General features: G+C 61.2%; 102 protein-coding genes, 1 tRNA gene, 2 pseudogenes and 1 riboswitch (1 of these 106 running past the window's edge). Of the genes and pseudogenes, 72 read left to right on the plus strand and 33 right to left on the minus strand.

What is annotated here, in order from left to right; genetic code table 11:
* Positions 1–375: 375 nt before the first annotated feature.
* On the minus strand, positions 376–3075 hold the full coding sequence (locus tag EB809_RS08375) for a LuxR C-terminal-related transcriptional regulator (protein WP_123634370.1): 2700 nt from the start codon (positions 3073–3075) through the stop codon (positions 376–378).
* 228 nt (positions 3076–3303) lie between these two features.
* A complete protein-coding gene (locus EB809_RS08380) occupies positions 3304–4080 on the minus strand; it encodes a sulfite exporter TauE/SafE family protein (protein ID WP_123634371.1) in 777 nt (258 codons plus the stop codon).
* Between the two features lie 219 nt (positions 4081–4299).
* On the opposite strand from EB809_RS08380, the gene cysB reads away from it, so the two are divergent.
* Positions 4300–5274, plus strand: coding sequence for an HTH-type transcriptional regulator CysB (gene cysB, locus EB809_RS08385; protein ID WP_123634372.1), 975 nt, complete (start codon positions 4300–4302; stop codon positions 5272–5274).
* 83 nt (positions 5275–5357) lie between these two features.
* Here the strand turns inward: cysB and EB809_RS08390 are convergent, their stop codons facing one another.
* Positions 5358–6083 carry a phosphoadenylyl-sulfate reductase gene (locus tag EB809_RS08390; protein ID WP_123634481.1) on the minus strand — a complete coding sequence of 242 codons (726 nt, stop codon included), beginning with the start codon at positions 6081–6083 and terminating at the stop codon, positions 5358–5360.
* Positions 6084–6310: 227 nt separating this feature from the next.
* Between EB809_RS08390 and thrH the strand changes: the two genes are divergently transcribed.
* Positions 6311–6919 carry a bifunctional phosphoserine phosphatase/homoserine phosphotransferase ThrH gene (thrH, locus tag EB809_RS08395; protein WP_123634482.1) on the plus strand — a complete coding sequence of 203 codons (609 nt, stop codon included), beginning with the start codon at positions 6311–6313 and terminating at the stop codon, positions 6917–6919.
* A gap of 6 nt (positions 6920–6925) precedes the next feature.
* Here thrH and pabB read toward each other — a convergent pair whose 3' ends face one another.
* Positions 6926–8293 carry an aminodeoxychorismate synthase component I gene (pabB, locus tag EB809_RS08400; RefSeq protein WP_123634373.1) on the minus strand — a complete coding sequence of 456 codons (1368 nt, stop codon included), beginning with the start codon at positions 8291–8293 and terminating at the stop codon, positions 6926–6928.
* 2 nt (positions 8294–8295) lie between these two features.
* Between pabB and EB809_RS08405 the strand changes: the two genes are divergently transcribed.
* Both EB809_RS08405 and EB809_RS08410 read left to right on the plus strand, forming a co-directional pair.
* Positions 8296–8949 (plus strand): hypothetical protein, encoded by a 654-nt coding sequence (locus EB809_RS08405; RefSeq protein WP_223807880.1) that lies wholly within the window; start codon positions 8296–8298, stop codon positions 8947–8949.
* 141 nt (positions 8950–9090) lie between these two features.
* Positions 9091–9954: a DUF6160 family protein gene (locus EB809_RS08410; protein ID WP_123634374.1), complete on the plus strand. Its 864-nt coding sequence runs from the start codon at positions 9091–9093 to the stop codon at positions 9952–9954.
* Positions 9955–10122: 168 nt separating this feature from the next.
* Here EB809_RS08410 and EB809_RS08415 read toward each other — a convergent pair whose 3' ends face one another.
* Entirely contained in the window at positions 10123–10740 is a 618-nt protein-coding gene (locus tag EB809_RS08415) for a hypothetical protein (protein ID WP_123634375.1), read from the minus strand.
* Between the two features lie 127 nt (positions 10741–10867).
* Between EB809_RS08415 and EB809_RS08420 the strand changes: the two genes are divergently transcribed.
* The 10 genes from EB809_RS08420 to EB809_RS08465 all read left to right on the plus strand — a co-directional run bounded on the left by EB809_RS08420 (position 10868) and on the right by EB809_RS08465 (position 21605).
* Positions 10868–11872, plus strand: coding sequence for a DUF58 domain-containing protein (locus EB809_RS08420; protein ID WP_123634376.1), 1005 nt, complete (start codon positions 10868–10870; stop codon positions 11870–11872).
* Positions 11869–13869: a DUF3488 and DUF4129 domain-containing transglutaminase family protein gene (locus EB809_RS08425; protein WP_123634377.1), complete on the plus strand. Its 2001-nt coding sequence runs from the start codon at positions 11869–11871 to the stop codon at positions 13867–13869. The genes EB809_RS08420 and EB809_RS08425 overlap by 4 nt, the downstream gene beginning before the upstream one ends.
* Before the next feature lie 37 nt (positions 13870–13906).
* Positions 13907–14920 (plus strand): DNA polymerase III subunit delta', encoded by a 1014-nt coding sequence (holB, locus tag EB809_RS08430; protein WP_317848712.1) that lies wholly within the window; start codon positions 13907–13909, stop codon positions 14918–14920.
* Between the two features lie 132 nt (positions 14921–15052).
* The gene (locus EB809_RS08435) at positions 15053–15403 is read left to right on the plus strand and encodes a PilZ domain-containing protein (RefSeq protein ID WP_123634379.1); all 351 of its coding nucleotides are present in this window, start codon (positions 15053–15055) and stop codon (positions 15401–15403) included.
* 14 nt (positions 15404–15417) lie between these two features.
* Positions 15418–16332, plus strand: a complete 915-nt coding sequence (locus tag EB809_RS08440) for an alpha/beta fold hydrolase (protein WP_123634380.1) — start codon at positions 15418–15420, stop codon at positions 16330–16332.
* Positions 16329–17237 (plus strand): DUF4892 domain-containing protein, encoded by a 909-nt coding sequence (locus EB809_RS08445; protein ID WP_123634381.1) that lies wholly within the window; start codon positions 16329–16331, stop codon positions 17235–17237. The genes EB809_RS08440 and EB809_RS08445 overlap by 4 nt, the downstream gene beginning before the upstream one ends.
* A 5-nt stretch (positions 17238–17242) precedes the next feature.
* Positions 17243–18316: a patatin-like phospholipase family protein gene (locus EB809_RS08450; RefSeq protein WP_123634382.1), complete on the plus strand. Its 1074-nt coding sequence runs from the start codon at positions 17243–17245 to the stop codon at positions 18314–18316.
* An 82-nt stretch (positions 18317–18398) separates the two neighbouring features.
* Positions 18399–19292 (plus strand): 50S ribosomal protein L3 N(5)-glutamine methyltransferase, encoded by an 894-nt coding sequence (prmB, locus tag EB809_RS08455; protein WP_123634383.1) that lies wholly within the window; start codon positions 18399–18401, stop codon positions 19290–19292.
* 25 nt (positions 19293–19317) lie between these two features.
* A complete protein-coding gene (gene aroC, locus EB809_RS08460; RefSeq protein ID WP_123634384.1) occupies positions 19318–20424 on the plus strand; it encodes a chorismate synthase in 1107 nt (368 codons plus the stop codon).
* A gap of 41 nt (positions 20425–20465) precedes the next feature.
* Positions 20466–21605 (plus strand): MFS transporter, encoded by a 1140-nt coding sequence (locus EB809_RS08465; RefSeq protein WP_223807887.1) that lies wholly within the window; start codon positions 20466–20468, stop codon positions 21603–21605.
* Here the strand turns inward: EB809_RS08465 and EB809_RS08470 are convergent.
* A complete protein-coding gene (locus EB809_RS08470; RefSeq protein WP_123634386.1) occupies positions 21602–22468 on the minus strand; it encodes a LysR family transcriptional regulator in 867 nt (288 codons plus the stop codon). The genes EB809_RS08465 and EB809_RS08470 overlap by 4 nt on opposite strands.
* A gap of 165 nt (positions 22469–22633) precedes the next feature.
* Between EB809_RS08470 and leuC the strand changes: the two genes are divergently transcribed.
* The 20 genes from leuC to cysG all read left to right on the plus strand — a co-directional run bounded on the left by leuC (position 22634) and on the right by cysG (position 48231).
* Positions 22634–24052, plus strand: coding sequence for a 3-isopropylmalate dehydratase large subunit (leuC, locus tag EB809_RS08475; protein ID WP_123634387.1), 1419 nt, complete (start codon positions 22634–22636; stop codon positions 24050–24052).
* An 11-nt stretch (positions 24053–24063) separates the two neighbouring features.
* On the plus strand, positions 24064–24717 hold the full coding sequence (gene leuD / locus EB809_RS08480; protein ID WP_123634388.1) for a 3-isopropylmalate dehydratase small subunit: 654 nt from the start codon (positions 24064–24066) through the stop codon (positions 24715–24717).
* Between the two features lie 24 nt (positions 24718–24741).
* On the plus strand, positions 24742–25815 hold the full coding sequence (gene leuB / locus EB809_RS08485) for a 3-isopropylmalate dehydrogenase (RefSeq protein WP_123634389.1): 1074 nt from the start codon (positions 24742–24744) through the stop codon (positions 25813–25815).
* A gap of 119 nt (positions 25816–25934) precedes the next feature.
* On the plus strand, positions 25935–27050 hold the full coding sequence (gene asd, locus EB809_RS08490) for an aspartate-semialdehyde dehydrogenase (RefSeq protein WP_123634390.1): 1116 nt from the start codon (positions 25935–25937) through the stop codon (positions 27048–27050).
* A 416-nt stretch (positions 27051–27466) separates the two neighbouring features.
* Positions 27467–30616 carry a FimV/HubP family polar landmark protein gene (locus EB809_RS08495; protein ID WP_123634391.1) on the plus strand — a complete coding sequence of 1050 codons (3150 nt, stop codon included), beginning with the start codon at positions 27467–27469 and terminating at the stop codon, positions 30614–30616.
* A 90-nt stretch (positions 30617–30706) separates the two neighbouring features.
* Positions 30707–31612: a tRNA pseudouridine(38-40) synthase TruA gene (gene truA / locus EB809_RS08500; protein ID WP_123634392.1), complete on the plus strand. Its 906-nt coding sequence runs from the start codon at positions 30707–30709 to the stop codon at positions 31610–31612.
* Positions 31609–32229, plus strand: a complete 621-nt coding sequence (locus EB809_RS08505; RefSeq protein WP_123634393.1) for a phosphoribosylanthranilate isomerase — start codon at positions 31609–31611, stop codon at positions 32227–32229. The genes truA and EB809_RS08505 overlap by 4 nt, the downstream gene beginning before the upstream one ends.
* Position 32230: 1 nt before the next feature.
* Entirely contained in the window at positions 32231–33439 is a 1209-nt protein-coding gene (trpB, locus tag EB809_RS08510; RefSeq protein WP_263316983.1) for a tryptophan synthase subunit beta, read from the plus strand.
* A gap of 18 nt (positions 33440–33457) precedes the next feature.
* The gene (gene trpA, locus EB809_RS08515; protein ID WP_123634395.1) at positions 33458–34270 is read left to right on the plus strand and encodes a tryptophan synthase subunit alpha; all 813 of its coding nucleotides are present in this window, start codon (positions 33458–33460) and stop codon (positions 34268–34270) included.
* Positions 34271–34323: 53 nt separating this feature from the next.
* A complete protein-coding gene (gene accD / locus EB809_RS08520; RefSeq protein WP_123634396.1) occupies positions 34324–35256 on the plus strand; it encodes an acetyl-CoA carboxylase, carboxyltransferase subunit beta in 933 nt (310 codons plus the stop codon).
* Positions 35240–36505 (plus strand): bifunctional tetrahydrofolate synthase/dihydrofolate synthase, encoded by a 1266-nt coding sequence (gene folC, locus EB809_RS08525; protein WP_123634397.1) that lies wholly within the window; start codon positions 35240–35242, stop codon positions 36503–36505. The genes accD and folC overlap by 17 nt, the downstream gene beginning before the upstream one ends.
* Before the next feature lie 150 nt (positions 36506–36655).
* Positions 36656–37333, plus strand: a complete 678-nt coding sequence (locus EB809_RS08530; RefSeq protein WP_123634398.1) for an SPOR domain-containing protein — start codon at positions 36656–36658, stop codon at positions 37331–37333.
* A 97-nt stretch (positions 37334–37430) separates the two neighbouring features.
* Positions 37431–37997, plus strand: a complete 567-nt coding sequence (locus EB809_RS08535; protein WP_123634399.1) for a CvpA family protein — start codon at positions 37431–37433, stop codon at positions 37995–37997.
* 6 nt (positions 37998–38003) lie between these two features.
* Positions 38004–39527 carry an amidophosphoribosyltransferase gene (purF, locus tag EB809_RS08540; protein WP_123634400.1) on the plus strand — a complete coding sequence of 508 codons (1524 nt, stop codon included), beginning with the start codon at positions 38004–38006 and terminating at the stop codon, positions 39525–39527.
* A gap of 18 nt (positions 39528–39545) precedes the next feature.
* Entirely contained in the window at positions 39546–40769 is a 1224-nt protein-coding gene (locus tag EB809_RS08545) for an O-succinylhomoserine sulfhydrylase (protein ID WP_123634401.1), read from the plus strand.
* A 42-nt stretch (positions 40770–40811) separates the two neighbouring features.
* A complete protein-coding gene (locus EB809_RS08550) occupies positions 40812–43394 on the plus strand; it encodes a DNA translocase FtsK (protein ID WP_123634402.1) in 2583 nt (860 codons plus the stop codon).
* Positions 43395–43408: 14 nt separating this feature from the next.
* Positions 43409–44050: an outer membrane lipoprotein chaperone LolA gene (lolA, locus tag EB809_RS08555; protein WP_123634403.1), complete on the plus strand. Its 642-nt coding sequence runs from the start codon at positions 43409–43411 to the stop codon at positions 44048–44050.
* The gene (locus EB809_RS08560) at positions 44050–45402 is read left to right on the plus strand and encodes a replication-associated recombination protein A (protein ID WP_123634404.1); all 1353 of its coding nucleotides are present in this window, start codon (positions 44050–44052) and stop codon (positions 45400–45402) included. Before lolA ends, EB809_RS08560 begins: the two co-directional genes overlap by 1 nt.
* Before the next feature lie 137 nt (positions 45403–45539).
* On the plus strand, positions 45540–46817 hold the full coding sequence (serS, locus tag EB809_RS08565) for a serine--tRNA ligase (RefSeq protein ID WP_123634405.1): 1278 nt from the start codon (positions 45540–45542) through the stop codon (positions 46815–46817).
* A 43-nt stretch (positions 46818–46860) separates the two neighbouring features.
* Positions 46861–48231 carry a siroheme synthase CysG gene (cysG, locus tag EB809_RS08570; RefSeq protein ID WP_123634406.1) on the plus strand — a complete coding sequence of 457 codons (1371 nt, stop codon included), beginning with the start codon at positions 46861–46863 and terminating at the stop codon, positions 48229–48231.
* A gap of 81 nt (positions 48232–48312) precedes the next feature.
* On the opposite strand, the gene EB809_RS08575 is transcribed toward cysG, so the two are convergent.
* A complete protein-coding gene (locus tag EB809_RS08575) occupies positions 48313–49389 on the minus strand; it encodes a 3-deoxy-7-phosphoheptulonate synthase (RefSeq protein ID WP_123634407.1) in 1077 nt (358 codons plus the stop codon).
* A gap of 442 nt (positions 49390–49831) precedes the next feature.
* Between EB809_RS08575 and EB809_RS08580 the strand changes: the two genes are divergently transcribed.
* On the plus strand, positions 49832–51649 hold the full coding sequence (locus tag EB809_RS08580) for a DUF1631 family protein (RefSeq protein WP_123634408.1): 1818 nt from the start codon (positions 49832–49834) through the stop codon (positions 51647–51649).
* Positions 51649–52053, plus strand: a complete 405-nt coding sequence (locus EB809_RS08585; RefSeq protein WP_123634409.1) for a PilZ domain-containing protein — start codon at positions 51649–51651, stop codon at positions 52051–52053. Before EB809_RS08580 ends, EB809_RS08585 begins: the two co-directional genes overlap by 1 nt.
* Here EB809_RS08585 and EB809_RS08590 read toward each other — a convergent pair.
* The 8 genes from EB809_RS08590 to gloB form a co-directional block, all read right to left on the minus strand.
* On the minus strand, positions 52050–53099 hold the full coding sequence (locus tag EB809_RS08590; protein ID WP_123634410.1) for an alpha/beta fold hydrolase: 1050 nt from the start codon (positions 53097–53099) through the stop codon (positions 52050–52052). The genes EB809_RS08585 and EB809_RS08590 overlap by 4 nt on opposite strands.
* A gap of 134 nt (positions 53100–53233) precedes the next feature.
* Positions 53234–54019 (minus strand): enoyl-ACP reductase, encoded by a 786-nt coding sequence (locus tag EB809_RS08595; RefSeq protein WP_123634411.1) that lies wholly within the window; start codon positions 54017–54019, stop codon positions 53234–53236.
* Between the two features lie 125 nt (positions 54020–54144).
* The gene (locus tag EB809_RS08600) at positions 54145–55761 is read right to left on the minus strand and encodes an ABC transporter ATP-binding protein (protein ID WP_123634412.1); all 1617 of its coding nucleotides are present in this window, start codon (positions 55759–55761) and stop codon (positions 54145–54147) included.
* Between the two features lies 1 nt (position 55762).
* The gene (locus EB809_RS08605) at positions 55763–56791 is read right to left on the minus strand and encodes an ABC transporter permease (protein WP_123634413.1); all 1029 of its coding nucleotides are present in this window, start codon (positions 56789–56791) and stop codon (positions 55763–55765) included.
* Between the two features lies 1 nt (position 56792).
* A complete protein-coding gene (locus tag EB809_RS08610; RefSeq protein ID WP_123634414.1) occupies positions 56793–57884 on the minus strand; it encodes a microcin C ABC transporter permease YejB in 1092 nt (363 codons plus the stop codon).
* Positions 57885–57918: 34 nt separating this feature from the next.
* A complete protein-coding gene (locus EB809_RS08615; RefSeq protein WP_123634415.1) occupies positions 57919–59709 on the minus strand; it encodes an extracellular solute-binding protein in 1791 nt (596 codons plus the stop codon).
* 51 nt (positions 59710–59760) lie between these two features.
* On the minus strand, positions 59761–61485 hold the full coding sequence (locus EB809_RS08620) for a LysM peptidoglycan-binding domain-containing protein (protein ID WP_123634416.1): 1725 nt from the start codon (positions 61483–61485) through the stop codon (positions 59761–59763).
* Between the two features lie 160 nt (positions 61486–61645).
* On the minus strand, positions 61646–62440 hold the full coding sequence (gene gloB / locus EB809_RS08625; protein ID WP_123634417.1) for a hydroxyacylglutathione hydrolase: 795 nt from the start codon (positions 62438–62440) through the stop codon (positions 61646–61648).
* Positions 62441–62571: 131 nt separating this feature from the next.
* Here gloB and EB809_RS08630 point away from each other — a divergent pair, with 131 nt between their 5' ends.
* The 5 genes from EB809_RS08630 (at position 62572) to EB809_RS08650 (ending at position 67390) form a co-directional block, all read left to right on the plus strand.
* Positions 62572–63354: a class I SAM-dependent methyltransferase gene (locus tag EB809_RS08630; protein WP_123634418.1), complete on the plus strand. Its 783-nt coding sequence runs from the start codon at positions 62572–62574 to the stop codon at positions 63352–63354.
* A gap of 43 nt (positions 63355–63397) precedes the next feature.
* Positions 63398–63835, plus strand: a complete 438-nt coding sequence (rnhA, locus tag EB809_RS08635) for a ribonuclease HI (protein WP_123634419.1) — start codon at positions 63398–63400, stop codon at positions 63833–63835.
* 51 nt (positions 63836–63886) lie between these two features.
* Positions 63887–64624 (plus strand): DNA polymerase III subunit epsilon, encoded by a 738-nt coding sequence (gene dnaQ, locus EB809_RS08640; RefSeq protein WP_123634420.1) that lies wholly within the window; start codon positions 63887–63889, stop codon positions 64622–64624.
* Positions 64625–64938: 314 nt separating this feature from the next.
* A complete protein-coding gene (locus EB809_RS08645; protein ID WP_123634421.1) occupies positions 64939–66645 on the plus strand; it encodes a chemotaxis protein in 1707 nt (568 codons plus the stop codon).
* An 88-nt stretch (positions 66646–66733) separates the two neighbouring features.
* Positions 66734–67390, plus strand: coding sequence for a multidrug transporter (locus EB809_RS08650; protein WP_123634422.1), 657 nt, complete (start codon positions 66734–66736; stop codon positions 67388–67390).
* Between the two features lie 69 nt (positions 67391–67459).
* Here the strand turns inward: EB809_RS08650 and EB809_RS08655 are convergent, their stop codons facing one another.
* Positions 67460–67774, minus strand: coding sequence for an SCP2 sterol-binding domain-containing protein (locus EB809_RS08655; RefSeq protein ID WP_123634423.1), 315 nt, complete (start codon positions 67772–67774; stop codon positions 67460–67462).
* A gap of 252 nt (positions 67775–68026) precedes the next feature.
* Between EB809_RS08655 and sohB the strand changes: the two genes are divergently transcribed.
* Together sohB and EB809_RS08665 are read left to right on the plus strand one after the other, a co-directional pair.
* Positions 68027–69094, plus strand: coding sequence for a protease SohB (gene sohB / locus EB809_RS08660; RefSeq protein WP_123634424.1), 1068 nt, complete (start codon positions 68027–68029; stop codon positions 69092–69094).
* 48 nt (positions 69095–69142) lie between these two features.
* Positions 69143–70135, plus strand: coding sequence for a YhdH/YhfP family quinone oxidoreductase (locus EB809_RS08665; RefSeq protein WP_123634425.1), 993 nt, complete (start codon positions 69143–69145; stop codon positions 70133–70135).
* Between the two features lie 221 nt (positions 70136–70356).
* Here the strand turns inward: EB809_RS08665 and EB809_RS08670 are convergent, their stop codons facing one another.
* From EB809_RS08670 to metH, 4 genes are all read right to left on the minus strand, one after another.
* Positions 70357–70857 carry a DUF934 domain-containing protein gene (locus EB809_RS08670; RefSeq protein ID WP_123634426.1) on the minus strand — a complete coding sequence of 167 codons (501 nt, stop codon included), beginning with the start codon at positions 70855–70857 and terminating at the stop codon, positions 70357–70359.
* On the minus strand, positions 70850–72502 hold the full coding sequence (locus tag EB809_RS08675; RefSeq protein ID WP_123634427.1) for a nitrite/sulfite reductase: 1653 nt from the start codon (positions 72500–72502) through the stop codon (positions 70850–70852). Before EB809_RS08675 ends, EB809_RS08670 begins: the two co-directional genes overlap by 8 nt.
* Before the next feature lie 440 nt (positions 72503–72942).
* The gene (locus EB809_RS08680) at positions 72943–73176 is read right to left on the minus strand and encodes a DUF2970 domain-containing protein (RefSeq protein WP_123634428.1); all 234 of its coding nucleotides are present in this window, start codon (positions 73174–73176) and stop codon (positions 72943–72945) included.
* 50 nt (positions 73177–73226) lie between these two features.
* The gene (metH, locus tag EB809_RS08685) at positions 73227–76925 is read right to left on the minus strand and encodes a methionine synthase (RefSeq protein WP_123634429.1); all 3699 of its coding nucleotides are present in this window, start codon (positions 76923–76925) and stop codon (positions 73227–73229) included.
* 214 nt (positions 76926–77139) lie between these two features.
* On the opposite strand from metH, the gene nfuA reads away from it, so the two are divergent.
* The 3 genes from nfuA to EB809_RS08700 all read left to right on the plus strand — a co-directional run bounded on the left by nfuA (position 77140) and on the right by EB809_RS08700 (position 79563).
* A complete protein-coding gene (nfuA, locus tag EB809_RS08690) occupies positions 77140–77727 on the plus strand; it encodes a Fe-S biogenesis protein NfuA (protein ID WP_123634430.1) in 588 nt (195 codons plus the stop codon).
* A gap of 244 nt (positions 77728–77971) precedes the next feature.
* Positions 77972–79189, plus strand: coding sequence for a DUF445 domain-containing protein (locus EB809_RS08695; RefSeq protein WP_123634431.1), 1218 nt, complete (start codon positions 77972–77974; stop codon positions 79187–79189).
* Between the two features lie 23 nt (positions 79190–79212).
* On the plus strand, positions 79213–79563 hold the full coding sequence (locus EB809_RS08700; protein ID WP_123634432.1) for a hypothetical protein: 351 nt from the start codon (positions 79213–79215) through the stop codon (positions 79561–79563).
* On the opposite strand, the gene EB809_RS08705 is transcribed toward EB809_RS08700, so the two are convergent.
* The 6 genes from EB809_RS08705 to EB809_RS08730 all read right to left on the minus strand — a co-directional run bounded on the left by EB809_RS08705 (position 79540) and on the right by EB809_RS08730 (position 82776).
* Positions 79540–80595: a glycosyl transferase family protein gene (locus tag EB809_RS08705; RefSeq protein WP_123634433.1), complete on the minus strand. Its 1056-nt coding sequence runs from the start codon at positions 80593–80595 to the stop codon at positions 79540–79542. The two genes, EB809_RS08700 and EB809_RS08705, sit on opposite strands and share 24 nt — an antisense overlap.
* A gap of 7 nt (positions 80596–80602) precedes the next feature.
* Positions 80603–80929 carry a TusE/DsrC/DsvC family sulfur relay protein gene (locus EB809_RS08710; protein ID WP_123634434.1) on the minus strand — a complete coding sequence of 109 codons (327 nt, stop codon included), beginning with the start codon at positions 80927–80929 and terminating at the stop codon, positions 80603–80605.
* Positions 80929–81213, minus strand: coding sequence for a sulfurtransferase complex subunit TusB (tusB, locus tag EB809_RS08715; protein ID WP_123634435.1), 285 nt, complete (start codon positions 81211–81213; stop codon positions 80929–80931). Before tusB ends, EB809_RS08710 begins: the two co-directional genes overlap by 1 nt.
* Positions 81213–81563, minus strand: coding sequence for a DsrE family protein (locus tag EB809_RS08720; protein ID WP_123634436.1), 351 nt, complete (start codon positions 81561–81563; stop codon positions 81213–81215). The genes tusB and EB809_RS08720 overlap by 1 nt, the downstream gene beginning before the upstream one ends.
* Positions 81560–81979, minus strand: a complete 420-nt coding sequence (gene tusD / locus EB809_RS08725) for a sulfurtransferase complex subunit TusD (protein WP_123634437.1) — start codon at positions 81977–81979, stop codon at positions 81560–81562. Before tusD ends, EB809_RS08720 begins: the two co-directional genes overlap by 4 nt.
* A 74-nt stretch (positions 81980–82053) precedes the next feature.
* Positions 82054–82776 carry a Bax inhibitor-1/YccA family protein gene (locus EB809_RS08730; protein WP_123634484.1) on the minus strand — a complete coding sequence of 241 codons (723 nt, stop codon included), beginning with the start codon at positions 82774–82776 and terminating at the stop codon, positions 82054–82056.
* A 345-nt stretch (positions 82777–83121) separates the two neighbouring features.
* On the opposite strand from EB809_RS08730, the gene EB809_RS08735 reads away from it, so the two are divergent.
* Positions 83122–83212: transfer RNA gene (locus EB809_RS08735), tRNA-Ser, on the plus strand.
* 112 nt (positions 83213–83324) lie between these two features.
* Here EB809_RS08735 and cobS read toward each other — a convergent pair.
* A complete protein-coding gene (gene cobS, locus EB809_RS08740) occupies positions 83325–84095 on the minus strand; it encodes an adenosylcobinamide-GDP ribazoletransferase (protein ID WP_123634438.1) in 771 nt (256 codons plus the stop codon).
* Between the two features lie 144 nt (positions 84096–84239).
* Between cobS and cobU the strand changes: the two genes are divergently transcribed.
* Positions 84240–84758 (plus strand): bifunctional adenosylcobinamide kinase/adenosylcobinamide-phosphate guanylyltransferase, encoded by a 519-nt coding sequence (gene cobU, locus EB809_RS08745; protein WP_123634439.1) that lies wholly within the window; start codon positions 84240–84242, stop codon positions 84756–84758.
* A gap of 6 nt (positions 84759–84764) precedes the next feature.
* On the opposite strand, the gene EB809_RS08750 is transcribed toward cobU, so the two are convergent.
* The gene (locus tag EB809_RS08750) at positions 84765–85397 is read right to left on the minus strand and encodes a histidine phosphatase family protein (protein WP_123634440.1); all 633 of its coding nucleotides are present in this window, start codon (positions 85395–85397) and stop codon (positions 84765–84767) included.
* Entirely contained in the window at positions 85394–86455 is a 1062-nt protein-coding gene (cobT, locus tag EB809_RS08755) for a nicotinate-nucleotide--dimethylbenzimidazole phosphoribosyltransferase (protein WP_123634441.1), read from the minus strand. The genes EB809_RS08750 and cobT overlap by 4 nt, the downstream gene beginning before the upstream one ends.
* A gap of 147 nt (positions 86456–86602) precedes the next feature.
* Between cobT and cbiB the strand changes: the two genes are divergently transcribed.
* The 15 genes and pseudogenes from cbiB to cobJ all read left to right on the plus strand — a co-directional run.
* On the plus strand, positions 86603–87514 hold the full coding sequence (gene cbiB / locus EB809_RS08760) for an adenosylcobinamide-phosphate synthase CbiB (RefSeq protein WP_123634442.1): 912 nt from the start codon (positions 86603–86605) through the stop codon (positions 87512–87514).
* 14 nt (positions 87515–87528) lie between these two features.
* Positions 87529–88596 carry a threonine-phosphate decarboxylase CobD gene (gene cobD, locus EB809_RS08765; protein WP_123634443.1) on the plus strand — a complete coding sequence of 356 codons (1068 nt, stop codon included), beginning with the start codon at positions 87529–87531 and terminating at the stop codon, positions 88594–88596.
* An 18-nt stretch (positions 88597–88614) separates the two neighbouring features.
* Positions 88615–90087 carry a cobyric acid synthase gene (locus EB809_RS08770; protein WP_123634444.1) on the plus strand — a complete coding sequence of 491 codons (1473 nt, stop codon included), beginning with the start codon at positions 88615–88617 and terminating at the stop codon, positions 90085–90087.
* On the plus strand, positions 90087–90800 hold the full coding sequence (bluB, locus tag EB809_RS08775) for a 5,6-dimethylbenzimidazole synthase (protein ID WP_123634445.1): 714 nt from the start codon (positions 90087–90089) through the stop codon (positions 90798–90800). Before EB809_RS08770 ends, bluB begins: the two co-directional genes overlap by 1 nt.
* A gap of 49 nt (positions 90801–90849) precedes the next feature.
* A riboswitch (cobalamin riboswitch) is annotated at positions 90850–91062 on the plus strand.
* Between the two features lie 33 nt (positions 91063–91095).
* Positions 91096–91287, plus strand: a complete 192-nt coding sequence (locus tag EB809_RS08780) for a CbtB domain-containing protein (RefSeq protein ID WP_123634446.1) — start codon at positions 91096–91098, stop codon at positions 91285–91287.
* Positions 91288–91384: 97 nt separating this feature from the next.
* Positions 91385–92149: a CbtA family protein gene (locus EB809_RS08785; protein ID WP_123634447.1), complete on the plus strand. Its 765-nt coding sequence runs from the start codon at positions 91385–91387 to the stop codon at positions 92147–92149.
* A pseudogene (locus EB809_RS21170) lies at positions 92130–93164 on the plus strand (ATP-binding protein); the annotation flags it as partial. The gene EB809_RS08785 and the pseudogene EB809_RS21170, both read left to right, overlap by 20 nt.
* Before the next feature lie 671 nt (positions 93165–93835).
* A complete protein-coding gene (gene cobO, locus EB809_RS08795) occupies positions 93836–94429 on the plus strand; it encodes a cob(I)yrinic acid a,c-diamide adenosyltransferase (protein ID WP_123634449.1) in 594 nt (197 codons plus the stop codon).
* Positions 94429–95823, plus strand: coding sequence for a cobyrinate a,c-diamide synthase (locus EB809_RS08800; protein ID WP_123634450.1), 1395 nt, complete (start codon positions 94429–94431; stop codon positions 95821–95823). The genes cobO and EB809_RS08800 overlap by 1 nt, the downstream gene beginning before the upstream one ends.
* Complete coding sequence (cobW, locus tag EB809_RS08805; protein ID WP_123634451.1) at positions 95814–96914, plus strand: cobalamin biosynthesis protein CobW; 1101 nt, start codon at positions 95814–95816, stop codon at positions 96912–96914. The genes EB809_RS08800 and cobW overlap by 10 nt, the downstream gene beginning before the upstream one ends.
* Positions 96914–100762 (plus strand): cobaltochelatase subunit CobN, encoded by a 3849-nt coding sequence (gene cobN, locus EB809_RS08810; RefSeq protein ID WP_123634485.1) that lies wholly within the window; start codon positions 96914–96916, stop codon positions 100760–100762. The genes cobW and cobN overlap by 1 nt, the downstream gene beginning before the upstream one ends.
* Positions 100752–101903, plus strand: coding sequence for a cobalamin biosynthesis protein CobG (locus EB809_RS08815; protein ID WP_123634452.1), 1152 nt, complete (start codon positions 100752–100754; stop codon positions 101901–101903). The genes cobN and EB809_RS08815 overlap by 11 nt, the downstream gene beginning before the upstream one ends.
* Positions 101887–102516: a precorrin-8X methylmutase gene (locus EB809_RS08820; RefSeq protein ID WP_123634453.1), complete on the plus strand. Its 630-nt coding sequence runs from the start codon at positions 101887–101889 to the stop codon at positions 102514–102516. Before EB809_RS08815 ends, EB809_RS08820 begins: the two co-directional genes overlap by 17 nt.
* Positions 102513–103238, plus strand: a complete 726-nt coding sequence (gene cobI / locus EB809_RS08825; protein WP_123634454.1) for a precorrin-2 C(20)-methyltransferase — start codon at positions 102513–102515, stop codon at positions 103236–103238. Before EB809_RS08820 ends, cobI begins: the two co-directional genes overlap by 4 nt.
* Positions 103208–103984, plus strand: a pseudogene (gene cobJ, locus EB809_RS08830) (precorrin-3B C(17)-methyltransferase); the annotation flags it as partial. The gene cobI and the pseudogene cobJ, both read left to right, overlap by 31 nt.
* On the opposite strand, the gene EB809_RS08835 reads toward cobJ, so the two are convergent.
* Positions 103960–104706, minus strand: coding sequence for a cobalt-precorrin-6A reductase (locus tag EB809_RS08835; RefSeq protein WP_190294856.1), 747 nt, complete (start codon positions 104704–104706; stop codon positions 103960–103962). The pseudogene cobJ and the gene EB809_RS08835 sit on opposite strands and share 25 nt — an antisense overlap.
* A 1-nt stretch (position 104707) precedes the next feature.
* Here EB809_RS08835 and cbiE point away from each other — a divergent pair, with 1 nt between their 5' ends.
* From cbiE to cobF, 4 genes are read left to right on the plus strand one after another with little or no spacing between them, the layout of a single operon-like run.
* Complete coding sequence (gene cbiE / locus EB809_RS08840) at positions 104708–105916, plus strand: precorrin-6y C5,15-methyltransferase (decarboxylating) subunit CbiE (protein WP_123634457.1); 1209 nt, start codon at positions 104708–104710, stop codon at positions 105914–105916.
* Entirely contained in the window at positions 105913–106278 is a 366-nt protein-coding gene (locus EB809_RS08845; RefSeq protein ID WP_123634458.1) for a cobalamin biosynthesis protein, read from the plus strand. The genes cbiE and EB809_RS08845 overlap by 4 nt, the downstream gene beginning before the upstream one ends.
* Complete coding sequence (cobM, locus tag EB809_RS08850) at positions 106275–107081, plus strand: precorrin-4 C(11)-methyltransferase (RefSeq protein WP_123634459.1); 807 nt, start codon at positions 106275–106277, stop codon at positions 107079–107081. Before EB809_RS08845 ends, cobM begins: the two co-directional genes overlap by 4 nt.
* On the plus strand, positions 107078–107842 hold the full coding sequence (gene cobF, locus EB809_RS08855) for a precorrin-6A synthase (deacetylating) (RefSeq protein ID WP_123634460.1): 765 nt from the start codon (positions 107078–107080) through the stop codon (positions 107840–107842). The genes cobM and cobF overlap by 4 nt, the downstream gene beginning before the upstream one ends.
* A 32-nt stretch (positions 107843–107874) precedes the next feature.
* On the opposite strand, the gene EB809_RS08860 is transcribed toward cobF, so the two are convergent.
* Positions 107875–108819, minus strand: a complete 945-nt coding sequence (locus tag EB809_RS08860; RefSeq protein WP_123634461.1) for a DUF2914 domain-containing protein — start codon at positions 108817–108819, stop codon at positions 107875–107877.
* A gap of 695 nt (positions 108820–109514) precedes the next feature.
* Between EB809_RS08860 and EB809_RS08865 the strand changes: the two genes are divergently transcribed.
* From EB809_RS08865 to EB809_RS08885, 5 genes are read left to right on the plus strand one after another with little or no spacing between them, the layout of a single operon-like run.
* Positions 109515–110519, plus strand: a complete 1005-nt coding sequence (locus EB809_RS08865) for a DMT family transporter (RefSeq protein WP_123634462.1) — start codon at positions 109515–109517, stop codon at positions 110517–110519.
* Positions 110520–110538: 19 nt separating this feature from the next.
* The gene (locus EB809_RS08870) at positions 110539–111534 is read left to right on the plus strand and encodes an ABC transporter substrate-binding protein (RefSeq protein WP_223807883.1); all 996 of its coding nucleotides are present in this window, start codon (positions 110539–110541) and stop codon (positions 111532–111534) included.
* Positions 111535–111568: 34 nt separating this feature from the next.
* Positions 111569–112324 (plus strand): ABC transporter ATP-binding protein, encoded by a 756-nt coding sequence (locus EB809_RS08875; protein WP_317848713.1) that lies wholly within the window; start codon positions 111569–111571, stop codon positions 112322–112324.
* Positions 112302–113093 carry an ABC transporter permease gene (locus tag EB809_RS08880; RefSeq protein WP_123634464.1) on the plus strand — a complete coding sequence of 264 codons (792 nt, stop codon included), beginning with the start codon at positions 112302–112304 and terminating at the stop codon, positions 113091–113093. The genes EB809_RS08875 and EB809_RS08880 overlap by 23 nt, the downstream gene beginning before the upstream one ends.
* Positions 113094–113140: 47 nt before the next feature.
* Positions 113141–113626, plus strand: coding sequence for a nucleoside deaminase (locus EB809_RS08885; RefSeq protein ID WP_123634465.1), 486 nt, complete (start codon positions 113141–113143; stop codon positions 113624–113626).
* 40 nt (positions 113627–113666) lie between these two features.
* Here EB809_RS08885 and EB809_RS08890 read toward each other — a convergent pair whose 3' ends face one another.
* Together EB809_RS08890 and EB809_RS08895 are read right to left on the minus strand one after the other, a co-directional pair.
* On the minus strand, positions 113667–113999 hold the full coding sequence (locus EB809_RS08890) for a branched-chain amino acid transporter permease (RefSeq protein ID WP_123634466.1): 333 nt from the start codon (positions 113997–113999) through the stop codon (positions 113667–113669).
* Positions 113992–114566, minus strand: partial view of an AzlC family ABC transporter permease gene (locus tag EB809_RS08895; RefSeq protein WP_223807884.1) — the 3' portion only. 139 nt of this gene lie beyond the right edge of the window; only the last 575 of its 714 coding nucleotides appear in the window; its start codon lies beyond the right edge, outside the window; its stop codon occupies positions 113992–113994. The genes EB809_RS08890 and EB809_RS08895 overlap by 8 nt, the downstream gene beginning before the upstream one ends.

Raw genomic sequence — 114566 nt, forward strand, 5'->3', positions numbered from 1 at the left:
AGGCAAGAGGATTAGCATTCATAACGACGGCGGTGAATGGGTTTTTGTTTGGTTTTTGGCGAAAGCAAACTTAACCCGTTTTACCGCCGTCTTCCTTTTCTTTTCCCGCTAATCCGCGATGAACCAAAAAAAAGGCGTTAATCCAATCGGAATAACGCCTTTCGAGAAACAGGGCTCTGACTTGATGACCCTGGAGTTTTAAGCAACACGGAACATGGAATCCAAAGGCCTGAAGTTTCAGATTCCGAGGTGAGGTTTCCCTCACCGTCGGGATCATATTAAGGGGAGTAGGGGCGTAAGCGGATCGTCCAAAGGGCGTAGTGAGGCGAATAAATTCAAATAAAGTGTGACGTACATCACAAAATAGCCGCCTTCTCAGTCCAGCAATTCCAGCTGCCGGGCCCGTGCCAGCGCCTCCGTGCGGCTTTTGACCTGGAGCTTGCCGTAGAGGTTGCGGATGTGTGCCTTGACGGTGGTGCCGGCGACATCCATGCGCAGGGCAATGTCCTTGTTGGCCAACCCTTCATTGATCAAGGCCAGCACTTCCGTTTCCCGTGCACTTAAAGGTTCGATCAGCCCGGCTGATCCCGACGATACGGCAGCATGGGTGCCCGCAACCGGCCTACTGACGGGTAACAGGTCGAGCAGGTGATCCAGGAATGTGCCGTCCACCTGTTGTCGACTCACTTGCCGCAGCAGCGTATGCACCTGCGGGCTTTCCTCGACGAACGTCCGGTAGAGCTGCTCTCGGGCGGCCCGCTTCAAGGCCTCCGACAGCACCGACAGGGCTTCCTGCGCCTTGCCTTCGGTGGCCAGCGCATCCGCATAGACGGTCAGCACTTCGATCAGGTGCTTATGGTGTTGCCCGGTTTCCGTCGACAACCGCAAGGGCGTCAGTATGGGCGTCGCCTCGTCAGACCGGCCCAGGGCAATCAGGACACGAGCGGCGGTAATGCTGTCCTGTTCGGCGTTCAGGGGGTTGCGGAAACGGTCGGGATGGCGGGTTTCCAGCCAGGCCCGGGCCGCCTCCGTCTGACCTTGAGCCAGTTGGACGCGGGCCTTGAGCGCCGCCAGGTTGGGTGGCTCGAAGACAATGTGCTCTCGGCGGCGTTCCAGCACGGACTGGGCGTCATCAAGTGCGTTGATGGCCAGCTCGTAGTCACCGCGGGTAAAGGCCAGCCGGGCGCGGGCGTACTGGATGATCACGTGCTGGCCCGGCTCGGTGCCGTTTTCCAGGTGACTCATCAGCGGCGCCAGATGGGTGTCCGCCAGTTCCAGCTCGCCCCGTTCGCGATAGATTTCGATCAGCGTACAGTTTTGCCAGCAGGAGATCAGCTTGGGCTGCTTGGGATCCGTGTAGTGGCGATCGATCCACTTGCGGATATTGACGCAGCTTTCCAGCGCCTGTTCGATCTGGCCGCGATTGAACTGGATCCAGGCCAGCAGACCACCGCTGGAAAGCACGGTGGACGGCTTGCGCTCGATCTGACCGTGGGAAACGGCCGATTGCAGCGCTTCCTCAGCGGCCGGCAAATCGCCCCGACCGAAATAATCCAGGCCTAAGCCGTAATAGGTGACCGACTTCAAAGGGATCTGGGTGTGGTCGATATCCCGCAGCACCTGCTGGGTCAGGTCGGCGGCGCTCTTGAGGTCGCTGCGGGTGCGGGCAAGGTAGGAGCGGATCAACGCAATTTCGCTCTGTAGGGCCAGCGCGCCTTCGGCATCCGGATGCGAATCGGCGACGCGGCGATCCAGCAGGTCTTCCAGACGCTCCAGCCGCGGTTCGATGGCGTCCAGTCGATTGGCAAAGAAATGACCCCAGATCTGGAGCATCGACAGCCGAGGGCTATTCTCCACGGTGCCGTCCGGCAACTTGTCGAGCCAGTCCAGCACGGGCAGGTGAAAGCCGCCATGGATCAGGTTGTTGCCGTATTGCTCGAGCACACTGGCGAGCCAGTCCCAATCCCGTAGCTGAACCAGCTGGGCGATGGCTTCCTGGATGTGGTCGTGCTCCAGGAACCAGGTGACCGCCCGGGACTGCAGGGTCTGAATGCGCTCGGGCTGGGTCTGTTGCAGACGTTGGAACAGGGCTTCCCGGAACAGGTCGTGGTAGCGGAACCATTCATCCCGGGTGTCCAGGGGAATCAGGAACAGGTTGCGCTGGCTCAGCGATTCCAGCATGGCCTGACTGTCCGACGATTCACGGACGGTGTCACACAGGGACGCGGTCAGCCGCAGGCAGCAGGCGGTGTCCAGCAAGAATGCCGCCACGTCCTCCGGTTGCTGGTCGAGAATTTCGCTGAGGATGTAATCGTTGATTTGACGCGTCGTCTCGGGCACGGGGTTCGGAGCCGCTGCGCCCTCGTGACCCACGCCGTCGCGGTGAGAGAGCGCGCTCAACTGCATGGCCGCGACCCAGCCTTCGGTTTTCTTCCAGATCCGGCGGGCTTCCGACTGGGACAGGTCCAGCGCCATGCATTCATTAAAGAAGCGTCGGCACTCGTCCTCGGAAAAGGCCAGCAGTTGCGGATGGATGTCGTCCACCCACTGGCGGACGCGCCATTTGGCAATCGGCAGATCGGGTTCGGTGCGGGAGGCCAATACGATGGTCATCCCGGGCGGCAAATAGCCGATCAGGTAGGCCAGCTGGCGGTGGATGTCCGCGTTCTGGATCTGATGGTAGTCGTCGATGACCAGGTTGAGTCCGTCGCCGGCGCCGTCCACCAGGGCGTTGATCAGGCCGGTAATGGCCCCTTCCAGTTCATGGCTGGCGTAGGTGTTGAAAGCCTTTGGACAGGATTCCAGGCCCGCAAAACCGGCATGGATCAAGGCACCAGTGACGTATTGCCAGAAGCGTCGTGGGTCGTCGTCGTTTTCATCCAGCGACAACCAGGCGACGGGTAATGTCTGATCCGCACACCATTGATTGACCAGCGTCGTTTTCCCGAAACCGGCAGGGCCAATAACCAGATTCAGACGTTTTCCGGGGCGCCGTTGAAGGATCTGCAGCAGGCGCTCGCGGCGAACGGCTCGGGCGTCGGCGGCGGGTCTCAGGAATTTGGTGGTCAGCAACATCGGGTAAGTGCGAGTCCGATTATCTGGTGAAGCATGGGCGTCCTTGAGGCCTTCGATGAGGGGGGAGGCACCTCATTCCGGCCGGTTGTCCGCGGCGAGCCGGCCAATCGGCGGGCTGAGTTACCGATTGTCGGCTCTAACGTAGGGAAGTCAAGAGGTTGCCGGGCCGGATCGCTGCGCTCAATGACCGGTGAGACCCGGAGGACGAGTGCAAGTTCCGGCAAGGGCTCAGAAGAAGGTGTATTTCAGGCCGATGGCCATCAGGATCGCGGCCAGCGTGGACTGCAGGACCCGGTTCGGCAACTTGCGGGCAATGCGGGTGCCGATCTGGATGGCCGGGATGGAGCCGATCAGCAGCGCGCCCAGCAACTGCCAGTCGATGTTGCCCAACTGCCAATGGCCCATGCCGGCAATAAACGTCAGCGGTACCGCATAGGCGAGGTCCGTACCGACGATGCGGACACCGGTCAGTCGGGGATAGAGCATCATCAGGATGGCGGTACCGAAGGCGCCAGCGCCAACGGACGACAGGGTCACGGCGACGCCCAGGAAAACGCCTGCGAGGGTCGTCAGCCCGTTGCGGTGGCGTACCAGGAAGCTGTCATCGGCTTCGATGTTGCGATGGCGCAGGATCCAGGGGCGGAAAATCAGGACCACCGAGGTCAGGATCAGCATCGTCCCGAGCATGGACACCAGCAGGTTGCGGTAGTCTTCCGGATTCGTGAAGAAGTGCGACAGGATCACGATCGACAGCAGAGAAGCCGGCACACAACCCAGCAGCAACCGACGCACGATCGGCCATTCGATGGTCTTCTGCCGGTGATGGGTAAAGACGCCGGTGCCCTTGGTAATGGCGGCGTAGATGAGATCGGTGCCGATCGCGATGTGGGGTGGGAAACCGAACATCAGCAGCAGGGGCGTCATCAGAGACCCGCCACCAACGCCGGTGAGGCCGACGGCTAGACCGACACCCGCACCCGCAAGAATATAAAAGACGATATCCATAAATTTTGATCTACACTGAAATCCGTGAGCCGTCGAAATACCAGCAGAACCGGCAGCGCTGGTGGCCTGAATAAACCGCGATAATAAATGGGAAAAGTCGCCGCCGGTAAATCCATTGCAGCCAGAGGTTTCCAACTGTAGACCTTTGGATCTATTCTTAAAAAGAATTATTACTTATATTTTTATGCGAATAATAACGACGATGGAGCGAGACGGTCGATGAAATTACAGCAGCTGCGCTACATCTGGGAGGTGGCGCATCATGATCTGAATGTGTCCGCAACGGCCCAGAGCCTGTTTACTTCACAGCCCGGTATCTCCAAACAGATCCGTCTGCTTGAGGATGAGCTGGGCGTGGAAGTCTTTGCCCGCAGCGGCAAACACCTGACGCGCATCACCCCGGGCGGTGAAACCATCATCCGTGAAGCCGGGGAAATCCTGCGACGGGTGGAAGGCATCAAGAAGATCGCCCAGGAGTTCAGCAACCAGCGCAAAGGCGACCTGAGCATTGCGACCACGCATACCCAGGCCCGTTATGCCTTGCCGCCGGTGATCCGCGGCTTTATCGAGTCCTTTCCCGAAGTGTCCCTGCACATGCACCAGGGGACGCCCATGCAGATCTCGGAAATGGCCGCCAACGGGGCCGTGGATTTTGCCATTGCCACGGAAGCGCTGGAGCTGTTCAATGATCTGATCATGATGCCGTGCTACCGCTGGAACCGGAGCATTATCGTGCCCCGGGACCATCCGCTGACCCAGTGCCGGCCGTTGACGCTGGAAGCGGTCGCGGAATACCCGATCGTGACCTACGTGTTCGGCTTTACCGGTCGTTCGCGCCTGGACGAAGCCTTCCAGACGCGGGGGTTGACCCCGAAGGTTGTCTTCACCGCGGCGGATGCGGATGTGATCAAGACCTACGTCCGGCTCGGTCTGGGCGTTGGCATCATCGCCAGCATGGCCTTCGATGAGAAAACGGACAGCGACCTGGTGGCCCTCGACGCCCGGGACCTGTTTGCGCCCAGCATCACCAAGATCGGTTTCCGCAAGGGCACCTTCCTGCGGGGGTACATGTACGATTTCATCGAGCGCTTCGCGCCGCACCTGACCCGGGAGATGGTGGACGAGGCGACGCACCAGTCGAGTCGTGCGGATGTGGAGGCGTTGTTCGAAGGGATTGAGCTACCAACGCACTAGCCGTTGGCAATGGTTCAAACAAAGAAGGCGGGGTTACATTCCCGCCTTCTTTCGTTAAACGCGCCAGAGAAGGAGGATTGCGATTACTTGGCGCTGGTAATCAGGTTGCCCGCGTGCAGACCGCATTCCTTGTGGGTGGCTTCTTCCCACCACCAGCGACCTTCGCGTTCATGCTGGCCAGGCAGCACCGCGCGGGTGCAGGGCTGGCAACCAATACTGACGAACCCTTTCTCGTGCAATTCGTTGTAGGGCGCTTCCGTCATGCGGATGTAGTCCCACACGTCCTTGGACGTCCAGTTGGCCAGCGGATTGAATTTAACCAGCTGTTTTTCCGGGGTGGAGAACGCATCGTCAATTTGCACTACCGGTACATCGTTACGCGTGCCCGGGCTCTGGTCCTTGCGCTGTCCGGTGATCCAGGCATCCACGGTAGCCAGCTTGCGGCGCAGCGGATTGACCTTACGAATGCCGCAGCATTCCTTGTGGCCATCCTCGTAGAAGCTGAACAGGCCCTTCTTGGAAACCAGTTCCTCCACTTCGGCCGCGTCGGGGAAGAGGATCTCGATATCGATGTTGTAGTGCTTGCGCACCTTTTCGATAAACGCATAGGTCTCGGCATGGAGCCGGCCGGTGTCCAGCGTGAACACCTTCAGGTTATCGGTCAGCTTGCTGGCCAGCTCAATCAGCACCACGTCTTCAGCCCCGCTGAAGGACACAGCGATCGAATCGTAGCTCCCCAGCGCGTGCTTCAGGATAGCGCGCGGTGATTGGTCGCTCAGTCTCTCATTCAGTTCTTTTATGGATTCCATCATAGTTATCGTGTCAGTAGATGTGCCAAGAACATACCACCAGGGCCGGTCAATCAAAAGTAACCAGCTTTCATAAGGTTATATCCGCGATGCAATTCCTGTCGCATTTTCATATGATAGGGCCCGCTCCGGTGCCGGATGTTGATGAGTCGAAGGTGCGTCGGAAGTAACCGTTTTGAACCGTAGCCCGTGATGGGCTGATGACCGAATTGAAAGAGGAGTGTCTTGTGGAGCTTGCCTGCCTGGATCTTGAAGGGGTGCTGATCCCCGAAATCTGGATCGCCTTCGCCGAAAAAACCGGCATCGAAGAACTGAAGGCGACCACCCGGGACATTCCCGATTACGACGTGCTCATGCAACAGCGCCTGCGCCTGCTGGATCAGCACGGCTACGGCCTGCCGGAAATCCAGGAAGTCATCGGCACCCTCGATCCGCTACCGGGCGCGCGTGAGTTCGTCGATTGGCTACGTGAGCGTTTCCAACTGGTGATCCTCTCCGACACCTTCTATGAATTCGCCATGCCGCTGATGGCCAAGCTGGGTCATCCGACGCTGCTGTGTCACAAGCTGGAAGTGGACGACAAAGGCCGGATCACAGATTACCTGCTGCGCCAGAAAGATCCCAAACGCCAGTCCGTGCGGGCGTTCCAGCTCCTGAACTACCGAGTGATCGCAGCGGGTGATTCCTACAACGACACCACCATGCTGAAGCAGGCGGAAGCCGGCATCCTGTTCCACGCGCCGCAGAACGTGATCGACGAGTTCCCGCAGTTCCCGGCCGTCCATAACTACGACGACCTGCGCGAGAAGTTCCTGGAACTGAGCGAGCGCTACTGAGTTCGCTTAGAGATTTTCCAGCGTCTGCATCAGGCGCTGGACCTTGGTAACTGACTCCGCAAACTCGTCCGTCGGGTCGGAGTCAGCCACAATCCCACCGCCACCCCAGCAACTGATCCGACCATCGGGCTCAGCCAACAGCGTGCGGATCGCAATGTTGCTGTCCAGCGTTCCGTCATTCCCGATCGAAAACACACTGCCGCAGTAAGGGCCGCGCGCGCTCGGTTCCAGTTCGTCGATGATTTCCATGGCACGGCGTTTGGGTGCACCGGTAATCGAACCGCCTGGAAACGCGGAGAGCAGGGCATCGAAGGCGAGCGTGCCTGGTTTCAATTCGCCGGTAACAGTGCTGACCAGTTGATGGACGTTGCGGAAGCTTTCGATCTCAAACAGCTTCGGGACCCGAACGGAGTGGGGCGCGCAGAAGCGGGAGAGGTCGTTGCGGATCAGGTCGACAATCATCAGGTTCTCGGCACGGTCCTTTTTGCTGGCCGCCAATTCATCCCGGTGACGGGTATCTTCCTGCGCCGACTCTCCGCGAGGGCGTGTTCCCTTGATGGGCTTGCTCTCAACCTGCCCGTCGCGAATCTTCAGGTAGCGTTCGGGCGAAATACTGAGCACCTGATAACGCCCCGTATCGACATAGGCCGCGTGCGGAACGGGAATGGCCTGCAGCAAGGTTTGATAGGCCGCAAACGGTTGCCCTTCAAAAGCCGCCGTGAACTGCTGCGCGTAGTTGACCTGGTAGCAATCGCCGGCGTGTATGTATTCGAGTATGCGTTTGATCGCGTTGGAGTAAGTTGCCGGATTTTGTTGCGGGGTAAAGGGCGCGTTCAATTTAAACTCGGGTTCAGCCCGATTCGCAGGTAATTGCCCTTCAAGAATGGGTTGCAACTGCTCAAGTGTCTTGGCGGAACATTGGCGATCCATCAGCAGCGTTGCCGGTTCATCAGTGTGTGCCGGGAGATTCAACGCCCAGTCGTAGCAGCCCACCCAGCCTGTATCGGGCAGAGAATCGGACCGTTGTCGAGCGCGAAACCCCGGCACGGTCATAACACCCGCATCGTAATTCAAAACGCCAACCAGTCCGCCGCTGAAACCGTCTGTAACAGCTTCCTGTTCTTTACCGCTGGAAAAGTCGGCTTCCGTTTGGCGGATTTCACCGACAACGTCTGTCCAGGCTTTCGGATCCCGGGGCAACACCCAGCTCCTGATTGGCCACGCAGATATAAAGGAAGAACCATCCGGCCGGGCAACGTGACAGAAGCCCGCCTGGGTTGAGAAGTGATTCACCCAAAGTGCCGCATGTTTGGCAGAAACTGTAAATGCTTTGGGGGATGATGGCACGCTGAACCTGTCGTAAGTGGAGACCATGTATGAGCAAGAATCCGCGAGTATATCGCAGTGGCTTCTGTGTTTTCCCCCGCAGCAGCAAACTCGTTCGCTATTTTTTTCTAAAATCTATAGTTCTCTTTTTATTGGCATTGGTGAGTTTCTCAAGTGGTGCTAATGCCACTGAGCAGAGGGCAAACCTTTCCGACGAGCAAATGAAAGGCTTCATTCAGGATCAGTTCGAGGCAATGTATGACAAAGCGCTAAAAAATGTAGCTCCTCGTCTAGAGAACGGTGAGTCTGTAAAGGCATTTGCGGTAGTCGCTGACAAGGCTAGCAATATGCGCATAGTGAGAATCAAACAAATTGAAGAGATGCCGCCTGCTATGGCGCTGGAAGTCATGCGCCGCAGCCTCCGCGTTTTAGTAGGTAAGGGCGACGTGGGTGCGACCTGCCTAGTTTACATCGCCGACAACCCGAACAAAGATTCAAATGCAAAGTACGTCCTCGTGGCCGAAATGGAGCATATCTTTGGGCCGACGCTGGCCCAGATCACCCCATACACGGATATTGACGGAAATACGAAATTTGGAGAGCCAGTCGTGGTTGAGTCAAAGCCATCAATCTTTAGGTATAAAAAAGAAGACGGAAAAGCGGGCAACGATGCGGGTCAACAAAAGTCATCTGAGAATTATTGAAATGTCCGACAATATGATTATCTAGACTGTGAATGTGGTCACGGAAGACTCAGTCCATCCCAACTAAATTGGCAACTGTGCGGAAACAAAACGAAACAATCCGCATTGGAACAACAACAATTTTCCGTTAAGGAGAACACTATGAAAGGCCTGAAGAAACTTGTACTTGCGACAGCTGTAGCTGCCGCCCCTTTCGCCGCTCAAGCAGAGCTGAAAGCCATGAACGACGGCGCTATGGGTAACGTCACCGGTCAGGCCGGTGTAAGTATCGAACTTCAAACTGAGGTCAGTGTTGGCGAATTCCGCTACACAGACGAAGGTACCTTTGCGGTAAGCGGTATCCAAATTGGTGGTGCATCTTACGATGCGACAAGTGGTGTCAGTCAGGGCTCAGTGACTGGCGCTCTTGATGATCTGTTGATCGATATCGACGTTGAAGCTGATGGCGACGCTGTGATTGACGTCCATAGTGTCAGTGGCTTGCCGATCGACTACGGTGTCGCGGTCAACGAAGTGTGGCTGGACGCAGACCAGCTCGGCGCACGTGCTGAAAGTGATACTTCTACATTGCTGGCCAGTAACATCAGCATGACGGGTGACCTTGGTCAGCTGAAAATGCGCGTCGACACTTTGACTGACGATTTGCAGATTGGTCTGGCGTTCAATATCCGTGATATGGATATGGACATCGACTTCTTGGGTGTTGGCATTCGTGATATGAAATTGATGGGTGCTACTTATTTCGAGTCCGGCGCTGGAAGCACGGCTTTTGACCCTGCAGCATCTGATCCTACTGCTGAATTCAATCGTGTCTTCGCTCAGGCTCAGATCAATATCGGTAAGGGTGCAAACGCTGCCGGCACTGATGCGCTGGCGATCAGCATCCCGAGCTTTGTTGCAGATATCGAAGTAGGCCAGACCCTCATCGGTGGTACCAATATCGGTGAAATTCAGTTGGATAACCTGCAACTGACGAATACCAGCATGGTTGTATACGGTCATTAAACAGACCTAAGACTCTGGTACGAAAAACGCCCCGGTCAACATGCCCGGGGCGTTTTTTTGACTACCGATAAAGCTATGTTGAAGCTAATAGGCGAATGCTTATGACAGTGAACAGAAAACAATGTAAAGAATGGTTGATTAGAGATTAGTCAGCCCGGGGCCCAATAACTACTGCGCATCCGGCACTGGAATAGAAAGATCAAACCCACCCCCAGCCCGCGGCGTCAGCACAATCCCCGCCTCATTAATCGACTGCGGCACCTGAATCTGATCCACACCTGGCACGTTACCAATCGAGAAATTTACGTTCTCCCCATCGAAACCCAGGCTGAGCTGATCGTTCAGGAAGCTTTGCGTGAAGGGCTCATCCGGAATCTGTACCTGGCGGCCATAAACAAGCGTCGGAACGGACGGAATGATGTAAGGTGCCGGCTGTGTCTTTTCCACCTGGTCCAGGGGAAAGAGCAGGGTGCGGCGAATAAATTCCTGCTCGGCGTTGGCCAGGGCCGTTTCTTCATCCTCATCACGGGTTTTGCGCATGATGTAGGCTTCGGCCTGTTCATCGGATTCGAGGATGGCCGGTTCGCCCGGGGAAATGGTGAGCGAGCGGATCACCCGCTGTTTCTCTTCCTCGGATTTCTGCCGGGCCCGCGGTACGACGATAATCGCGGAATCCTCGATGTACGTATCCACCATCTCGTCGGAGGTCATGGACTCGACGCCAGCCCAGGCAGGCAGCGTCACGGCGCCGGCAACGGCGGTCGCCAATAGTGTGCGGGTTAACATTGCGGGCTCCTCTGGGGAGAAACAGGACGTCCTCTGGTAGAGTATTTGAGGTGGAACGGGTGTTTTCAAGCGGTTTTTGGTGAATATGTGACCACGTTTGTGCTGCGGAGCCGGGATTTCTGAGCGAATGATAAAAAGTCTACGACAACGCTGGCGCCGCTGGGTGAATCGTCGGATTCCCCGGGCGGACGAGCAGACGTTCACCCAGAACAACATCTTTATCCTGCCCTCCGGTGCCGGCGTGGTGTTCGGCGCGTTGCTGGTCATCATGCTGCTGACCGGCATCAACTATCAGAACAGCCTGATTTACCTGCTGACGTTCGTGCTTGGGGCCATTTTCGTGGCGGCCATGCACCAGACCCATCGCAATCTGGCGGGCATTCAGTTGGCTTTGGTCAGCGCTGGCGAAGCCTATCCGGGCAGCCTGATCGTTTTCCGTCTGCGAGCCAGCGCTAAGCAGCAGTCGTTCAGCGTTCTTTTGCAATCGGATCCGGCATCGCCTGTCCGCATCGATGTCGGGCCGGATGGCCCCGTGGAATTTGAGTTGACCGCCACCGCCCGTCGGCGCGGACCGGTGTTGTTGCCGGATATCCGTGTGGAGACCCGGTTCCCATTCGGGCTGCTGACCGCCTGGTCCTGGATGCGTCTGCACAGTCCGGGCCTGTGTTATCCGAAGCCGGTAACGCCCCCTTACGATGCCGGGGGCGATGACGAAGGCGACACGGCACAATCAAAAAAGGCCGCCGACCCGGACCATGCGGATATCCGCCCCTGGCGTCAGGGCGATCTGAGTCAACGGGTACTCTGGAAGCGCTATGCCCGCACCGGGGATATGGTGATTGCGGAATGGGAAGGCGAGCAGGGCAATCCGGTGTGGCTGGACTTCGACGCCTTTCCCGGCGCGGACCGGGAGCTGCGACTGAGTTATCTGGCCGCCCTGGTGGAAGCTCGCAGTCATACCCATCAGCCCTACGGATTGCGGTTGCCGGGGTTAAAGATTGATCCGGATGCGGGACCGGTACACCGACAGCAGTGCCTGCATGCGCTGGGTACTTTTGGCTTCGAAATCCCGGCAACCCGTGTGGATTCCGGTGCTTCCGGCAGCGCCCAATACGCTGGAGGCGCCGCATGACAGAGGCGTCGTCAAAAAGCACCATTCCTTCCAAGGCGCTGGTCTGGTTACTGGTGAGTTTTGGGTTGCTGCTGATTCCGCAATGGGATCGTTTGCCGCCCTGGCTGATCGCCGCCTGTTCGGTATTGGCGCTCTGGCGCTGGCTTGGGCAAAGCGGCCGGCTCAGCCTCCCGGGCCGGTGGTTACGGTTGGTGATCATGCTGGGCCTGATAGGGGCCTACGTGGCCACGGTTCATGGACGATTCACGGTCGAGACGGCGGCGTCTTTCTTTGTATTGGCGGTCGGCCTCAAGTGGCTGGAAACCCGGACACCCCGGGATTTCTACGTCCTGTTCTTTATTCTCTGCTATCTGGCCGCGGTGAATTTCCTGTTCCAGCAGGGCGTGTTCTGGTCGGTGCTTAACCTGGCCGCCACCTTTGTTCTGCTCGTCGGCTTGCAGGTCCTGAACGCGCCGCAGGCACCGAACGCCCTGAAGGCCGGCTGGAAGCGCCTTGGCGGTTTGCTGCTGAAAACGCTGCCGCTGGTCGTCCTGTTATTCATCTTTTTTCCCCGCATGGCGCCCCTGTGGAGTGTGCCTTTGGTGTCCGGACAGGCGAAGACGGGCCTCTCGGATCAGATGGAGCCCGGGAGCATCTCCAGTCTGGCGCAGAGTAGCGAGCGGGCTTTCCGCGTGACCTTCGGCGGGGTGATGCCGCCGCCGCGGGAGCGCTATTGGCGCGCCCTGATCCTGGACCGATTCGATGGCGGGAAGTGGGAGCAGTGGCAGCCGGACGCCCGTCAGCCAGCGGGTCGCGTGCTGTCCGATGGCGGCGTCGGAGCGCTCAAGCCGAATGAGTACGACATTCTGATGGAGCCGACCTACCAGCGCTGGGCGTTTGCGCTGGACGATTCCCGGGCGGTTTCCCGGAACGTGGAGGAGACCGCCAATGGACTGTTCCGTTTCCGTCGTCCGGCGGATACGGCCGTGCGCTACCGGTTGGCGCGGACGGACCCGGAATCCGATGTGCAAGCGCTGTCCCAGCTCGATCGACAGCGCTACCTGCACCTGCCGCCGCAGGGTAATCCTCGGGCGCGCGCATTGGCGCAATCGTTACGTCAGGAGCACGATTCGGATCGGGGTTTCGTAAACGCCATCTTGCAGCGATTCCGAAATCAGGCCTACTTCTACACGCTAAGACCACCCAAAATGCCGGAAAACAGCATTGATACGCTGTTGTTCGAGGCCAAGCGGGGTTTCTGTGCGCACTACGCGTCGGCTACGGCCTTCCTGCTGCGGGCGGCGGGCATTCCGGCGCGCATTGTTATGGGCTACCAGGGCGGCAGTCCCGGCGAGGATGGCCGGTATCTGATCGTTCGCCAGTACGATGCCCACGCCTGGGTGGAAGCGTGGCTGCCGGATCGGGGCTGGGTCCGGGTGGATCCTACCGCGGCGATCTCGCCGGCGCGCATCGAGTCCGGCCTGCGCGAAGCCGTCGCCGATGAAGGATCCTTCCTGGAGAATGAGTGGGTGTCACCGGCCAAATACGGCGATATCGCCCTGGTTCAATGGATGTCCCTGAAGCTGGATGCCATCAACTACCAGTGGCAGCGCTGGGTGGTGGGCTACCAGGGGCAGACCCAGATGAACTTGATGTCCCATTTGCCGGGCAACCTGTCGCTGCGGGATCTGGGGTATCTGTCTGCCGGGTTGGTGGGCGTGGCGGTGTTGCTGGCGGCTGCGTGGTCACTCTGGCGCCAGCGCAGTGGCCAATCAGCGGATCCGGTGCAGCGGCTGTTCAACGACTGGCTCCGGCTGTTGAGGCGCCAGGGCATGGAGCCCCGGCCCGCCCGGACGCCTCTTGAGCTGGCAGCACAAGCGGCCAAAGCGGACCCGGAACGCGCCCGCATGCATCTGGCTTTTGCCCGGGCGGTCAACAATCACTATTATGGCTCGGGTTCATTCACTCCCGAAGATCGGCGCCGGTTGCGTTTCCTGTTGCGGCAGTTGCGGCGCTGATGCTGATCTCTTATTGCGGAACTGGTCGGAGAATGCCTTGTCCTCGTCGATAACCTCCATGCCCTGGCTGACAGATGCCTGGTCCCGGCTGGCCGAGCGCTGGCTCAGCGGACGTCTGCCCCATGCAATCCTGCTGGAGGGGCCGGACGGCATTGGCAAAGCGGTGTTCGCCCGGGATCTGGCGCAACGATTGGTCTGCGAAGGCGCCGGCGAGGCAATCCAGGCTTGTGGGCACTGCAAGCAATGTGAGCTGGTCGCTGCCGGCACCCATCCGGACATCCGCACCTACCAGCCGGAAGATTCCAAGGTCATCAAGGTGGATCAGGTGAGGGCGCTGGGCGAGTTCGCGGTGGCCTCTCCCCAGGTGGCGCACCATAAGGTGATCGTCCTCGACAGTGCCGACCAGCTGAACATCAACGCGGCCAACGCGCTGCTCAAGACGCTGGAGGAGCCCAACCGGGACGTGACGCTGATTCTCCTCCAGCAATCCGGGCGCCCGCTGTTGCCGACGATTCGTTCCCGTTGTCAGTCGGTGCTGCTGGCAGGCCCGTTACAGGAACAGGCTGAGACCTGGCTGGCGTCGGAGGTGGCTGGCGACGAGGCCCAGCAAGCGGATGCCGAAACACAGGCGCGGGCGTTGCGACTGGCCAGTGGCGCGCCGGTACGTGCGTTGACGTTCCTGGCGCAGGGGCATGTCGAGGCGGTTGACCAGTGTCAGGAGGATTTCCGGCAGTTCCTCAAATCCAAACGGGCGCCCGAGGACGCCGCCAAGCCCTTCGTCAAACTGGGGCTGGAGACCACGCTGGGTCTGATGGAGCGCTGGGCGGCCGATCTGGCCCGGATCAGCGTTGGAGGCACACCGGAGAATCCGGAAGTGGCCGATATCCTGGGGTATCTGGCCAAGCAGAACCCGCCCCATCGGGCGCACGACATTCTCTCGCACATTGCCGAAGTGCGCGCAGGTCTGACGTACAACCTGAATGCAGAGCTGGAAACCGAACGCCTGCTGCTGCACTGGCTTGACCTGATGCCAAGGCGACGGGCGAGTTAGCGACGGTGAGGCCGGAGTCGTCAAAAAGCGGCACGGACGGTGCTCCGACACTTCGCCACCTGCTAACATTAAGGTAAATTTAGGGATTCAGGCTCTGTCAGCAGGCGGAGCCCCAAGCAACAAGGGTGATTTATGGGTCCAGGTTTTGGCGCGCGCAGCGGTATTCTGACACTCACCATCAAGGACAAGGCCGTGCTCTACGCGGCGTATATGCCCTTTATCAAGGATGGTGGGCTGTTTATTCCCACCCAGAAGCAGTATCAACTGGGTGACGAAGTGTTCCTGCTGCTTAACCTGATGGATGAGCCCGAGAAGATACCGGTTGCCGGGAAAGTGGTCTGGATTACCCCCAAGGGCGCGCAAGGCAACCGCGCTGCGGGGATCGGTGTCCAGTTCAATGGCGACGACGAAAGTGCCAAAAACAAGATTGAGGCCTATCTGGCCGGCGCGCTGGGTTCCGATCGACCCACGCACACCATGTGACGGCGGTGAGCGGCATGAACACGTCCGTTGACATCGAGCCGTCGACCTCTCGCAGTAGCGAGACCCTTGCGCCTCAGGAAGCCGAGTGGCCGTTGGACGATCTGGTTCTGCGTGGGCTGACCTGGTCCCGGGCGGATACCGGAAAGGCCTCTCCACCGATCCTCGGCTTGCATGGCTGGCTGGACAACGCCGCGACATTCAGCCGGATCGCCCCGGCGCTGAGTCGGCTTCATCCCTTTTATGGCATCGATTTCGCTGGGCATGGGCACTCGGACCATCGCGGTGCCGGGCAATCCTATCCGCTGCTGGACTATGTGAAGGACGTTGCCGGCCTGATTGAGCGTCATTTTCAGGAGCCGGTCATCATCATCGGCCATTCGCTTGGTGGTATCGTGGGCTCGCTCTATGCCGCGACCTTCCCGGAGCGGGTCGATCGACTGGTCATGATCGACAGTCTGGGCCCGCTGACCCAATCGCCGGAAAGCGGGCCTGAGCAACTGCGCAAGGGGATCCGTAAGCATCTCCGCGGTTCTGGCGCGGCCATGACCTACGGCAGCGTCGACGATGCAGCCCGGATTCGGGCCGGCGGGCTCAGTCCGTTGTCGGCGGAGGCGGCCGGCTTGCTCGTGCCACGCAATCTTCGGTCGGTTGAAGGCGGGTACCAGTGGCGTACGGATTCCAGATTGCGCTATCCCTCCCTGAGTCGGCTCGACGAAGCGCAGGTGGCCGGGTTTCTGCAGGCCATTGAAGCGCCGGCGCTGTTCGTCCGCGCCCAGGAGGGCCTGCTGGGCGGCCGGGACAGCTGGCGCAAACGCATCGATCTGATTGCTCAACTGCAGGAAGCCGTTGTGCCGGGCTCCCATCATTGCCATCTGGATGGCGACGTCGAGCCGGTGATCGATGCCATCAAGACGTTCCTGACATCATGATCCGGCCTCTGATGTTCCGGCTGGCGGCCATTATGGCGGTCCTGGTGTCGGCTGCGGCCACCGCGGCCCCCCTCAAAGTGTTTCCGATGGCGTCGGTGGAAAGCGACGTCACCATCAAGGCGCCGAACCATCACGTGTTGCTCAGTCCGGTCCGGGAAGTCAATGACGAGATCCGCGCCGATCGGCAGCTTCGTCTGGATGTGGTCGGACACGGCCGTTTGATGGAAATCGACCTGGATTCGTCGCTGGAGCGGGTGGAAGAGTTCTATCGGGAGGCGATGGCCCAGCGCAGCGGGCGAACGCTGTTTACCTGCCGGGGTCGCGATTGTGGCCGCAGCAACGTCTGGGCCAACCGGATTTTCCATCAGGCCACGCTGTACGGGCGCGACGAGGACCAGAGCTACGCGGCCTATTCCTATCGTGATGACGACGGCCAGCTGCAACTGGTGTTGTTGTACAGCATTACCCGGGGCAACCAGCGGGATTATGTCTGGCTGGAAGAGCTGGCGGTCCAGGACGAGTCCGAGGTGGCCAACCTGTCACCGGATGCCGGGCGTATACTGGGCCCATTGCAAGTCGCCTGGTCGGGCAGCGTCACCTACCGCTTCGACTGGGACGCCGAGACCCGGGAAAAACTCGTTGGTTGGGCGGGCAATCCCGGTGCCACCGTCATGATTGTCAGCCACGTCGTACTCGGCATGAACGAGACCGTGAAGGAGGCGCTTGAACGGTCGGCCAAGGTCGCGGATACCATGCAGGCGCTGCTGGAGAAGCTGGGCATCCCCCGCGAGCAGCAGTTGCTGATCAATGCCGGCCCGGCGCAGTCCGCCATCCAGTCGGCCCGCAGTGCCGGTAACCGCCTCGAAATTGTCGTAATCAAGGATGTGGCATCCGCAGGAGGATAGACCCGATGCCGTCAGAGCAGCCATCGACCCCGAAAACCGAACGCCCCCGCCGGACCTGCGCCCTTGTGCTGGGCAGCGGTGGAGCCCGTGGCTATGCCCATATCGGTGCGATCGAAGTTCTTGAAGAGCGCGGCTACGACATCATTGCGATAGCCGGCTGTTCCATGGGGGCGCTGATTGGCGGCGTCTATTCGGCCGGCCAGATGCAGGCCTATAAGGATTGGGTCACCGGCCTTAAACAGTTCGACGTGCTCAAGCTGCTTGACGTGTCCCTGTCACCCGCGGGGGCCATTCGGGGCGACAAGGTGTTTTCCGTGGTGCGGGATATGATTGGCGACACCCGTATCGAAGATCTCCCCGTGGCATTCACCGCCGTCGCTACGGATCTTCTGGCGCATAAGGAGATCTGGTTCCAGGAAGGCTCGTTGCACCAGGCCATTCGCGCCTCCATCGCCATTCCCAGCGTGGTTACGCCGGTTGTCCTGAACGGGCGGGTGCTCGTCGACGGAGCCCTGTTGAACCCGCTGCCCATTATCCCCACCATCGCGGCCCATGCGGACTACATCTTTGCGGTTAATCTGGCCGGTGAAGATCGCAGCACGTACCGGTTGCCGGACGACATCTACAACGAAACCGGCGAGCATGATTTCGACGACTGGGTGGACCGCATGCGCACGAAGGCCTCACGCTGGTTTGACTGGGATCTCCTACGCTCTTTTGGAGGCAAGGGATCGGCCGATGCCGAACCGACCGGCGAAGCCCGGGAAGAGATGGCGGAGGAAGTCTCCGACGACGCTGACACGATGGAGGACGGTACCGAAACCATCGCCTGGGACAAGCTGGGGATCGGCAAGTTCGACATCATGAACATGACCATCGAAACCATGCAGAGCGCGCTGATCCAATACAAGATCGCCGGCTATCCACCGGATATGTTGGTGAACGTGCCCAAGGACGCCTGCCGCACCTACGACTATCACAAGGCGCCGGAGATGATTCAGTTAGGGCGTGAGCGCATGGAGCAGGCACTGGATCGTTTCGAGAACGAGGAAGCCAGTTCCGGTCTGCTGTCTCCATAGCGGTATTGGACGCCACAAATCCCTGCAAACCTGCGTATAATGCAGGCTTTCCATTTTATGTGTGTCCAAGGAACTGTGCCTGGTGTCCCAAGAGCCTGCTGACCAACTGTTTACGATTCGCGACCTGCTGCGTTATGTCACGTCCCGGTTTGCCGGATCGGATATTTTTTACGGCCACGGTACCGACAACGCCTGGGACGAAGCCGTCCACCTCGTGCTGCGCAGCGTCAACCTACCTCTCGAAAACAACACGGTGTTCCTGGACGCCCGACTGACCCGTGAAGAGCGCGCCCTGATTCTGGAGCGGATGGAACAGCGGATTGATGAGCGGGTCCCCGTGGCGTATCTGCTGGGGGAAGCCTGGTTCATGGGCCTGCCGTTTCATGTGGACAATCGGGTGCTGGTGCCGCGCTCGCCGATTGCCGAGTTGATTCAGCAGGGATTCCAGCCCTGGCTGGCGGACAAGCCGGTACACCGCATTCTGGATCTGTGCACCGGCAGCGGCTGCATCGGTATTGCCGCGGCGACGGTCTTTGATGACGCCGAGGTCGATCTTGCCGATATCTCGGAAGAGGCGCTGGATGTGGCCCGCAGTAACATCGACCTGCACGGTCTGGGACATCGGGTGAGGGCGGTTCACTCCGATGTGCTGGATCAGGTGGAGGGGCGTTACGATCTCATCGTCAGCAACCCGCCCTATGTGGACGCGGAAGATCTGGCGGATATGCCGGACGAGTTCCAGTACGAGCCGGAACTGGGCCTGGCGGCCGGTGATGACGGTCTGGATATCGCCTATCGCATTCTGGAAAAAGCCCGCGATCACCTGACCGAGAACGGTCTGCTGGTGGTCGAAGTGGGCAACAGCTGGGTGGCGTTGCAGCAGGCGCGGCCGGATATCCCGTTCACCTGGATCGAGTTTGAGCAGGGCGGCGATGGCGTCTTCGTGCTGACCCGCGAAGACCTGGAAACTATTTGAAGATTCACTGATAAGAACCTGATCTATGTCTGGAAATACGTTTGGAAAGCTGTTCACGGTCACCACATTTGGTGAAAGTCACGGCCAGGCGCTGGGCGCGATTGTCGATGGCTGTCCGCCGGGACTGTCGCTGACAGAAGCAGACCTGCAGCGCGATCTGGATCTGCGTAAGCCGGGCACCTCCCGTCACACCACGCAGCGTCGCGAGCCGGATGAGGTGCGGATCCTGTCCGGAGTGTTCGAAGGCAAGACCACGGGCACGCCGATTGGCCTGCTGATCGAAAACACCGACCAGCGTTCCAAGGACTATTCCAAGATCAAGGATCAGTTCCGCCCAGCCCACGCCGACTATACCTATATGCACAAGTACGGTGTGCGGGACTACCGTGGTGGTGGTCGTTCCTCGGCACGGGAAACCGCTATGCGAGTGGCGGCGGGGGCGATTGCCCGTAAATTCCTGGAAGAGCGACTGGGCATCCGCGTGCGCGGGTATCTGTCCCAGCTGGGACCCATTGTCATCGACAAACTGGACTGGTCCCAGGTGCACGAGAACCCGTTCTTCTGCCCGGATGCCGATCGCATCCAGGAGCTCGAAGATTACATGGACGCCCTCCGTAAGGAAGGCAACTCCATCGGCGCCCGCATCAACGTGGTGGCCGACGGCGTACCGCCGGGGCTGGGCGAGCCGATCTTCGACCGTCTGGATGCGGATCTGGCCCACGCGCTGATGAGCATCAACGCCGTCAAGGGCGTGGAGATCGGTGCCGGTTTTGGTTCGGTGACCCAGAAGGGTACGGAGCACCGTGACGAGCTCACGCCGGAAGGCTTCCTGTCCAACAACGCCGGCGGCGTGCTGGGCGGCATCAGTTCCGGTCAGCCGATTCTCGCAAGCATTGCCCTCAAGCCCACATCCAGCTTGCGGCTCCCGGGCCAGAGCATCGATGTTCACGGCAACCCGGTGGAAGTCGTGACGACCGGACGGCACGACCCCTGTGTCGGTATCCGCGCAACGCCAATCGCCGAAGCCATGATGGCCATCGTGCTGATGGACCACTATCTGCGTCACCGTGCCCAGAACGGTGATGTCCGTGTCGATACGCCGGATATCGAGAAAGGGCGCAGCCGGGATTGAATCCGGGACGGAAATAGGCGGGAGCAGCTATCTACTGGCGTCTGTCCAACCTTTATTTCTGGTTCTTTGCGCTGTTGGGCGCAATGTTGCCGTACTGGTCCCTGTATCTGGAAGATCGGGGATTCAGCTACCTGCAGATTGCCGCCCTGATGGCGACCATCCAGCTCACCAAGATCGTTGCGCCCAACGTCTGGGGCTGGCTCGGCGACCGCACCGGTCAAAGGGTGCGATTGGTCCGTCTGGGGTCAGTGGTCGGGGCCATCTGCTTTACCGGCGTTTTTCTGGAGCCGGGCTTCTATGGCCTGATGCTGGTGATGCTGGCGTTCACCTTCTTCTGGAACGCCATCCTTCCGCTTTATGAAGTCATTACCCTGCAGGGACTGGGAAAGGACCGGGCGCGGTACGGGCGCGTCCGGCTTTGGGGGAGCGTCGGCTTTATCGCCTCGGTGGCGCTCGTAGGGCTGATCCTCGAGTATCTTCCCCTTGAATGGCTTCCGGCCATCCTGATGCCGCTGTTCTTCGGGATTGCGGTTGCCGCTTTCTGCGTGCCGTCCCGGCAGGGCCAGATCCGCCCGCAAACGGAACCCGGCGGCCTGCGGGCGATCGTGATGCAATCGACGGTCCTCGCGTTTTTCGCCATGAATTTCCTGCTGCAGGTCTCTCATGGCGCCTACTACACGTTTTTCAGCATTCACCTGGAAAGCCTGGGCTACGACAAGTTCAGTGTCGGACTGCTCTGGTCGCTGGGGGTGGCCGCCGAGATCGTGCTGTTCATCGTGATGCATCGGGTGTTTCGACGGTATTCGGCACGGACCATCGCAATTGGCGCGCTGGTCCTGACCGGCCTGCGCTGGATGCTGATCGCCGAATATTCGGCGGATGTCCCCATCCTCGTGTTTGCCCAACTGCTGCACGCGGCCTCGTACGGGGCGCTACACGCGGTGTCGGTCAACTACATCCACAGCTATTTCGGCCATCAGCACCACGGTCAGGGGCAGGCCCTCTACAGTGGGCTGACCTACGGCGCCGGGGGCGCGGTGGGCGCCTGGCTGTCCGGTCTGCTGGTCGAATGGCAGGGAACGGCACTGGCGTTCTGGGGAAGTGCTGTCGCGATCGGGATGGCGCTGATGATCGCTGCCATCTGGCTGCGATCGCCGCCTGAGTATGCCGACGCTCACTAATGCAGCTCTCGCGCAATGTCGAGCAGCGCCTCCGCCGCGGGGCTCAGGCTGCGCCCTTCCAGGCCAATACCCCCGAGCATTCGTGACACCTCATGCCGAATCGGCAGCACCGTCAGGCTGTTATCCACCATACTGCGCGGCAGGACACTCCAGCCCAATCCCACGCTGCTCATCATCTTGATGGTTTCCAGGTAGTTGGTGGGCATCTGCAATCGGAGCGTGAGGTTTTCGGCCATGAACAATCGGCTGATGACGCGATAGGTGGCGGTTTTTGTATCGGGCAGCAGCGCATCGTAGCGGGCCAGGTCACTCAGCTCCGGCTGCGGCATACTCGCGAGCGGATGAGTGGTGCCGGCGACGAATACCATGGGATCCTCCCATTGCGCCTTGATGTCGAACTGACGATCCATGGCATCGCTCAGGGTGACAAAGGCCAGTTCACACGTCCGGCGCTTCAGATGGTCGAAGGCGCTTTCCGAATCCATGAACTGCAATTCCAGGGTGACGTCCGGATAGTCCCGGTTGAAGCGGCGCAACCAGGCCGGGAGGTGGTGCAGGCCTATATGGTGGCTGGCGATGACCGGCAGCCGCCCACCAATCCGGCCGGTGGTGGCTGACAGATCGAGCCGGGCGTTGTGGAGTTCATCCAGGATGCGGCGCGCGTAGGGCAACAATCGCCGGCCGGATTCGGTCAGGCTGAAGCTGCGTTGCCCTCGCTCGACCAGCGGCGCGCCCAGCTGGTTTTCCAGGGAGGCGAGGCGCTTGCTCACGGCCGGCTGGGTCAGGTGGAGCGCCTCGGCCGCCTCGGAAAAGGATTGATGGTCCACGATCGCGACGAAGGCGGACAGCGCCTGGGTATCCATGGTGGGGCATGCCTCTTTGTCGATTCTCCGTTATCGAATTCCTATATGGAATGCGATCTATAAATAACATGAATTGAGGTTATCATAGTCGCGGCGTTATCATGAATCATCAATAACGATGACCTGATGAGAAGCGATGTTTACATCGCGGTTGAGGGAGGCCCCATGGCTGGAAAGACCTTGTACGATAAATTGTGGGACGATCACCTGGTGAAGCAGCGCGACGACGGTTCTGCGCTGATCTATATCGATCGTCATCTGCTGCACGAAGTCACATCGCCCCAGGCCTTTGAAGGTCTGCGCATTGCCGGCCGCCGCCCCTGGCGTCTGGACGCCAACCTGGCCACGCCGGACCATAACGTTCCGACCACCGACCGCGACCGTGGCATCGACGGCATCGTCGATCCGGTCTCCCGCATCCAGGTGGAAACCCTCGACAAGAACTGCGATGAGTTCGGCATCCTGGAATTCAAGATCAAGGATCAGCGCCAGGGCATCGTTCACGTCATCGGGCCGGAGCAGGGTGCGACGTTGCCGGGTATGACCATCGTGTGTGGTGATTCCCACACCTCGACCCACGGTGCATTCGGCACGCTGGCGCACGGCATCGGCACGTCGGAAGTGGAGCACGTGCTGGCGACCCAGTGCCTGGTCCAGAAGAAGATGAAGAACATGCTGGTCAAGGTGAACGGCAAGCTGGGTCCCGGTGTGACGGGCAAGGACGTCGTGCTGGCCATTATCGGCAAGATCGGCACCGCCGGCGGTACCGGTTATGCGATCGAATTCGGCGGTGAGGCAATCCGCGATCTGTCCATGGAAGCGCGGATGACCATCTGCAACATGTCCATCGAAGCCGGCGCCCGGGTGGGTATGGTGGCGGTCGACGACACCACCATCAACTACGTCAAAGACCGTCCCTATGCGCCGAAAGGCGATCAGTGGGAAGCCGCAGTTGCCGCCTGGAAGAACCTTCACAGCGATGCGGATGCCGAGTTCGATAAAGTGGTTGAGCTGGACGGTGCCGACATCATGCCGCAGGTCACCTGGGGCACGTCACCGGAGATGGTCACCGGCGTTGACGGTCAGGTCCCGGATCCTGACAAGGAAGCGGATCCGATCAAGCGCGAAGGCATCGTACGTGCGCTTCAGTACATGGGGCTGAAGCCGAACATGCCGATTTCCGAGATCAAGCTGGACCGGGTGTTTATCGGCTCCTGCACTAACTCCCGCATTGAGGATCTGCGCGAGGCGGCGGCCGTGGTCAAGGGCCGTAAGGTGTCACCGTCGCTCAAGCAGGCGATGGTCGTACCGGGCTCCGGACTCGTCAAGACTCAGGCCGAGCAGGAAGGCCTGGACAAGATCTTCATCGAGGCGGGTCTGGAATGGCGGGATCCGGGCTGCTCCATGTGTCTGGCCATGAACGCCGACAAGCTGGGCCAGGGTGAGCATTGCGCGTCCACGTCCAACCGGAACTTCGAGGGACGGCAGGGCTTCGGCGGCCGGACCCACCTGGTCAGTCCGGCGATGGCAGCCGCTGCGGCGATTGCCGGTCATTTCACCGACGTTCGTGAATTGGTTCACTAAGGAGCCCAACCATGCGTGCATTCAGTCATCATAAAGGCGTCGTGGCCCCGATGGATCGTTCCAACGTGGACACGGATATGATCATCCCCAAGCAGTTCCTGAAATCGATCAAGCGGACCGGCTTCGGGCCGAACCTGTTCGACGAGCTGCGTTATATGGACGAAGGCAAACCGGATCAGGACTGCTCCCAGCGGCCATTGAATCCGGACTTCTTCCTCAATCAGCCGCGCTATAAGGAAGCCAGCGTCCTGCTGGCCCGGCGCAACTTTGGCTGTGGCTCCAGCCGTGAGCACGCGCCCTGGGCCCTCGATGACTATGGCTTCCGGGTGATTATTGCGCCGAGCTTTGCCGACATCTTTTACAACAACTGCTTTAAGAATGGTCTGTTACCGATTGTTCTGGATGAAGAAATTGTCGACAGGTTGTTCGCTGAAGTCGCCGAAAAGGAAGGCTATCAAATCGAAGTGGATCTGCCGGCGCAGGAAGTGGTCACCCCGTCCGGCGAGCGTTTCAGCTTCGACGTGGATCCGTTCCGCAAGCATTGCCTGGTCAACGGCCTCGACGACATCGGCGTTACCCTGGAAGACAGCGATGCCATCAAGTCCTACGAAGCGGCCCGTCGCCAGAGCGCGCCCTGGTTGTTTGACGCCATCACCCATTCATAACAGAGACAACAGGAAACCAAGGATATGAGTCAGTCTGTTCTGCTGCTGCCGGGTGACGGCATTGGCCCGGAAATCGTCGCTGAAGCCGAGCGCGTCCTGCATAAGGTCAACGAAAAGTTCGACCTGGGTCTTCATTTCGACAGTGCCGACGTGGGCGGTGCTGCAATTGATGCGACCGGCGTTCCTCTGCCGGACAGCACGCTGGAAAAGGCCCAGAAGGCCGATGCCATCCTGCTGGGCGCTGTCGGCGGTCCGAAGTGGGAAGGTCTGGAAATTGCCATTCGCCCGGAAAAAGGGTTGCTGGGACTGCGCTCGAACCTGGAGCTGTTCGCCAACCTGCGTCCGGCCATCCTGTATCCGCAGCTGGCCTCGGCCTCTTCGCTGAAGCCGGAAGTCGTCTCCGGTCTGGACATCCTGATCGTTCGCGAGCTGACCGGTGGCATCTACTTCGGCCAGCCTCGCGGCGTGCGCGAGTTGGATAACGGGGAGCGCCAGGGCTACAACACCTACGTCTACAGTGAATCCGAGATTCGCCGCATCGGCCGCGTCGCCTTTGAAGCCGCCCAGCAGCGCGGCGGCAAGCTGTGTTCCGTGGACAAGTGCAACGTATTGGAAGTGACCGAACTCTGGCGTGAGATCATGACGGATCTGGCGAAGGACTATCCGGATGTCGAACTGTCCCACATGTACGTCGACAACGCGGCCATGCAGCTGGTCAAGGCGCCGAAACAGTTTGATGTGATTGTGACCGGCAACATGTTTGGTGATATTCTTTCCGACGAAGCGGCCATGCTGACCGGTTCCATCGGCATGTTGCCGTCCGCATCACTGAATGCGGAAAAGCAGGGGATGTACGAGCCCTGCCACGGTTCCGCCCCGGACATTGCGGGTCAGGGCATTGCCAACCCGCTGGCGACCATTCTGTCGGCCGCGATGATGCTGCGGTACAGTCTGGGAGCGGAAGAAGCAGCGCAAGCCATCGAAACCGCCGTCAGTGCGGTGCTCGACAAAGGCCTGCGGACTGCGGATATCATGTCCGAAGGCGCCTCCCGCGTCAGCACCCGGGAAATGGGTGACGCGGTATTGGAAGCGCTTTGATCGGGTATGAATCATAGACCTGACGACGGCTGGATGTTGCCGCCGCAGGATCATTCATCCGGTCCGGTCCCTGCAAAAGGGGAAGCGGGCCGGCACAGAACGAGGTTCAAAAGTCGCACATGAAGCGAGTTGGACTTATTGGCTGGCGCGGTATGGTGGGCTCTGTCCTCATGCAGCGCATGCAGGAAGAAAATGACTTCGCGGACATCAATCCGGTCTTTTTCTCAACATCCCAGGCCGGTCAGCCGGCGCCCGATGTGGGCAAGGCTGATGTACCGGCACTCAAAGACGCCTTTGACCTGGACGCGCTCCGGGACATGGACGTCATCGTCACCTGTCAGGGGGGGGATTACACCAGCAAGGTTTTCGGGCCGCTGCGTGAATCCGGCTGGGACGGCTACTGGATCGATGCCGCCTCCACGCTGCGCATGGCGGACCATTCCGTCATCGTCCTGGACCCGGTCAACCGCAACGTCATCGACGATGCACTGAACCGCGGCGTCAAGGACTACATCGGTGGCAACTGTACCGTGAGCCTGATGATGCTGGCCCTGGGCGGTCTGCTGGAGAACGATCTGATCGAGTGGATCTCTCCAATGACCTATCAGGCCGCTTCCGGCGCGGGTGCCCAGAACATGCGCGAGCTCCTGAGCCAGATGGGGCAGTTGCATGGCAGCGTTTCCGATGAGCTGGCCGACCCGGGTTCCGCGATTCTGGAAATCGATCGCAAGGTCACTGAAACCATGCGTTCTTCCGGGTTTCCGACCGATAACTTCGGTGTGCCGCTGGCCGGCAGCCTGATTCCCTACTGCGACAAGCAGTTGGAAAGCGGGCAGAGCAAGGAAGAGTGGAAAGCGCAAAGTGAAACCAACAAGATCCTGGGTCGCAGCGACAGCCCGATCCCGATCGACGGCATCTGCGTGCGCATCGGCGCCATGCGCAGTCACAGCCAGGCGCTGACCATCAAGCTGCGCAAGGATATCCCGGTGAGCGAGATTGAATCGCTGCTGGCGAAGTCCAATGACTGGGTCAAGGTCGTTCCCAATGATCGTGAAGCCAGCATGGAAGAGCTGACACCGGCCAAGGTCACCGGCACGTTGAGTGTGCCGATCGGCCGCATCCGCAAGCTGGCCATGGGTCCGGAATACATTTCCGCGTTCACCGTGGGTGACCAGCTGCTCTGGGGTGCGGCCGAACCGCTGCGCCGGATGCTGCGGATTCTGCAGGAGCGCTAACGCGCCATTTTCACGTCGCGAAGGCGGGGTGGAAATGCTAACTGCGTCCCCTTTGGGGCGTTGAGTCAGGGGCGAAAGCTGCATTAGGCTTTCGCCCCTGTTATTTTTGGTGACAGAACTGATTTGTCTTTATAGCGGACAATCGGGTCAGAACCGGTTGTTTTCGGGGTGAAAAAAGGTATCGGCGAGTGAATTTTCGCCAGCTGAACAGCATCTTCCGAACATTTGTTTAACAACAATTACAAACAATATCGCTGATCGATTGATAAAGAGGGCTTTATCAACAATACTTTCGCAGACGTAATCCTCAGATCGACACTCGACAACAAGAAATGAAAGACGAAAGTCATCCAACCTCGTCCGAGTCTGAATTACAGACGGCAGTAACGAATAACGGAGACTGGTAAGGAAAAAGCATGAAGGTACGCAAACTTGCGGTTGCGCTGGCTCTGGTAGGAGGGCTCGGCTCAGGCGTTGCTAACGCGCTCGGGCTCGGCGAAGTGGAGCTTCAATCCTATCTTAATCAACCCCTCGACGCGGATATAGAGCTTCGCAACACAGGTGGTGTGGGCCCGAATGAGGTGTACGTCAATCTGGCGTCTCAGGAAGTCTTTGACCGGGTCGGTATCGATCGTGAATTTTTCCTTACCAATCTCAAGTTCAACGTGGCCACGGCACCCAATGGGCAGCTGGTCATCCACGTCACCACCAAACAGGCGGTTCGCGAGCCGTACCTGAACTTCCTGATTGAAGTCACCTGGCCAAACGGCAAACTTCTGCGCGAGTACTCGATGCTGCTGGATCCGCCGGTGTATGCGGAGAAGGTGGGTGACTCTGTCGCCCAGCCTGTCCAGGCGCCGTCCAGTCGCAGCCAGGCCAGTACGCCCTCCCGAGCGGCCGCGTCATCGCAACCGCGCCGGGCGAGCACGCCGACTTCCAGCCCGTCTTCGCGTTCTGACGGTCGGACCTTCGGGCCCACCGGACCTTCGGACACCCTCTGGGGCATTGCGCTGCAAGTGCGCCCGGATGACAGCTATACGCCGCAGCAAGTCATGCTGGCGTTGCAGGACCAGAATCCCGATGCCTTTATGGACGGCAACATCAACCGTCTGAAGCGCGGCCAGGTACTGCGTATTCCAACCGCCGAGCAGATTGAATCGCGCACCAGCCAGCAGGCCTATCAGCAGGTTGTTGCACAGAACCAGGCGCTTAAAAAGCCTGCGCAGACGGTTGACGCAACCGGGCAGCAACCGGGGCAGGCGTCGTCGCAGCCGGCCCGAAGTGGTGACGAGTTGCGCCTGAGTGCAGGCAACGACTCCACCAGCCCGGAAAAAGGCGCTTCCTCGGGCGGAGCCGAAGGTGTTGCCGGTGGCAAGGAAGGCAGCACCGAAGTGGTGATGGAGCAACTGGACAAGGCCGAGCGCGAAAACGAAGAGCTCAACTCCCGGGTTGAGGATCTCGAAGCGCAACTGGCCACCATGCAGCGCCTTGTCGAGTTGAAGAATTCTCAGCTGGCCGAAATGCAGGCCCAGGCTGGCAAATCTGGTGAGACCGCCACAGCGGAGGCTGAAGGGGAGTCCGCAAGCTCCGCTCCGGCCGGCGCAGCTGATGCGGGCACCGGGTCTGAGGCAGCGTCTGACGCAGAAAAACCGGGCGCGTCGGAAGGCGAGCAAATGGCATCGACCGGCGGCGAGTCCGAGTCGGCGATGGCAGGCGGTGATATGGCCGCGGGCGATGAAGCATCGTCTGACGAAGGCATGATGGAACAGCCTGAAGCCTCCTCTGGCGAAGCCGAAGCGACAGCTCAGGCACCTTCAGCCGACGAAGAGGCGATGTCCGAAGAACCGTCCGAGAATACGGCGGCTACACCGGCAGAAACTGAACAGCAAGCACCGAAGCCCGCAGAGCCGGCCAAACCGGCGGCCCAGTCGAGTGAGCCTGCGGTTGAGGACAAAGGTTTCGTCGGCAACATCGTTGAAGAGTTCAAGAATAACCGTCTGTATCAGATCGCCGGTGGTGGTGCCGCGATACTGGTCCTGTTGCTGCTCGGTCTGCTGGCCCGCCGCAATGCGAATCGTGAAAAGGCCTTCTACGAGCAACTCAACGAAGAATCAGCCCACGACGATGACCATATCGATCTGGGCGGGGAATCGGATCACGAAGAAGGCGAAGAGAAGGACGCTCTGGCGGAGGCCGATGCCTACATCGCCTATGGCCGTCACGACCAGGCTGCCGAGATGCTGGAATCAGCCATCTCCCGCGAGCCGAGCCGGACCGATCTGCGCCTGAAACTGCTGGCCGTGTACGCCGAAAACGAAGATCGGGCGGCTTTCGAAAAGCAGTACAGCGAACTGGAAGCGCTGGACGACGAGCAGGCCATGGCCGAAGCTCAGGTACTTCATGATCGCCTTGAAGAAGCGGAATCCACGCCCAGCATTGACGATCTGGAATCGCAACTGCGTTCAGAAGTGAGCTCCCCGTCGACCGAAGAGACCACCGAGGACACGTTCGCCAGCCTTTACGGCGAGGCGTCCGAAGCGTCTTCTTACAGCGAGGCGGAAGCTCCGTCGCAGGGCGAGCCCGAGACTGCGACCGACGAAGACCTGGATTTCGATTCCCTTGAGCTGGATGAAGAGCCGGTTCTCGAGGGCGACGAAGAGGCGCGCAAGGATTCGGATGCTCCGATCGAGTACGACATTTCCGGTCTCGATTTTGAAGAAGAGGACATCGCAAGCACGGATGAGTCGGCCGAGCCGGAATCCAGGGCTGAGGAAGCTGCCGCTGCGGACGATCTCGACCTTGATTTCAATTTCGATGAAGACACCGAGCGTAAAGACGCGGCGGACGAACCGGAACTGAGCGAAGAGGACTTCGGATCTCTCGAACTCGACGACAGTCTCCTTGAAGACGAAGGTTCGGCGGAAGCCGATCGCGCCACCAGTGATGACGAGCTGCCGCCGCTTGAAGAAGAGCCCGAGCTGGCAACCGACGAGCAGGGCAATCTGGATGAGTCGTTCCTCGACGACCTGGACGCCGAGCTGGAAAAGGTCGCCAACGAAACGGACCAGGAGCCGGCTGAATCCGAATCTGCAGACACTCTGGACGAGCTGGAGCTTGATGTTTCCGACGAGGATCTGGCCCTGATGGAAGAGGTCGCGGAAGCGCCCACCGACGATCAGGAAGAGCCGCTGGCCGATGACGAGATTCCGGAGTTGGACGAAGAGCTGAACCTGGAAGATTCCCTGGCCGACGCGGATGACGAGGAGAATATCCCGACCGCCGAGGAGTCCGTCGAGGATGAGTCGACTGAATCGGAAGAAAAACCGGTGGCCGAAACTCGCAAGGAAAGCGACATGATGGACTTCGACGAAGCGTCGCTGGATGACGAAGACGACTTCGATTTCCTCGCCGGTACGGATGAAGCGGCTACCAAGCTGGATCTTGCCCGGGCCTACATCGAGATGGGCGATTCCGATGGCGCCCGCGACATTCTCGAAGAAGTGGCCATTGAAGGCAGTGACGACCAGAAGACAGAAGCTCAGGACCTGCTTAAAAACCTGGCCTGATCCGTTATACTGTCAGCACTGCTACGGAGCGCCGGAGGGATTCCCTCCGGCGTTTTTGTTTCCGCTATTCCCTGAATGGTTTAATCCACGTTGTTACCCACATCCGCAGAATTTGATCAGGATGCGCCGATCGGCAATGGGCGGGTCGCCTTGTTGTTCGAATACGACGGCGCCGCATTTCATGGCTGGCAGCAGCAGAAATCGGGCGTGCCGTCCGTAGAAGGCCAGTTACAGCAAGCCGTGTCCCGGGTGGCCAATGAAACCGTGGATCTGGTCTGCGCGGGCCGCACCGATGCCGGCGTTCACGCCTCAGCCCAGGTGGTTCACTTCGAAACCCGGGCGGTGCGCAGCTACCGTTCCTGGATCATGGGTGTGAATACGGCTTTGCGTGGTGACATTGCCGTCCGTTGGGCGGGGCAGATGGCCGACGATTTCCACGCCCGCTTCAGCGCCATCAGCCGTCGCTACCGTTACGTCATCTTTAACCATCCGGTCCGGCCGGGCATCCTGCGCAACCAGGTGGCCTGGACATTCCGGCCGCTGGATGAGGAGCGCATGCATCAGGCGGCGCAGTCGCTCGTTGGCGAGCACGACTTCTCGTCATTCCGGGCTGCGGGTTGCCAGTCCCGGACACCGCATCGAAACGTGCACTTTATCCGCGTCACCCGCCATGGCGATTATGTCGTCATTGATATCCAGGCGAATGCCTTCCTGCATCACATGGTGCGCAACATCGCCGGCGCCCTGATGGCCGTTGGGAATGGCAAGCAGCCGGTGGAATGGATCCGTGAGATACTGGAGCAGCGGGACCGTCGGCAGGCGGACGTGACCGGTCCGGCCCACGGCCTTTACCTGGTGAGCGTGGGCTACCCCGAGGGATCGGGTATTCCCGGCGAGGCGCCCGGACCGGAGTTTATGCAGCCCTGGTTTACGCCGGAACAGCAGGCACTGGTTCAGGGGCCGGTCTTCAGGAAACAGTGGAGTGCGTCAGAATGAGAACCCGAGTCAAGATCTGTGGCATCACACGCCTGGAGGACGCTTTGGTGGCTGTCGAGGCCGGAGCGGACGCCATCGGATTCGTGTTTTACGCACCCAGCCCCCGGGCGATTGACGTTGCGCAGGCGGCCGCCATTGTTCGTGCCTTACCGCCGTTTGTCGAAACCGTGGGTCTGTTTGTTAACCCGGATGCCTCGTTTGTGCGTAACGTGATGGACAACGCAGGCCTGTCGCTGCTGCAGTTTCATGGTGATGAAGCACCTGCATTCTGTGAGCAGTTCGGGCGGCGTTGGATGAAAGCGGTACGGGTACAGACCCGGGCCGACATCGAGTCGGCGTATGACACATACAGCCAGGCCTCCGGCTTGTTGGTTGACGCTTATGACCCACAGCGATTCGGCGGCACCGGTCAGACATTCGACTGGTCGCTGATACCCGGTGAGCGTCCCAAACCCTTGATATTGGCCGGTGGTTTGAACTCTGCTAACGTAGCGGGCGCCGTGGAGGCCGTTAGGCCATGGGCGGTCGATGTCAGTGGGGGCGTTGAACGGGAGAAGGGGATCAAGGACCCGTCCCGGATCATTGAATTTATCAGAGAGGTGAACCGTGTCGGTTAAGCTGACTGAAGAGATGCTGCGTGCGTTGCCGGATACCCGGGGCCATTTTGGGGCCTACGGTGGTCGCTTTGTATCCGAAACGCTGATGGACTCGTTGATGCAGCTGGAGACCGAGTATCTCAAGCTGCGTGACGATCCGGAATTCCAGGCCACCTTTGACAAGGATCTGGCCGATTACGTCGGTCGCCCCAGCCCCCTGTATTTTGCCGAACGGCTGACCCGGGAAACCGGAGGGGCGCAGATCTGGCTCAAACGGGAAGATCTCAACCACACCGGCGCCCATAAGGTGAATAACACCATCGGTCAGGCGCTGCTGGCCAGCTTCCTCGGCAAGAAACGGGTCATCGCCGAAACCGGCGCCGGCCAGCACGGGGTCGCCACGGCTACCGTCTGTGCCCGTTTGGGCCTTGAATGCCACGTGTTCATGGGTTCCGAAGACGTCAAGCGTCAGTCATTGAACGTATACCGCATGAAGCTGCTGGGTGCGGAAGTTCATGCGGTCGAGAGCGGTACCAAGACCCTCAAGGATGCCATGAACGAAGCCATGCGCGACTGGGTCACCAACGTCGACGAGACCTTCTATATTATCGGCACCGTGGCCGGCCCCCATCCTTATCCCATGCTGGTGCGGGATTTCCAGGCGGTGATCGGTCGGGAGACTCGCCGACAATCGCTTGAGCAGGCGGGCCGTCTGCCCGATGCGCTGGTGGCCTGCGTAGGTGGCGGCTCTAACGCGATTGGACTGTTCTATCCCTTCCTGACCGACGAAAGCGTCGCGATGTACGGTGTTGAAGCGGGTGGGCTCGGGTTGTCGTCGGGTCAGCATGCGGCACCGCTTTGTGCGGGGCGTCCGGGCGTATTGCACGGCAACCGGACCTATCTGATGGAAGACGAGAACGGCCAGATCGCCGGAACCCATTCCGTCAGCGCCGGCCTGGATTATCCGGGCGTGGGTCCCGAGCACAGCTGGCTCAAGGATGTCGGCCGGGCGCAGTATGTCTCGGTCACCGACGACGAGGCGCTGGACGGTTTCCGCAAGCTGACCCGCGTTGAAGGCATTATGCCCGCGCTGGAAAGCGCACATGCGGTGGCTTACGCCACCAAGCTGGCCGCGTCGATGGACAAGGACCAGATGGTGGTGATCAATGTTTCCGGCCGCGGCGACAAGGACATCCATACCATCGCGCAGCTCGATGGTATTGAGATTTAACAGGATCTGGGGAAACGCATGAGTCGTATTCAATCTGTATTGCAGGCACTCAAGGGGCAGGGCCGAAAGGCATTGATCCCTTACATCACTGCCGGTGATCCGCACCCGGACCGGACCGTTGAGTTAATGCATACGCTGGTCGAAGCGGGCGCCGACATCATTGAGCTGGGCGTGCCTTTTTCGGATCCCATGGCCGATGGCCCGGTGATCCAGCTCGCCTGTGAGCGGGCGCTCGAACACGGCACATCGCTGCGCCAGGTGCTGGAGATGGTCAAAACGTTCCGAAGCCGGGATGACAAAACCGCGATTGTCCTGATGGGCTATCTGAATCCGGTCGAGGCGATGGGATACGAGGCGTTTTCCGATGCGGCCAAAGCCGCCGGGGTCGACGGCGTTCTGACCGTTGATCTGCCCCCAGAAGAAGCCGAAGACGTAGCGCCGCTGTTTGCCGAGCGGGGCCTGGACCCGATTTTCCTGTTGGCACCGACCACCACGGAAGATCGCATTCGCGCCATCAGCCAGCACAGTTCCGGCTACATCTACTATGTTTCATTGAAGGGCGTGACCGGTTCGGCCCAACTGGATGTCGACGATGTGGCCGAGAAAGTCAGTCGCATCCATGCACTGACGTCGGTGCCGGTGGGCGTTGGTTTCGGGATTCGCAATGCTGAAACGGCCGCGGCCGTGGGTCGGGTATCCGATGGTGTAATTGTGGGAAGTGTCCTGGTCGATACAATTGCCAAAAATCAGGACGACATTGAGGCGTTGAAGTCCTCTCTGGTCAACCTCCTGAAACCCATGCGCGAAGCCCTGGACGAACTGGCGTCCTGATCCGGGCTTCCGGCAGGTTCAGGCCCAACAGGAACGAACAACGGGAAGACATCATGAGTAACTGGCTGGACAAGATCATGCCGAGCATGATTCGCTCGGATTCCAAGCAGAGAACCAGCGTGCCGGAAGGGCTTTGGAAGAAATGTCCCAAGTGCGGTGCCTTCCTCTACAAGCCGGAACTCGACAAGAACCTCGACGTGTGTCCGAAGTGCCAGCACCACCTGCGGGTGACCGCGCGCCGGCGCCTGGATATCTTCCTGGACGAGGACGGTCGCGAGGAGATCGGCACCGATCTGGAACCCTGGGATCGTCTCAAGTTCAAGGACAGCAAACGCTACAAGGACCGTCTGGCGTCAGCCCAGAAAGGCACCCGGGAAAAAGACGCACTGGTGGTTATGCGCGGCCGTACGCTGGGCCTGCCTTTGGTGGCCTGTGCCTTCGAGTTTAACTTCATGGGCGGCTCCATGGGGCAGGTGGTCGGCGAGCGCTTCGTGCAGGCGGTCAACGTGTCCCTGAAAGAAGGCATTCCGTTGGTATGCTTCTCTGCCAGTGGCGGTGCCCGTATGCAGGAAGCCATTCTGTCGTTGATGCAGATGGCCAAGACGGCTGCCGCACTGGAGCGCATGAAGCAAGCGGGCATTCCATTTATTTCTGTCTTGACCGACCCGGTGTTCGGCGGTGTGTCGGCCAGTCTGGCGATGCTGGGCGACCTGAATGTCGCGGAACCTTATGCGCTGATCGGTTTTGCCGGTCCTCGCGTCATCGAACAGACGGTTCGGGAAAAGTTGCCGGAAGGTTTTCAGCGCAGTGAGTTCCTGCTGGAGCATGGCGCCATCGACATGATTGTGGAGCGTCATGACATGCGCTTCCGCATCGCGTCCGTCCTGGCCAAGTTCACGGGTCAGGAAGCGCCGGAACCCGAGGAAGTGACGCGGGTCGAGGCCGACGGTGACGAAGCAGACATCCCCGATGCCCCGAGCGCCTGAAGCCGGAGCCACTGTCGATCAGTGGCTCGCCTATCTCGAAGCGCTGCATCCCACCGAAATTGAACTGGGCCTGGATCGGGTACTGCTGGTCCTGCGCCGCCTGTTCCCTCAAAAGCCGAAGGCACGCATCATCACCATTGGCGGCACCAATGGGAAAGGGACGACGGTGGCCGCCATCGAGCGACTCCTGCTGTCCCGTGGGCGTAAAGTCGGCGCCTATACGTCGCCGCATTTACAGCGCTACAACGAACGAGTCCGCCTGAACGGCGAGGACGTCTCGGACGTGGCGCTGGTCAACGCCTTCGAGACCGTTGAAGCGGCTCGCCGCCAGGTCAGTCTGACCTATTTCGAATACGGTACCCTCGCTGCTTTTGTGCTGTTCCGGGATGCGGGGATTGAGGACTGGATCCTGGAAGTCGGGCTTGGCGGCCGTCTGGATGCGGTCAATGTGCTCGATGCGGATCTCGCCATCATCACCTCCGTCGATCTCGATCACACCGCCTGGCTCGGCGACAATCGCGATCAGATCGGCTTTGAGAAAGCCGGAATCCTGCGCTATCGGCAGAACGCCATCTACGGTGAAGACGACCCGCCCCGGTCGGTATTGCAGCAGGCCGCGGCGCAGAAGGTTCAGCTTCACCGCTTCGGTGTGGACTACCGGCTGGAAGCTGAGGCTTCCGGGGTACGCCGGGTGACCACTGAAGACTGGCGCGTCAATTTGCCCGAGACCGGTTTGCCGGAGCGCAGTCTGGCGGCGGCGGTCCAGGCGATTCGTCTGCTCGAGCCGGACATGCCGGCCGAAGCGGTTGGCCAGGCGTTGGCCGAGGTCCGTGTGGCGGGTCGTTTTGAGCGTTTGCTGACATCACCGGCACTTTACGTCGATGTGGGCCATAACCCGCACGCGGCCCGCTGGCTTCGTGAGCGGATCGATACCCTGGCGGTCAAAGGCGAGGTTCGGGCCGTGTATGCGTGTCTGTCTGACAAGGACACGGCCGGCGTCGTCTCGGCGATGGCGCCGGTGGTCGATCGATGGTTCCTGGCGCCTCTGGACGTCCCGCGTGGCCTGGATATCGAGGCGCTGGTCGAGCGGGTAGCGCCCGTATTGGGCGAAGGCGGTTTCATTGAGCAGTCAGCCGGTGTGGCCGAGGCGATCGAGGCGGCCCGTCAGGGGGCGTCGGAAAACGACTGCATCATCGTTTTTGGCTCCTTCTTTACGGTGGCTGCTGCCCGCAGTGCCTTGTTGTACTGATGGAAACATTCCCGCCGTTTTAGGACGGTTCAGGCATGCATCCAGCGCGCCTTAAACTTCCGTCATTCTCGGCGTCTCGCTTTGTGTTCTGTAGCCGTGGGCGTTAGTATCCGGTCAGAATCTTCCCCCAAACAGAGAGGAACGCTTCCTGTGGATGGTCTGAAGCAGCGCATTGTCGGCGCCCTGGTACTGATATCACTGGCTGTTATCTTTGTCCCGATGCTGTTCGATGAACCGCACACAGAGCGAACCACTCAACAGATCAAGTTGCCGGAAGAGCCGGCCTTCCCAAAGGTGGATATTCAGGACCAGGGTGGCCAGTCTCCAGTGACCACCGGCAGTGAGGACGCCTCACAGGGCAGCGCTCCGGCCTATAGCATCGAAGAGCAACCTGAAGCTGCTGCGCCGACGGTTACATCGCCTCAACAGGACGGCGCCATGACCGAGCCGCAGCAAACGGCCTCCGCGCCTGAGCCGTCGCCCGAACCCGCTCCCACGTCTTCCAGCGAGCCTGCCAACCAGGTGGCCACGGCGCCACAGCAAAGCGAGCCGGAACCGGCCGACGAGGCCGAATTCAAGCAGACCATGAAGGGCGCCTGGCTGGTGCAGTTGGGCAGCTTCGGTAACCAGAAGAACGCGCTGCGCCTGCGTGACGAGGTTCGGGACAAGGGGTATGCCGCCTACACCGAGAGCGTCAAGCGGGGCGATCTTACCCTGACCCGCGTCTTCTCCGGGCCTTTTGTCAGTGAAGATGAAGCCAATTCCGCCAAGTCTCAACTGGACAAGGCGTTCAAACTGAACAGCCTGGTGATGTCCGGCGATCAGTGAGAGGCGTGCAGCCGGTCTTCGCGGCGGTCGTCAAGGTTTGGTGTGACCCGGTTTCCTGATAGAATCCGCGCTTCCTGAATTCGTTAGTGGGTCGACCATGAACGCGCTGATCTGGATAGACTGGGTCATCATTACCATCATTGCAGTTTCGACCCTGATCAGCCTCAAGCGCGGGTTTGTCAGGGAGGCGCTGTCGCTCGTCACCTGGATTGCCGCCTTCATTATTGCCCGCACGTTCCATCCGCAGATGCAGATGCTGCTGGAGAGTACGGTGGAAACGCCGTTGGTCCGGCTAATCGCTGCCTTTGCGATCCTGTTTTTTGGTACCCTGATCGTGGGTGCCGTTATCAATAATCTGATTGGTCAGCTCGTCGTTGCGACCGGCCTGTCCGCCACGGATCGTGTGCTGGGGATGGGGTTCGGTTTGCTGCGCGGGCTGCTTGTCGTGATTGTGGCCATCGCCTTTGTCCGCTACACGCCGCTTTCCCAGGATACCTGGTGGAAACAGTCGGTGATGATCGGGCGTCTGGCAATGGTCGAGCAGTGGTCCCGGCGCATGCTGGGCGATGAATTTGAACGTTTCCTCGGACCCGCTGACGACCCTGCCAAGGCGGTTCAGACGCAACCGGGCAACGAAGCCATGATTTCTGTACTGGAGAAGTAAACACCCATGTGTGGCATTGTCGGTATCGTAAGTACCTCTAACGTCAACCAGTCGCTCTACGACGCGTTGACGGTCCTTCAGCACCGGGGGCAGGATGCGGCCGGCATCGTAACCTTCCAGGACGAACGCTTTTACCTGCGTAAAGACAACGGCCTGGTTCGCGACGTGTTTCGTACGCGGCACATGCGCCGCCTCGTAGGTAACGTGGGGATCGGGCATGTACGCTACCCGACAGCTGGTTCGTCCAGTTCTGCCGAAGCCCAGCCGTTCTATGTCAACAGCCCATACGGCATCACGCTGGCCCACAACGGCAACCTGACCAATGCGGATGACCTCAGCCGGGACCTGTTCCGCACCGACCTGCGTCACATCAACACCAATTCCGATTCCGAGGTGCTGCTGAACGTTTTTGCCCACGAGCTGCAGAAGCTGGGCAAGCTGAATCCCACCAAGGATGAAATTTTTGCTGCCGTCAGTGCCGTCCACGAGCGCTGCCGCGGCGCCTATGCGGCCATTGCCATGATCACTGGTTATGGCATCGTGGGTTTCCGGGATCCCCGGGGCATTCGTCCGGCTTGCTACGGCGTGCGGGAAACCGAAGCCGGCAAGGAATACATGATTGCCTCCGAGAGCGTCGCGCTGAACGCGGCGGGCTTCAAGCTGGTTCGTGATATTGAACCGGGCGAGGCGGTCTATATTGAAACGGACGGCACAATTTACACGCAGCAGTGCGCCCGTGAGCCGCACCTGATCCCGTGCATTTTCGAGCACGTCTATTTTGCCCGCCCGGATTCCATCCTGGATAAAGTGTCGGTCTACAAGGCGCGCCTGCGCATGGGGGAGACCCTCGCGGACAAGATCCTGCATGAGCGCCCGGATCACGACATCGATGTGGTCATGCCGATTCCCGACACCAGCCGAACCTCGGCCATGCAGATGGCCCACCGGCTGGGCGTGAAGTTCCGTGAAGGCTTCATCAAGAACCGTTATATCGGCCGGACGTTCATCATGCCGGGCCAGAAAATGCGCAAGAAGTCCGTTCGCCAGAAGCTGAACCCGATCGATCTGGAGTTCAAGGGCAAGAACGTCATGCTGGTGGACGATTCCATCGTACGCGGCACCACCTGCGAGGAAATCGTGCAGATGGCCCGTGACGCCGGTGCGCGCAAGGTTTACTTCGCCTCGGCGGCACCGCCCGTGCGTTACCCCAATGTGTACGGTATCGATATGCCGGCGGCCAGCGAGCTGATCGCCCACGACCGTACCGTCGAGGAAATCCAGAAGCTGATCGGGGCGGACTGGCTGGTGTACCAGGATCTGGAAGATCTCATCACCTGTGTCAACGACGTGAACCCCGAAATCGAGGCCTGGGAATGCTCCGTTTTCGACGGCAACTACATCACCGGCGATATTGACGCCGCCTATCTGGCCAACCTGGAAACCCAGCGTGGCGAGAGCAACAAGGCGAAGAAAGACCCGGGGATGTCGTCTGATAATGCCATTATCGATCTCCACAACGACGAAGACTGAATCACGGGGCCCAAGGCGATGAGCAAGATCCGAGAAGAGCACGCATTGATTCCGGAATCCGACCTGGAAGGGGTTTCCGTGGATACGCTGGCCGTGAGGGCAGGGCAGATCCGCACGGCGCAGCTGGAGCACAGTGACGCCATTTTTCCCACCTCAAGCTTTGTCTATGGCAGCGCGGCCCAGGCGGCGGCTCGGTTTGGCGGGGAAGAACCGGGGAACATCTATTCCCGCTTCACCAACCCCACCGTTCAAGCCTTCGAAGCCCGCATCGCGGCGATGGAAGGGGGCGAGCGTGCGGTTGGAACCGCTTCCGGGATGGCAGCCATCCTCAGCACCTGCATGGCGCTGTTGCAGTCCGGCGATCACGTGGTCTGTTCCCGCGGTGTTTTTGGAACGACGAACGTGCTGTTCCAGAAATACCTGGCACGATTCGGGGTCGAGACGACGTTTGTCAGCCTGACGGATATGGACGCCTGGAGGGCCGCTGTGCGCCCGGAAACCAGGATGCTGTTCCTGGAAACGCCATCCAATCCGCTGTGTGAGGTGGCCGACCTGCAGGCGCTGGCCGATCTGGCCCACGCCAACGACGCGCTGTTCGTGGTGGATAACTGCTTCTGTACGCCGATTTTGCAGCGTCCGTTTGAATACGGAGCCGACATCGTGATCCATTCCGCCACCAAGTACCTTGACGGCCAGGGCCGCTGTATTGGGGGGGTGGTGATTGGCTCCAATGCGTTGATGGAAGAAGTGTACGGGTTCATGCGTTCGGCTGGGCCGAGCTTGAGTCCATTTAACGCGTGGGTGTTCCTTAAGGGGTTGGAAACGTTACCAATCCGTATGCGCGCCCACTGCGCCAGTGCGTTAGAGTTGGCGCAATGGTTGGAGCAACATCCTGCAGTCGAGCGTGTTTTTTATGCGGGCCTGACGTCGCACCCTCAGCATGCTCTGGCGGGCAAGCAGCAGAAAGGATACGGCGGGGTTCTGTCTTTTCGGGTGAAGGGCGAGCGGGCCGAAGCCTGGCAGGTGATCGATGCCACCCAGATCATTTCCATCACTGGAAATCTGGGCGACACCCGTACCACCGTCACTCATCCGGCGACCACAACGCACGGCCGGCTTTCGCCGGAGGATAAGGCGGAAGCCGGGATCACCGAGAACCTGATCCGGGTGTCGGTGGGTCTGGAAGACATCGACGACCTTAAGGCCGACCTGGCCCGAGGGTTGGACGCATTGACGCGCTAACAACAGAAGGAAGTCTGCTCTGAAATGAGCCGTAGCCAGTCCATGTCAGAACGAAAAAAAGCCGGGCAAGAGACCCAGCTGACAGAGAAGCAGCAGCGCTTCCGTACATTGCTTGCCCAGGGCGGACGCGAAGGCGCGTTGATCGCCCTGATTGCGCTGTGCATCTATCTGCTTATGGCGCTGGTGAGCTACAGCGCCAGCGACCCGGGGTGGGCGAGTGTCGGCCACGAAGTGTCGGTCTCCAACTACGCCGGGCGCACCGGTGCCTGGATCGCCAGCCTGCTGATCGACTTCTTCGGTCAGGTGGCATTCCTGTTTCCGGCCATGGTGGCGTTCTACGCCTTTCTGCTGGTCAAGCACCGTAACGACTCTATTGAACTGCACTGGCCGCTCTTCCTGCTGCGTTTCGGCGGCTTCATCCTGATTCTGTTGAGCGCTACCAGCCTGCTGTCCCTGTATTCCATTATGGGGCTGGATGCCAGCGCCGGTGGCGTGCTCGGGGTCGAGGTGTCCGATACCATGGTGGGTGCGTTCAACCTGCCGGCTGCGACGCTGGTGCTGGTGGCCATTTTCCTGTTTGCCCTGACGGTCTTTACCGGGCTGTCCTGGTTCGGTCTGATGGATTCGCTGGGTGACTACACCCTGCGTTTTGCCGAGTGGGTCAAAACCAATTTCAACAGCGACGCCGAGCCTGCTGACGACACGCCGGAACCCGCGAAGAAACCCGAACCGGCGCCCGCCCGTCGCGAACCGCCGCTGGTCAACGACCGGGTTGCCGGGGAAGACGACGACAAGCTGTCGCTGCTGCAACGCATTCGCGGCTGGTTCCGCCGCAATCGGTCTGACGACGAAGAGTACGAGCCTCTGCCGGCCCGGATTGAGCCGAGTGTCGAAGGCTTGGCCGCGACGGCTCGTCTGGACGCACCGGCAGAAGCGGGTTTTTCTGCCACCGATGACGAGCCTGCGCCCACGCCGCGTCCGGCCGCACGTAAAGCCGCTCCGGAACAGCCTGCGCCTGATGCCCGCAACGTGAAGATTTCGCCGTTCAAGCGCAAGGATGAAGGGCCCAGAGACAAGAACGCAAAGCGTCAACCGTCGCTGTTCGACGACATCGACAGCCCGCTGCCGCCGCTCACGCTGCTGGATCCTGCCGATCCCCACAAGAAGAAGGGGTATTCCAAGGAATCGCTGGAGCACATGTCCCAGCTGCTTGAGGAAAAGCTGTCCGACTTTGGGGTCAGCGTTGAAGTGGTCGAGGTCAATCCGGGGCCGGTCATCACCCGCTTCGAGATCAAACCGGCGCCGGGCGTGAAGGTCAGCCGTATTTCCAACCTGGCGAAGGACCTGGCGCGGTCACTGGCGGTGATCAGTGTGCGGGTGGTGGAAGTCATTCCGGGCAAGTCCGTGGTCGGCATCGAGATCCCGAACGAAGAGCGGGAGATGGTGCGCCTGCGCGAGGTGTTGTCATCGCGGGCGTTCGAGGAATCCAGTTCACCACTGACGCTGGCTTTGGGTAACGACATCGGCGGCAACCCGATGACCGCCAACCTGGGCAAGATGCCGCACCTGCTGGTGGCCGGTACCACCGGTTCCGGTAAGTCGGTGGGCGTCAACGCCATGATTCTCAGCATGCTGCTGAAAGCCACGCCGGACGAAGTGCGCTTCATCATGGTGGACCCGAAGATGCTGGAATTGAGCATCTACGACGGCATTCCCCATCTGTTGGCTCCGGTTGTCACCGACATGAAGGAAGCCGCCAACGGTCTGCGTTGGTGCGTGGCCGAGATGGAACGCCGTTATCGACTGATGGCCGCGCTCGGGGTCCGGAACCTGGCCGGTTTCAACCGCAAGGTGAAGGATGCCATCGAGGCGGGCGAACCGATTCCGGACCCGCTGTGGAAGCCGGACGAGCATCTGGAAAACGGTGAAGAGGATCGACCCGCACTCGAGCCGTTGCCCTTTATCGTCGTGGTGATCGACGAATTTGCCGACATGATGATGATCGTCGGCAAGAAAGTGGAAGAACTGATCGCCCGGATCGCCCAGAAGGCTCGGGCAGCCGGTATTCACCTGATCCTGGCGACACAGCGTCCGTCGGTGGACGTGATCACCGGCCTGATCAAGGCCAACATCCCGACGCGGATTTCGTTCTCGGTGCAATCCAAGATCGACTCCCGGACGGTGCTGGACCAGGGCGGCGCCGAGCAGCTGCTCGGTCATGGCGACATGCTCTACCTGCCACCGGGCTCCGGTCTGCCCGTGCGGGTTCACGGTGCGTTTGTCGACGATGACGAAGTGCATCGGATCGTCAGCGCCTGGAAGGACCGGGGCGAGCCCGTTTACGTGGACGACGTGCTCAACGGCGCCGAAGGCGAGAAGCTGCCGGGGGTTCCGTCACTGTCCGAAGGCGGCGGTGACAGCGAGGGGGATTCACTCTACGACGAAGCGGTCGCCTTCGTGACCGAAGGCCGTCGGGTCTCCATTTCCTCCGTGCAGCGTAAATTCAAGATTGGCTACAACCGCGCGGCCAACCTCGTCGATGCCATGGAAGCTTCAGGTGTCGTCAGTGCCGCCGGTCACAACGGTGCCCGGGAAGTGCTGGCACCGCCACCCCCGCGAGACTAGGAGTTGTTAATCGCATGAAGACGTTTATGGGCCGCGTGTCGGCCGTTCTGGCTGTCCTGCTGATCAGTACATCACCGGCTTGGGCCGACGCCCAGGCGGCCAAGGCGCTGGCCAGCAAGCTGGAAAAATACCGGACCTACCAGGCCAATTTCATCCAGGTCGTGGTCGACGGTACCGGTAGTAAGGTCCAGGAAACCCGCGGTAACCTGAAGGCCAAGCGTCCGGGGCTGTTTTTCTGGGAGTCCAAGAGCCCGTTCTCACAAACCATCGTGGCCGATGGCAAGAAGGTGGAAGTCTACGATCCGGACCTGGAGCAGGTCACCGTCAAGCCGATGGACAAACAGATGTCCTCAACACCGGCGCTCCTGCTGAGTGGCCAGGTGGACAATCTGGAAGAGGCCTATGAGGTCTCCCGGGATGAGGAAACGGCGGGCGCCGACGACTTCATCCTCAAGCCCCGCAGCCAGGACTCCCTGTTCCTGTCCCTGCGCCTGAGGTTCCGGGATGACGTCCTGTCCGAGATGCGCCTGCGGGATTCCCTGGATCAGGTCAGCGTCCTCAGCTTCCAGGACGTGAAGGTGAACCAGTCCGTGAATGACAGCGTGTTCCACCTGGATTACCCGGATTCCGTGGACATCATTAAGAGCGCCCAGTAATGCAGAGCGGCCTGTTCGAGGAGACGCGCGGCTTCCAGCCGCTGGCATCCCGGATGCGGCCGCGCACGCTGGCCGACTACGCCGGGCAGCAGCACCTGGTGGGGGCGGGCAAGCCGCTGCGTCGCGCCGTTGAGGACGGCCAGCTGCACTCCATGATCCTGTGGGGCCCGCCCGGCGTTGGCAAGACCACCTTTGCCAAGCTGCTGGCCGACACTGCCGACATCGCGTTTGAGAGCCTGTCCGCCGTTCTCAGCGGCGTAAAGGATATCCGCGACGCGGTCGAGCGGGCCCGAAACCGGAAACAGGTCGAAGGCCGCGACACGCTGTTGTTCGTGGACGAGGTCCACCGCTTCAACAAGAGCCAGCAGGATGCTTTCCTGCCACACATTGAAGACGGCACCGTCATCTTTGTTGGTGCCACCACCGAGAATCCCTCGTTCGAACTGAACAGCGCCTTGCTCTCCCGCACGCGGGTCTATGTGCTCAAGAATCTCGAAGCCGACGACTTGAAGACGCTGTTGCGTCGGGCATTGAGCAGCGAGGCGGGTTTGGCCAATCGTCTTCAGGTGTCCGAAGATCTCCTGGATATCATCGCCACGGCGGCTGACGGCGACGCCAGACGCGCCCTCAACCTGCTGGAAGTCGCCTCCGATCTGGCTGAGCCCAACGACGAAGGGGTCGCCGAATTGACCGAATCGGTACTCGAGCAGGTCATGCAGTCGAGCCTGCGCCGCTTCGATAAAGGCGGCGATGTGTTCTACGACCAGATCTCGGCGCTGCACAAATCGGTGCGAGGGTCCGATCCGGACGGTGCGCTTTACTGGATGTGCCGTATGCTCGATGGCGGCGCCGATCCCATCTACGTCGCCCGTCGCCTGGTTCGCATTGCCAGCGAGGATATTGGCAATGCCGATCCCCGGGCCCTGCGATTGAGCCTCGATGCCTGGGATACCCAGGAGCGGCTGGGTTCACCGGAAGGCGAGTTGGCGCTGGCCCAGGCCGTCACCTATTTGGCGTTGGCGCCCAAAAGTAACGCCGTCTACAAGGCCTATAACCAGTGTGTGGCCGCGATTCGGCAGCAGCCGGACTACGAGGTGCCGGTCCATCTGCGCAATGCGCCGACATCGCTGCTCAAGTCGATGGGCCATGGCGCCGAATACCGTTATGCCCACGACGAACCCGATGCCTTTGCCGCCGGTGAAGCCTATTTACCCGAGGCGATCCATGGGGTACGTTATTACGATCCCGTGCCCCGCGGACTGGAAATCAAGCTGCGGGAAAAACGGGAACGACTCGATGCCCGCAACGAGGCGAGTACCGAGCAGCGTTATCCGTCCCCGAAGTCGTCCTGATCCCGTCCTGAAACCGGTCATCGCACACAGAGTCGGTGTCCCCGGTGGTACAGGAATTTCCTGAAGGTATACTATGCGCAACGTCAGCGCCGGCGTTGCACGGTGCGTTCTATTCACCCGAAGTTAACAGGACGATCATGCTCGATCCCAAACTTGTTCGAAGCCAGACTGAAGACATTGCACGGCGCCTTGCCGTGCGCCACTACACCTTCGACGTCGAGACCTTCCAGTCCCTGGAATCCCGTCGCCGTTCCCTTCAGGTACGGACCGAAGAGCTTCAGAGTGAGCAGAACAAGCGATCGAAGTCCATCGGCAAGGCCAAGGCCGCCGGCGAGGATATCCAGCCGCTGCTGGCGGCGGTCGATGACCTGAAGCGCCAGCGTAGCGAGGCCGAAGACGAGCTGCGCCAGCTTCAGGCCGAACTGAACGACTTCCTGTCCGGTATTCCCAACGTGCCGGACCCGTCCGTGCCGGAAGGCGAGGACGAGGACGACAACGTCGAAGTGCGCCAGTGGGGGACGCCCGCTGAGCTTGATTTCGAGCCGAAGGATCACGTGGACCTGGGACAAGCCATCGGTGGTCTGGATTTCGACGCCGCAGCGCGCCTGGCCCAGTCCCGCTTTGCCGTCATGCGTGGCCCGATTGCCCGGCTGCACCGGGCGCTGGCCCAGTTCATGATCAACACGCACGCGGACGAGCACGGCTACAGCGAGACCTATCTGCCATACCTGGTGAATGCCGATACGCTGTACGGGACCGGGCAGTTGCCCAAGTTCGAGGAAGACCTCTTCCGCATGGACGGCGACAACCCGTTGTACCTGATCCCGACCGCGGAGGTGCCGGCAACGAACCTGGCGGGCGACACCATCTTCAAGGCGGACGAGCTGCCGCTGCGGATGGTCTGCCACACGCCGTGTTTCCGCAGCGAAGCGGGTTCCTACGGCCGGGACGTGCGCGGCATGATCCGCCAACACCAGTTCGACAAGGTGGAGTTGGTTCACATTGTCCGCCCGGAGGATTCCGAGGAAGCCCTCGAGACGCTGACCGGTCACGCCGAGGCCATCCTGCAGAAGCTGGAACTGCCTTATCGCGTGGTCGAGCTGTGTGGCGGTGACATCGGCTTCTCCGCCGCCCGGACTTACGACCTGGAAGTGTGGTTGCCGGGGCAGGGCAAGTACCGGGAGATTTCCTCCTGCAGCAACACCCGTGATTTCCAGGCTCGCCGTATGCAAGCGCGCTGGCGCAATCCGGAGACCGGCAAGCCGGAACTGGTGCATACCCTGAACGGGTCCGGTCTGGCGGTGGGACGGGCGCTGATCGCCGTGATGGAAAATTACCAGCAGGCGGATGGCAGCATTCGCGTGCCCGAGGTCCTGAAGCCTTACATGGGCGGACTGGATGTCATAAAGCCTTGAGACCATCGGCCGACGCGGGTGGTCAAGGAACGGAGAGATAGAGTTGAGCCTGACAGTTTCCCTTCGCATTGACCAACCTGTCGTCGGCTGTCTCGGCAGTGGGCCGCGGCTGCTTGCCAAGGCCCGTTATTGCGCCGATCAGGGCGCCCGCGTGGTTTGGCTTGGTCATGACAGCCTGCCTGACGAGGCGCCCGCGTCCAGCGAATGCCGTCCTGGGCCGGCCAGCGATACCGTTCTGTCATCCGACGACTTTGGTCTGGTCCTGATCGATTCCGGGGACGCGGGCCGCGATGAGCGCTGGTTATCGCAAATCGCCACCGACGTGCCGGTCTGGATGCCGGGGAATCACCCGCGGGCCCGGGTTCAGTTCCCCGCGACCGTCCAGCGGGGTCCTCTGCGGGTCACCGTCGATACCGGTGGCCGCTGGCCGACGGTCGCCAACTGGTTGCGCCAGCGTCTGGATACGCTGCTGCCGGAAGGGCTGACCGATGTCCTGCAAGCCATGTTGGCCAAAGGCGATCTGAATCAGGTTCTCGACACGCCACACCAACGCCGCGGGTTCTGGTACCGTCTGCTGGACAGCCCGCTGGTCAGTCGGGCCCATCAGATGTCGGCGGAGGCCATCAACCGCGAGCTGGATGCCGAGCTCCGAAGTGCTGAAGGCCGTGGCCCGCAAGGTGAGGTCTTCCTGGTTGGTGCCGGTCCCGGCGACCCGGATCTGCTGACCCTCAAAGCCCTGCGAGTCATTGCCCAGGCCGACGTGGTGCTTTACGACCGGCTGGTGTCCCGGGAAATCCTGAGCCGGGTGCGTGCCGACGCGGAGATGATCCACGTTGGCAAGCAGCGATCCAAACACACGTTGCCCCAGGAAGAGATTAATCAGCGCCTGGTGGAATTGGCTCAGGAAGGTCGCACGGTCGTGCGGCTCAAGGGCGGGGATCCGTTTATCTTCGGTCGCGGCGGCGAAGAGATCGAAACGCTGGCCGAGGCGGGCGTGCCATTCCAGGTGGTGCCCGGAATCACGGCCGCGTCGGGCTGCTCGGCCTACGCGGGCATTCCGCTGACTCACCGGGATTACGCGCAATCCGTTCGCTTCGTGACCGGCCACCTGAAGAACGACACCTGTGAGTTACCCTGGCGGGATTTTGTCCAGAGCAACCAGACGCTGGTGTTCTACATGGGGCTGGTAGGTTTGCCGATCATTGCCCGAGAGCTGATGACCCACGGTATGGCGCCGTCGATGCCGGTAGCGCTGGTATCAAAAGGCACTACGCCGGAGCAGGTGGTCGTCACCGGAACGATCGATACGATCGCGGACCGGGTGGCCGCCAGCGAGGTGAAAGCACCCACGCTGATCATAATCGGTGAGGTCGTGAGTTTGCGGGACAAGCTCGATTGGATCGCCCGGAGCTAGTCAAGGCTCTTTTGATAATCTGTCGCTCACCAAAAAGGCGCCTGCGTTTCCGCAGGCGCCTTCTGTTAACCGCCTAATGCATCACTGCTGAATGCGTTTCGGCAGTACATCCTTCAGCTTTTCGCGCATGTCGCGCAGGGCTTTCTCGGTGGTTTCCCAGTCGATGCAGGCATCGGTGACCGAGACGCCGTATTTCAGGTCGTCCAGGTTGTCGGGAATGGACTGGTTGCCCCAGTTCAGGTGGCTTTCCACCATCAGGCCCTGGATCGAGCGGTTGCCTTCCAGGATCTGGTGCGCCACATCCTGCATGACCAGCGGCTGGATCGCCGGGTCCTTGTTGGAGTTGGCGTGGCTGCAATCCACCATCAGTGAGTTGCGCAGGCCGGATTTCTCCAGTTCCTTTTCACACAGCGCCACGTTGACGGAATCGTAGTTGGGTTTGCCACCGCCTCCACGCAGGACCACGTGACCGTAGCTGTTGCCCTTGGTGCGGATGATGGACACCTGACCCTTCTGGTCGATGCCCAGGAAGCTGTGCGGGTGAGAGACGGATTTCATGGCGTTGATCGCCACGTCCAGGCTGCCGTCGGTGCCGTTCTTGAAGCCGATGGGCATGGACAGGCCGCTGCTCATCTCACGGTGAGTCTGAGATTCCGTGGTACGAGCGCCGATCGCAGACCAGGAGATCGTATCCTGAAGGTATTGCGGTGAGATGGGGTCCAGCGCTTCGGTGGCGGCCGGCAGGCCCAGCTCGGCGATATCCAGCAGCAGGCGGCGACCGATGTGCAGGCCCTGCTCGATATCAAACGAGTCGTTCAGGTGCGGGTCGTTGATCAGACCTTTCCAGCCGATGGTGGTCCGCGGTTTCTCGAAATAGACGCGCATGACGACGTAAATAGTGTCGCTCACCTCATCAGCCAGAGTCTTCAGCTTTTCGGCGTATTCGCGCGCCGCTTTCACATCGTGGATGGAGCAGGGGCCAACGACGACAAACAGGCGATGATCTTTGCCGTCCAGGATGTTGTTGATGGTTTCGCGTCCGGCGGCGACGGTTTCCGCTGCCTTCTCTGACAGGGGCATCTCCTGCTTGAGCGCGTCCGGTGTGATCAGCGGCTCCTGGGCAGCGACGTTGATGTTTTCGATCTGCTTGTCAGACATGACGTTGTCTTCTCCAAAATCAGCAGCTTGCGACAGCTTCTTAAAGTCAGGTGTCGCGTCGTGAGGTGGGCGGTCGTCAGACGGTCCGGTTTCCCGGAACCCGCTTTCTCACTGGACTACCGGCGTTATTGTGATGAGTCGAGGGGCGAATATACTGCGATATTAAACAAGCCAATGCAATTGCCTACAGCGTGTTTGTGACAGGCCGCTCCAGGCGTATGGATTGTTGATCCAATGTGCTGTTTTTGGCCTACCCTTACAAGAATCGATACATCGTATTGGGTTATCGTCACGATAGTCCGGACATCCTGAGGCGTTTAGGGTGCTGGACTCATTGGGGCTTGCGTGCTGCAATAGGCCGCTGCATTAGCTGCTGTGTCGTCGGTCCTCCAAGACTGTTCCTCCAGCCGACGATAACCGAATGACAGGAAACCCCATTTTCATGGCTCAACCCCCAGGCCGTCAGGCCAGTGGTGCCCAACAGCCGCATCCGGAACTGGTTCAGGCGATACTGAAGGGCATTCGTGTCCCTGAGTTGCCGTATCCGGTGGCGCGACCGCAGGACGACGTCATTCCTGACTGGCTGCCTTTACTGGCCGACTGCTGGCGTGAACAGCAGGACAAACGCGTCATCGACGTTCTGTCCGCCGTGGGTGAAACCTGGTCGGTGCGTCAGGTGAATGCGGCCTATCTTGCCGATCGCATCATGGATGTCTTCCTCCAGACCTCGGGTCTGCACGCGACCCTGGTGCGTCGTTGCGCGCGTCTTCGGTTTATTCTCGCCTGGCAAATCAGTGAGCAGGGTGCCTCTGCTATCGGTGCCGACAGTCCGGTTCACGGGTGGCTGGATAGCCTGCATACCCTGCGCGGCTGGAGCGATTCGGGCGGCCGCGCCGCGCGCCAGGTTTCGGGCTGGCTGGATGCCCTGGTTGATGTGGGCAACCGCTGTCTCGAAGAGCGCAATCTGGCGCCCTTTCAGACCTTTGCCCGTGACTGGCATAAAGAGCAGGCCCAGAAAGAAGGCCGCATCGACAGACTGCGACAGCGCTTGCTGGAGACCGAGCGAGGTGCCGCGCGGCAGCGTGCCGCCGAGCAGATGGCTCGTGCAGTGGTCGGCCGGGCGCTGGGGCGACGTGAATTACCGCCCGCGGTGATTGTCTTCGTTGAGCGTTATTGGCTGCCGCTGTTGCGGCAAGTGATCTGGAGCGACGGCCTGGCCAGCGACAACGGTCGCCATGCGGCCAAGTTGCTGGAGTGGATGATCTGGGTGTCCGACCCCAAGCTCTCCGACAAGGAGCGGGACAAGCTCTACCACGTCGGTGAACAACTGAGCGACAAGATCAATGAAGTCTGGACTCGCGTGCAGCAGGAGAAGCTGCCGGCGGAGGCCCTGCAAGGTATCGAGGAAACCATGGTGGCCCGTCTGCGAGGCACGCCTGTGGATCTCGCACCGGTCGGCAACTTCACCTACGAGCCACGCTGGCTCAACCCCACGCCCATCGATTCGGCGGAAGTCCGGCCCTACGAAGGCGTGTGGTTTGTCGAAGGCGAGGATGAGGCACAGCAGCGCCAGTTCTTTTTCGCTTATCTTGAGGAAGCTCAGGAGATCCTCTGGACCAACGGTGAAGGCGTCAAACTGGGTTTGATGAGCTGGCATGACTTCCGCGACAGCATAGCCCGCGGGCGCCTGCAGAGTTTGCCGCCGATCAATCATTTCGGTGACGTGGTCTCGGACACGGTGGGCAAGCTGGAACAGGTGCTGCGAAAGCAGGTGGAAAAACGCCGTGAAGCCCGCGCCAAAGCCGAGGCTCAGGCGGCCAAGGTCCGTGAAGAGCGCGCGATGGCTGAACAGAAGCGCCAGGAAGAAGAAGCGCGTCGCGCCGCCGAGGAAGCTGAGACCAGGGCCCGTGAAGAGGCCGAGGAACGCGCCCGCGAAGAGGCCGAGCAGACCCGCCTGAAAAAAGAGCGGCTGGAGATGGCGCGCCGCCAGGTTGACGCACTCAAACTTGGTAACTGGATCGCCGTAGCGGCGGATGCGGCCGATCCGTCCCAGGAGGCCCGCAAGCTGAAGTTGGCGGTGCGACTGAACGCGACCGGCAAACTGGTGTTTGTCGATCGCCTGGGACTGAACCGCACCGAAATGGTCGCCGATGCACTGGTTGAGGCCATCGCCGGTGGTCAGGCGCGGGTCATGAGCAGTGAGGCGGAGTTTGAAGACACGCTGTCACGGGTTGTCGGCCGAATCAGGGTGGGGCGCTGATGAGTGGCATGGACTACGAATTCGGGAATCAGCCCGAAACCGAAAACGAACAACGGCGGGAGTTCCGGTTGACCGGCCGGGTCACTATCAGTCTTGAACTGGAGTCTGCGGAACCGGATGTCGGCGGCAAACCGCGCTTCCTGCGTTGCTACACCTCTGACCTGTCTGCCCGTGGCATTCGTATCGTTGCGTCGGAATCGTTCCCGGATGGGGCGATCCTGCCGGCCACCGTGGAGTTGGTGCAGGCCGGTCAGGAAACGTTGTATCCGTTGATGGTCGAGGTGGTCTGGTGCCGCCCCGGTGATGACGGCACCTGGCAGGTCGGTCTGCAGGTGCTGGAGTCCGATGACACGGCGGTCCTGGAATGGCTGGAGACCATGATCCGGGTCCTGGAAGACGACTAACCGCCTGCCGGCGTCTCGTCTTCCGAAGAGTGCCGGGCGCCCGCCAGTGTTTTGGGGAACGGGTCGAGCCCCTGTGACAGGAAACGCTCGGCGTCCTTGAGCGTATCTTCCGGCACCTCCTCCATGGGAATATGGCCGACGCCCGGATAAGTGACCAGTCGGGCGTTCGGCAGGTCGTCCAGCCAGCGCTGAGCGAGCTCCAGCGGCACCCAGTCATCGTCCTCGCCCCACATCAGCAGGGTGGGCGCCGTAATCCGGTAAAACGGCAGCGGCGCGTCGTTCTCGGCACGTTCCTCCACCATCTCCAGGGTTTTCATGTAGATCGGCCGGGCGCCCGGGCGCTGCGACATCTGCACGTAGCGTCGCACGTCTTTCTCCTTCATGCGACGCGGATCGCCGTAGGCCCAGCGCAGTGTCATCGTGATGATCACCGGTGGCTGGACATATTGCCCCAGGAACTGGATCGGGAATGAGGTGCCCAGGTCAAGCAGCCAGGGGGTATCTTGCGGGTAGCCGAAGGGATCCAGCAGGATCAGCCGGTCCACCCGGTTAGCGTATTGCGCTGCGTAACTGGCTGCGACAAAACCACCCAGGGAGTTCCCGGCCAGTGTAAAGGTATCGAGATCCAGCCGCTCCACGAACTTGGCAAACGTATTGACGATGTTGGCTTCGTCGAAGTCGTCCGGATTCTCCGGTGCGCCGGTCATTCCGAAGCCCGGCATATCCAGGGTGATCACGCGATGGGTGCGGCTCAGCTCGTCGACCCAGCCGTCCCAGGTTTGCAGGGCGGAAAAGATGCCGTGCAGCAGGATGATGGTGTCGCCCTGGCCCTGGTCGCGATAGTGAATGTGATAGCCGTTGACGTCCATAAAGCGGGACTGATCGTTCTCATACCGTTCTTCCAGGTACGGCATGGGAATGTCGGCAAATCCGGTGGCGTTGGCCAGCGACGGGCTCGCCTTCATGGCGGAGCCGATGCTGGAACAGCCGGACAGGCCGCAAGCCAACAACAGGATCAGGAACAGGAAACGGACGGTCAGGCGCATGTCATTTACTCCATTCAGCACGCCCCGAGGTTACTTAACTTTACAGGGGGGAACAGTGATGGAGTTCGACAAACAGGGAGAGGAGAGATGGTTGGCGCCCGCCAGAGTGGGGCGCCAACGAAGCCGGCAGAAGGTTACTCTTCGAGCGCGCCCATACCGGTGATGTTGAAGCCGGCATCCACGTAGAGGATTTCGCCGGTAATACCGCTGGCCATGTCCGAGCTGAGGAAGGCTGCGGTGTTGCCCACTTCCTCCGTGGTGACATTGCGCTTGAGCGGCGCCCGGTTGGCGTTTTCCTGCAGCATGCGACGGAAGCTCTTGATGCCGGAGGCAGCCAGTGTCTTGATCGGACCGGCGGAAATGCCGTTGACGCGGATACCGTCCGGGCCCAGGCCGGCGGCCATATAGCGCACGTTCGCTTCCAGAGACGCCTTGGCCAGGCCCATCACGTTGTAGTTGGGCAGCACGCGCTCGGCACCCAGGTAGGTCAGGGTCAGCAGCGCGCTGTTTTCCTTGAGCATGCCGCGAGCGGCCTTGGCCAGCGCCACGAAACTGTAGGAACTGATGTCGTGGGCGATCTTGAAACCCTCGCGGGTGGTCACGTCGACGTAGTTACCGTTCAGTTCGTGTGCCGGCGCAAATCCGACCGCATGAACGATGATGTCGATGCTGTCCCAGTGTTTGCCCAGGGATGCCATCACGGCCTCGATCTCGGCGTCGTCGGCGACGTCACAGGGGAAGGTCAGCTCGCTGCCCCATTCCTTGGCGAAACCCTCGACCCGTGAACGCAGCTTTTCGTTCTGGTAGGTGAAGGCGAGTTCGGCACCTTGCTGGTGGAAGGCTTCCGCAATGCCGTGAGCGATGGAATGCTTGCTCGCCACCCCAACAATGAGGGCGCGTTTTCCTTTAAGAATTCCCATGGAGGATCTCCTGATTCGTTGGTATAACGCATTGTCACCGATCGGCGTGCGTCGTTTAACTCGCTATTCGTCTAAGAGCCGCTGGCGCGGCTGTCCTGGGCCCATGGATGTCGCAAACGTGCCGGTTACCGAGTCCGCACTTCACCGGTCTCTGCATCCTGATAGAAGAAGGCGGCTTCCAGCAGGTTGCGGGTGTAGTCCTTTTGCGGCGCGCTCAGAACCTGGCTGGCGTCGCCGTACTCCACCGCGTTGCCGTCTTTCATCACCAGCACCTGATGGGCCAGAGCGCGCACAACGGCCAGATCGTGGCTGATAAAAAGATAGCTCAATCGATAGCGTTCCTGCAGGGAACGCAGCAGTTCGATCACCTGCTTCTGGACCGAGCGATCCAGGGCCGACGTGGGTTCATCCAGCAGAATCACCGACGGATGCAGCACCAGGGCGCGGGCAATGGCGATCCGCTGGCGTTGTCCGCCGGAAAACTCGTGGGGATAGCGATCCCGGGCTTCCGGGTCCAGGCCCACATCCTTCAGGGCCTGGATAATCATCGCCTCGTGCTCGTCCTGCCGATCGGGCAGGTGGACCATCAAACCCTCGCCGACGATCTCCGCAATCGACATTCGCGGGCTCAGGCTGCCATAGGGGTCCTGAAAAACCACTTGAATATCCTTGCGTAGTGGCTTGAATTCCTTCTGATTAAGATTCTCGATCGATTGCCCCCGGAAGCGAATCTGTCCAGAGCTTTGCACCAGCTTGATCAACGCCATACCCAGGGTAGTCTTTCCGCTGCCGCTTTCGCCGACGATGCCAAGGGTTTCGCCGGGCCGGACCGAAAGACTGATGTTTTGCACTGCATGGAGCCAGGATTTGGGGCGACCGAAAAAGCTCTTGGTGAGCGGGAAGCGGACGTTGACGTCATCCAGTTCGAGGATGGCATCGGCCGCTCCCGTCAGGTGCTCGGGCGGTGTCCCCGGCTCGGATTCGAGCAACATCCGGGTGTAGGCCTGTGTAGGTGACTGGAAGACGGTTTCCGTCGGGCCCGATTCAACGCGTCGCCCTTTTTCCATCACCACCACCTCATCGGCGTAGCGACGCACAATGGACAAATCGTGGGTAATCAACAGAACGGCCATGCCCAGCTTCGCCTGGAGCGATCGCAGCAGCTCCAGCACCTGGCGTTGCACGGTCACGTCCAGCGCGGTGGTTGGCTCATCGGCAATCAGCAGTTCCGGTTCGTTGGCCAGGGCCATGGCGATCATGACCCGCTGCTTCTGTCCGCCGGACAACTGGTGGGGATAATACGTCAGGCGGTGTTCCGGATCCGGGATGCCCACCAGTTCCAGCAGCTCCAGGGTGCGTTTACGGGCCTGGTTGGGGCGCATGCCCTGGTGGATAGCGAGCGTTTCGCCGATCTGCTTTTCCACCGTGTGCAGCGGGTTCAGCGATGTCATCGGTTCCTGGAAGATCATGCTGATGCGGCGACCACGGATCTGGCGCATGCGCTGCGGCTTGGCCTTCAACAGATCCTCGCTACCCTCGAGCCGGATTTCGCCGCTCGGGTAGCTGGCATGGCGCTCGTCCAGCAACCGCAGAACGGAAAGCGCTGAAATCGACTTGCCGGAGCCGCTTTCGCCGACCAGGGCCACGGTTTTGCCGGCGGGCACGGCGAACGACAGCCGGTCGACAATGGTTTTGCCATCAAAGGCGATGGACAGGTCGCGGATGTCCAGGAACGCGGCCATATCAGTTCTTCCTCGGATCAAACGCATCACGCACCGCTTCCCCGATGAACACCAGCAGGGTCAGCATGATCGACAGCGTGATGAAGGCAGACAGGCCCAGCCACGGAGCCTGCAGGTTGGCTTTGGCCTGGGCGATCAACTCGCCCAGTGACGGCGACCCGGGCGGCAGCCCGAACCCCAGGAAGTCGAGGGACGTGAGGCCGGTAATGGCGCCGGTCAGGATGAACGGGACGAACGTGATGGTGGCCACCATGGCGTTGGGCAGCATGTGGCGGAACATGATGGTGCGGTTGTCCAGCCCCAGCGCCCGGGCGGCACGCACGTACTCGAAGTTCCGGGCCCGCAGGAATTCAGCGCGGACCACATCAACCAGCCCCATCCAACTGAACAGCAGCATAATGCCCAGCAACCACCAGAAGTTCGGCTGCACGATGCTGGAGAGAATAATCAGCAGATAAAGCACCGGCAGGCCGGACCAGATTTCCACGAAACGCTGCCCGAGAAGATCCACTTTACCGCCATAAAAGCCCTGCAGGGCACCGGCGATGACCCCGACGATGCAGCTGAAGAAGGTCAGCGTGAGGGCGAACAGCACCGAGATACGAAACCCGTAGATCAGCCGGGCCAAGACGTCGCGACCCTGATCGTCGGTGCCCAGCCAGTTGACCTCGGAGGGTGGCGCGGGCGAGGGTACGGTGAGGTTGTAGTTGATGGTGTCGTAACTGAACGGGATCGGCGGCCAGATCATCCAGCCGTTGGCGTTGATCTCGTCGGCGATGTAGGGGTCCCGGTAATCCGCCTCGGTGGGCAGGAAGCCGCCGAAGTTTTCTTCGCTGATGGTCTGTACCACCGGGAAATAGATCGAATCCTTGTAGCTGACGACTAGCGGTTTGTCGTTGGCCACCAGCTCCGCGAACAGCGTGACGGTGAACAGCACCAGGAAGATCCAGAGCGACCAGTAGCCCCGGCGATTGTTGCGGAAATTGCGCAGTCGGCGCTGCTGGATCGGGGAAAGCTGAGTACGCTTCATATCAGCCCTCCCGACTCTCGAAATCAATGCGGGGATCGACCAGGACGTAGGTCAGGTCGCTGATCAGCTTCAGTACCAGGCCCATCAGCGTAAAAATGTAGAGCGTCCCGAAGATGACCGGATAATCCCGATTCAGTGCCGCTTCGAAGCCCAGCAGCCCCAGTCCATCGAGGGAGAAGATCACTTCGATCAGCAGCGACCCGGTAAAGAACAGCATCACCAGCAGGCCCGGCAGGCTGGCAATGACGATCAGCATGGCGTTGCGGAACACATGACCGTAGAGGATACGGCGATCTTCCAGACCCTTGGCGCGGGCGGTCACCACATACTGCTTGCCGATCTCGTCGAGGAAGGAGTTCTTGGTCAGCAGGGTCAGGGTGGCAAAACCGCCGATGACGTTCGCCGTCACCGGCAGCGCCAGGTGCCAGAAGTAGTCGCCGATCTTCTGGTACCAGGTCATCGTATCGAAGTCGGTGGAGGTCAGGCCGCGCAGCGGGAACCAGTCCAGATAGCTGCCGCCGGCAAACAGCACGATCAGCAGGATGGCGAACAGGAAGCCCGGGATCGCATAACCGACGATAATGGCCGAGCTGGTCCAGACATCGAAACGGGTGCCGTCCATGACCGCCTTGCGGATACCCAGGGGAATCGATATCAGGTAGATCACCAGCGTCGACCAGAGCCCGATCGAGATGGAGACCGGGAGCTTGTCGATGATCAGGCCGATGACGGAGCTGTCCCGAAAGAAGCTGTCACCGAAGTCGAAGGTGGCGTAGTCCTTCAGCATCTTGAAGAAGCGCTCCGCCGGCGGCTTGTCGAAGCCGTACTGCTTCTCCATTTCGGCAATCAACTCTGGCGGGATGCCCTTGGCGCCGCGGCTTTGCTGATCACCACTACCTTGCCCGCCACTGACTTCAGAGCCGCTGCCACCGCCGGCCCGGGTGAGGGCGCCGCTGTCCATGCCCTGCATCTGGGCGATGAATTGTTCAATGGGTCCGCCCGGAGCGGCCTGGACGATCACGAAGTTCAACAGCATGATGCCGACCAGTGTGGGAATGATCAGCAACAGACGCCTCAGGATGTAAACACCCATCAGTCAGCAGCTTCCTCTTGCAGGCGAGAAGGAATCAGGGTTTGACCCACCAGCGGCTCAGATCAATGCCGTTCTTCGGCGTATTGGACGGTCGCGCCAGTTTGTTTCGGTAGGCGACCCGGTCCACGGCCAGATACCACTGGGGAATCACATAGTGTCCCCACAGCAGGACCCGATCCAGCGCATGAGTGCGGTCCACCAGGGCTTGGCGGTCCGGTGCCTGGATCACTTTGGCCACCAGGTCATCGACCACCGGGCTGTTGACGCCCAGGATGTTGCGGGAGCCGGGCTCATCGGCGTTTGAGGAGTGCCAGTAGTCGCGTTGCTCGTTGCCCGGCGAATCGGACTGGGGGAAAGAGCTGACCACCATGTCGAAATCAAAACTGCGCAGGCGCCGGATGTACTGGCTGGTATCCACCTGACGCACATCGACATCAATACCCAGTTTGGCCAGGTTTTTCTTGAACGGCAGGATCACACGTTCAAAGGTCTTCTGAAAAATCATGATCTCGAATTTCAGCGGGCGGCCAGACGATTTTTCGACCATCTTGCCATCCCGAATCTCAAATCCGGCGTCGCGCAGCAGTGTGATGGCCGTGCGCAGGTTGTCCCGCAGGGTGGTACCGTTGGTCGTCGACGGCGGGTGGTATTCCTTGTTGAATACTTCCGGCGGCAACTGGTCGCGATAGGGTTCCAGCAGCTTCAGTTCCTCGCCCTTGGGCAGCCCTGAGGACGCCAGGTCGCTGTTCTCAAAGAAGCTTTGGGTGCGCGTGTACTGGCCGTAGAACAGGTTCTGGTTGGCCCAGTTGAAATCAAAGCCATACGCCAGGGCTTCGCGGACCTTGGGGTTGTCGAAGGGAAAGCGGCGGCTGTTCATGGCGAAAGCCTGCATGCCCACCGGGCGGCCGTGATGGATCGCTTCCTTGATGATCTTGCCGGACGAGAGGGCGTCGCCGGTGTAGCCGGTAGCCCAGTTCTTGGCGGATGACTCCAGACGGAAATCGTAGTTGCCGGCCTTGAAGGCTTCCAGGGCGACGGTGTCGTCGCTGTAGTAGTCGTAGCGGACTTCGTCGAAGTTGTTGCGACCGACGTTCACCGGAAGATCCTGGGCCCAGTAATCCGGGTTCCGCTTATAGGTGATCGAGCGGCCGGCGTCGAATTTCTCGATCGTGTAGGGCCCGCTGGAGACCGGGATGGTGAGGCCGGATTCTTCGAAATCGTGCTTTTCCCAGTAATGCTTGGGCAGGATGGGCATCTGACCGAGAATCAGGGGCAATTCCCGGTTCTGGGTGTCGCCGAAATCAAAGCGGACGGTGTATTTGTCGAGCACCTTCACATCTTTGACTTCCGCGTAGTAGCTGCGGAAGAACGGGTGTCCCTTGTCGATCAGCAGATGAAACGTGTAGGCCACGTCCTCGGCGGTGATGGGTTCGCCGTCGGAGAAGCGGGCCTCAGGACGGAGATGGAACGTGACGTAGGAGCGGTCTTCCGGTGTTTCCACGGATTTGGCGATCAGCCCATACATGGTGAAGGGCTCATCGGCGGATTCCGTGAGCAGGCTGTCGTAAGCGTAAGTCTGTAGCCCGGCCGCCGACACCCCCTTTAGCACAAACGGGTTCAGTGAGTCGTAACCGTTGGCCACGATGCTCAATCGCAGTGTGCCGCCTTTGGGCGCGTCCGGGTTAACGTAGTCGAAGTGCTTGAAGTCGGGACCGTATTTCGGGTCACCGTGCATGGCAAGCCCGTGCACGGCCTCTGCAGCGTGCAGGGCCATGCCGGTCAGCAGGAGAAACAGGGTAATGACGGTCTGAGAAAATCTGATCATGGATTCCGCTCTTTTTCGTTCGGACTGACCGTCACGTCAATGTGTTAGCGGTCAGGGACTTCGGCGAATATCGACGTAGAGTACCAGACTTTGTCCGGGCTGGAGATAATTGTTGAGGTTGAGGCTGTTCCAGCTTGCGATGTCCTTCACGTTTACGTTGAAGCGACTGGCAATCCGCGCCAGGGAATCGCCTTTACGCACGCGATAGCCGACTTTTCGCATCATCTCGGACGGACTGCGGCGTCCCGCCATGGCCAGTTGCTGCGTGTCGGGATCCTTGGACCAGATCACTAAACGCTTGCCCGGAATCAGCGGATCGCCCGGCGCCATGCCGTTCCAGCGGGCCAGTTGGCGGACGCTGACGTGATTGTCACGTGCGATATCCCAGAAAGTGTCCCCCCTTTGAACGGTATGCTCGATGCGAGTTCCTTTGGCGTTGCGGTTGATCGACGCCTGCTTGTCCTTCAGACGCTCGCTGGCGCTCAGGGCGTAGCTGGCGTTGCCTTTGGTCGAGGTGGGAATCAACAGGCGCTGATCCACGCGAATCAGGTTCGAGCGCAGGTGATTGACCTGTTTGATGACGTCTGGCGTGGTGCCGAAGTTGTGGGCGATCTTGATCAGGCTATCGCCGCCGCGCACCTTGTAGTTCTTCCAGGACACCCGTTGGGAGGGATCCAGGCTGGCCAGACCCTTGCGAAACTGATCCGCGTTATCGACCGGGACCAACAGACGATGCGGGCCCTCGGGTGACGTAGCCCAACGGTTATAGGCCGGGTTCAGCAGATAGATTTCCTCGATATCGACACCGGCCAGGTTCGCGGCCTGGGCCAGGTCGATTTGGGAGCCGGTATCCACCACCTCAAAATAAGGCTTGTCCGGAATCGGCGGCAGGGTAACGCCGTAGGCCTGCGGATCGTCGATGATCTTGGCGATGGCGATCAACTTGGGGACGTAGGCACGGGTTTCGCGGGGCAGGTCCAGAGCCCAGTAGTCGGTCGGCAAGCCGCGGGCCTTGTTGTGGCGAATGGCGCGCAGGACGGTGCCGGCGCCACTGTTGTAGGAGGCCAGCGCCAACATGTAGTCGCCATCGAAGCGATCGGCGAGGGCGTCCAGGTACTCCAGCGCGCCGTCTGTGGCGTCGATGACATCACGCCGCTGGTCGTGCCACCAGCTCTGGTTGAGGCCATAAACCCGGCCCGTGGACGGGATGAACTGCCAGAGTCCGGCGGCGCGACCGTGGGAATAGGCGAACGGATCGTAGGCGCTTTCCACGACCGGCAACAGGGCGTATTCGGCCGGCAGCCCACGATCTTCGGTTTGCTTGAGAATGTAGTACAGGTAGCGGCGAGCCCGTTTGGCGACGCGGTCGATATAGCGCGGGTGGCTGGCATACCAGTGCAGCTGTTGCTCAATGCGCTCGTTGTCCAGGGTCAGGTCCATGCCGAACTGCCCGCGCAGGTGACTCCATAGATCGTGGGTCACGTCTTCGCTGGCGACGTTGTTTTCGGTGGGCTGTTCCAGGCGTTCGCGGGCCTTGGCGGCTTTCGATTTGAGGGACGGTTCGATGGAATCGTCCAGCTCGGTGGTGTCGTCCTCGGAGGGATGGCCCTCGACCGAGGCCTGAAGTTCATCGTCACCGGCCGGTACCGAGACGTGTTCGGATTCCAACAGCTCGCTCTCGCTGAGGGAATCGTTGTCGCCCTGGCCGGTAAACGTTTGGCAGCCACTCAGAACAGTGGCGATCAGCAGGGCTGTGGTTATTCTTGCTACAGTCATAAATTGTCCGGAAATAGGGGCTGACGGACCAAAAAAACGTCCCCGAAAAACAGTGACGCGCCCGTCAAGCGGCGAAGCTTCGCTGGATTCTATGAGAACCCTTTTCTGAGGGTCAATACAGCGCTTATTACGTTAACGTCAGATCATGTAACGACTTTTATCAGAACGAGTCCTTCGCTTTTCGGACTTGTGCAAAGATCCGGTCCTCACCATGTAAGGCAGGATCGACCTCAATCCGGCGCTTTTCGACGGCGGCTGCAACAGCCGGATCGTCCCAGCGCATAAATGGATTCAGGGCGATTTCCTCCTCCAGCGTGGTGGGCAGTGTGGGCACCTGATTCTCGCGTTTCTGTTTGCAGGCGATCTCGAACGCTTCCAGCGCATCGTCTTCAGGCAGCAGGTCACGGCTGAAACGCAGATTGGCCAGGGTGTATTCGTGGGCGCAGTAGACCCGCGTATTGGCCGGCAGGGCCCGGAGTTTTGCCAGCGAGTGGCGCATTTGCGCCGGCTTGCCTTCGAACAGGCGGCCACAGCCGCAGGCAAACAGGGTATCGCCACAGAAGAGAGCCGGCGCTTCGTCGATGTCGGTCTGGGCGGTGTGATAGGCGATGTGATCCAGGGTGTGCCCGGGTACGGTCAGGACCTGAAATCTCAGCCCGTGCCAATTCACCGTATCGCCCTCCGAAAGGGCAACCTTGCTGCCCTTGAAGGGCGAATCGGCGGGGCCGTAGATGTCCGGATCGAAGGCCGCATCCAGCTCTTTGACACCGCCCACATGATCGGGGTGGTGATGGGTAATCAGGATGGCGTCCAGTTCCAGGTGGCGGGCTTTCAGGTACTGGAAGACAGGTTCAGCCTGGCCGGGGTCGACAACCGCGGCGGTGCGTGTGGCGTCATCGACGATGCACCAGATGTAATTGTCACTGAAGGCCGGAATGGGAACGATAGAGAACATGGCAATCTGCGGCTGCGGTCGGTGGATGTAGACTGCTATGATAAGGGATTGCGGCCAATGGCCCAAATCCACAAAGCGGTGGTGGAAATGGAGCATCGCGGCATCGGCACCCATTGACAGCTGGATACACCATGGCCAGAACGATCGAACGAGACTATGTGGCACAACGGGATGCTTTCGAGGCCTGGTTCCAGAGCCCTTTGGGCCGCGCGCTGCTGGCCGATCAGCGCGAGCACATTGCGCGCATGGCGGAGGATCTGACCGGCGCCCACCAGCTGCTGGTCAGCATCAGCCACCGCTTGCCGCTGGCGACGTCGACCGATTTCAGTCACCGAATGATGACAACCCCTTACTGGTCGTCCCATCTGCCCGACGCGACGGTGGTGTGCGATGCCGATGAACTGCCGTTTCCCAGTGACTCCATGGATCTGGTAATCCTGCATCACACCCACGATTTTTCCGATCAGCCTCACCAAGTGGTGCGCGAGGCCGCACGGGTATTGCGCAGCAGCGGCTGCCTGATCATCGTTGGCTTCAACCCCTATAGCTTGTGGGGGCTGCGAAAGCTGATTTCCCGTCGCCAACATCCGCCCTGGAGTGGCCGTTTCATTACCTCGAATCGAATGGAAGACTGGCTCAGCCTGCTGCAGTTCAAGGTGGAAGAGACCACCTCGCACTTTTTCCGGCCGCCTATTACACGGGTGCGGGCCCTGCAGCGTTTGACCCTGCTTGAAAAACTCGGTGAGCGGTTGCATCTTCCGGCTGGCGCCTATTACTGTATCCGCGCCGAGAAGCGGGTGCCTGCGCGCACGGTAAAACGGATTCGCTGGCGTCAGCCCAAACCGGTGGTTATTCCCCTGGCCGGCGCCATGGGATCCTCCAGTGTTTCCCGACGGCAGGAACGCGACAAGTAACGCCGATCCCTGAAGAAACCTCAATAAAGGTAATCCAGTAGTCATGACAAAACGCGTAGTGCTCTATACCGACGGAGCCTGTAAAGGAAACCCGGGCCCCGGAGGGTGGGGTGCCGTACTGAGTTACGGGGACCAGGAGCGGGAGCTCCATGGCGGCGAAAAGAACACCACCAACAACCGCATGGAACTGATGGCGGCAATCCAGGGCCTGAAAGCGTTGAAGCGTCACTGCGAAGTCGATCTCTATACTGATTCCCAATACGTGCGCAAGGGCATTACCGAGTGGATGAAAAACTGGAAAAAGAACGGCTGGAAGACCGCCGCCCGTAAGCCGGTCAAGAACGCGGACCTCTGGCGCGACCTGGATGAACTGACCGGGTCCCATGACATCAAGTGGCACTGGGTGAAGGGGCACGCCGGTATTCCCGGTAACGAGCGCGCCGACCAGTTGGCCAATCGCGGCGTTGAAGAACTCGCCTGAACCGCCTGATTCATCGACTTTTTATTGACGTTATAACCACGGGAGTCCTCCATGCGCCAGATCGTGCTGGATACGGAAACCACCGGTATTGATCCCGAACAGGGCCACCGGATTATCGAAATCGGCTGTGTCGAGATGATGGAGCGCCAACTGACCGGCCGCCACTACCACGTCTATATCAACCCCGAGCGGGAAGTTGAGGCCGAAGCCCTGGCCGTTCACGGGATATCCAACGAATTTCTGGCCGACAAGCCACTGTTCCGCGATGTGGCCACCGAGTTCTTTGAATTCATCAAGGGTGCCGAGCTGGTCATTCACAACGCCGCGTTCGACGTAGGCTTCATCAACCATGAATTCCGACAGCTCGGGACCGGCTGGAAAGTCGAAGACCACTGCGGCGTAGTGGATTCCCTAGCCATGGCCCGCGCCAAGCACCCGGGGCAGAAGAACAACCTGGATGCCTTGTGCAAACGTTACGGCATCGACAACAGCAACCGGGAACTCCACGGCGCCTTGCTGGATGCGGAGATCCTCGCCGATGTCTTCCTGCTGCTGAGTGGCGGTCAAACGGCCCTGTCCCTGGATGCAAACGGAGGCGACAGTGATCAATCCGTGGGTGGTATCCGGCGGCTGTCGGCTGAGCGTCGCAAGACCCGGGTCATCCGCGCGTCGAATGAAGAAAGCGAAGCGCATGATGCGTTGATCGAGGTGGTCGCCAAGGCGGGCGGTGAAGCCCTGTGGAACCGCATGACATCGGGTGCGGAAACCGCTGAGCCGGCAGGCGAATAACGCCACGGCAAAAACCAGCAAAATAAGTACACAAGGCCTTTCTTGAGGTACTTGAGTTTTGTGTTATAAGTAAATGCTAATTCGGCTATTTTTCGCGTGCGTTCGGGATAAAAGAAGCTCCAATAACGGGTGTACGAACGCAAACGGGTGAGGACGTAGCGAGTCAGGGACTTCCGGACGGCTTGCCTGCCTGCGTCTGATCTCGCCGCACATTGAATGCCAAAGGTGGTGCCGGTTCGCCGGTCAGAGTCGTCACCTGATCACTCGGCAGGGGAAGCGGTACTCTCCGCAATGCATATGGGAAGCGTCAATTTATGGTTCAATCGTCACTCGCGACGAAATCTCAGTCGTTTGATCTGGTCAAGAATGAAATAGAACAGACCATCAAACAGGCCGAGAGCAGCCTCGAACGCTTTCAGGAGAATCGTGAGAGTGGCGAGGATCTCCAGAACTGTGTCGATTTCCTGAACCAGCTGCGTGGTATCTTCGTGCTCGTCGAACTGCGTGGCGGCACGCTGCTGTGTCAGGAAGCCGTGGCCGTAGCCAACGACGTTCCCGTAGGCGCCAATGACGATAAGAACACCCTGTTGGCGGCACTCAGCAGCGCCCTGTTTATCCTGCGTCGCTACGTGGAGTACTACCAGCAACAGCGTGCCGATCATCCGGAACTGCTGCTGCCCATTACCAACGACCTGCGCGTTTCCCGCGGCGAGAAGCCGTTCCCCGAATCCTGTTTCTTTGAAGTGGATGCCCGTAAACGGCCGGATTTCTGTGCCAGCCTGACGTTGAATCCGTTGGGTGGCGACGAAGCCGATTTCGACATCCACGCCCGGCGCATGCGCCTGATGTACCAGATTGGTCTGCTGGGCGTGCTCCGGGAGCGTAACGAACGCGTCAATCGCAAGTTGATCGCGCGGGCGGCGAAAGGGTTCGCGCGCCTTTGTAACGGAGCGCCGATGGGGCAGCTCTGGTGCCTGTTGTCGGTGGTGGCCGATACCATGCAGGACCGGGAGATGGGCTTCGGCAAATCCCGCAAACGCCTGTTCATGCGGATCGAGAAATACACCCGCGAAATTGTCTACATCGGCAAAGTGGCCATCGCCAAGGACGCACCGGACTCCCTGTTCAAGGAGCTGGTCTACATCCTGTATCGCAGTGGCAGCGCCAACCCGGAAGTGGCCCAGGTGCTTCAGGCTTATGGCATCACGCCGACGGAGTTCCCGGAAAACATCCTGGAGTCCCATCGCAAGCGTCTCTACGGGCCGGGGACCGATGTTCTGAAATCCCTGTCCAACGCGCTGCAGGAAGAGCTCAACCAGCTCAAGGACAAAGTGGACATTATCGAGCGGGGCATTGAGCCGGACCTGAACGAACTGGCCTCGATTGCCGGGTCGTTGGAGCAGCTGGCGGCGACGCTGTCCGTTCTGGATCTGAACAAGCTGGCGGACCTGTCCCGCAAGGAAGCCGCCCAGCTGCGCCGCTGGCATGCGGAGAATCGGCTGCCTGAGGATGACGAGCTCTACAATCTGGCCAATGCGGTGCTGAGCATCGAGGATGCCACCTTGCAAATGGTCCAGCGGGGCATTACCACCGAGACCGATACCCTGGCGGTGGTGCCGGCCAGCCGGGAAGAGTCCACCTACCTGACCGAGGCCTACATCGTTGTGGCAGACGAGGCGAGGGCGGCATTGACCCTGGCCAAGCGGGCCATTACCGCGTTCATCGAGTCCGATTACGATAAGCTGCACCTGGCCAATCTGCCGGCCACGCTGCGCAGCATCTGGGGCGGCTTCATGATGCTGGAAGACGAAGAGGGTGCGGGCGTCCTGGCCCGGATTGCCGACTCGATCCAGTCCCGTCTACTGGACGCCCGTGAGCCGCCGCCGGCCACCGTCTTGGAAGCGCTGGCCGACGCACTGACGTCTCTGGAATACTATATCGAAAGCATTGGAACCCGCGACGAGCGCAACCCGGATCTGCTCAAACTGGCAGAATCCTCGTTGGCGGATGTCGGTTTATAGGAGCCTTTCAGCGCTCCGCAAGCAGTTGGCTGACAGCCGGGGATGACGCGTCAGGTCGTCGCGGCCCTCGACAACAAGAGAGCCCTGTATGCCCCAGGATTTTGCCCTGCTGACTCTGGCTGCCGTCGGCGGCCTGCTGGCCCTGTTCGGTCTGGCCTTCTTCATTCGTCCCCGCTGGTTCTTCAGCTGGCTCAAGGGGACTTTTGCCATCCTCCTGATCCTTGCCGGCGCCTATATTGGATTGCTGGCGCTGGATCTGCGCCATTATCAGTCCCTGGACAGCATGGAAACCATTGCCACCATCGGCGTGACGAAAAGTGGCCCCCAGACCTGGCGCGTTCGTCTTGAGCGTGATGAACAACCGCCCCTCGATGTGACGCTGCGTGGTGACCAATGGCAGGTGGATGCCCGGATCATCCGGCTTGCTGGCCCGCTGTCCTGGATTGGCGTCCCGCCGGCTTACCGGTTGGAGCGCCTCAGTGGCCGATACGTCAGCCTGGAGCAGGAGCGCAGCGGTGAGCGTACCGTGTTTTCGTTAGGGCAGGATTCCTGGTTCGATGCCTGGACGCTGGATCAGGAATTCGGGTTGCCGTTCGTGGAAGCGGTGTATGGTAATGCGACGTTCATGCCACTCAAGGACGGGGCAATCTTTGACGTTCGGCTCTCCAGTACCGGACTGGTTGCGCTGCCCGGAAATCAACAGGCGCGTGAAGCCATGGAGGAGTGGTTTCCGAAGGCGGGGTGATCAGCAGGCGGGACGATGACGAAGGGCGATCCGGACCGAAGCCGCAGCATCGGTCCGGAGAACAGGCACTTAGCCCATGCTGAACAGTTCGCCCAGCTTCGTCGCCAGCATCATGTCGCCTTCGGCGCGCAGCTGACCGGCCATGAATGCCTGCATGCCGTCTGTTTCGCCGGAAACGATGCCCTGCAGGGTTTCAGAGTTCATGATCAGGGTGACGGACGGATCTTCGTGATCGCCTTCGTTAAGCTGGCAGGTACCGTCGTTGATGACCAGGTGGTAGTTTTTGTCATCTTCGATGTTGAACTGGAAGACCAGATCCATGCCAGCGGCGGCATCGGCGTTAAAATTCTGTTCCAGTTTTTCAAAAACCTGAGCTACAGACATTGTTTTTCCCTTTTGAGTGAGCGTCTAAAAGCGTGGTGCCGGTGCTGCCCGGGCAGGATTCCGGCGAAACCAGTTCGACTTTAGGGACCGCGCCAAACCCTGTCAAGCTCGATCGAACGCTTGTTTGAAAAAGGAATCTAACGGGCCTCGTTCGGCGTACTCACCCTCGGTTACAATCATCGGGTTTGTTGGGTCCGACAGGTGTGATCGGGCTCACCATCGACAACCGCATCGTGTAAACGGAGAACAGATTTGGAATTTCTGACGGATTACGGGCTATTCCTCGCGAAGACGGTCACTTTTGTGGTGGCGGTGCTGGTGATTGTGACCGCGGTGGTTTCTGCCGCCCACCGCAAGCAGGACGGTGACGAATCGGACGGGGAGCTTCACGTCAAACGCCTCAACGAGGGGTTTAAGCGCCTCAAGGAAAACCTGCATCAGAAGCTGTTGGGGGATTCTGACCGCAAAGCTTGGCTAAAGGCCCGCAAGAAGCAGAAGAAGGCGGAGGCGAAAGCCGAGAAAAAAGCCGCCAAGAGTGGCGAGAGCAAGGAGGACATCACCAGACCACGTGTGTTCGTGCTCGATTTCAACGGTGACATCAAGGCGAGCGATAACGACCAGTTGCGCAAGTCCATCACCGCCGTCCTGAGTCTGGCAGAGCCGGAGCGGGATGAAGTGGTTATCCGCCTGGAAAGCCCGGGCGGCCTGGTTCATGCCTACGGCCTGGCGGCGGCGCAACTGGATCGTGTGCGCGCCAAAGGCATTCCGCTGACGGCCTGCGTCGACAAGGTGGCGGCCAGCGGTGGTTACATGATGGCCTGTGTGGCCGATCGCATTGTGGCATCGCCGTTTGCCATCCTGGGCTCGATCGGTGTTGTGGCCCAATTGCCGAACTTTCATCGTCTGCTGAAGAAAAATGACGTGGACTTTGAGATCCTGACCGCTGGCGAATACAAGCGCACGCTGACCATGTTTGGTGAGAATACCGACAAAGGGCGCAAGAAGTTCCTGGAAGATCTGGAAGATACGCACGTACTGTTCAAGGAATACGTCGGCGAACGTCGCCCGGCCGTGGATATTGAAGCGGTGGCCAATGGTGACATCTGGTTCGGTCAGCGTGCCCTCGATGTTCACCTGATCGACGAGCTGAAGACATCGGATGAGTACCTGATCGATGCCTGTGATCGGGCCGAAGTCGTTTCCGTCACATTCCGCCGCAAGCGTACGCTGCCGGAAAAACTCGGGCTTGCAGCCAGCGGCGCGATCGAACACAGTTTCTGGAAATTGGCCGGGATGCTGCGTCACCGTAACCTGCAGTGAGGTGGCGTTTCGTCATCCCCGAAACCAACAACAAGGGAAGGATTTCAGATGAGCACCTATAAAGCCTGGCGAGTTCATGAAAAAGATGGGCAGTATGTCGGGGGTGTCGAAACCCTCGATACGGCCGACCTCCCCGAAGGCGAGGTTCTGATCCGCGTCACTCATTCCTCGCTGAACTACAAGGATGCACTGTCGGCATCCGGTAATAAGGGCGTTACTCGTACCTTCCCGCATACGCCGGGCATCGATGCGGCGGGCGAGGTGGTGGAAAGTGCCACTGGTACGCCAGCGGTAGGACAGCAGGTCATCGTGACCGGCTACGATCTTGGCATGAACACCGCCGGCGGTTTTGGTGAATACATCCGGGTGCCCGCCAAATGGGTGGTTACCATGCCCCAGGGCTGGGACGCGCGCCGGGCCATGGTGTATGGCACCGCCGGACTGACCGCCGGGCTGAGTGTCGCCAAACTACTGAAAATGGGAGCCACGCCGGAGCAGGGCCCTGTGGCGGTCTCCGGGGCCAGCGGGGCGGTCGGCAGCGTAGCTGTCGAAATCCTGTCAGGTCTGGGTTTCAAGGTTACCGCGATCAGCGGCAAGGCTGGTCAGGCGGATGCCCTCAAAAAGCTGGGTGCTGAGGAACTGATGGGGCGCGACGCCCTGGATCCGGAGAAAAAGCCGTTGCTCAAACCGCGGTTTGCCAACGCAGTGGACACCGTCGGGGGCAGCCCGCTGGCCGAGTTCCTGAAGCAGGTGATTCCGGGTGGTTCCGTGTCTTGCTGCGGCCTGGTCGCCGGCCCTCAGCTGGAAACCACCGTGTTGCCATTTATCCTGCGCGGCATCAATCTGCTGGGCGTGGACTCAGTGGAGATCCCGCTGGCCGATAAACAGGCCATCTGGTCCAGGCTGTCTGGCGAATGGGCTTGCCCGGTGACCGAAGCCAGCGCCCGGGATATCGGGTTTGATGAGCTGGACGATGCGTTGCAGGCGTTTCTGAAGGGGCAATCCGCAGGCAGTCTGGTGTTGGTGCACGGTCGAGGCTAATGGACCGTTTGATGCGCAGGGGGGCGCCTATTGGCGCCTCAGAAGCTAAAGCGTCTGCTACACACTCGAGTTGGCTTTTTGAATGTAGCCGACGCTTCAGCTTCGGAGCAGCCCGCAGGGCTGCCAGCGGCACCCAGAGGCCGCGAGCGCATCTTTCCCAATGATCCACAAACAAAAAAGACGGCCCAAGGGCCGTCTTTTTGTATCAACGCAGGTGCTGATCAGGACGCACGACGACGGAACAGCGGTTCCTCAATGTCGGCAGCCGCCTGATAGGTGTTGCTGAAGAAGTTCAGGCAATGCTCGGCCTGGTTGATGTCCTTGTCTGCCCGAAGCGCATAGGCGTTGAAACCGCAACGCTTCATATAGAACAGCTGGTCAAGCAGCACATCGCCCACGGCGCGCAGCTCGCCGGTGTAGCCATAACGCTCACGGAGCAGGCGGGCGATGCTGTAACCGCGGCCATCGGTGAACTTGGGGAAGTTCACGGCAATCACCGGCAGGTCGCCGATCAGGTCGGAGTAGTGCTCCGGCTCTTCATGGCTGTCGAACCAGATGCCGATGTCGTTGCGGCCGGCGTAGTGGTTGCGATTCTCTTTCCAGACCGCGGCCGGCAACAGGGCAGGGCCGTCCGGCAGGATCAGCTCCTGACCCTCTTCCGGGGCAGACACCAGGGTCCATTCATCGTTGTGGATGCCATCGTGGCGAATCAAATCAGGCATATACACGCTCCTTGAAGGGATCGATGCCAATGCGACGGTAGGTGTCCAGGAAGGTTTCTTCCTCGGTCCGCTTGTCGACGTAGACGTTGATGATCTTTTCGATCACTTCGGGCATTTCCTCGCGGGCAAAGGACGGGCCCAGAATCTTGCCCAGTGACGCATCGCGCTGTGACGAGCCGCCCAGGGAAATCTGGTAGAACTCTTCGCCCTTCTTGTCGACACCAAGTACACCGATGTTGCCCACATGGTGGTGGCCACAGGCGTTCATGCACCCGGAAATGTTCAGATCGATGTCGCCCAGATCGTAGACATAGTCCATGTCGTCAAAGCGGCGCTGGATGGCCTCCGCCACCGGAATCGACTTGGCGTTGGCCAGGGCGCAGTAGTCGCCGCCGGGGCAGCAGATGATGTCGGTCAGTGTGCCCAGGTTAGCGGTGGCGAAGCCCATCGGGCGGATCGCCTGCCACAGTTCGAACAGCTGGTCCTGGCGCACATCGGCCAGTACGACGTTCTGCTGGTGCGTCACGCGGACTTCGCCAAAGCTGTACTGTTCGGCGAGGTCGGCAATCTGCTCGAGTTGACGATCGGTGACGTTACCCGGCGGTACACCGGTTTTCTTCAGGGTCAGGGTCACAATGCTGTAGCCCGGTTTCTTGTGGGCGTCGACGTTGCGTTTGACCCAGGCATCGAATGCCTTGCTTTCGGCACGCTGGGCAACCAGGGCGTCCGGGTTGTCGTCCAGAGCGGCGTAGTCCGGCTCGGTAAAGAAGGTCTTGACCCGTTCAATGGCTTCGGGTGTCAGGCGAGTCGGAGTGTCCTTGATATGAGCCCACTCTTCCTCGACCTTCTCGGCAAACACTTCCGGCGTCATGGCCTTGACCAGGATCTTGATCCGGGCCTTGAACTTGTTGTCGCGACGGCCGTAACGGTTGTAGACCCGCAGGATCGCTTCCAGGTAGGTCAGCAGATCCAGTTCCGGCAGGAACTCACGGATCACCGGGCCGACCACCGGGGTACGGCCAAGGCCACCACCGACGTACACGCGGAAGCCGATGTCGCCAGCGTCATTACGGACGATTTCCAGGCCAATGTCATGCACCTGCACGGCTGCGCGGTCGTGGTTCTCGGAGGCGTTAACGGCCACCTTGAACTTACGCGGCAGGAAGGCGAATTCCGGGTGATAGGTTGACCACTGGCGGATCAGTTCACAGTAAGGGCGCGGATCCAGCTCTTCGTCGGACTGGACGCCGGCAAACTGGTCCGTTGTCGTGTTCCGGATGCAGTTACCGCTGGTCTGGTTGGCATGCATTTCCACTTCGGCCAACTCGGCGAGAATGTCGGGGACGTCCTCAACGGCCGGCCAGTTCAACTGCACATTCTGACGCGTGGTGAAGTGCGCGTAGCCCTTGTCGTAGTCGCGCGTAATGCGGGCCAGCCGGCGCAGCTGCTTGGCGCGCAGCATGCCGTAGGGAACGGCGATACGCAGCATGGGCGCTACCCGCTGGATATACAGGCCATTCTGCAGTCGCAACGGCAGGAATTCATCCTCGGCGAGTTCACCAGCCATGGCGCGATCAGTCTGATGCCGGAACTGCGCAACGCGCTCGTTCAGGATCTGCCGATCATATTCGTCGTAAACGTACATAAAACGGTTCCCGGATACACTAATTCAATGTGGCGGCTAAGATACCAGCTTTGCCTTATGCACTAAATGATTATTTGAAAATATGCTAATAGCCGATCGCACTTAAAAGCGATATGAAATAACACCTTTGCAAACAGGGGTTTATGTTGCGATTTTCGGCGTCTCCGTATTCGGTTTGTTCGATTCAATAAATCGATTTTTTGGATAAAAGAGCGGTTTGGACTTAATCGGAAAAGCGGGGAGCCCAAACAACAGCTAGGCTTAGGAAGGCTCGGGTTTAACTCCTGAGCCTCCTTCATTAAAAACAAGCGGCGAGGAGTGCCAGAATGAGCAAAAAGTCGTCGATGACCGACAGTCAGGTGGATGCTGTGGCGGCCGTCTGCCTGATTTTGCTGGTGGTTGCTTTTGCGGTGGTTTGGGTGAGCGGCCAGTAGCGCCCTTCAGGTCTGGGTCGCCAGGACCCAGCGCACGACCAGCGCCACGGAAACCACGAAAACGATCAGAAACAGGATCCCGCCAATGATGTAGGGCAGTGGCGAGCTGCTGCTGAAATCATGGTGCCGATGGCGCTCGCTCTGGACACCGAAGGCGCCGGCGAGAATGCCTTGCATGACCTTGAGGACACCGGGTTTGCGAGGCGTTTTTTCAGGATCGTGGGTCTTGTCGTCTGCCATGGAGTGACTCCAGCGGGGCCGGCCGACAGCCCCGCCGTTGTCGCCCGACATTACTCTGCCGGATCGTACGCCAGACTCGGGGCCAGCCAGCGTTCAGCCTCCGCTTTGCTGATGCCTTTCCGTTTAGCGTAGTCCTCGACCTGATCCTGTCCAATCTTGCCGACCGAGAAATACTTCGCCTCGGGATGCGCAAAGTACCAACCCGACACGGCCGCCGCGGGCAGCATGGCGAAATGCTCGGTCAATTCCATGCCGGCATTGGCGGGGGCTTGCAGCAGGTCGAACAGGGCCGCTTTTTCGGTGTGGTCCGGGCAGGCCGGATATCCGGGGGCGGGCCGGATACCGCGGTAACGCTCGCGAATCAGCGCGTCGTTGTCCAGAGTTTCCTCCGGGTCATAGCCCCAGAATTCCTTACGCACGCGCTCGTGCATGCGCTCGGCAAAGGCTTCCGCCAGACGATCCGCGAGGGCTTTCACCATGATGGCGTTGTAGTCGTCGTTTTTCGCCTTGTATTCCTCGGCCAGGTCATCGGCGCCAATACCCGCAGTCACTGCAAATCCGCCCACGTAATCACACTGATCGCTGTCTTCCGGAAGCAGATAATCGGACAGCGCCAGCATGGGTTTGCCCGGTGATTTTTCATCCTGCTGACGCAGGTGGTGCAGGGTGGTCAGGACCTCCTGGCGGCTTTCGTCGGCGTAGACCACCAGATCGTCACCGCGACGGTTGGCTGGCCAGAAACCGATCACGGCCCGCGCCTTGAGGCGCTTTTCCTCGAGAATCCGCTTGAGGATCGCCTGGGCGTCGTCGAACAGCGTCCGGGCGGCATCGCCGCGCTTGGGATCGTCAAAGATCGCCGGGTACTTGCCGGACATGTCCCAGGAAATAAAGAACGGCGTCCAGTCGATGTAATCGACCAGCTCGTTCAGGTCATAGTCGTCGAACACCTTCAGGCCGGTGAACGCGGGTTTGACCGGCTGGTAGCCGTCGAAGGAGATCTCCGTGTCCCGGCCCCGGGCGGCGGACAGGTCAATGAGCTTGGTCCGCTCGCCCCGATTCTTGCGACGCTCGCGGATTTTGTCGTACTCGGTGCGGGTGGACTCGACCAGCGGCTCCTTGGCAGTCCGGCTCAGCAGCTGTGAGGCGATATTGACGCAGCGGGACGCGTCCGACACGTATAGTGCCAGGTCGTTCTTGTACTGCGGCTCGATCTTGACCGCTGTGTGCGCCTTGGAGGTGGTGGCGCCACCGATCATCAGCGGCACGTCGAACTCCAGTCGCTGCATTTCCCGGGCAACGTGGACCATTTCGTCCAGCGACGGCGTGATCAGGCCGCTGAGACCGATGATGTCCACGTTCTCTTCCTTGGCGGTGGCCAGGATCTTTTCGCAGGGCACCATGACGCCGAGATCGATCACCTCGTAGTTGTTGCACTGCAGCACCACACCGACAATGTTCTTGCCGATATCGTGAACGTCGCCTTTCACCGTCGCCATCAGGATCTTGCCCTTGGCCTGCTGCCCCTCGGTTTTCTCGGCTTCGATGTAGGGGATCAGGTGGGCCACCGCCTGCTTCATGACCCGGGCGCTCTTCACGACCTGCGGCAGGAACATCTTGCCGTCACCGAACAGGTCACCCACCACATTCATGCCGTCCATCAGCGGGCCTTCGATGACCTCGATGGGGCGATCCGCTTCCTGTCGGCAGGCTTCGGTGTCCTCAATGATATAGGTGGTGATGCCCTTGACCAGTGCATGTTCCAGTCGTTTCTGAACGGGCCATTCGCGCCAGGCCAGATCTTCCTCGCGGGCTTTGCCGACTTCGCCTCGATAGCGCTCGGCCGCCTCAAGCAGGCGATCGGTGCCGTCCTCCCGGCGGTTGAGCACCACGTCGGTGACCAGCTCGCGCAACTCCGGATCGATCTCGTCATAGACCACCAGCTGACCCGGGTTGACGATCCCCATGTTCATGCCGGCCTTGATGGCGTGATACAGGAACACCGAGTGGATCGCCTCACGGACCACGTCGTTGCCCCGGAACGAGAAGGAGACGTTACTGACGCCGCCGGAAATGGACGCGTGGGGCAGGTTCTTGCGAATCCAGCCGGTCGCCTCGATAAAGTCGACGGCGTAGTTGTTGTGCTCTTCGATCCCGGTGGCGATGGCGAAAATGTTCGGATCGAAGATGATATCGCTGGGGTTGAAGCCGATGCCCACCAGCGTGTCGTAGGATCGCTTACAGATTTCGGTCTTGCGTTTGAAGCTGTCCGCCTGGCCCTGTTCGTCAAAGGCCATGACCACGACGGCGGCGCCGTAGCGCATGCAGGATCTGGCGCGGGCGATGAACTCGGCTTCGCCTTCTTTCAGGCTGATGGAGTTCACCACCGCCTTGCCCTGGATACAGCGCAGACCGGCCTCGATCACTTCCCATTTGGACGAATCGATCATGATCGGGACGCGGGCGATGTCCGGCTCGGACGCCACCAGATTCAGGAAGCGGACCATCACCTCCTTCGAGTCGAGCATGCCCTCATCCATGTTGATATCGATGATCTGGGCGCCGTTCTCGACCTGATCCCGGGCGACGCTGAGCGCCTCCTCGTACTGCTCTTCCTTGATCAGGCGCAGGAAACGCTTGGAGCCGGTGACGTTGGTACGCTCGCCGACGTTGATGAACAGGGTGTTCTCGTCGCCAGTGAAGGGCTCCAGGCCGGACAGGCGCAGCGCCGGCTTGATCTCGGGAATCTGGCGGGGTGGATACTTGGCCACGGCGTTGGCAATGGCTTCGATGTGGTCAGGGCGTGAACCACAGCAGCCGCCGATGATATTCAGGAAGCCGTCCCGCGCGAAGGCTTCGATAATGTCGGCCATTTCTTCCGGCGTCTGGTCATATTCGCCGAATTCGTTGGGCAGACCGGCATTGGGATGCGCGCTGACGTAGGTCGTGGACCGGTTGGACAGTTCCTCGATATACGGGCGCAGCGCATCGGCGCCCAGAGCGCAATTCAGGCCCACGGAAATCGGCCGGGCGTGGGCAATGGAATTCCAGAAGGCCTCGGTGGTCTGACCGGACAGGGTGCGTCCGGAGGCGTCGGTGATCGTGCCGGAGATCATGATCGGCAGCTCGATGCCGCTGTCTTCGAAATACTGCTGGGTCGCGTAAATGGCGGCCTTGGCGTTCAGCGTGTCGAAGATGGTCTCGATCAGGATCAAGTCAGAGCCGCCTTCCACCAGGCCCTTAACCGCTTCGTAGTAGTTCTCGTACAGCGTCTGGAAATCGACGTTGCGATACCCGGGGTTGTTCACATCCGGCGAGATGGAGGCCGTACGCGATGTTGGCCCGACGGCACCGGCAACAAAGCGGGGCTTATGGGGCTCACGCCCGGTAAATTCATCGGCAATCTGGCGCGCCAGTTGCGCGCCGGCCACGTTGAGCTCGTAGGCCAGCGACTCCAGGCCGTAGTCACTCTGGGAGAGCTGCGTGGAGTTGAACGTGTTGGTCTCGATGATGTCCGCGCCGGCAGCGAGATAATCCGCATGGATATTGCGGAGCAGGGCAGGCTGGGTCAGGTTCAGCAGGTCGTTGTTGCCCTGGACATCCCGGTCGTAGTCCTTGAAGCGCTCGGCCCGGAAAGCGTCCTCGTCCAGCTTCAGGTTCTGGATCATGGTCCCCATGCCGCCGTCGAGGATAACAATGCGTTCCTTCAGGGCGTTGTGCAACTGCTTCAGTCGGGTCTCACGATCACTCATAGGGACTTTTCCGGGTTGTGTTGATCTGAATCGGGGCGCGAAATAATAGCAAAGATGCGGCGTATAGTCTTTAGGGGGCTTGCAATCGACGTGACCGCCTTCAAATCCATCGTCAAGATCAATGATGATTATAAAGACTGAGTAAAATACTAGGTCTTTTATGTTGGCCCATGGTGCCTTAAAATGAACTCAAATTCTCAAGCAGGTTAGAGAAATGGCATTGGTTACCGTTACTGATTCTGCCCGGGATTACCTGGCGCAACTGATCGAGAAGCAGGATGTCGAGGGTATGGGTGTCCGTATTTTCGTGACCCAACCGGGCACGAAGCATGCGGAAACCTGTCTGGCCTATTGTCCGCCCAACGAGGTGGTGCCGACGGACGAAACGGTTGATCTGGACAAGTTCACCCTGTTCCTGGATCACAACTCCGTTCCGTTCCTGGAAGATGCGTTCGTGGACTATTCCAAGGACAAGATGGGTGGCCAGCTCACCATCAAGGCGCCCAATGCCAAAGTGCCGAATATCGACGAGAACGCGCCATTACCGGATCGGATCAACTACATCCTGGCTTCCGAGATCAATCCCGGCCTGGCGTCCCACGGTGGCGAGGTGTCGCTGGTCGAAGTGGCGGATGGCTCCATCGCGGTACTTCGCTTCGGCGGCGGCTGCCAGGGTTGCAGCGCGGTCAGCCTGACCCTGAAGCAGGGCGTTGAGACCACACTCACTGAGCGTATTCCGGAGCTGACCGGCGTGCGTGACGTCACGGATCACTCCTACACGGAGAACGCCTACTACCAGTAAGCGTCATGATTCGACAAGAAAGGTGCCGCTGGCACCTTTTTTTGTGCCCGCCCGGTTCGTGGACTTTCCAGTCTGTTTTTTTTCGGCAGGACGGCCAATGTTACCGTCTTCCCGCTGGCCCATCATGGCTATCATAATAAGGCTCGCGATAGCCAACACTGGTTCCGGACTCTCTATCGGGTGGGTCCGACGATGACGTTTATGTTCCGGCTCGGCAGGCCCGGACAGATTGACTGGGGTACCCATGTTCAGCGATTCAACGCTGTGGTCCATTCCGTTGATGGCCGCTTTTGTTGGCTGGTTCACCAACTGGTTGGCGATCCAGATGTCCTTCTATCCGGTGAATTTCATCGGTTTGGGGCGCTGGTTCGGCTGGCAGGGCGTGATACCACGCAAGTCGGAGAAGATGGCCCACATCTGTGTGGACCGCACGCTGCAGCAATTCGGTGATCTGAGCCTGGTCTATGAAAAGCTGGATCCCGAACGCATCGTCCAGCAAGTCGTCTCCCAGGTCACGCCGCGGCTGGATGAGTACATCGATGAGATCATGTACGACGTGCAGCCGGTGCTCTGGGACAACATGCCCACGTTTTTGCGCAACCGGATCTACCAGTGGGCCCGGGAGCAACTGCCCGCGCGAATCGAATCCCTGGTTGAGGATTTTGGCGACGACCTCAGTGACATCGTTGACCTGAAAGCGCTTCTGAGTCGCGAGCTCAAGCGTCACCCGGACCTGATGAACCGTATCTTCCAGCAGGCCGGCGCCGTGGAACTGCGTTCAGTCATCAACAAGGGGGCCCTGATCGGTGGCCTGCTCGGTGCGGCGATCCTGCCGGCCTGGATATCCTTTCCGTTTCCGTGGTTGCTGCCACTGACCGGTTTCGTGGTCGGCTTTCTGACCAACTGGCTGGCGATCAACCTGATTTTTCGCCCCCTCAACCCGCTCCGGATTCTGGGTTGGCGGGTGCAGGGACTGTTCCTGCGTCGCCAGGATGAAATCAGCGACGTCTGGAGTCGCCTGGTCGCCGAAGAGCTGCTGACCGTGGAAAAGGTCGCCGACGCCATGATCAACGGACGGGAAGGCGGCCGAACCCGCGCCATCATCCAGAAACACCTGCGACCCCTGCTGGATCAGTCGGTGTTGATGAAGCTGGGCGCCCAGCTGAGTGTCGGAATGAGCGGCTATACCGAGCTGAAGAAGGCCATGAACGACAAAGCCATCCTGGCGACGGGGCACGTGTTCTGCGATCCGGAATTCAATCGCGAGCGGGCACCGGTGGTCGCCGGTGTTCTGGCCCAGCAAATGAAAGCGCTCGGCCCCGCCGAGTTCCAGGATATCCTGCGACCGGCCTTCAAGGAGGAGGAGCTGTACCTGATGCTGGTGGGCGGCCTGTTCGGCGCTATTGCTGGCGCGGTACAACTGGGTTTTCTTTATTATTGGCCGGTTTCGATCGGCTTTTAGGGCAACACTCGGAGATCCCCACCATGGCGATCTGGCAAGATATTCTCGTACACATCGTGGTGACCGCGATAACTGTTCTGGTGGTGTTGGCGGCGTTCTATCGCTTCGTTTTGCGGCCGTACATCGATCGCAAGGTCGAAGAGCTGAAAGCAGCCGGTGACCGCGTTGAGCAACGCGTGCGCCAGGGTGTGAAGGAAGGCGTCCAGGAGGGACTGATGGATCTGCCGGAGAGTACCTTCAAGGAATCGACCCGAACCTTCCTGAAGTTTGGATCGGGCCTGGTTGAGAACGGGCTCAGCAGCTTTCTCGGCTCCTTTGAGGATCCGGAGCGACGGGACAGCCGTCAGGATTCAGCCCCTAACGGCCAGCGCTGAGTCGAATTTCTGGCGGTCGCGCTCATTCCAGAGGGCTTCCGCCCGGGCCAGAGCCGCGTCCTGGCTCTCGGCACGTCCGGCCTCGTAAAGCGCGAGGGCGGCCGTGGAGATAACGGCGGCTTCGCCATACTCATCCGATAGATCGCCCCGCCAGACCCGAGCCATATCCGTCACATCGATCTTTTCCGGCTTCACGTGTCGTTGCGGGAAAAGTGCAGACCAGCTGTCCTCCTCGGTCACGAATCCGTCAACGTCCCGGCGGGCCCGGAAGACCTTCATCACGTTGTCCGGATTGCGTTCAATTTCTCCGCCTTCGCCCCGAATGACGGCAACACGCTCGTAACCCAGCAGTTCACCGGCGCCCTGGTGCAGGCCGGCGTAGGGCGGATGGAAAATGCCTTGCATCACTACCGGTGCAGACAGCGGATTGATCAGTCGGGACAGTGAATGCACCGGCGAGCGCAGTCCGAGAATCGGTCGCAGTTCGATCATTTCCGCCAGGCGAGGCGCGACATCGCGCAGGTGCATGTAGGACAGGTTGGTCTCATCCAACTGGCGGGCGGCGGTTTCCCAGTCGTGGGCGACCGGAAAGCCGAATGCCTCCATGACGGTCGTCAGATAGATCCGCTCCGGTGTGTGCCCTTCGGCGCCGTGGACGAAAACCCGCAAGCCGGCCTCCGCCAGCAGCAGCAGGGAAAAGAAAAACCAGGGCGCGTGCCGGCGCTTGCCGGCGTAGGACGACCAGTCAATATCGACGGTCAGTCCTTCGGGGGCATTGGCCTGGGCCCGAACGGCGTCCACAAAGCCGGCCAGTTCCTCCGGTGACTCTTCCTTGACCCGCATCAGCATCAGGAAGGCCCCCAACTGCACGTCTTCCACCTCGCCGGCGAGAATCATACCCATGGCATGGCGGGCCTCGACCCGGTTCAGCGACCGGGAGCCTCGCTTACCCCGGCCCAGAATGCGCACATAGGGCGCAAACGGATGTTCGCCGGGTTTGGTTTCGGGCAATGAGGCTTGTTCGTCGGACATGGCGTACCTACAGGCAGTTGGTGGGCCGGGGAAGCCCGGCAATCCGGCAGGCCACCTTCACGGCGCTGGTTCCGGGAAACAGCTGCATCAGGTAGATGCTGTTGCCTTTTTCCTCGCCAAAGTGCTGCTTGACGGCCTTCACGAAAAAGCGGGCGGCTGGCGGGGCCATTTCATGCTCGGCGTAGAAATCGCGCAGCATATGAATGATCTCCCAGTGGGCGTCGTTCAACGCGATGTCCGACTCGGCGGCGATGCGCTCGGCCACCGGCGGCGTCCACGCCTCGGGATTTTCCAGAAAGCCTTCGCTGTTGCGGGCGGGCATTACAACGGACATTACCAGCACACTACCTTATCTGCTTGAAGCGTCAGAGTAACAAATTCGGGGAAGTCTATGGACTGTACCTGAAATGGGTTGGTTTCCACAGGGACGCCGCGGGCTTCGGCGTCCGGCTGCAGTGCGTACAGCGTTATGCCGTCCGGCCATGACAGTGCCGTGTCGACGGTGGCCAGGACGGCGTTTTCCGTCAGCAACAGGCCGTCACCGGTCCGGAGGTCAGCCAGACAGGCGGAAAATCGAGGAACGTCAGGAGCCTTGTTCAGGATGTGCAGGCAGTTCATTACAGGCGTACCACGTCAGTGAATTGGTTTTCCAGGTCCCGGGCGGTGTCGACCGCCGATAGCGCCAGGCCTGGATCCACAGCGGACCCAAGTTGGTCCAGTTCGGCCTGAGTTACATACAGCGCTTCAATTCCGAAGATGGTGGCAGCGGACAGATTGCGGGAAACGGTTTTCTGCTCAATGCGCTTCGGCTGCTGGTCGCCGCGCAGCCAGTGGACGCCCTGTCCGGTGAACAGCAGCGCCACGGATTGGTCGAAGGCGGCGGCCGACAGTGCCATGTCCAGCGTTTCGCGTCCGCTCCAGTCGCCGTAGGGCGCTCGATCGATGACGAACAGGTAGCGCCGGCTCATGATTGGCCTCCGTTGAAATACAGGGTGCGCGTGCTGTCCTGGGTGGCCGCCAGCCAATCGCCCAATCCGGCGACCTGGTAGGGTGCCGATACATTACTGGCGGGCTTTTCGTAGCGCCTGGCTTCGGAGTCGTCCAGCAAACCGCGCCTCAAGGCGGACGCGATGCAGCAGGTGGCCGGGATCTGGTGCTCGGTGAGGAATGCCCGCCATTCGGCCGGCCAGTCGGTTTCATCGCTGGGCGGGCTGGTCAGGTTGGAGGCCAGGTGCACGCCATCGCCATACAGGAAAACCTGGGCGATGGTGTGACCGCCGGAGATCGCGGCGCGGGCGAAGTGCAGGGCGGTCTGGGGCGCCTGACTGGCGTAGGGGGCACCGGTGATTACGAGGGTAAAGCGGGCGGCGTCCTCAGCAATCATGAGCATTCCTTAAACGGCTTAGACGAAAAAACCCCGGCGAACCGGGGTTTCTGGTACGGGAGACCTGAATGATATCAGTCGTCGTTCAGGGCGCCCAGAATGTGTAGCAGGCTGACGAACAGGTTGTAGATGTTCAGGTACAGCGCTGTGGTCGCCATGATGTAGTTGGTCTCACCACCGTGAATGATACGGCTGGTATCAAACAGGATGAAGCCAGACATCAGCAGGACGATGGCAGCACTGATCGCCAGGCTGAAGGCTGCGACGTCAACGCCGAACATGCCTGCAACGAGGGAGCCCAGAGCGGCCACCAGCACCACCACCAGACCGGCCATGAGCATGCCGCCCATGAAGCTGAAGTCCTTCTTGGTGGTCAGGACGTAGGCCGACAGGGTCATGAAGACGATGGCGGTACCGCCCAGCGCCTGCATGATGATGGCGCTGCCGTTGGACATGGCCAGGTAATGGTTGAGCAGCGGGCCGAGGCCCAGGCCGAGCAGGCCGGTGAAGGCGAACACGACGGCGATGCCGGCTGAGCTGTTCGCGGTCCGCGGCAGTACCAGCCATACCAGGGCCAGAGCACCCAGACTGCAGATCAGGCTGGCCCCCTGGCCGAGGCCGATTGACATGGACACACCGGCCATAATGGCGCTGAACAGCAGCGTCATCGAGAGCAGGGAATAGGTATTGCGCAACACCTTCATCGCATTGGCGTCGATACCGGTCGTTGCACTTCCGGTATGGCTCTGGGCATAAGCACCCTGGCCGTTGCGAACTTGGAAGCGTCTGTCGTCCATCATAATCTCCAGTCAGATGGTGGAACGTTAAGGTTGGAACTTTCGAAGCAGTCTAGTGGCGCCTCTCTATCTATACGGGAACGAAGGGCGATCCGCTTTACCGTGCTTGCAACAGAACCGCCACTAGACTACTTCAACAGTTCAATCAACCTATCCTCATGATAAGGGCAAATACGCAATATTCAACGTCTTATCAAAGAATTTGTAACGCTTGGACCGAATTGTCTGTTTTTGGTTCAACATCATGGGATAACGATAAAATTCCCGTGAATCGCCGTTGACAGGCCAATCGATTCCGGTATCATGCTCCCCGCTGTCGCAAGGCAGCTCGCAACAAGCGAATGCGGTGGGCTGGCAGAGTGGCTGAATGCAGCGGTCTTGAAAACCGCCGAGGGTTAGTAGCCCTCCCGGGGTTCGAATCCCTGGCCCACCGCCACTTTTCTTCTCTTCTCGGCTTCCCCGAACGTTTCCATGACGATCCGCACCAGATCCGGTGCAAACCACCACTTTCAGTGATTCCTGTGAGTTTTCCAGGGGCCGGATTTCGTTTAGATCGCCAGCCCGATCAGTAAGACCAGTTCTGACAGAACCACGCTGGCTCCCAGCGCATCCCCGGTATAGCCCCCCAATTGCGATTTCAGATAGCGGCCCCAGGCCAACGCGACGCCAGCGGTGGCCAGCAGGCTGATCAGCAGCAATGCGTCATCCTTTAGCGTGCCGGTCAGAGCGATGAGCAGGGTCACGACAAAGGCGAAACCCAGCCGTTTGGCCGGAAAGCCGGAGGCAACCGGTTTGGTTTTGCTGTGTTCGGACAAGGTGACGTAAGGCAGGTAGTGCATCATCAGCAGGGGCGTAAAACGCGAGATGGCCGGTGCCAGCAACAGCGCCAGCCAGATCGGCCGGGTATCCAGCAGCAATGCGGCTTTCAGCGCCAGGGCCATGATCAGGGCAGCCGCACCGTAGGTGCCGATCCGGCTGTCCTTCATGATCCGCAGCCGATCCTCCACCGTGTATCCGCCGCCCAGGGCATCAACGCTGTCGGCGAGGCCGTCCTCGTGGAAGGCACCGGTCAGCCAGAGGTGCAAAATCATCACCAGCAACACGCTGACGAGCGGGCTGAAAACCGCGTCCAGGGAGACGTAAACGGCGGCGTAGATGGCACCCAACAGCAGTCCTACGAGGGGAAAATACATGCTGCTGTTATTCATGCGCTGCTGGGAATAATCGATCCGGGCCGGCAGCGGAATCCGGGTGAGGAAGCTCACGGCCAGCCAGAAGGTTTGCCATTCCTGATTCAGTCGGGACGTTGGTGCGCTCACGTTCAACTCGTTCTGCCGGTGGAAGGCGCATTCTAAAGGGAAATGGTTGAATTGACAGGGGCAGGGGCGTCGACGTGTTAACCTGTGCGGCCCCGCTGCCTTCAGCAGGGGTTGACGATGGTGGAACGTTAGGAGATCCGGCGGATGGCCGAAAACATACTGGTTCTGGGCGGGATTCGCTCCGGCAAGACGGCGTTGGCGGAACAGATGGCGGCTGATTCCGGCGCCCCGGTTACCTACGTGGCCACGGCGACGGCCGGCGATGACGAGATGGCGCGCCGGATCAAACGGCACCAGTCATTACGTCCCGATGAGTGGGGGCTGGTCGAGGAGCCCATCTCGTTGGCGCATGTGCTGGACTCGCAATCATCCGAAAACTGCCTGCTGGTGGATTGCATGAGTCTCTGGCTGAGCAACTTGCTGCATGCCGGTGACGAGGTGTTGGCGCTGGAGAAACAGCGATTCATTGATACGTTGAACGCTCACGCGGGGCCCGTGGTGATCGTCAGCAATGAGGTCGGGCTGGGCACGATCGGCATGGACCCGCTGACCCGGCGTTTCTGCGACGAGCTGGGGTGGCTGAATCAGGCGCTGGCCCGGGTCTGCGATCGGGTCGTGATGAGTGTGGCCGGGCTGCCGCTGACGCTGAAAGCGCCGGCCTGATCCCACTCAGCGCAAGTGGGGTTCGGAAGCCAGCGGCGTGTGACTCAGCAGGGCACTGAACTCCCCGTGTGGCGTCCGGTCAACGCGGATCCGGCTGCGGCAGGCAAAGGGCACGGCAAATCCGGAAAACGACTGGCTGAGCGGGATGCCCAGCACATTGGCCAGGATCATCCGGATAACGCCGCCGTGGCAGACAAGCAGGATCCGTTTTCCGGGGTAAGTCGCTTTTAACTGCGTCCAGCCGCCCAGAACCCGTTCGGAAAAGGCCGTAAGCACTTCGCCCCCTGCCGGCGTATTGGCGACCGGATCCGCCCAGAAGCGTTTCAGGTGATCGCCGTACGCCGCCTCAATATCCGCTGCGGTTTTGCCTTCCCAATCCCCGAAACTGACTTCCCGCAGACGGTCGACCACCTCGACATCGAGCCCATGCTCCGCTCCCAGCCACTCGGCAAATCCACGGCACCGTTGCAGCGGCGAAGTCACGATCACATCCCAGCGGTCGTCCCTTGAGATCGCTGTGCGCATCTGCTGCCAGCCGGTCTCACTGAGGGGGTCGTCCTTGCTGCCCCGGAACATGGGGCCGCCACTGGGTTCACCGTGGCGGATCAGATCGATCAGCGTGGCGCCGTCATCACTCATGCGTCACTTCCGTCACTGACACCGGCATCGGCGAAGCTGGCCATCTGGTTGTGCAGCGCGCACGCCGAGCGCAGCAGGGTCACGGCGGTCGCGGCACCACTGCCTTCACCCAGCCGCATGCCCAGGTCAAGCAACGGCTCCGCGTCCAGCGCCGCCAGTACACGGCGATGCCCCTGTTCCGCCGAGCAGTGGCCGAAGTGCATCCAGGCGCTCAATGTGGGGTGTTGACGAACGGCCACCAGAGCCGCCGCCGAGGCAATAAAGCCGTCCACCACGACGGGAATACCCCGGGCTGCGGCGCCCAGGTAGGCACCGGCAATGGCCGCAATCTCGAAACCGCCCAGCGATTGCAGGACCGCCAGCGGATCGCGGTTTTTCCCATGCCGCTCAAGGGCACGACCGACGACCGTTGCCTTGTGCTCGATCGCTTCCGGATCGAGCCCGGTTCCGGCCCCCGCGAGCGTTTCAGGCGCCTCATCCAGAAGGGCGCAGGCGACCGCGGCCGCGGCTGTGGTGTTGCCTATGCCCATGTCCCCGGCAATCAACAGGTCGGCGCCGGCTTCGGCGGCCCGTGCGGCGGCCTGGTCGCCGGCGACAAGCGCCTCTGCCAGCTGGCTATCGGTCATGGCCGGCTCTACAGCAATATTGCCGGTCGAGGGCGCAATAACCGCCTGTACTACGCCGGGCAGGTCGGCTGGCACCTCACCGACGGTGCCGAGATTAACGACCTCCAGTGAAGCCCCCAGCTGTTTGGCCAGCACGTTGATCGCGGCGCCACCGCCGGCGAAATTGGCAATCATCTGGGCGGTCACCGCCTGTGGAAACGCGGAAATCCCTTCCTCACACACACCATGATCGCCGGCAAACACGGCGATATGAATACGGTCCGCGGAAGGCGTCTGGCGGCGTTGCTGGCCACACAGGGCAATGGCGGCGTTTTCCAGTCGACCCAGGGATCCGGGAGGCTTGGTCAGCTGGTTTTGTTGCTCCCTGGCACGTTCAGTGAAGGCCATATCAGGCTCGGGTAGGGGGTGGGTCCAGGCAACCGGTAGGGTCATAACACATTCCTGCAGGGTGAGCGGGCGGACGATAGTCGTACGGTGCCGGTATGGTGTCAAGGTGGTGTCGGTCGAGTAGACTGTGCCGCTTGTCTGGAGTCATGCCCTGGGTCAATTGCCGGGCAATTACGTCGAGGAAGGCCTGAATTGTTAGCTTCTGCCGGTGTCTGTCTGCTTGCTGTGCTGCTGGATCATTGGCTGGGAGAACCCAGACGATGGCATCCGCTGGTCGCGTACGGCCGGTGGGTGTCCAGGGTCGAGCAACGCCTTAATCGGGCTCCGGGTTCGATCAGCAATGGCGTGGCGGGGGTGTTGATCCTCACCGTCCCGATCACGGGGGTTGCCTGGCTAGTCACTGACTTAACGCCCGACCCGTTACGGCTGACACTCGAGGTTGTTGTACTCTGGCTGGCCATGTCCCTGAGAGGCCTCGCCGAGCACGGGCAGGCTGTCGCCGTTGAATTGGAAAAGGGCGACCTGCCAGCCGCCCGGAAGGCCGTCGGCCGGATCGTCAGCCGCAAAACCGAGGCACTGGACGACACCGGGGTAGCCACCGCGGCCACGGAGTCCATGCTGGAAAACGGAGCGGACGCGGTGTTCGCCAGCCTGTTCTGGTATCTCGTTGCCGGGCTGCCCGGAGTTGTCCTGCATCGCATGGTCAACACGCTGGACGCCATGTGGGGTTATCGAAACGAGCGGTTCAATCGGTTCGGCCGGTTTGCTGCGCGCCTGGACGACGTCATGAGCGCGATCCCGGCCCGCCTGACGGCGTTGACCTATGCACTGGTCGGCCAAACCCGAAGGGCCTGGCAATGTTGGCAGACGCAAGGGCGATCCTGGGAAAGCCCCAATGCCGGCCCGGTGATGGCAGCCGGCGCCGGCGCGCTCGGCGTATCCCTGGGTGGTGCGGCGCCCTACAGCGAAGGGCTGCGGCAGCGTCCGGTACTGGGCGCTGGGCCTGCGGCGACAGCCGATTCGATACGGGCCTCGATTCGCCTCGTCTACCGGGGCGTTGCACTGTGGCTGATCGCGGCGGTGTTGTTGTCGGTCATCCTGTGAAACCGGAAGGAACCATGGCATCTCCAAATAACCTGGCACACGGCGGGCGCCTCAATGAGGCGGTACGTCGATGGCGCATTCCGAGAGAACAGTGGCTGGATCTGTCCACCGGCATCAATCCGGTCGGTTGGCCGATTCCGTCGTTGCCGGCGAGCGTCTGGCAACGGCTTCCTGAAGACGATGACGGACTGGAACGGATCCTGAAAAGCTGGGCCCAAGCCGCAGAGAGCGCAGGTGTCCTGCCAGTGCCCGGTTCCCAGGCCGCTATTCAGGGTTTGCCTCGCCTCCGCTCTCGGTGCCGTGTGGGTGTGCCCGCTCCGGGCTACGAGGAGCACGGTCGTTGCTGGGCGTTGGCAGGTCATGACGTCGTGCCCGTGGAGGTCGCCAAGTCCGAAAACAACGACGACTGGCTCGATGCGCTGGATGTCCTGGTCTGGATTCATCCCAATAACCCGACGGGATTGCGGGTCGATCGTGAGACGCTGTTGCACTGGCACGATCGCTTGCAGTCCCGGGGTGGCTGGCTGGTGGTCGATGAGGCTTTTCTGCTGCCGGATGAAACCACTCACAGCCTGGCACCGTTTGCCGATCGCCCCGGGTTGCTCGTCCTGAAGTCCATTGGCAAGTTCTTCGGACTCGCAGGGCTGCGCGCGGGCGCCCTGTTCGGTGAGTCCGGAATTGTCGATCGTCTGGCGTCCGATCTGGGGCCCTGGGCCGTCAGTGGGCCGGCTCGCGCCATCCTGGCTGAAGTGCTGACGGATATCGGCTGGCAAACACACACCGCCGGGCGCCTGCGCCGGGACAGTGAGCGCCTGGCCGGTTTGTTGGCAGGGGCTGGGTTGTCAGTGACCGGAGGCACGGCGCTGTTCCAGTACGTTGTGACGGAACAGGCCGTCCCGCTGGCCGACCAACTGGCCGCTCGCGGGATTCTGATGCGTCGGTTTGAGACACCGACTGCATTGCGGTTCGGGCTACCCGGCGTCGAGAGCGAGTGGGCCCGACTTGAGCGGGCGTTTTGCGACATTCGGGGTGCGGGCTCTGCGGGCCATTCGTTCGACGATCCCCAATCTTCCGCGTTTTAACCACAGGCTGTATCGACTATGACCACCTTGATGATTCAGGGCACCACCTCCGATGCCGGCAAGAGCACCGTCGTTGCGGCCCTGTGTCGCTGGCTGGCTCGCCAGGGCGTCTCGGTTGCGCCTTTCAAACCCCAGAACATGGCGCTGAACAGTGCGGTAACCGTCGACGGCGGAGAAATCGGCCGGTCGACGGCGTTGCAGGCGCTGGCCTGCGGTATCGAACCCCACAGCGACATGAACCCGGTTTTGCTCAAACCCCAGACGGATTCGGGCGCCCAGGTCATTCTGCGTGGCCAGGTCCACGGCAACATGGGGGCGCTGGACTACCACGCCTACAAAGCCGAGGCCGCTGAATCGGTGATGGCCGCCTGGCGCGCGCTTTCGGAACGGTACGACGTGATCGTGGCGGAAGGGGCGGGCAGTCCGGCCGAAATCAACCTGCGCGCGAACGACATCGCGAACATGGGCTTTGCCGAAGCCGCCGATTGCCCCGTGTTGCTGGTCGGTGACATCGAACGGGGTGGGGTGTTTGCCCAGTTGGTCGGTACGCTGACGCTGCTCTCGGAAAGCGAGCAGGCTCGCATTGCCGGCTTCGTGATCAACCGGTTCCGGGGCGACGCGGGGCTGTTGGACTCTGGTCTGAGCTGGCTCACTGAGCGCACGGGCAAGCCGGTGGTCGGCGTTTTGTCCTACCTCAAGGGCCTGTTGCTGGACGCCGAGGACAGCGTCAACCTGGGCGGCGCCGAGGGGGGTGGAAAGCTTCGGGTTACCGTGCCGAGACTGCCGCGCATTAGTAACCACAACGACTTCGATCCCTTGCGGGCTCATCCGGAAGTGGATCTGCGATTCGTCGGCGAGGGCGAAGCGATTCCGCCGGGCGACGTCATCATCCTGCCGGGGAGCAAAAGCACCCGCTCGGACTTGGGCTGGCTGAAGGCGCATGGCTGGCCGGCCGCCATCACCCGGCACTTGCGTTATGGCGGCCATGTCTTTGGGATTTGCGGTGGTTTCCAGATGCTGGGGGAGTGGGTGGCCGATCCGGACGGACTGGAAGGCACGCCCGGAAACACCGAAGGGCTGGGCTGGCTGGCGATCAATACGCGCATGGTCTCCGGCAAGCAATTGCGTAACGTTACCGGAAGCCTCCACCTGGACGGTCCGGAGAACCCGGTGCCGCTGACCGGATACGAGATTCACAACGGCGTCACCACGGGGGCCGCACTCAACAGGCCGCTGGCTTATCTTGACGGTCGGCCGGACGGCGCGATCAGCGACGACGGTCAGGTAATGGGCACCTACGTGCATGGAGTCTTCGATCGCGCAGAGGCCTGTAAGGCGCTCCTGGCCCATTGGGGACTGCGCAGTCGCCGGGCCGTCGATTATCAGCAGCACCGCCTGCATCAGCTCGATCGACTGGCGGATCAGCTGGAGAAAGAACTGGATACCGACCTGCTGCGTCGGCTACTGAAACTGAACGGGGAAACGGTTTGATGTCCGCCGACAACGCCTTTACCGACGAGGAACGCAGCGGACTCTACCGCGCCATTTTCGAGCGCCGGGACGTGCGCTCCCAATTCCTGCCGGACCCGGTGCCGCCGGATGTGCTCGGGCGTCTTCTGGAAGCCGCCCATCACGCTCCGTCCGTGGGTTTCATGCAGCCCTGGGATTTTCTGGTCATCGAAAGCCGCGAGGTTCGCCAGCGTGTGCTGGATAATTTCGACCAGGAAAACCAGCGGGCCGCCGACAACTACACCGGCGAACGCGAATCCACGTACCGCAGCCTCAAACTCCAGGGCATTCTCGATAGCCCGCTAAACCTCTGCATCACCTGCGATCGCCGTCGCGGTGGCTCTAACGTCCTGGGCCGGAATTCCATCGTGGAAACGGACCTGTTCAGCACCTGCCTGGCCGTCCAGAACCTGTGGCTGGCGGCACGGGCGGAAGGCATTGGCGTGGGTTGGGTCAGCATCCTGGACCAGGACAAATTGGCGCAGGTGCTGGAGCTGCCGGAGGGGGTCTACCCATTGGCTTACCTGTGTATCGGGTATGTGAGTGAATTCCTGGACCAGCCGGAACTGCAGGCCAAAGGCTGGCGTTCCCGGTTGCCGTTGGATGAGCTGGTGCACCGTGACCGCTGGTCCGGCACGCTGGGCTCTGAGCATCCGCTGGCGGAGTGGCTTGCAGAACGGCCTGAACGGAAATAATCGTAAATTCGCCAGGATGCGTTGCGCCCGTCGTAAGAGTTGCATTACGATGGACGCCTTGAAGATGGGTGCCTCTCACAGAGAGGATAATCGGGAAGTATGGTGCGGCCTCACGGCCAATTCCATCGCTGCCCCCGCATCGGTAATGAAGATGTAGCCTGCACGAGCCACTGGCATTTGCCGGGAAGGCGTAGGCGACGAGACGGTCGACAGACCGTTTCCTCTTCGAGCCCGAAGACCGGCCCGTCACTTCGATCCATCCAATGACGGTGCGGCGGGCACCGGGGGAGATAACATGTCTGTAGTTTCCACGCCTTCCACGGAACGGGTGTCCCGTTCTGGTTCCCACGTTTCATCAGCCATCCAGCAGGGTGCGGTTGCGCTTTTCGGCGCGCTGATCCTTTATGCGGTGGGCTTCCTGCCGATGAGTGCCGCGCACAATGCCGCGCACGACACCCGGCACACGTTCGTTTTTCCCTGCCACTGAGCACGGATCATCACTGACAACCGCTGACGTTCGTCGGTCGACTTGCTGACCGGCCAACCGCGTCACGTGATTCTGTGTTTTCATCGGAGGGAAAACCATGTTCCGTTCATTGATCCTGGGCGCCTGTCTGGTTGGACTGATCCTGGGTCTGGCCATGACGGCCTTTGAAGCACTGGGCACGTCGCCCATCATCCTTGCCGCCGAGCAGTACGAAACCGCTGAGCCGGTAGCTCACCATCACGATCATGCCGATCACGACCACGGCGAGAGCGCAGGCCACCATCATGGCGATGACGCCTGGGCCCCGGCGGACGGCGCCGAACGCCTGTTCTACACCACGGTTTCCAACATCTGCGCCGGTATCGGCTTCGCGGCCATCCTGCTGGTCGTGATGAACCAGCTGCGGGAAAGGGGCCGAATGACCCCGAAAGTCCAGCAGGGTTTGTTGCTGGGCGCACTGGGATATCTGGCGGTGTTCATTGCGCCGTCGATCGGCCTGCCGCCTGAAATCCCCGGGGCCAGCGCCGCAGCTCTCGAACTCCGGCAAACCTGGTGGATCGTCACTGTGGTTTTAGCGGCGGCTGGACTCGGTGTCCTGTTTTTGGCAACGGGATGGAAGCGGCTCCTGGGTGTGCCGTTGCTGATCGCTCCGCAGTTTTTCGTACCGGTCCATGACGGACCGATGTTCGCCAATCCGGATCCCGAGGCGGTGCTGGCGCTGACCGAGCTGCATCACCGATTTATCTGGGCATCCGGGCTGGCCAATCTCGGGTTCTGGCTGCTGGCCGGCGTGCTGTGCGCCCTGGTGCTGAAACGTCTGGCGGACAAGGGGCGGTTGGGTCATGTCAACGCAGCCGTCTGAGTTTCCGTTCACGGCCATCGTTGGTCAATCGTCGCTGAAGACGGCGCTGATCCTGAACGCGATCAACCCGAAAATCGGCGGCGTACTGATCAGCGGCCCCCGGGGAAGCGCCAAGTCGACAATGGCCCGGGCATTGGCGGACATCCTGCCGATCGACGGTGAAGGCAGACGTTCGCCCTTCGTGAACCTGCCGCTGGGCACGAGCGAGGATCGCCTGATCGGCAGCCTCGACCTGCAGGGTGTGTTGGCCGATCAGAACGTACGATTCCAGCCCGGTTTGCTGGCGAAGGCCGACGGCGGCGTTCTCTACGTGGATGAAGTCAACCTGTTGCCCGACGCGTTGGTGGACTTGCTGCTGGATGCGGCGGCCCGGGGCACCAACGTGGTGGAGCGGGACGGGATCAGCCACACCCACTCAGCGCGCTTCGCCCTGATCGGCACGATGAACCCGGATGAAGGGGAGCTGAGGCCGCAACTGCTGGACCGTTTCGGGCTGTGCCTGGAGCTGGAACGCACGATTCCAAGGGCGGACCGGGTGGCCATCGTCCAGCAGCGGGAAGCTTTCGAAAACGATCCACTGCGTTTCTGCGCGCAATTTGAAGACCAGCAGCAGACACTCGCGAATCGTATTGTGCACGCCCGGGAAAGTCTGGCGTCTGTCACCACACCGGATTGGGTGTATCCCCACATCGCCGAACAATGCGAGGCGGCGGGCGTAGAAGGGCTGCGCGCGGACGTGACCTGGCACCGGGCGGCGCAGGCCCATGCCGCCTGGCGAGGAGATGGTTCAATCTCGCTGCACGATCTCGAGGCGGTCGAACCCTGGGTGCTCGCGCACCGGCGCACGACACCGCCCACGGAACCGCCGGCGCCCAAAGATGGCTCATCCGGATCAGATCCGCTCGATGGTCAGAATAGGGGGCATCAGGGTGATGGCCGAGAAGAACAAGGGCAGTGGGGCGCGCTTCCGCCCGAGGCCCAGCGTACCGAAGCCGTCGACTGGCACGCGCCACCGGCTTCACAGTCACAGCACAATGCCCACCAGCGGACGACAACCCCGGCCTCGAAAGCCCGCAAAGGCGATCACGCCGGACAGCGCCGCGCCCAACGCACCAACAACAAGCCGGACTGGTTTGCCACGTTGCTGACGAACCGGGGGCGCTGGCCGTTGCGTGAACTGCGCTTTCGCAAGGCCCGATCCGGCCAGCCCGTATTGCACCTGGTGCTGTTGGACACGTCCGGATCCACACTGGGTAAGCGCCTTCTGGGGCGGGCCAAAGGTATGGTGGAATCCGTCGCACACCAGGCTTATGCCGCCCGCGAGCAGATCGCCGTGCTGGCGTTCGGAAACGATGGCGTGCAGCCGGTCCTGTCGAGGCGTCGCGCCCCCAAGGCCATGGCCGACCGACTGGATGCGACCCATGGCGGCGGGGGAACACCCCTGCGCGCCGCCGTGAGCCGTGCGGCGCAGCTCATCCGGCAATGGCAGCGCCGCGAGCCGGGGCTGCATATCCGAACCTACCTGATTACGGACGGCCGCACGCGCCAACCCCTGCATGATTTACCCAGGCTGGGGGACTGCGTCGTCGTCGACACCGAACAGTCCGTCATCAAGCGAGGCCGCGGCCCGCAGATTGCTGAACAACTGGGCGCGCTGTACCAGACGCTGCCCGCCATGGAGGCCTTATGAGCGACACAACACACGCCAGCCGGATGCAAAAGAAAAAGGATGTGGTGGACGGCCGCATCGCCCGGGCCACAGAGGAACGGGGCGTGCTGATCCTGCTCAAGGGAAACGGCAAGGGCAAAAGCAGTTCCGCTTTCGGCACGCTGGCCCGGTCTCTCGGCCATGGTCAGAAAGGGGCGGTTATCCAGTTCATCAAGGGACGGCGGGAAACCGGCGAATACCGCTTTTTCCGGGAACACCCCAACCTTGACTGGCACATCATGGGCCACGGCTTTACCTGGGAAACCCAGGACCGGGAGCAGGACATCGAAGCGGCCCAGGCCGCCTGGAAGATTGCGGCTGACCTGCTCCGGGATCCGGCTTACCAACTCATCGTCTTCGATGAGATGAGTTACATGTTCAAGTACGGCTACCTGGATGCGGAACCGGTCGTGGCCGCTCTGCAACAGCGCCCCCGCCATCAGAGCGTGATTATCACCGGGCGCACCATGGCCCAGCCGCTGCAGGCGATCGCCGACACCATCAGCGTGGTGCAGGACGAACGCCATGCGTTTCGGGGTGGTGTCAAAGCCCAGGCCGGGATCGAATTCTGATGGGTGCTCCGGAGTCTCCCAACGCCGCTGGCAGCGCCCGTTGCCCTGCGGTCTTTATTGCAGCGCCTGCCTCGGGTCAGGGCAAAACCACGGTCACCGCCGCGCTGGCCCGGCTGCTCCGCAACCAGGGCAAGGTGGTGCGGGTCTTCAAGACCGGCCCGGACTACCTCGATCCCCAGATTCTGGAGCAGGCCTCGGGGCAACCGGTCGACCAGCTCGATCTCTGGATGGCCGGAGAAGCGTACTGTCGCCAGCGCCTCTATCAAGCTACCAAACAGGCGGATCTGATCCTGGTGGAAGGCGCTATGGGGCTATTTGACGGCGAGCCGTCCAGTGCGGATCTGGCCGCCCGCTTTGGCATTCCCATGATGGTGGTCATGGATGTCAAAGGCATGGCCCAGACCGCTGCCGCATTGATGACGGGCCTGGCCGGGTTTCGTCAGGACGTCCGTATCCTGGGACTGATCGCCAACAACTGCGGTTCACAACGCCATCGGGAGCTGATCGAACAGGCGCTCCCGGATTCGGTGCCCATGCTGGCCTGCGTGGCCCGCAATGCGGAGATGGCGTTGCCGGAGCGGCACCTGGGGCTGGTGCAGGCGGCGGAAATCCGGGACGACCTGGAAACCCGTTTCGATGCGGGCGCCCGGGCCCTGGAAGCTGAAGGGCTGGCCGCGTATCTGCTGGCCCAGCCTCCGGTGCATTTTGACGCCGCCGTGATCGATGGCGAAGAGAGCCTGCCGTCACTGTTGTTGGGTTGCATGGTTGCGGTGGCTCGCGACGCCGCCTTCAGCTTCATCTATCAGGCCAACCTGGACCTGCTGGAAGCCATGGGCGCTGAGCTTCGCTTCTTCTCGCCGTTAGCGGACCCCGCGGTGCCGGTCTGCGATGCCCTGTGGCTCCCGGGCGGTTACCCGGAGCTCCATGGTGGTCAACTGGCGACAAACCAGGCCATGGTGGCTTCCATTCGAGCCTTCCATGAGGCTGGCAAACCGATACTCGCGGAATGCGGCGGGTTGCTCTATTGCCTGCAAAGCCTGACCGATTACGACGGACAGACTCACCCGATGCTGGGCCTGCTGCCCGGCGATGGCTGGATGCGCGGCCGGAGCGGTTGCCAGGGCATGCAGACGGCTGACCTGCCCGAAGGCCCGGTACGCGCCCACGCGCATCATCGCTCCATTGCCGAGGGCACGCCCGAGCCGATCGCCTTTGGTCGCCGCCAGCGTCATCCCGCCCCCGGTGAAGCCATTTTTCGCCAGCGACAGCTGACGGCCACCTATCTCCACCTCTTTTTCCCGAACAATCCGGCGGCCATTGCCCGGCTGTTTGGCGCCGAAGCGCCACAGCCTGCAACCGTCGCTGAAACCGAGGAGTGCCAAGGATGCAACTGAACAAGATTCCCGCCACCGTCGTGACCGGCTTCCTGGGCAGCGGCAAGACCACGCTGCTGGCCAGCATCCTGCGACAGGTGACGGGCAAGCGCATCGCCGTCATCGTCAACGAATTCGGCGAGCAGGACATCGACTCCAACCTGTTGCGCAGTTGCGCCCTCGGCTGCGAGGACGAACAGCCGGTTGAAGGGGAAGAGAGCGGCATCTATGAACTGGCCAACGGCTGCATTTGCTGCACCGTGGAGGAGGAGTTCCTGCCGGTGATGAAGAAGCTGGTGGAGCGCCGTGCCGACATCGACCACATCCTGATCGAAACCAGTGGTCTGGCTCTGCCCAAGCCTCTCGTTCAGGCCTTCAACTGGCCGGACGTGCGCCAGCATTGCACGGTCGACGCGATTATTACCGTGGTGGATGGTCCCGCCGTGGCCGCAGGCCGTTATGCCAGCGATGAAGACAAGGTCGAAGCCCAGCGTCGCGCCGACGAGAACCTGGATCACGACCCGAGCCTTCGGGAATTACTGGACGATCAGCTCGGTGCTGCCGACCTGGTACTGGTCAGCAAGACCGACCTGTTGAGCCCGGAGGAGCGGCAGCGGGTGGAAGATCTGGTTCGCAATCAGGTGGCCCCGGCGGTGAAGTCGCTGTTCATCGATCAGGCCACGCTGGCCGAAGACACCGCGCAACTCGAGGCCCTGATGGGCATCGGTGCGGCCAGTGAAGACAACATCGACCGCATCGACAACCATCACGATCGCTACCACGCCGAAGGCGCCCATCACGACCACGCCCACGACCACTTCGACTCCTGCGTCATCAGCCTGGGCGAAGTGGATGCCGAAGCGTTTGCCGGGGCCTTGCAGCAGCTGCTCAAAGACAACGAAATCTATCGGGCCAAAGGGTTTGCGGCGATTCCGGGCAAGCCCCTGCGCCAGGTGGTGCAGGCAGTCGGGGAGCGACTGGACCGTCATTTTGACCGCCTCTGGGGCGCCGATGAGCCGCGTCGCACGCAACTGGTCATGATCGGCAAACACCTCGACACCGATGCGCTTTGTACCGCGCTGGCGTCAACCGAGATCGCAGCGACCGCCTGATGCACCTGTTCGCCGCCAAACCCGGAGGCTTCGTCGACGATGAGGGCATCGTCGATCTGCAGCAGACCCCGGCTGACGTCGTCATCCTGTCCGCCGCCGACAGCAGTCTGTCGGCGCTGGCGCTGGCAGTCGATCGTCTGGGGGAAGGCTATCCGTCAGTACGGCTGGCGAACTGGATGAACCTGGTCAAACCCGCTGCCTACGATCTTTACGAGGATTGCGTTCTTGAAGGGGCGCGGTTGGTGATCGTCTCCCTGCTGGGCGGCAGTGCATACTGGCCTTATGGCTTCGAGCGATTGCAGGTCTGGGCCGAAGCGAAGGCCGGGCGGCAGCTGATCGTCGTACCGGGGTGCGACGCTCCGGACGATGCACTGCTGGATGCGTCGACGATTCCTTATGAGGACGCCCATCGCGTCTGGCGCTTTCTCCGGGAAGGCGGTGCCGACAACGCCGAGCAGCTTCTGCGGTTCATTGGCGAGCGTTGCCTGGGATTGGATCTTGAATGGCGAGAGCCCCGTGCCGTCCCGGAAGCACTGTTGTACGCCCCTGGAACCGTCGGCCAGGAAATGACCCTCAGGGAGTGGCAGGTCGGTCGCGTCCCGGATCGCCCCGTGTGTTTGCTGGTGTTCTACCGCAGCCATCTGTTGGGCGCCAATACCGCCGTTCTGGACGGTCTGATCGACGCGCTCAGGACGGAAGGGCTGGAGCCTCTGCCTGTGGCGGTGGCATCGCTGAAAGAAGCACGTTGTGTCGCCTTCGTGAATCACCTGATTGAGCACACCGGCGCAGGCCTGATCGTCAATACGACCGGGTTTTCGGTCAATCGCAGCCCGGACGATACCGTGTTATCGAGTGGGGCCGAGCCGGAAGGTCTGTTCAATGGACGCCCGGTGGTTCTCCAGGCCATGTTGTCCAGCAGCACCGAAGAGGACTGGGTCGACCAGAGTGGCGGCTTGCGATCCCGGGATGTGGCGATGCAAGTGGTGCTGCCGGAGATGGACGGGCGCATCATCACCCGGGCGATCGGCTTCAAGGCGGAAGCTCATTTCAGCGACCGTTGTCAGATGTCCGTGATTCGCCACGTGCTTCACCCCGAGCGGGCCCGATTCGTTGCCCAACTGGCAAGAGGCTTTACCACGCTGCGGGAAAAAACGAATGCCCACAAACGGGTAGCCCTGGTGCTGGCCAATTACCCCAACCGGGACGGCCGCATCGGCAACGGCGTGGGGCTGGATACACCGGCGTCCACGGTTCGGATCCTGCAGGCGTTAGCGGCTGACGGGTATCCCATCGAGGATCTCCCGGCGAACGGCGATGCATTGATTGAACAACTGCAGGGCGCCGTCACCAACCAACCCGGGTCCATCGAACTGCGGCCCTGCTGGCAGAGCCTGGCGGTCGAGGACTATCTGGCCTGGTTCCAGACGTTGCCCCAGGCGTTGCAGGACAGCGTCCGCGCGCGCTGGGGCGAGCCCGCCGACGATCCCAAGTACCGCCGGGGGCGACTGATGATCGCGGGTATCCGGCTGGGCGAGACGTTTGTGGGCATCCAGCCGGAGCGGGATTTTATCGACGATCCGACCCAGAGCTACCACGATACCGAACTGGTCCCGCCCCACAGCTACCTGGCGTTCTATCTTTGGCTGCGCGAGTTCTACCGGGTGGATGCGGTGGTTCATGTGGGCAAACACGGCAACCTGGAGTGGCTGCCAGGCAAGAGCACCGCGCTGTCGGCCGACTGCTGGCCGGACATTGCCCTGGGGCCGCTGCCGCATTTCTATCCGTTTATCGTCAACGATCCGGGCGAGGGCGCCCAGGCCAAACGTCGCTCCCAGGCCGTGGTCATCGATCACCTCATGCCACCGCTGGCCCGGGCTGAACTCTATGGCCCGATGGCCGAACTGGAGGCACTGACCGACGAATACTACCAGGCCCTGGGCATGGACCCCCGCCGGGAAGACGTGCTGCGCCGTCGCATAGTCGACCATCTGCGGGCGACCGGCATCGACCGGGAGTTGGCGCAGGACATCGACGTCGGTTGCGATGAAGCGCTGCTCAACGAGTTGGATACCTATCTGTGCGACATCAAGGAAGCGCAGATCCGCCATGGGCTCCACGTGCTGGGGACGCTACCCGAACCTGACAAGCTGGCAGGTACGCTGGTCGCCATCCTGCGCCTGCCCAGAGGTGAATCCGTCGCCGATCGGGGGTTGCTCCATAACCTCGCCGCCGATCTTGGGCTGGGCGATTTCGATCCCCTGGCGGCTGGCGCGGAATCCTGGACCGGGCCGCAGCCCGAGGCGCTTTTCCGTCTCGATGAAGCGCCCTGGCGAACGGCTGCCGATACCCGGGAGCGGCTGGAAAAACTCGCGGAGCGACTGGTTCACGATGCGGTCCTCGGCGACGGTGAGCCCGAAGCGCTGGCCGGCGACTATCCATTAACGGCGATCCAACTCCACTTTGCCCGGGACACCGTATTCGCGTCGATGCAGCGCGGTACGGAGCTGGAAATCCAGTCCCTGCTGGACGGCCTGTCCGGTTGCAGCGTGCCGCCGGGTCCCAGTGGCGCCCCCAGTCGCGGCCGCCTGGATACGCTGCCGACCGGACGGAATTTCTTTACCGTGGACAATCGCTCCATTCCATCGCCGGCGGCCTGGTCGTTGGGAGAGAAATCCGCCCAGGCCTTTATCGAACGTTATTTGCAGGACAACGGGGATTTCCCTCGTCGTCTGGGCCTCTCGATTTGGGGCACGGCCACCATGCGTACGGGCGGTGACGATATCGCCCAGGCGTTCGCGTTGATGGGGGTTCGTCCGGTCTGGTCGGCGGGTTCGCAGCGGGTGATCGATGTAGAGGTGATTCCCACCATGCTGCTGCAGCGGCCGCGGGTGGACGTCACGCTTCGGGTATCGGGCTTTTTCCGCGACGCTTTCCCGAACGTGATCCGACTTTACGACGCCGCGGTGCAGGCCGTGGCCCGTTACGAGGAGCCCGGTCAGGACAACACCGTTCGGGAGGCCGTCCAGGCGCGCCAACGAACCCTGATGGCCGAAGGCCTCGATGAAGGGGGCGCCTTTCGCCAGGCCAGCTACCGGGTCTTCGGCAGCAAGCCCGGCGAGTACGGCACCGGCCTCAATCGCCTGATCGACGGCCGCCACTGGCGCACCGCCGACGACCTGGCCGATGCCTATCTCAAGGCCGGCGCCTACGCCTATGGGCAGTCGGACGAAACCGGCGTCCTGGCTCGCGAGGCGTTCGAACGGCAGCTCGGTGAGCTGGACGCGGTGATGCAGAACCAGGACAACCGCGAGCACGACATCCTCGACTCCAACACCTACTACGCCTTCCAGGGCGGCATGGCGAATGCCAGCCGGGCGATCAGTGGCCAGGCGCCGGCGATCTACCACGCCGATCACGCCAACCCCGCGCGGCCACACATTCGAACCCTGAACCAGGAACTCAACCGTGTAATCCGTTCCCGGGTACTCAATCCGAAATGGATCGAGGCCATGCGGGAGCACGGCTACAAGGGCGCCTTCGAGATGGCCGCCACCGTCGATTACCTGTTCGCCTACGACGCGACCACGGATCTGGTGGCCGACTACCAGTACGCCCAGGTCACCGACGCGCTGGTGCTGGACCCGGCCAACCAGCAGTTCCTTCGCAACCACAACCCGGCGGCGCTGGAAGACATGGCGGAGCGCCTGCTGGAAGCCACCCAACGGGGACTTTGGGAATCGCCAGGAGCGCACGCCGAGGCGCTGCAGGATCTGCTGCTGGATATCGATGAGGCACAGGAAACGGCACCGGCCGCCACCGTTGTGGAAGGGGGCGCCCATGACCGCTGAAGCGCAGGTAAAAGGTTGGTGCCCGGGTGCCTGGCGTCCGATGGCGTCCGGCGATGGCCTGCTGGTTCGCATCCGGCCCCATCATGGGCGCCTGACCCGGACACAGCTGCTGGCCGTCTGCCAGGCGGCGGAGACGCAGGGTTCGGGGCTGATTGAACTCACCAATCGCGCCAACCTGCAGCTTCGGGGCATTACTGAAGACGCCTGGCCCGCATTGATGACGAATTTGGCGGCCCACGGTCTGGTCGATCCGGACCCGGCTACCGAATCCCGACGCAATATCGTCCTGGCCCCCGACTGGCAGGAGGGCGACGCCACCGATAGGGCAGCCCGCCTGCTGATGGTTCGCCTGGGCGAGCTACCGGAACTTCCCGGAAAAGTGGGGTTCGCGATGGACGCCGGGGCCGCGCCGCAGTTGAGCGCGGTCCCGGCTGATTTCCGACTCGAACGAACCGCCGATGGCCGGTTGCTGGTCCGCGCCGATGGTCGACGCCGGGGCACCCCGGTGACATCCGTCGAACACGCTGTGGCGTTGATGATCGATCTGGCGCACTGGTTTGTCGACACAGGCGGGAAAGCCGCTGGCCGGGTACGACGGCACCACCAACCGCTGCCGGACCGGGCCCCGGAAGCCGCCGCGCCGGCCGACACCATCGAGCCGTTGTCCCTGGGCGCCCATCCGTTGGGGCACGTCTTTGGCCTGCCGTTCGGTCGCGTCCACGCGTCGGTGCTGAAAATTGCCCTGGAACGCTCCGATGCGGATTCGATCAGGGTCACCCCCTGGCGTCGCTTGTTACTGGAAGGCGCGATGCCCGAAACCCTTGAAGGCCTGATCAGCGACGACGCTGACCCGCGTCTGTCGGTCGATGCCTGCCCGGGGGCGCCGTATTGCGAGCAAGCCAGCGTGGCTACACAGAAGCTGGCAGCCGACCTCAGCCGACGCATCGGCGGTCGCCTGCATGTATCGGGCTGCAGCAAAGGCTGCGCGGCCCATCAGCCGGCCCCGATTTGCCTGACCGGGCGCAATGGCCGCTTTGACCTGATTCTGGATGGCCGTGCAGACGGCTTGCCCACCGCGACCGACCTGGAGCCATCCGACGTTTGCGATTACCTGGAGAGCATTGATGCCTCACGTTTATGAAACCGACGGCCCGGCCATCTACCGGGAGTCCTTTTCCATCATCCGGCGCGAGGCCGAACTGGCGCGGTTCTCGACCGAGGAAGAGCCGGTCGCGGTCCGTATGATTCACGCGGCCGGGCTGGTGGAGCTTGCGCCGCACATCCATTTCCGCGGCGATGCTGTCAACCGGGCCCGCGCAGCGCTGGAGCAGGGCGCGCCCATCCTCTGCGACGCCCGCATGGTGTCGGAAGGCATCACCCGCAAACGGTTACCGGCGGACAACCCCGTGATCTGCACGCTGCACGACGAGCGCGTACCCGGGCTGGCCCGGGAAATGGCCAACACCCGCTCAGCGGCGGCGCTGGAACTCTGGCGGCCGTATTTGCAGGGGGCGGTCGTGGCGATCGGCAACGCGCCGACGGCGCTGTTCCACCTGCTGAACATGCTGGAAGACCCGGACTGCCCGAAACCGGCGGCGATCATCGGCTGCCCGGTCGGTTTTGTCGGGGCGGCCGAATCAAAAGAGGCCCTTTGGGACACCGCGCCGGTGCCGTGCTGCATCGTGCGCGGCCGACTGGGGGGCAGCGCCGTCACGGTCGCCGCCATCAACGCCATCGCGGATCGAACCGAATGACCACCGGCACCGTTTACGGCGTGGGACTCGGCCCGGGAGCCCAGGATCTGATGAGCGTCAGGTCCGATCGGCTGATCCGGCAGGCATCCCACGTGGCCTATTTTCGCAAGAAAGGCCGCACCGGCCACGCGCGCAGCATCGTCGATGGGATGATGAACCCGGAAGCGGTCGAACTGCCCATGGAATACCCGGTGACCACCGAGATTCCCTTTGACGACCCTCGCTACAACGCGTTGCTCTCGTCCTTCTACGAAAAGAGCGTCGCCCAGCTGATCGAAATCGCCCGGGCCGGGCATCACGTGGTGGTGCTGTGCGAGGGCGATCCGTTCTTCTATGGCTCTTTCATGCACCTCTATACCCGTCTGCTGGACCAGGTGCCCGTGGACGTCGTGCCCGGCATTACCGGCATGTCTGCGGCCTGGACCGCCACAGGCCAGCCCATTACCTGGGGCGATGACGTTATGACCGTGGCCATGGGCACGCTGCCGGAAGCGACACTCGCCGAACGCATGGCGCAGACCGACGCGTTGGTGGTGATGAAGATCGGCCGCAACCTGGCCAAAGTCCGGCGGGCCCTGGCGACCGCCGGGCGAGAAGGCGAGGCCTGGTTGATCGAATACGCGGCCATGTCCGGGGAGCGGGTGATTCCCTTCAGTGAGGCCGGGGATACGGCCCCTTATTTTTCCATTCTGCTGATTCACGGAAACGGGAGGCGTCCATGAGCGGCTGGCTGACCATCGCCGGGTTGGGTCCCGGCGCCGAGTCGATGATCACACCGGAAGTATCCGCTGCCCTGGCGGAAGCCACCGACGTCGTCGGGTATGTGCCTTACGTGGAGCGTGTGGCGCCCCGGTCTGGGCTGGTGCGTCACGGCTCCGACAATCGGGAAGAGATTCGTCGGGCCGAGCACGCGTTGCAGATGGCGGCCGATGGCCATCGCGTGGTCGTCGTGTCATCCGGCGATCCGGGCGTGTTTGCCATGGCGTCGGCGGTGTTCGAAGCGCTGGAATCCGGTGATCCCGACTGGAAGCATCTCGACATCAGTGTACTGCCCGGCGTTTCTGCGATGCTGGCCGCGAGTGCCCGGGCCGGAGCGCCGCTCGGCCATGACTTCTGCTGCATCAACCTGTCCGACAACCTCAAACCCTGGTTGCTGATTGAAAAGCGGCTGTGTCTGGCCGCGGAAGCCGATTTTGCGATGGCGTTCTACAATCCCCGCTCGCGAGCCAGGCCGGACGGCTTTGCCGAGGCCCTGTCGTTGCTGCGGGAAGTGTGCGGTCCGGACCGGTTGATTCTGTTTGCCCGGGCGGTGTCCACCGATGAAGAGAGCCTGCGGGTGACCACCCTGGGGGACGCGACGCCGGACATGGCCGACATGCGCACGCTGGTCATCGTCGGGTCCAGCCAGACACGGCTGATCGAGCGCGAGGGCCAGCCGCTGCTTTACACGCCCAGGTCGGCGTCGTGACCCAGCCAGGCCAGCACGTCGTCCACCGTGTGGACTTCCTGCCGTGGTGGCGGTTCCGGGCGATCGATCATCAGCACCGGCAGGCCGAGTTCCCGTGCGGCGATGAGCTTGGCATCGGCCCCCGTACCACCGGCGTTCTTGCAGACCACCCGGTCGATGCCATGGGTTATAAGCAACGCGCGATCGCCGTCGACGGTAAACGGTCCACGATCGACGGTGACGGTGTGATGGGGCAGCGGAATCGCAGCCTGTGGGGTGTCCACCAATCGCAACAGGTAATGATGCTGCGGTTGGCGGGTAAAGGCGTCCAGGTGCATGCGACCGATCGCCAACATGATCCGCTCGGCAGGCCCGGCCAGGGCATCGACCGCGGCCTCGATATCGGGCACGTGCTGCCACTGATCGCCCGGCACCGGCGTCCAGGGCAGGCGAGTCAGCCCCATCAGGTGCACCCCGGTTCGATCCGCCGCCGCCACGGCGTTGTGGCTCATCTGGCTGGCAAACGGGTGAGTGGCATCCACCAGGTGGGTGATGCGGTTGTCCGCAAGAAAACGGGCAAGGCCATCAACCCCACCAAAACCACCCACACGGGTTTCCACCGGTTGTGGTCGGGGGCTCGCCACACGGCCGGCATAGCTGAACAGGGCGGGGATGCCGCTTTCGGCAACAACCCGGGCCAGGGCACTGGCTTCGGTGGTTCCACCAAGAATCAGGACTTTCACGATGACGGACGCTGAGCGCGCTCCCTGGCTGACAATCGTAGGTTGGGGGGAGAGTGGCATAAGCGGGCTCTCTGCGGCAAGCCGGCGGGCACTGGACGAGGCCGATTTGATCTACGGCGCGCGCCGGCACCTTTCGGTATTGCCCGCGATGAACGCCGAGGTCCGCGAGTGGCCGGTGCCCTTTGCCGAGGGCATCCCACTCTTATTGGCCGAACGCGGTCGGCGGGTGGTGATGCTGGTCTCGGGAGATCCGTTCTGGTTCGGCGCCGGGGCCTCGCTGGCGCGCCATCTGTCCCGGGACGAATGGGAGGCGCTGCCGTCGCCGTCCGCTTTCAGTCTGGCGGCGTCCCGCTTGGGCTGGTCCCTGGAGGACTGCACCTGCCTGGGGCTTCACGCCAAACCACTGAACCGGATCCGCCCGAGCGTGCAGCCGGGGCGTCGCTTGCTGGTATTGATTCGCGATGGTGACGCCGTCGCGGAACTGGCAAAGAAGCTGAGCCAGTGGGGCTTTGGGGACACCACCATGCACGTGCTCGAATCGCTGGGCGGTGAGCGTGAACGGGTACGCTCGGCAGCGGCCGACGGGGAGCTGCCACTTGATATCGCCCATCCGGTTGCCGTTGGCCTGGCCATTCGCGGCACGGGCGCGGCCATACCGTCCACCCCGGGCTTGCCCGATCACTTTTTTGAACACGACGGCCAGATCACCAAGCAAACCCTACGGGCCATGACCCTGTCGGCCCTGGCGCCCCAGGCCGGCGAACGGCTCTGGGATATCGGCACCGGCTCAGGTTCGGTCGCCATCGAATGGTTGTTGGCGCACCCGCAGAATCAGGCGGTTGCGTTTGAGCGCTCTTCCGAACGCGCGGCGCGGGCCCGGCGCAACGCCGAGGCCCTTGGGGTGGATTGGCTGGACGTGATTGAGGGTGCCGTACCGGCGGTGTTGTCGGATCAGTCACAACCGGATGCCGTCTTCATTGGAGGCGGTCTATCGGACAACCTGTTGGCGATGCTATGGGAACGTCTTCCGTCAGGCACGCGCCTGGTCGCGAACGCGGTGACGCTGGAATCCGAAACCCTGCTGGCACAATGGCAAGCGTCCCGGGGCGGCGAATTGCTGCGGCTGGAGTTAAGCCACGCTGCGCCCATCGGCACCCGCCGGGGCTGGAAGGCCAGCTACCCCATCGTGCAGTGGAGGGTAACCCGATGAAGGTTGCGGGCTTCGGGTGTCGCCAGGGCGCCAATGTATCGGCCCTGCAGGAGGCGCTGGTGCAATTGATTGAGCGCCATGGCGCGGTTGATCGCCTGGCGGCCGCGGAATCCATGCTGCCGCGCATTGAGGCTTTGGGGAGAGCCCTGTCGCTACCGGTTATTCCGGTCGCGGATCAGGATCTTTCCGGCGTCGTCACATTGACCCAATCGGAAGCGAGTCAGCAGGCGAAAGGCGTGGGGAGTGTGGCGGAAGCCGTCGCACTGCTCGGTGCCGGCGCCGGCAGCCGTTTACTGGGCCCACGTGTGATATCCAGTGACCGTATGGCCACCGCTGCCATGGCTGAAGGAGTTGAACCATGACCGTCCATTTTATCGGCGCCGGCCCCGGCGCGGCCGATCTGCTGACCCTGCGCGGCCGGGACCGGATCGCGTCCTGTCCGGTTTGCCTCTATGCGGGCTCGCTGGTGCCAGAGGCGATACTGGCGCATTGCCCGCCGGAGGCGCGGATCATCAACACGGCGCCCCTGTCCCTGGATGAGATCATCGCGGAAATCCAGTCCGCCCATGACGCGGGGCAGGATGTGGCGCGCCTGCACTCGGGCGATCTCTCCGTCTGGTCGGCACTGGGCGAGCAACTACGGCGGCTGCGGGCTCTGGATATTCCCTACGAGATCACGCCCGGCGTGCCGTCGTTTGCGGCGGCTGCCGCGACGTTGGGTCAAGAGCTGACCCTCCCGGGCGTGGCGCAATCCCTGGTGCTGACCCGGACACCCGGCCGGGCCAGTGCCATGCCGGTGGGTGAAACCCTCGCCAACTTCGCCCGCACGGGCACCACATTGGCGATTCACCTGTCGATCCATAACCTGTCGAAAGTGGTTGAGGATCTGGCGCCGTATTACGGTGCCGATTGTCCGGTGGCCATTGTCTGGCGAGCCAGTTGGCCGGATGAGCGTGTGTTGCGAGGCACCCTGGCGACCATCGAGGCGGCCATGGATTCGTCCATGAACCGGACCGCCCTGATTCTGGTGGGCCCGGCGCTGGGCACAGAGGACTTCTCCGAAAGCAGCCTCTACGCCGTCGGATACGATCGCCGCTTTCGCCCCCAATCGGCGGATTCACCCTTCGCAGGTACCGGGCCCGGCGGGGAGGGCGAACCCCAATGATTCACCTGTCCCTGATCGGCATCGGCACCGGCAACCCGGATCACGTCACCCTGGCCGCGGTGCGGGCCCTGAACGACGCGGATCTGATCCTGTTGCCCCGCAAGGGCGATGCGAAGTCCGACCTGGTGGATCTGCGGCGGCTGCTCTGTGACACCTTGTTGGCGAACGATTCCGACGCCCGCGTGGTTGAATTCGATCTCCCCAAGCGAGCGGCGAGCGGCGATTATCTCGGGGCCGTCGACGATTGGCATGCGGCGATTGCCCGGGTTTGGGACGCGCAGATTGCCGAGCACTTGCCTGAGGGGGGCCGCGTGGCTCTGCTGATCTGGGGCGACCCGTCCCTGTATGACAGCAGCCTGCGTATTGCCGATCGTCTGACGCGTGCAGGCCGTGCGGTCGATGTGGATGTGGTGCCGGGTATTACCAGCCTGCAGGTGCTGACCGCTGCCCACCGGGTTCCCCTGAACGCACTGGCCGAACCGGTGCACATCACCACCGGTCGCCGTCTGCGCGAGCGGGGCTGGCCCAATGATGCGGCCTCTGTCGCCGTGATGCTCGATAGCGGCGGTGCCTTTGATGCACTGCCGCCTGATGGGCTTCATATCTGGTGGGGGGCTTATCTAGGGATGGACAAGCAGTGCCTGATCGACGGTCCGCTGCAGGATGTCAGCCCGCTGATCAAGGCCCGTCGGGCCTCGCTGAGAGAGCAACACGGCTGGATCATGGACATCTACCTGATCGCCCGCCAGCCGTTGCTCTGACTCGGTGCCGTTCAGGCTGGCCGGTTCTATTTCTATTCGGTCACCCGGAACCGGCCCGTTGCCAGCACGTTGCCTTCATCGGTCACCGTCTTCACACGCCAGTCTCCCAGCATACTGCGATTGATGTTCTTGCTGCTCGACGCCCGCATCTGGTCGAGGTAGGCATCGATCGACACCCGGGCCACGCGCTGATCGCCCAGATACCAGTCGTGGTAGACCGTATGGCCCTCCAGCCCCTTGAGTTCGTTGAAGTAGTAAACCTTGATCAGGTCGTTGTCGCCCATGTGTACCAGCGACGGCAGCACCGTGGTGGGTTCGTGCCCGTCGACGGCCGGGGTGAGCTGGGCGCGGAGCAGGTGATCGGATTTGATGGTCACCTGGCTATTGCCATCGTCCGTCGGGGCGGCGGGTGCCGATTCCTCGATCTTGAACGGGTCTGGCCCGGTATCGTCCGAAGGCGCCGGTGCCTGCGCGGGGTCGGCAATGACCGACGGCTCTTCCTGAGTGGTCGCTGCCTCGGCCTCTGATTCCGGTACAGACGCCCCTTCGACGGTCGTCGCCGTTTCGGTCTGAGTGTCTTCGGTGTTCGGGGCGGCCGGCTCGGCCGATTCCGATGGTGTGTCGCCGGCTTGCGTATCGGTTTGCGGGGATTCCGTGTTCTTGGGCGTTTCCGGCAGACCGTTCATCTTTTCGTCCGCGGGTGCCTCTGGTTCAGTCGGTACGGTTGTTTGGGGCGAGGCTGGCTCTCCGGTGACGACTTTACCCGCAGCGACCAGGCGCGACTGGTTGTCGGCCGAGTCGGGTCCGCTGACCCAGGACCAGAGCATAAAACCGAGAATGGCCAATACGATCACGCTGACCAGCACCACGCCGATAATGCGTCCCCAGTGATACACCACGACGTCCTGGCCCGATTCGTCGGACTGGCGGGTAGCAGCGCGAATGCGCAGGTTGTAGGCGGGCCTGTGGTCACTCATGGGTCTGGGCGGTCTCCGTAGAAAGCGAGTTGACCGCCTATTCTAGGCCGGGGATACATTTTGTAACAGATCGCAGACCGCGATAGACACTATCCGACCGCGCTGTGGACGTTGGTTACCGGCCCCTGAGGCTGCGGGCGGGGCTGCCCGAGGCCGTCGGACCGCCGACATTAACGTCGCTATAAGGATTCGCAAGGCGGACGCTTCCGCTCAATGCCTGTTGGCGAAGGTGATGATTGCCTCCGCTAGCGGTTCCGGCTTCTGCGGGTGTTGCGGATCCTGTTGAACTCAACGTTCCGGGCTCCTGGATCGTCCGCCGACACCTCCTCGCCGATATAAAAACCCTCCTTCAAAGCTGACCGATTGGACAGGTTGGCATCCGGGACGAGGTGAGATTGGTTTGCGGGCTGCCTAGGAGTGGGCTGGCCCGTTACCGGTGCGTATCGGATCGGAATGGCTCATTTCAGTGCATGGCCGAGGCGCCAGCGCGCAGAAATGCGGGTTTGACCACGTCCACAATGTGGCACCTGGTTTGCATTCGATAAATGCTGAATAGCTGGTCAGGATAATTTTTCAGGCTGCCCTCACGATGCGTTGTAAAGCGTAACAGGCGTTTCTGGAAAGTTGGCCAGCTGGGCAGACAGCCGATCCGAAAGGTCGATCGGCGATCGATTTGAACCGACCAGGACAAACCCATGCCAGTAACACGCCAGGTTGGAACCGATCGCCCGGAAAGCGCGGGCGCCCAGTATAACTGGGGGCTCGGCTATCTGTTGCTGGCCTGCACCGCGCTGGGGTGGGGTTGCAACTTTCCGGTGATGAAACTGGGGCTGGCCCAGAGTCCGCCGCTGCTGTACACAGCCCTGCGCATGCTGCTCGGCGTCTCCACAATGCTGGTGATTGCCTGCCTGACCGGCAACCTACGCCTGCCGCACAAGCGCGACTGGCCGGTGGTGCTGTCCGTCGGCGTCCTGCAGAACATGGGCTTTATTACCCTGGCGACACTGGGGCTTCAGTACCTGCCGGCGGGCCGAGCCGTCATTCTCGCCTATACCACGCCCATCTGGGTGGTACCGGCGGCCGCCCTGTTTCTGGGAGAACGCCTGAACCTGTCGAAAGCCATCGGCGTCGGTTTAGGGCTGACCGGGCTGCTGACGATCATCAACCCGCTGTCACTGGAGCTGGCGGACAGCGACGTCCTGACCGGCATCGCGCTGATTGTCTGTGCCACGCTGGTCTGGACCGCCGGTCTTATTCACGTCCGCCGCCACCGGTGGCACGGGGATGTGTTGTCGCTGATTCCTTGGCAGATCGGCATGTCCGTCACCGCGTTGGCGCCCATCGCCCTGTGGCTCGAAGACCCCGCCGACATTCAGTGGAGCCTGTCGTTTGGCCTGAACATCCTGTTCAGCGGCATGGTCGCCTCCGGGCTGTGTGTCGCCGCCCAGGTTGCGGCGATGCGCTCGCTGCCAGCCGTCAGCCTGTCACTGAATTCCGCGGCGGTCCCGGCTGTGGGCATCCTCGCGTCCTTCCTGATCCTTAACGAAATCCCGTCCGTCACGGACATCACCGGTTTCTTCCTGATTGCTGCGGCCATTGTCCTCGTGGGACTGGCGGACTGGCGTCAGGCCCGCCTTGAGCGGCCCGCCATGCGTGAGCGGGCAAAGCCGCAAGACCCAACGATAACGAAAGCAACATAGACCGAAACGGAGAGTACCCATGATGATGAAATGTTCCCGAATGCTGTTGATGGCGGCCGCGCTGGGCACGAGCAGCCTGGCGGCGGCCGCTGACAAGGTGGTGTTCCAGTTGGATTGGCTGCCGGGTGGCGACAAGGCCCCGGTCTATGTGGGTATTCAGGAAGGCTACTTCGCCGATGCGGGGCTGGAAGTGAGTATCGCCAGCGGGCGAGGTTCCACCGACGCGGTGACCAAGATGGCGACCGGCCAGTCCGACATCGGCAGTGCGGATATCGGCGCGCTGATGGCTGCCAAGGCGCAGGATGACGTGCCCGTCAGTGCCGTTTATCCGCTGTTTACCCAGGCGCCGCATGCGTTTTTCGTACTCGAGAGCAGCGACATCCATAGCATCGGCGACATCAAGGGCAAGACCGTCGCCACCTCGCCATTTACGTCCTCAAACGCCTTCCTGCCCATCGTGCTGAAAGAAAACGGCCTGTCAGCGGACGACATCAAGCTGACCAAGACCGATCCCGGGGCGCTGGGGCCCATGCTGATGACCGGCAACACCGACGCCATCATCGCCTGGGTGACCAACGTGGCGCTGTTCCAGAGCCAGGCGGCCGATGCCGGCAAGGCGATCCGTGTATTGCCGTGGTCCGAAGCCGGGCTTGAACTCTACAGCTCCGCCATCCTGGCCAGCGACACGTTCCTGGAGAAGCGGCCGGAGGTGGCCAAGCGCTTCCTGAAAGCCTTCGCCAAGTCCGTAGCCTTCACCCGCGACAACCCGGAGAAAGCCGGCGAGGACCTGCACACCATGGTGCCCGAAGTGGATCCCGACGTCGCCGCGGGCCAGATCCGCGACACCATGAAGCTGATCTTCAACGAGGCCACCGAGCAGGACGGCGTCGGCGTCTTCACGCCGGAGCGGATCGCCCAGACCTGGACCTACGTCGCGGAAGCGAACGATCTGCCGGCGTCGTCCCTGGACCCGGAAACCAGCGTCAAACGTGGCTTTGCCCCGGAGTCGAAGTGATATGACCCAGCAACACGAACGCGCGTTCGTGCGGATGGACGGCGTCGGGCATCGTTACGATCCCGCGCCGGACGCGCCCATGGCCGTGCAGGACATCAACCTGGAAATCCACCGTCACGAATTCGTAGCGGTGGTGGGCCCGTCCGGCTGCGGTAAGTCGACCCTGCTGCGGATGGTCTCGGGACTTCTGATTCCCAGTCATGGCGAGGTGAGCGTTTTCGGCAAACAGGTGGACGGTCCACGGGACGATGTGGGCATTGTCTTCCAGAAGCCGACGCTGTTGCCCTGGCTGAGCGTGCGCAAGAACGTCCTGTTTCCGCTGAAGCACAAATACGGTCGATATAACCGGCAGGACGAAAAGCGCGCCGACGAACTGCTGGCGATCGCCGGCCTGGAAGCCTTTGGCGACAAGATGCCGGACGAACTGTCCGGCGGTATGCAGCAGCGGGTCGGGATTGTCCGCGCCCTGTTGCTCAACCCTGACATCCTGCTGATGGACGAGCCATTCTCGGCGCTCGACGCCATGACCCGGGAGCAAATCGGCTTTGACCTGCTGAAGATCTGGAACGAGCAGCCCAAGACGGTGCTGTTCATCACGCACTCCATCTCCGAAGCCGTGTTGCTGGCAGATCGGGTGCTGGTGATGAGCAAGCGCCCGGGCACCGTGCTCGACCTGATCGACATCGACCTGCCTCGCCCGCGCAGCGCCGACACCATCAGGGAACCCCGTTTCAGCGATCTGACCGACCGGATAAGGAAGCACATCTATGAACCCGAAGCCGTCGCCTGATTCCAGACTGCAACAGCAGTTACTGCGGTTTGCGCCGGGCCTGTTCTTCGTCGGCCTGATCGTCCTGTGGGAAGCGGTCTGCCGCCTGGCGCAGCTGCCGACGTTCGTGCTGCCGGCCCCATCCGCGATCTTTCACGCGTTCCTGAATGTGGAATTCAGTCGCTGGATGGAACACCTGTGGGCTACGTTGAGCGTGGCGCTGATGGGGTTTGCGATCTCGATCGCCATCAGCATTCCGCTGGCCATCGCCATGATGCGATCCGAGTTGCTGTCGCGCACGCTGTATCCGCTGCTGGTAGTGGTCCAGTCGACCCCGGTCGTGGCCGTGGCGCCGCTGATCATCGTGCTGATGGGCTCGGACGACCCGTCGCGGGTGCTGATCACCTGTCTGCTGACGTTCTTCCCGCTGGTGGTGTCCACCGCAACGGGCATCAACGAAACGCCGGCGGAGCTGATCGAACTGAGCCGCTCACTGGACGCGCCGATCCGTCGGGAAACCTGGCAGATCCGGATCCCCTACGCCATCCCGCACATCTTCAGTGGCCTCAAGGTGGCCATCACGCTGGCGATTATCGGTGCCGTGGTGGCCGAATTCGTGGCAGCGGAAGAGGGATTGGGGTACTTCATCCAGTTCTCGACGTCGTTCTTCAAGATTCCCCAGGCGTTTGCCGGCCTGTTCTTCCTGGCCTTTATCAGCCTGATCCTGTTCAAGTCAGTACAGTGGGTGCAACAGATCTTCTTCGGCTGGAGTCTTCCGAAAAAGAAATAAGCCTCGCTAAGTTCATATGCATCATAAAGATAGGAATACATTTTAACGTGGAATATAACGACACCGATCTCGAATTCCTGCGCTCGGCCATCGCGCTCTCGGAAGCCATTGCAAAAGAGGGCGTACACCCGTTTACCGCGATTCTGGTAGGGCCGGACAACGACGTGCTGATGGAGCAGGTGAATGCGTTCCTGCCGGACCAGGACATGACCGGCCACGCGGAACGGGTACTGATGACGCGCGCCAGCAAAGCCTATCGCCCGGATTTCCTGGGCCAATGCACCATGTACGTCTCGGCGGAACCCTGTGCGATGTGTGCGGGAGCCGCTTATTGGGCCGGACTGGGGCGCGTGGTTTACGGCGTCAGCGAAAAGCGGCTGAAATCGATCACCGGCAACCACCCGGAAAACCCGACGCTGGATTTACCGTGTCGAACCGTGTTTGAGGCCGGTCAACGGGAAGTGGTCGTGATTGGGCCGCTACTCGAGGATGAGGCGGCCCGGGTGCATCAGGACTTCTGGAACCGCCATTGAAGTCATCGAGCCGCCGGATTCAGGGCGGCTTTGCCGGATATCAGCTCAAACCGGCCTGCTGGATCGCCATATAGCAGGCCGTGCCTGCAATAATCGAGAGCAGGGCGTTGCGACGCCACAGGTGCAGCCCCACCACAATCAGGCTGGGTACCAGCGCATCCGCTCCCAGCACCGGCGCCGACCAGTGGCCCGAGCGCAGCAGGAAAATCACCACCAGCAGGGACATGACCGCCGCCGGCAGGAATCGACCCAGATGCTGGATCAGCGGATGCTCGCTGTGTCTCGAGAAAAAGGCGAAGGGAATCACTCGTGTGGCAAACGTCGCAAGGGTCCCGACGGCGATAAAGGCCAGGAGGTAGGTCATATCATCCATGGCTGCGCTCCGGTGAGCCTGCGGCCTCGGCCGGGCGATGGAAACGATAATGCGTCAGCAGCGTCAGGGTGGCCAGGACCACCGCGCCGATCAGTTGCTGATCCGCGGGAAGCAGGGCCAGGCTCAGGCCCGCCGCGGCCGCACCGATCCAGATCGGCAACATTTGTCCCAGCACCTTGTACTGCTCGATGGTCAACACGATGAACAGCGCCACCAGCGCGAATTCGATGCCGGTGCTGTCGAAACTCACCGCGCGTCCCAACCAGGCGCCCAGCGTCGAGCCGATCACCCAGTAGGACTGGTTGTACAGCGTGATCAGCACGTCCCGACGCTGCTCGGCCGCGGTATCGCCCGTCCGGTCGCGGCTGGTCAGCAGGGAATAGGTCTCGTCCGTCAGGCCGAAAATCAGGTAGCCCTTGCGCCAGCCTGCGCCCCGGAAGCGGCCGAGCAAAGACAGGCCGTAAAACAGGTGGCGGGCGTTGAGGACAAACAGGGCCACAAACACTTCCAGCAGACCGGCATGGGCGGCCAGCAGACTCACGGCGAGAATCTGGCCGGCTCCGGCAT

Source organism: Marinobacter sp. R17 (assembly GCF_003789045.1).
Classification (GTDB): Bacteria; Pseudomonadota; Gammaproteobacteria; order Pseudomonadales; family Oleiphilaceae; genus Marinobacter_A; species Marinobacter_A mangrovi.

Excerpts from the sequence above, each read along its gene's own strand:
- EB809_RS08375 (WP_123634370.1), bottom strand. The coding sequence starts at position 3,075 with ATGTTGCTGACCACCAAATTCCTGAGACCCGCCGCCGACGCCCGAGCC.
- EB809_RS08380 (WP_123634371.1), bottom strand. The coding sequence starts at position 4,080 with ATGGATATCGTCTTTTATATTCTTGCGGGTGCGGGTGTCGGTCTAGCC.
- cysB (WP_123634372.1), top strand. The coding sequence starts at position 4,300 with ATGAAATTACAGCAGCTGCGCTACATCTGGGAGGTGGCGCATCATGAT.
- EB809_RS08390 (WP_123634481.1), bottom strand. The coding sequence starts at position 6,083 with ATGGAATCCATAAAAGAACTGAATGAGAGACTGAGCGACCAATCACCG.
- pabB (WP_123634373.1), bottom strand. The coding sequence starts at position 8,293 with ATGGTCTCCACTTACGACAGGTTCAGCGTGCCATCATCCCCCAAAGCA.
- EB809_RS08405 (WP_223807880.1), top strand. The coding sequence starts at position 8,296 with ATGAGCAAGAATCCGCGAGTATATCGCAGTGGCTTCTGTGTTTTCCCC.
- EB809_RS08410 (WP_123634374.1), top strand. The coding sequence starts at position 9,091 with ATGAAAGGCCTGAAGAAACTTGTACTTGCGACAGCTGTAGCTGCCGCC.
- EB809_RS08415 (WP_123634375.1), bottom strand. The coding sequence starts at position 10,740 with ATGTTAACCCGCACACTATTGGCGACCGCCGTTGCCGGCGCCGTGACG.
- EB809_RS08420 (WP_123634376.1), top strand. The coding sequence starts at position 10,868 with ATGATAAAAAGTCTACGACAACGCTGGCGCCGCTGGGTGAATCGTCGG.
- EB809_RS08425 (WP_123634377.1), top strand. The coding sequence starts at position 11,869 with ATGACAGAGGCGTCGTCAAAAAGCACCATTCCTTCCAAGGCGCTGGTC.
- EB809_RS08435 (WP_123634379.1), top strand. The coding sequence starts at position 15,053 with ATGGGTCCAGGTTTTGGCGCGCGCAGCGGTATTCTGACACTCACCATC.
- EB809_RS08440 (WP_123634380.1), top strand. The coding sequence starts at position 15,418 with ATGAACACGTCCGTTGACATCGAGCCGTCGACCTCTCGCAGTAGCGAG.
- EB809_RS08445 (WP_123634381.1), top strand. The coding sequence starts at position 16,329 with ATGATCCGGCCTCTGATGTTCCGGCTGGCGGCCATTATGGCGGTCCTG.
- EB809_RS08450 (WP_123634382.1), top strand. The coding sequence starts at position 17,243 with ATGCCGTCAGAGCAGCCATCGACCCCGAAAACCGAACGCCCCCGCCGG.
- aroC (WP_123634384.1), top strand. The coding sequence starts at position 19,318 with ATGTCTGGAAATACGTTTGGAAAGCTGTTCACGGTCACCACATTTGGT.
- EB809_RS08470 (WP_123634386.1), bottom strand. The coding sequence starts at position 22,468 with ATGGATACCCAGGCGCTGTCCGCCTTCGTCGCGATCGTGGACCATCAA.
- leuC (WP_123634387.1), top strand. The coding sequence starts at position 22,634 with ATGGCTGGAAAGACCTTGTACGATAAATTGTGGGACGATCACCTGGTG.
- leuD (WP_123634388.1), top strand. The coding sequence starts at position 24,064 with ATGCGTGCATTCAGTCATCATAAAGGCGTCGTGGCCCCGATGGATCGT.
- leuB (WP_123634389.1), top strand. The coding sequence starts at position 24,742 with ATGAGTCAGTCTGTTCTGCTGCTGCCGGGTGACGGCATTGGCCCGGAA.
- asd (WP_123634390.1), top strand. The coding sequence starts at position 25,935 with ATGAAGCGAGTTGGACTTATTGGCTGGCGCGGTATGGTGGGCTCTGTC.
- EB809_RS08495 (WP_123634391.1), top strand. The coding sequence starts at position 27,467 with ATGAAGGTACGCAAACTTGCGGTTGCGCTGGCTCTGGTAGGAGGGCTC.
- EB809_RS08505 (WP_123634393.1), top strand. The coding sequence starts at position 31,609 with ATGAGAACCCGAGTCAAGATCTGTGGCATCACACGCCTGGAGGACGCT.
- trpA (WP_123634395.1), top strand. The coding sequence starts at position 33,458 with ATGAGTCGTATTCAATCTGTATTGCAGGCACTCAAGGGGCAGGGCCGA.
- accD (WP_123634396.1), top strand. The coding sequence starts at position 34,324 with ATGAGTAACTGGCTGGACAAGATCATGCCGAGCATGATTCGCTCGGAT.
- folC (WP_123634397.1), top strand. The coding sequence starts at position 35,240 with ATGCCCCGAGCGCCTGAAGCCGGAGCCACTGTCGATCAGTGGCTCGCC.
- EB809_RS08535 (WP_123634399.1), top strand. The coding sequence starts at position 37,431 with ATGAACGCGCTGATCTGGATAGACTGGGTCATCATTACCATCATTGCA.
- purF (WP_123634400.1), top strand. The coding sequence starts at position 38,004 with ATGTGTGGCATTGTCGGTATCGTAAGTACCTCTAACGTCAACCAGTCG.
- EB809_RS08545 (WP_123634401.1), top strand. The coding sequence starts at position 39,546 with ATGAGCAAGATCCGAGAAGAGCACGCATTGATTCCGGAATCCGACCTG.
- EB809_RS08550 (WP_123634402.1), top strand. The coding sequence starts at position 40,812 with ATGTCAGAACGAAAAAAAGCCGGGCAAGAGACCCAGCTGACAGAGAAG.
- lolA (WP_123634403.1), top strand. The coding sequence starts at position 43,409 with ATGAAGACGTTTATGGGCCGCGTGTCGGCCGTTCTGGCTGTCCTGCTG.
- EB809_RS08560 (WP_123634404.1), top strand. The coding sequence starts at position 44,050 with ATGCAGAGCGGCCTGTTCGAGGAGACGCGCGGCTTCCAGCCGCTGGCA.
- serS (WP_123634405.1), top strand. The coding sequence starts at position 45,540 with ATGCTCGATCCCAAACTTGTTCGAAGCCAGACTGAAGACATTGCACGG.
- EB809_RS08575 (WP_123634407.1), bottom strand. The coding sequence starts at position 49,389 with ATGTCTGACAAGCAGATCGAAAACATCAACGTCGCTGCCCAGGAGCCG.
- EB809_RS08580 (WP_123634408.1), top strand. The coding sequence starts at position 49,832 with ATGGCTCAACCCCCAGGCCGTCAGGCCAGTGGTGCCCAACAGCCGCAT.
- EB809_RS08585 (WP_123634409.1), top strand. The coding sequence starts at position 51,649 with ATGAGTGGCATGGACTACGAATTCGGGAATCAGCCCGAAACCGAAAAC.
- EB809_RS08590 (WP_123634410.1), bottom strand. The coding sequence starts at position 53,099 with ATGCGCCTGACCGTCCGTTTCCTGTTCCTGATCCTGTTGTTGGCTTGC.
- EB809_RS08595 (WP_123634411.1), bottom strand. The coding sequence starts at position 54,019 with ATGGGAATTCTTAAAGGAAAACGCGCCCTCATTGTTGGGGTGGCGAGC.
- EB809_RS08600 (WP_123634412.1), bottom strand. The coding sequence starts at position 55,761 with ATGGCCGCGTTCCTGGACATCCGCGACCTGTCCATCGCCTTTGATGGC.
- EB809_RS08605 (WP_123634413.1), bottom strand. The coding sequence starts at position 56,791 with ATGAAGCGTACTCAGCTTTCCCCGATCCAGCAGCGCCGACTGCGCAAT.
- EB809_RS08610 (WP_123634414.1), bottom strand. The coding sequence starts at position 57,884 with ATGGGTGTTTACATCCTGAGGCGTCTGTTGCTGATCATTCCCACACTG.
- EB809_RS08615 (WP_123634415.1), bottom strand. The coding sequence starts at position 59,709 with ATGATCAGATTTTCTCAGACCGTCATTACCCTGTTTCTCCTGCTGACC.
- EB809_RS08620 (WP_123634416.1), bottom strand. The coding sequence starts at position 61,485 with ATGACTGTAGCAAGAATAACCACAGCCCTGCTGATCGCCACTGTTCTG.
- gloB (WP_123634417.1), bottom strand. The coding sequence starts at position 62,440 with ATGTTCTCTATCGTTCCCATTCCGGCCTTCAGTGACAATTACATCTGG.
- EB809_RS08630 (WP_123634418.1), top strand. The coding sequence starts at position 62,572 with ATGGCCAGAACGATCGAACGAGACTATGTGGCACAACGGGATGCTTTC.
- rnhA (WP_123634419.1), top strand. The coding sequence starts at position 63,398 with ATGACAAAACGCGTAGTGCTCTATACCGACGGAGCCTGTAAAGGAAAC.
- dnaQ (WP_123634420.1), top strand. The coding sequence starts at position 63,887 with ATGCGCCAGATCGTGCTGGATACGGAAACCACCGGTATTGATCCCGAA.
- EB809_RS08645 (WP_123634421.1), top strand. The coding sequence starts at position 64,939 with ATGGTTCAATCGTCACTCGCGACGAAATCTCAGTCGTTTGATCTGGTC.
- EB809_RS08650 (WP_123634422.1), top strand. The coding sequence starts at position 66,734 with ATGCCCCAGGATTTTGCCCTGCTGACTCTGGCTGCCGTCGGCGGCCTG.
- EB809_RS08655 (WP_123634423.1), bottom strand. The coding sequence starts at position 67,774 with ATGTCTGTAGCTCAGGTTTTTGAAAAACTGGAACAGAATTTTAACGCC.
- EB809_RS08665 (WP_123634425.1), top strand. The coding sequence starts at position 69,143 with ATGAGCACCTATAAAGCCTGGCGAGTTCATGAAAAAGATGGGCAGTAT.
- EB809_RS08670 (WP_123634426.1), bottom strand. The coding sequence starts at position 70,857 with ATGCCTGATTTGATTCGCCACGATGGCATCCACAACGATGAATGGACC.
- EB809_RS08675 (WP_123634427.1), bottom strand. The coding sequence starts at position 72,502 with ATGTACGTTTACGACGAATATGATCGGCAGATCCTGAACGAGCGCGTT.
- EB809_RS08680 (WP_123634428.1), bottom strand. The coding sequence starts at position 73,176 with ATGGCAGACGACAAGACCCACGATCCTGAAAAAACGCCTCGCAAACCC.
- metH (WP_123634429.1), bottom strand. The coding sequence starts at position 76,925 with ATGAGTGATCGTGAGACCCGACTGAAGCAGTTGCACAACGCCCTGAAG.
- nfuA (WP_123634430.1), top strand. The coding sequence starts at position 77,140 with ATGGCATTGGTTACCGTTACTGATTCTGCCCGGGATTACCTGGCGCAA.
- EB809_RS08695 (WP_123634431.1), top strand. The coding sequence starts at position 77,972 with ATGTTCAGCGATTCAACGCTGTGGTCCATTCCGTTGATGGCCGCTTTT.
- EB809_RS08700 (WP_123634432.1), top strand. The coding sequence starts at position 79,213 with ATGGCGATCTGGCAAGATATTCTCGTACACATCGTGGTGACCGCGATA.
- EB809_RS08705 (WP_123634433.1), bottom strand. The coding sequence starts at position 80,595 with ATGTCCGACGAACAAGCCTCATTGCCCGAAACCAAACCCGGCGAACAT.
- EB809_RS08710 (WP_123634434.1), bottom strand. The coding sequence starts at position 80,929 with ATGTCCGTTGTAATGCCCGCCCGCAACAGCGAAGGCTTTCTGGAAAAT.
- tusB (WP_123634435.1), bottom strand. The coding sequence starts at position 81,213 with ATGAACTGCCTGCACATCCTGAACAAGGCTCCTGACGTTCCTCGATTT.
- EB809_RS08720 (WP_123634436.1), bottom strand. The coding sequence starts at position 81,563 with ATGAGCCGGCGCTACCTGTTCGTCATCGATCGAGCGCCCTACGGCGAC.
- tusD (WP_123634437.1), bottom strand. The coding sequence starts at position 81,979 with ATGATTGCTGAGGACGCCGCCCGCTTTACCCTCGTAATCACCGGTGCC.
- EB809_RS08730 (WP_123634484.1), bottom strand. The coding sequence starts at position 82,776 with ATGGACGACAGACGCTTCCAAGTTCGCAACGGCCAGGGTGCTTATGCC.
- cobU (WP_123634439.1), top strand. The coding sequence starts at position 84,240 with ATGGCCGAAAACATACTGGTTCTGGGCGGGATTCGCTCCGGCAAGACG.
- EB809_RS08750 (WP_123634440.1), bottom strand. The coding sequence starts at position 85,397 with ATGAGTGATGACGGCGCCACGCTGATCGATCTGATCCGCCACGGTGAA.
- cobT (WP_123634441.1), bottom strand. The coding sequence starts at position 86,455 with ATGACCCTACCGGTTGCCTGGACCCACCCCCTACCCGAGCCTGATATG.
- cobD (WP_123634443.1), top strand. The coding sequence starts at position 87,529 with ATGGCATCTCCAAATAACCTGGCACACGGCGGGCGCCTCAATGAGGCG.
- EB809_RS08770 (WP_123634444.1), top strand. The coding sequence starts at position 88,615 with ATGACCACCTTGATGATTCAGGGCACCACCTCCGATGCCGGCAAGAGC.
- bluB (WP_123634445.1), top strand. The coding sequence starts at position 90,087 with ATGTCCGCCGACAACGCCTTTACCGACGAGGAACGCAGCGGACTCTAC.
- EB809_RS08780 (WP_123634446.1), top strand. The coding sequence starts at position 91,096 with ATGTCTGTAGTTTCCACGCCTTCCACGGAACGGGTGTCCCGTTCTGGT.
- EB809_RS08785 (WP_123634447.1), top strand. The coding sequence starts at position 91,385 with ATGTTCCGTTCATTGATCCTGGGCGCCTGTCTGGTTGGACTGATCCTG.
- cobO (WP_123634449.1), top strand. The coding sequence starts at position 93,836 with ATGAGCGACACAACACACGCCAGCCGGATGCAAAAGAAAAAGGATGTG.
- EB809_RS08800 (WP_123634450.1), top strand. The coding sequence starts at position 94,429 with ATGGGTGCTCCGGAGTCTCCCAACGCCGCTGGCAGCGCCCGTTGCCCT.
- cobW (WP_123634451.1), top strand. The coding sequence starts at position 95,814 with ATGCAACTGAACAAGATTCCCGCCACCGTCGTGACCGGCTTCCTGGGC.
- cobN (WP_123634485.1), top strand. The coding sequence starts at position 96,914 with ATGCACCTGTTCGCCGCCAAACCCGGAGGCTTCGTCGACGATGAGGGC.
- EB809_RS08815 (WP_123634452.1), top strand. The coding sequence starts at position 100,752 with ATGACCGCTGAAGCGCAGGTAAAAGGTTGGTGCCCGGGTGCCTGGCGT.
- EB809_RS08820 (WP_123634453.1), top strand. The coding sequence starts at position 101,887 with ATGCCTCACGTTTATGAAACCGACGGCCCGGCCATCTACCGGGAGTCC.
- cobI (WP_123634454.1), top strand. The coding sequence starts at position 102,513 with ATGACCACCGGCACCGTTTACGGCGTGGGACTCGGCCCGGGAGCCCAG.
- cbiE (WP_123634457.1), top strand. The coding sequence starts at position 104,708 with ATGACGGACGCTGAGCGCGCTCCCTGGCTGACAATCGTAGGTTGGGGG.
- EB809_RS08845 (WP_123634458.1), top strand. The coding sequence starts at position 105,913 with ATGAAGGTTGCGGGCTTCGGGTGTCGCCAGGGCGCCAATGTATCGGCC.
- cobM (WP_123634459.1), top strand. The coding sequence starts at position 106,275 with ATGACCGTCCATTTTATCGGCGCCGGCCCCGGCGCGGCCGATCTGCTG.
- cobF (WP_123634460.1), top strand. The coding sequence starts at position 107,078 with ATGATTCACCTGTCCCTGATCGGCATCGGCACCGGCAACCCGGATCAC.
- EB809_RS08860 (WP_123634461.1), bottom strand. The coding sequence starts at position 108,819 with ATGAGTGACCACAGGCCCGCCTACAACCTGCGCATTCGCGCTGCTACC.
- EB809_RS08865 (WP_123634462.1), top strand. The coding sequence starts at position 109,515 with ATGCCAGTAACACGCCAGGTTGGAACCGATCGCCCGGAAAGCGCGGGC.
- EB809_RS08870 (WP_223807883.1), top strand. The coding sequence starts at position 110,539 with ATGATGATGAAATGTTCCCGAATGCTGTTGATGGCGGCCGCGCTGGGC.
- EB809_RS08875 (WP_317848713.1), top strand. The coding sequence starts at position 111,569 with ATGGACGGCGTCGGGCATCGTTACGATCCCGCGCCGGACGCGCCCATG.
- EB809_RS08880 (WP_123634464.1), top strand. The coding sequence starts at position 112,302 with ATGAACCCGAAGCCGTCGCCTGATTCCAGACTGCAACAGCAGTTACTG.
- EB809_RS08890 (WP_123634466.1), bottom strand. The coding sequence starts at position 113,999 with ATGGATGATATGACCTACCTCCTGGCCTTTATCGCCGTCGGGACCCTT.